The sequence below is a fragment of the Bradyrhizobium lupini genome (assembly GCF_040939785.1).
GTDB lineage: Bacteria > Pseudomonadota > Alphaproteobacteria > Rhizobiales > Xanthobacteraceae > Bradyrhizobium > Bradyrhizobium canariense_D.
This window is the reverse complement of sequence record NZ_CP162553.1, coordinates 6,868,781-6,978,789: the sequence shown is the minus strand read 5'-3', so window position 1 is coordinate 6,978,789 and position 110,009 is coordinate 6,868,781. Positions and strand designations below refer to the sequence as shown.

Sequence of the window (110,009 nt, the reverse complement as noted above, 5' to 3'; positions counted from 1 at the left end):
TCAATCCGGAAAAGCGAATGGTCTATGCCCATGTAGACCAGCAGTCGGTGGCGTCCGTTGTCTCTGATTGGACCGGCATCCCGGTCGGCCGGATGATGCGCGACGAGATCGAAACCGTGCTGAAGCTACCGGAGATCCTCAACCGCCGCGTCGTCGGCCAGTCCCATGGGCTGACAATGATCGCCAAGCGAATTGAGACCAGCCGCGCTAAGCTGGACAACCCGTCGAAACCGATCGGCGTATTCATGTTGGCTGGCCCGTCCGGTGTGGGCAAGACCGAAACCGCCCTGGCGCTTGCCGAGACTCTTTATGGCGGCGAGCAAAACATGATTACGATCAACATGTCAGAGTTCCAGGAAGCGCACACCGTCTCGACCTTGAAAGGCGCACCTCCCGGGTATGTCGGCTATGGCGAAGGTGGGCGCCTCACCGAGGCCGTCCGGCGCAAGCCCTATAGCGTCATTCTGCTCGACGAGGTGGAGAAAGCTCATCCCGACGTCCATGAGATTTTCTTTCAGGTATTCGACAAAGGAACCATGGAGGACGGCAACGGGCGACGGATCGACTTCAAGAACACTTTGATCATCCTTACCACCAACGTCGGCACCGATATGATCATGGGCCTATCACGCGATCCAAAGTATCGCGACGAGCCGGAAGAGCTCGCCAGGATGCTAAGGCCGGAGTTGCTCAAGGTGTTCCCAGCGGCGCTGCTCGGACGCATCGTCTCGATACCGTACTTCCCGCTATCGGACGAGATGCTGTCCGGGATCGTGCGTTTGCAACTCGACCGCATCGGAAGGCGCCTTCGCGACAATCATAACGCGACCTTCGGTTATGACGACGCGGTCGTCGAGCACATTGTGTCGCGCTGCAACGACCCCGACTCCGGTGGGCGAATGATTGACAACATCATCACCAACACCCTGCTCCCCGAGCTGTCGCGCGAATTCCTCAGCAAGTCGCTCGCCAAGGAAGAGGTGAAGGAAGCACGTGTCTCGATCGACAACAACAAGTTCGCATATTCGTGGAATTGAGCACGATGAACATTCAAACCGAGCATCGTCACCCAAACATCGGTCCAACGCCATACGACGAGGTCTACTACCCGGGCCATGTTTATGGGCTTACTCATCCCAACCATCTTGCTACCATGGCCGCCGTTTACGGCATGCAGCCGGCGCCGGTCGAGCGTTGCCGGGTGCTGGAGCTTGGCTGCGGCGTCGGCGGCAACCTGTTGCCGATGGCCTTTCAATACCCGAACAGCGAATTCGTCGGTGTCGACCTGAGCGGCGTGACGATCGAGCGCGGTCAGAACAATGTCGCTACATTGGGCCTGGAGAACATCAAGCTTCTCCACTGCGACATCATGAATGTCGATGCAAGCTTCGGACGGTTCGACTACATCATCGCGCACGGCGTGTATTCCTGGGTGCCACCCTCGGTGCGCGAGAAGATGATGATGATCTTCAAACAGAACCTCGCGCCGCAGGGGGTCTGCTACGTCAGTTACAATGCGCACCCGTTCTCACATATGCGCGACATGGTCCGCGACATGATGCGGTATCACACCCGCCGCCTCACCGGCATGAAAGAAAAAGTAGGACAGGCCCGCGCAATCTTGAAGTTCTTGAGCGAGGGATCGAAAGCCAACTCGGTTCACGGCGCGATCATGCGCGATCAGTACAACCGCGTCCTCAAGGCGCCCGACGAGCTGTTGTTTCATGACGATCTCGACGAAGGCGCCGAGGCCTTCCTGCTGCACGAGGTTGTCGAGCTTGCAGGCTCTCATGGCTTGCAATATCTAAGCGACGCCGATTTCTCGCGACGCAATCTGGCGGGCTATTCCGAGGAGGTACGCGCGACGTTGCAACGCTTCCCGGAAACCGAGTTCATGGCACGCGATCAGTATCAGGACTTCATCGACGGTAACGGCTTTCGCCGTACCTTGCTCTGCCACGACAACGTCTCGCTCTCCCGCCAGACCGACCTCGATTTCGTCACCCGGTTCTATTTGCTGAGCACGACGAGCCCGGTTGATCCGGACGCCTGCGTAACGGACGATTCAGCGATGGAATTCGAAAATGAGGACGGTAGCAGGATCACGGTGACCAATTCGCTCTTGAAGGCGGCGCACCTATGCCTCGGCCGCGCTTGGCCTCGCGCGCTGTCATTTGACGAATTGCTCGATGGGGCGCGAGTGCTGCTTGGCGGCGGGCAGGCAGATGATGACCAAAAGGCGTTGACCGAGGCGATGTTTATCCTGGCTTGCAGCGGCGAGGTCTCGTTCCGGCTGTCGCGTCCCTTCTTATTGACGGAAGCGACCGAGCATCCGCAGGCGAGCCTGCTCGCGCGAAAACAAGCGCAAACAGGTCCGCTCGTCACCAATCTCCTCCACCAAACCGTGCAGTTGGAGGACGACCGAACCAGGGATTTCCTGCAATTGCTCGATGGTACGCGGACCATCGACCAGATCACGGCCGAAATGACCGAGAAATTCGGCCCGACCATCCAGGTAGATCAGAAGGATCGTGCCAGGAAGCCCGCCGAGCCGCTGCTGCTATCAACGCGAGAAAGCGTTCAACGCTCGCTTGCGATGGTCGGCAAGCTGGGCTTGCTAATCGCCTGACGCGCTCATGTGCGCCGGGCACCGTGGAAAGAGTGGCGGAAGGAACCAGAAGATCTGCTACCTCCCGAAACAGGCGAGGTGCCCATCACTCAGCCATCGTGGGTGTACTGCTGGCCGAGCAGCCATCCGGTGAGAATACCACCGGGTCCGCTGGTATAGACCGGATGAAGGCCCACGCCGGCACGCAGCATCCGCCATTCACTCTCGCCGACCCAGGGAATGCCAGGATCGCCCTTTTGGTATTGCGACAGTAACGTTTTGGCGACCTCAGCGGCATTGGCGTAAATCGGGCCGTTGGCCCAGCGCGGCCGCGGGAGGCCGGTCATGCGGCAATAGAGCGCCGTGCAGACGTACGCGGACGCCTCTTCGGCATTGGCGTCGAGGCCGGTACGCAACAGATCGTAGGCTGCATGCAGGCTCTCATGGACGATATAGGCTCCGTCCATCCGCCCCGCCGCCGACACGACCTCCAGCGTGTTCGCAGCGACCGCTGTGCCGTCCGCCCTGGTTCTCGCCACATCGTTATATTGTGCGGCAACGCCTGCCGCGAGATCCGTCGGAGCCCTGACGGTGACCCGCCCCAACCGGATCGCGCGGGCGACGTGATGGAACGTTTGCGGCGCAATCGTCACGTGGCTGCCGCGGATCGGAAATCGGAAACGAATGCGTGCTACCGCCGGCCCATTGAGTATATCCAATACCCTGCCTCGCAGTGACATCTGATCGTCCTCGCCGCTTAAAGTACCCCCTGCATAGTGGTCGCCGATTCCAGTTGGCGGGTTCAAACTGCATCGGTGCTGGGGCAATAGGGGTTTGACTCTTGCCGTAATTGGCATGGGGCGTTCGGTAACCTCATAGAACGAGCAGACATTGAACCCGAACCCGTTCGGGCGAGACCAATCTGAGGTGAGGATTGCCACGGAGGGCGCGCCATGACGACGACCGATCCGACGACGACCGACACTTACCGGAAGATCGCGGCGCGATTGACCATGCTGCGACCGCAGATCGATTTGAAGAATTACTTTGCCGGCGCCAACCCGAATGTGCGCCTTTATGACGAGAAGCCCTACATCCGACACCAACTCGAGAAGTATGGTGTCGCTGCCGCGACGACCACGCTCGACGGCGTCACCTTCCTGCCCAAGGACTGGGAAGAGCTGATCAAGAAGCTGCGCATTGCCAAGACGACGGACGGATTCGACGCATTCGCCGAAGGGCAAAGCCCGGAAAAGGCGTCGCATTGGGCTCTCGATCTGTCGATGGCGGCAACGATCGGCAAGGGGTTTCGGGAGATCTGGCGCCCAAAGCTGTCCGACAAGCCACTCTCAACGCGGGATCTCCCGGGCCGGCACGGCTTCGGGCTCGGACGCGACCGCGGACAATGGAGCGATGCCTACAGCTCGCAATTCGGCAAAGACCCGCAGCCCCAGGACATCACCTCGCTGCATTTCGCAGTAGCACCCGACCGGGTGAACGTGCACATCGACGAAACAGGCTTCGTGTTCGAGGGCGTGGACGGTGCCCTTACGGTCGGGCCGAACTTCATGCACCACGCCGGCAATGAGCTGTTCTGGAAGAGCAACTCACATGTGCCGCGTTGGGCGGCCGAACACATCGACTTGATATTGCCGAACAGCGCGAACGACTTTTCGCGCGTGGGCGTTTCGGTCGACATGTACCAGCGCAAAGATCTGCGCGTCACGGTCACCGGCTCCTGCGGAATTTTTGGCGGTTTCGAGTGCTCCGGAACCGTGAGCGTCAGCGGCACGCATGACCTGCTAGGCTCGAGGTCAAAAGGCCGACGCTAAAGCGGGGGTTGCTGGTTCGATTGTCTACGCCTCCAAGCTACGAATGAGGCTCCTCCCTAGCCTACCTGTTCGCGGTCCGAATGAATGGAACCATCGAACCGCCTCAAGGTAACGGCGACCAATGAATATTGGTGGCAAGAGTAGTTCTGCAGGACTCAGCAAGGGAGGTCCTTACATTGCCGAACCAGGAAAGACCCTTGAAGCCTGTCGTCGAAAGCTACGTACCGCCAGCGGGAACGCGACATGCGGTGGCGGCAGGTGAGACCTGGATATCCCTCGCCAAGCGGATCGGCATCGATCCATGGGACCTCATCGAGTTCAATTTTCCGGGCATCAAGCTCGTCAAACAGCGCGATTTCCAACAAGCCACAAGGCAGGTGAACTGGTACCTAGCCGAGTATGTAGGCTGCCGCGCGATATCGCCCGACCGCCAGAATTTTGCGTTTTCTTCCGGTACGACCGGCGGGAAAGGTGGATGGAAAAGCGGCTTCATCTATCTACCGCCAGGTACGCCGCCTCCCCCGCCGATTGCGCCAATTCCACCGGTTGCGCCCACACCAGTGGCCCCGATCCCACCGGCATGTGAAGGAGGCCGACCCGACTTCGCCCGCGTGCTGGACGTCAGCGAACGGGATTTCGCGCGCAACGTCTTTGGCCCGACCCTGCCGCCGTGGGAGACGATCGCGATTACCAACGGCCTGGGAGCAGGCGGAAGACCGTGGACGAACGACGGACCGTTCTTTAGAGGAAGCAATCCCATGGTGCCGAGCATGCGGTATGCCATCAATCTTGGCAATGTCGCGTTCAGTAACCTGGCATCTCCTAGCCCCACCTTCGGCCTCCTGTGCGACAACTTCGGTCGAATTTGCGACCTCTTCGTGCACGAAATGACCCATGTGTGGCAGGCGTTCAACGATTCGAACTGGACGATGGCGCGCTCCTTCTGGGCGCAGACAATCGGTGCCGGCTACGAGTACACGCCCGGCGACTCCCGGGACTCATACAACGTCGAGCAACAGGCACACATCGTTGAAGATTGGCACAAATACAAAATCAGTCTTCCGATGCTTGCCGAGGAACGCTATCCGTACGTCCGGCTCGTGATCCGATCTGGACGCCTCACTTTTCCTCGCGGGCTGGATCTGGCGGCATTGAAAAAGGACCTTCAAGATCTGCGCGCAAGGCACCTGGAGTAGGTCCGCCGCAAGGGAGTGGTCGGGAGCTTACTCAAGTGATGCAACAACACGCCGATAATTCGACGCGGTGCGGTAGCGCATTCTTCCTCTCTCCGAGAGTAGTTTTACGACTTGTCCAGCGTGCTGGTCAGCTTCATAGCGCAAGCACACGGAGAAGAATTGCGCGGCCGCCATGCGACAGGCAATCGACGTCCTGGCAGACTGTTTTCTGCGTCGCTAGCGCGCGGCGCATAGCTCGCGACAACCGCGGTCAGAATAGCCTGGGCTCGACGTACAATTTGCTCGCCCTCGCAGCCGCCGACGAAATCCAGACCGCAAAATCATCGATCGAGGTTCAAATCTACACTAAGCAAACTCGACACCAGCACATTGCCCCGCATGGCGAATTTCCGGTGTGTTGCCGGGCTCAACCGGCGAGCAACGATCCGGATGATTATCCCGGCGCGGTGAACCGGCGCGACACTATTGTGGATTAAGGTTGGGGAAAGCTTTAGCAAGCTTCGCACAGTCCTTGCAGGATTCCGGTGTATACGCGGCGCAAAGCTTCATGATCGTTCCTCGGAGGGGCTTCAACCTGGTCTGCCCTTACGGGCTTTCAACGGGCGTGGGGACGAGTAAGATGCTGTCTCGTGGCCCGGAGGCGGCATGAGCCAGCGCAAGTTCATGGGACTTGTCGGCGGTGCGACAGCATCAGGGCCGGGCATTGCGCTAGCGAGCCAGCGATCAGCCAACGCAGCCGCCGAGCCCGGTTACGAGGATGAGCAAGAATTCCCACTGATCATCGCGAACATCCCCGCAACCCCTCGTCAAAAGGCCTGGGCGGTGGGTGTCGCCGTCTTGCTCATCGTCCTTGCAGCGGTCATCGCGCCGTTCGCCCGGATCCAATTGGGCCAGATTAATGGTTTCGTTCCAGTGTTGCAGACCGCGTTGGCCTTGGCCGAGTTCATCACGGCAGCCCTGCTATTTGCTCAATTTTCGATCCAGCCTAAACGGGCACTTCTCGCACTGGCAAGCGGATACGTTTTCAGCGGATCATTCGCATTCTTGCAAACGCTCGCCTTTCCGAACGGATACGCTTCCGCGGGTGTCATTGGGGATGGACTGAACAGCCCAGCTTGGCTTTACGTGCTATGGCACGCAACGTTCCCCGCGGCGATTTTCGGCTACGGGTTCACGAAGGATCATTCCGCCGGCGGCAGACCAGGCAAACCTGCAACAGCCGCGATCATAATAGTTGTCGGGTGCATCGGCGCCGCCGTGGCAGGACTGACGTGGATCGTGAACGCGAAAGCCGAATGGCTTCCTAATTTCTACGTGAACGACGTCAGGCACCAGACCCCTCTCGGCAATCAGGTCAACCTGATGCTTTTGCTATGGAATCTGACTGCTCTCACCGTTTTGTTTGCACGCATGCGCACCATTCTTGACCTCTGGCTGATGGTGACTTTGCTCGCCTACTTGCCGAACTTTCTGGTAGCAATCATCGGCAGCTCGGTTCGGTTCACCATCGGTTGGTACGCAGCACGCGGTTTCGTTCTCGTCGGCAGTTGCATGTTGCTGACCGTATTGCTCATCGAAACGATGTTTATCTATTCGCGCCTTGCCAGCGTCATTGCCCTGCAACGACGCGAACGAGCGAACCGGCTTCTCAGCATCGACGCGGTCACTGGCGCGATCGCCCACGAGTTAAGATCGCCATTGGGGGCCATCTCGCTCAATGCTGCGACAGGCCTGAGTCACCTGCGAGCTGCCCCCCTTGAACTGGAGGACCTCGAGAACATCCTGTCTGACATCGAAGCGGACAGCAGCCGCGCCGCTGACATCATATCGAACATTCGCGAGATGACAATCAAAACGGCGCAGGGCGGCGCTTCAGCAAACGTCGAGGATGTCGCCGAGCTTGCGCTGAGACTGTTGAGGCACGATCTTCTTGCCAATGGCGTAACAGTAATTACGGAGTTTCAGGGCAACATTCCCCCAGTCGCTCTGGGCGGCACTGAGCTTCAGCAGATTGTCCTGAACCTCTGCAAAAACGCGCTTGACGCAATGAGTTCTGTCCCCGCCGATCAACGACAGCTCCGTATGAAAACCAGCCTTGATGGTGGCGCAACGGTCCATTTGTCCGTAGAAGACTCCGGCACCGGCATCACACCCCGTCACCAAGAGCGCATCTTCGATCCGTTCTTCACGACGAAACAAGGCGGTATGGGGTTGGGGCTGGCCATCTCCTCCAACCTGGTCGGAAGGTGCGGTGGAAAGCTGAGGCTGGTCAAATCGGACGTCAGGGGCTCCGTTTTCGAGCTGGAAATGCCCGTCTCCGCCCCCGCTTCGGTGCAATGACGGTACGGGACCGTCACGACCATTCCGCCTTTCGCGCGCGCTCACTTCAGAGAGATCATGATTGTGCTGAGACTAGCGGCGAATTCCACCTCGGCTTTTGGTCCCTGCAGCACCATCGTGACCCCTTTGTCGTTGCGCAGCTGAGCGCCATTGATGCCGCCGATCAGGGCAGCCCCGCCACCGACCGAGCTGTATGCGCCGGCAAAATCGCTGACCTCTCGAATGCCTGAAGCCCAGCCCTCGAGCCACCCAACGGTAGCGCCGACGGTAAAACCCAAGCTTACCCCGCTGATGCGGAACGGATGATGGCGGCCGCGATAGGTCAGCACGCCGCCCAGCGCCACCGCCCACGAGCAGCCCCGCCTTTACGATCTTGATCCGGACCTGCGCGGATGCCTGTGCAAACGATGGGGTCGTCGGGATAAGGAGTGCGAGCAGCACGAGGCCTGCCAAACGCCAAAGAAGCCCACGCAAGATCTGCGTGCGTCGCTCAGGGTTTTGCACCATCCAGCTTCTTCCAGGTCTGGTCCGGATCGAACGCGCTGATGCGGGAAACGAGGACCTTGGTCCGAGGCCCGAGATCCTTCTGGTAGACAACGCCCGCATGGTTGACCAGGAAGGTCATGACGCCGGAATTGCCGTACTCGGCCGGCCAGGCGACCAGTGCGAAACCTCCGATCATCTTGCCGTTGACGACATAGTTCAGCGCGCCGCCTGGCGTGTTCGATCCCTGCCCCTTCAGGATGCGGAAATAGTAGCCATGATAGGGCGCCGGCCCCTCCTCGGCCTTGTAGCCTTCGGCCGAAGCCTGCGCCGCCAATGCACCGAGCGGGCTCTGGTCGCTGTCGTCGCGCCAGAACAACCCGTCCTTCTTGCCGGCACTGCTGACGATGCGCTGCGCGTACACGCCAGTACCCTCACCGCGATCCTTGTCGGCGTATTCGTTCTCGGCATCGACAAAGGCGAGACTGGTCTGGATCGCGTCGAGTTCATTGCGGCCGATGCGGCGATACAGCACCTCAATGCGGCCTTCGGCGGTATCGAATTCCCAGCCGGTCCTGGTGTTGACGAGCGGAATCGGGAACGGAAAGTCGTCCGGACCCAACATCAGCACTGCCTTCCTGTTACCTTCCGCCTTGATCGCATGCTTCGCATCATACATCGAGGTGAAGCGTTTCCGGATGTCGACGTCGGCGACCTCGTCGCCGGAGGAAACGATGTCCTCGGCAGCGCTGCCGAGGACTTTCAGGATGGCCCGGTCCGGCCCGCTTTTCACGGCGGCAGCGAGCGCCGCTGCCGCATCCTCCGGTGTCGGATAGGACTGCTGCGCAAGGGATGGCGAGCTCAGGAGCCCCACCGCAATAATGGCCGGCAAGATGGCGAGACGAAGCGACTTCAAACCCATCATGGCGTCACCTCGCCAGGAATCCGCGCGCCGCTCTCGAGCCAGTCGCGATAGGTACGGAATTTCAGACCGAGCTTTTCGTAATAGACCCGGAGATAGCCGTCGGCTCCGCGGGTGACGGCTACCGGCTTCACGTCCTCGACTTCTTGCGCAATGACGCCGACATAGGCCTTGTCGCTGCCGATATAGCTGAAGCGGTAATAACCAAGACCGCTTGCGAGATGGCCGAGCAGAACGACGTCATGCTTCAGCGCGATATCGGAACGCCGTCCGCCGCCACCACCACCACGGCCTCCGCCACCCTGGAAGCCTCCGCCGCCGCCTCGGCCGGCGAAGCTCGCACCTCCGCCACCGCCACCGCGCGGTCCCATGCTCGCCATGCTCGCATGACCACGCGCCGATGCTGCGGCCGCCGAGCGGCCCGACGACACGTTCAGCACGCTTCCGCTACCACCGCGGTTCACGGCTTTGGCGCCCCCACCCTTGGCGCCGCCCGCTTTAGGGCCAGCACTCTTTGCGCCGGCATTCTTGGCACCACCGCCCTTGGCCGCGCGATCGCCACCGCCTTTGGCGCGATCGCCTCCCGCCTTGGCGCGATCCCCGGCGCCTTGACGGTCGCCACCTCGCTCGCCAGCGCGATCTGCCGCACGATCCCCAGCGCGATCTGCGCCACCAGGCCGATCCTGTCCCGGCTTCAAGACTTGCTGTCCGTCGCGGCCGCGGAAATCCATGCGGTCGGCGGCGCCGGCCTTCAGATTGCTATTGCCGAAGCGCTGCTGAACGTTGGCGTTGTTGTAGCGTACCCCTTGGCGATGCGACGGATTGTGCTGCCAGCCAGTTCCGATGTTGGTGGTGCGGTGATTGATATAGACGTTGCGGTTACCCCAGTTGCAGCCGCCGCCCCAATAATTGCCCCAGCGACCGATGGCCCAGGCTGTGCCGAACGCGAGACCCGCCGCGACGACGCCTGCGCCGATGTAGGACGGGTAGCCGAAGTAATATGGTGGATACTCGGTGTAGGGCCACGCGCCGTAGACCGTCGCAGGCTCGTAGTACGGCACGTACATCGTATCGGGAACCGCCGGCTCGATCACGACCACCTGCCTGCTTTCCTCGGACTTCACGGTCACCTTCTGCTGCGTGGTGGTCACCAGCTTCTTGTTGTCATAAGCCTTGGTCCGCAGCCGCTGGACCGCATCCATCACATCCGATTGCTGCGCGAGCACGGCGTCGCCCAGCGCCCTGGTCCAGTCGAGCTTGTCGCTCATCATGGCCAACGCTTCGGCGGTTGAGGCCAGCGCCTTGACGCTGTCATCCCAAGGCTGCTTCTCGACTTCAGTCTTCAGGGCATCACCCTTCAGAGTCTTGCGCTCTTTCAGCCAGCGATCGGCCTGAACGACTTCCAAGGGATAGGTGGACGCGGCCAGCACGTTTGCAAGCAGTTCGTCCGGATAGAGCGCAATCGGTGCGACCAGAGCTTCGAGCTGCTCGGGCTTGAGCAACTCAGCAGCCGATAGAGGCTTGCCGGCGGTTTGGACTCCGCTACTTGGGGCCGCCGGAGCGTCTGCGGTTTGGGCTACTGCGGCGACAGGCATCGCCAAGAGCAACGCCATCGCGATCAGAGTGTTCCCGCAACGAAGCATCACGTCCTCCCTTGAGCTCCCGTTGGACCAAGCATCTTGGACGATCAGTGTCTTCTATTGATCAAGATCAAAGAAGATGGAGCTCTCCCGGAGGTCGGAGCTATTCACTCCGCGGCCGGACGTTCGATCCGATCGATGTCCGGCCGCACCGCTTGGCCGCTGCTGCCCAGCCGCGCAGAAAGTAAGATCCGGCGATCGTGGATCAGGCTTTGAAGGCGGTGCGCGGCTACATTCAGGGTGGAGACATCGAGCGCATTCTCGTCTCCTGCAGCGGCCTTGGCGCGCTGGCCCTGGAGCACCCGGTCGATCTCGACCTCGATATCGGACAGTTCGGCCTCCGCCTCCGTCCTGCGTATCCGCGCGCCCAGTGCATACAGTAAGTCCAGGCCCCGTTCGTCCTTAGAAGGATCACGCACCTGAAGGAATTTCCAAGCCGCCGCCAATATAGAGATGAGGCCGCCGAAAATCATGGGCGCGAGGAAGATCGCGTTTCCCCATTCGTCCAGAAAGCTCTGCTGCGTTCCGTTGTAGAATGCCGCGGCGCCAGGATGAACCGGGAGGAAGGCGTCCGAATCCGTGCTCGGTGCGGTCATTTGCGAGAGGATCGGCAATTCGCCGAGCAGGTCCCTGCGCGCCTTAATCAGCGCGTCGGCCAGGCTGCCCGCCACCTCTGCGCTGAGCTGCTTTTGCGCGACCACATAGAACGAAACCCGCAGCGTGGTAAGATCCTCGCTCGGGACAGGCGGCGAACCGCGCAGCGTGCCCTTCGGGACATCGAAGCTTTCATAGGCGCGCTGCTTTTCAGCGATGGCACCAGCCGCCTCGACGGGAAGGAGGACCGGCGCGGTCTTCGGCGTCTGCAGAAAGAGGCCGCGCAAGAGGGCGAGATACTTTTCCGCAAGGGGAACGACGATCAGAATAGCCCGTACCTCCTTGGCATCGAGTGCCCGCCGCGCGTCTGCCGGTTGGAGATTGCGGAATGTCACGTTGGCGCGTCCAAGGCCGTATTCGTCGCTGAGGACGTCGACGACCTTGCGATTCATCTCGCCGCCGATCACGCCGACGCTGGTGCGCTTCAGACCAGCGATTTCGGTAATGGAGGAGCCCGGCGGCGCAACCAGCAGGACAACGGCATGGGCGAGAACCACGATGGCCTGCGCCTGCGATAGGTCGCCCACGTCGCCGCGGACGACAGCAAGCTCGACCTTTTCCGCCGCAAACTGCTCGGCAGCATCAAGCGCGTTGGTGGTTTCCACAAGCTTGAGCCGGACCGGGGCGTTCACCACGGCAAGCCGGCTCGCCAACGCCGATACCAGACGCGTGGCTTCGCCATCCAGCGACCCGACCGCGATGGTCAGCGTCGTCGGGTGAGAGTACCAGCGGTAGCCGAACAGGCCCGCTCCAAGCACGAGCACAACAGCGCTGGCGACAATGAAGGAACGAAGCCAGATCGGCATTTTTGCGGGGACCATGTGGCGCTCATAGTGAATATGCGCTGGGTGGTCGGACTGGCTCATGATGCCAGACCGGCTCAACTGAGGCGCATCGCTGAACCGACGTGCGATTCAAACCAAAGCGAAGCCGGTCAGTGCCCGCTCAGCACCAGCGTCTTGATCGGCAGCAGCAGCGCCTGAATTCGCAAGAGCATGGCGTGCACGAGGCCGACACCGTCGACAACATGCAGAGCGACGGCCCGACCCGTGCCCGTCTCCTTTGCGGATATCTCCTCGTGATTGCTGGTATAGGCATTGACGATGCAGCTGCTGCCCGGCGTCACGCCTTCAAGTCCGCCCTTATAGAGCGGCTCAAGGAAGGCCAGGATCGTGCCGGGCCGGCCGACGTTCTGCGCTTCTATCAGTTGCTCGCCACTTCGGAACTGCCCGGCTGCGATGTAGTCCTGGACACTGGTGACGACCATGGGAATGATCACCCACGGCTTCGAGATGCAGGTTGCTTCCGCCACCATGCCGACCTTCATCACCTGCGCCTCGATCTGACCAAAGCCGGCCTGCAAGGCGCGCCTGCCGGCGCCGTCCGGAACCAGCACGCCGGCCGGGCGCATCAGCTGATTGACGACATCGCCGGTGCGGACCAGGAATTGCTCCACGCGGCCGTCGACACCGGCGCGAACGAAGGTCTTGTCCAGATCGACCTGCGCTTCCGCCAACGCCGCCTGGCCGCTCGCTTTTTCAGCCGGCAACAGCGTTGAAAGCCGCAATGTCGCTGACGTCTTGGACGCGGTGGCCGAGTCCACACCAGCCTGCCGCTGGTTGACCACGACCTGTAATTTCTCGATATCGCGCTGCGGGACGATACCGGGGTTGCGGCGCTGCAACTCCGTCTTGACATCCAGCTCGTCCTTGGCCTGCTGAAGGCTGGCCTTGGCTTCCTGGATCTGCGCTTCGGCTTTGACGACGTCGTTTTCGGCGCTTGTCATCGCAGCGTCGACCTCGGCGATCTTGCGGGTGGCTGTTTCCAACGCAGCCTTCTGCTTCGAACCGTCCAGCCTGAACAGCACGTCTCCCTTCTTCACGGCCTCGCTGTAGCCGACATTGACTTCCGCGACGCGGCCCGAGCCCTCGGGCAGGATCGGCACCGTGCGGAAATAGAGCGTGGCCGAGGTCGTCGACGGATGAAAGTAGAAGATCATCGTGATCAGAGAAATCGTGAGCATCAGGCAGCCGGTGATGCCCCATCGCAATTCGTACCAAATGGAAAAGAACGTGATCTCTTTGCCGAAACGTTTGCCTTGGGCATAGCGGCGGTAGAGGTAGTCCGGCAGGATGGTCAGAAGAGAGCAGAACATGAGCTCAAACATGGCTGTGTTCCTTCCCCTTGACGATCGGCTTCTCGACCGGCGGCAGGATTGGCAGTTCGGGCTCGCGGCCCTCACCGGGCGCCGCGTCAGCGATTCTCTCGACCGAGCCTGCGATGCTCCGCAGCGGCGTGCCGAAATCCGGCAGGTCGATCATTGCGAGCAGAAGGCCGGCCACCCAGAAAATGTGCATGTGCGTAAAGAGCGAGATGATGCCCAGCACGGCCACGATCTCGAACTGCAGCTTCTGCGACTTGTGCGCCATTCGTTCGGGGAGGCTGTGCAGCTTCCAATAGAGCGTACCGACCCAGAGCACGCTGCCGATCAGGAAGATCCCCATCATCACCATCAGCACGTCCGTGCCGCTTCCCGGCGCGAGATAGAACGGCAGATGATGCGGGGCCAACGGATGAATTTGCTCGGTCAATGGTCGCCTCCACAGAAGGGATCAGGGCGTTCTGCGCGCCGGCTCGTTACCGTGGCCGCGCAGGTGAGAAAATTGCTTGATATGAATCAAAGGTCCGGACGGCGCGAGCCATACCTTAGCCCTGACTCCGATCCCACAGCAAGCCAGGAACGCACCAATCATGCCCGGCATCGATGAGCTCATTCCCAACGCACTGCAAATTCGCAAGGAAGCTGCGCTCGAGGAAGCCAGAAAGGCCGAGGAATATGTTCGCCTCGCCGCCGCGGCCGAAGCCGAGAAACGCGACTTGATCGAACGGCTAAGCAAACCGTCCGGAAAATCCGAGGAGGAGAAAATCAAGCTCGCCTCGACCATCATCCAGCGCGCGGTTCGCAACGGCCTGACCGAAGTGCAGGTCTATCGCTTCCCGAATACCCTGTGCACCGACAAGGGCCGCGCGATCAACCAAATGGAGGCGGGCTGGGAGAAAACGCTGACGGGAATTCCAAAAGAGATCTTCGAGCTCTGGTCCGAATACCTCAAGCCGCGCGGCTATCGCATCGGCTATCAGGTCATCGATTTTCCCGGCGGCGTGCCCGGCGACATCGGCGTCATCATTTCCTGGGGCGACTGATCACGTTTCGGCCGAGTTAAGAGAAGGCGGAGCGGCATGGCAAAGGACGAAGCCTCAGAGCGGATGAAGCGCAAGGACTACGAGAAGGAGCTCGAAAAGCTCCAGATCGAGCTTTGCCATCTCCAGGATTATGTAAAGGAAAACAAGCTTCGAGTCATCGTCCTGTTCGAAGGCCGCGACGCGGCCGGCAAGGGCGGCACGATCAAGGCGATCACTGAAAAGGTTAGCCCGCGCGTGTTCCGGGTGGTGGCGCTGCCGGCGCCATCGGATCGCGAAAAGACGCAGCTCTTCTTCCAGCGCTACATGAAGCAGTTTCCGGCGGGCGGCGAGATCGTGATCTTCGACCGGAGCTGGTACAATCGCGCTGGCGTCGAATATGTCATGGGATTCTGCTCGCCCGCCGAGCACGATCGTTTCCTCTCGCTCTGTCCGCAGATGGAAAAGTACGTCATCGACGGCGGCATCATCCTGATCAAGATCTGGCTCGAGGTCGGGATGGACGAGCAGGAGCGCCGCTTCCACGCCCGCATCGACGATCCGGTGCGGCAATGGAAGCTGAGCCCGATGGACCTCGAATCCTTCAAGCGCTGGTATGATTATTCGCGCGCGCGCGACCTGATGCTCAAGAAGACGAGCACGAAGGACGCCCCATGGTACATCATTCGGTCCGACGACAAGCGGCGGGCGCGGCTGAACTGTATCGCGCACATCCTGGAGGCTATCCCGCACAAGCGGATCAAGAAGGACGAGGTGAAGCTGCCGAAGCGCTCCGACAAGGGACGTTACAATGACCAGGCCCCCTTGCGCGGGATGAACTTCGTCGCCGAACGCTATTGACGAAGTGATCGGGCCGCACGGCGCGCGCGGTCCGATCGTTGACGGTCAGATCGATGCTGCCGACGGACTTCGCTGGGTCCGTCAGCAGCGCATTCCCTCCTCAATACGGATACTGGTTGGGGCAGACCCAATTGCCGTACGTGTCCTGATAGCAACCGTTGTTGTAGTTGTTGTTGTAGTATCCGTAGGCGCCCGCGGCGGCCGCACCGACGGCAGCAGCACCGTAAGCCGCGCCTCGATAGCCATATCGCGGATAGCCTCCAGGATAACCGGCGACGGGACGGCCCGGACGGCCCGCAACGGGGTAACGGGGGCGACCCGGACGACCGGCGATCGGATGGCTTGGCCGCGGACCTCCTACGTAATGGCGTCCGCCTCCGCCATGGATCCGCCCGGCGTGAACGGCGCCGCCATGGAAACCTCCGGCGCGCATGCCCCCTCCACCTCCGCGATAGCCACCACCACCGCCACCTCCGCGGCGGGCATAGGCATCATCGGGAATGAGCGTGGCCGTGAGAAGAACGACGGCCGCAACAAGAGCCAGAAGATAACGAAGCATGGCATGTCCTCCCTCGATATGGGTGCCGTGATCCGCTTTCGACGATGCCTCGCGGAACGCGGTTGGCACCCGAACATGGCACTGAGTTGCGGCCGCTTCCCTGACTTACGTGCATGAGAGAAGCAGCCGCCATTCAAGAGCGCCGCGACCGCCGAATCGGCGCGACTGCCGCTCTACCGCTTCAAAGCTATCGTCACGCCCCCCACAGCGGCTGACAGCTCCGCACCGACCTTCGGCCCGCTAAGCTGCAGAATCACGCCGTTGCCGTTTTGCAGCTGAACGGCACCTGCGCCGGCGGCGACGGCACCGCCCGCACCGCCCACAGCATAAGAGCCTTCGATCGACTCCGGCCCCCTCAGGTTAAGAGCGCGGCCGACCAGCTTGGTGGTCGAGGCGCCGATCGTGAAGCCGACGCTCATGCCCGAGACGGTGAAGGGATATTTGTGGCCCCGCAGCAGCAGAACGCCCTCGCCGCCACCGACGCCGACGATGAATCCGCCTTTGGTGAAGACCACGGCGACCTGGCCGGTCTCTGCCTGCGACGGCGTGCCGAAGCCGGCGACGCCTGCCAGCGAGGCGACCAGGGCGGCATAGATAGCAACTTTTCTCATGAGTTTTATTTCCTCTGGTTGTGACGCCGAGCTATTGAGCCAGGATCATTGCGAAGTAGCCGAACACGGTGAGCAGGATGCCCGATACGGCGTAGCCGACTGGGAACCCGATCCAGGGCACGGAGCTCTGGATTTCCACCGCGGCTTCGCGGCACGGACCGGAGTGCGACCGCGCACCGGCAACGCCGCCCATCAACACGGCCGGATTGATCTTGAAGACGTGATACCCGATCGCCCAGACGACGAACGGCGGGATCGTGCAGGCGATGAAGCCGGCGACGAAGATCTTCAACGCGACCGCACCCGTGAGCTGCGCCAACAACCCGGCGCCGGCATTGATGCCGACGATGGCGACGAAGACCACGAGACCGAGATCCTCCAGCACATTGCGCGCCGCGTTCGGTGTGTTGCCGAAGAAGCGCAGCCGGGAGACCAGCGAGGAGACGATCACGCCGGACAGCAACAATCCGCCAGCATTGCCGAGGCCGATCTTGGCACCGAAGGCCGGGAATTCGATCATCCCGATCAGGAAGCCGATGATCATGCCGGCGGCGAGCGTCAGCAGATCGGTCGAAGTGTTGGTCCGCGCAATGCGTCCCCACATCTCGCCGAGCTCGTTGACGGCCGACTTGATACCGACCACCGAGACGATGTCCATCCGCTGCAACTCCGTCTTGAGACCGGCCGGAATCTGCACGCCGCCACGTTCGACCTTGGTGACCTGCAACTGACCGGCAATGGCCGTCTCGCGGAAGGATTCAAAGGTCCGTCCGGCCATCTCCTTGTTGGTGACGAGGATGTCCGCCTGATCCATGGGAATGCCGAGCGCCTTGGCGTCGGCAACCTCGGGACCGATCAGGCCCATCTTGTCGGTGAGATGCTCGGTCGAGCCGCCGAGCGCGACGACGTCGCCCTTTTGCAGGACGAATTCGGGATCGGCGCCCTGCGGTTCTCCTCGGCGCGCCACATTGACGATGCGATATTCGGGATTCATCGTGCGGAATTTGGCAATGCTCATGCCGACCTGGGCCGGATTGTCTAGCCGGTAGGCACGGAGGCCGAACTGCCGGTAACCGGTCAGGCCACCACCCTCGAGGTCCTTGACGCCAAACTCCTGCTCGTACTGCTTGGCTGCGACCTTGGCGTCGACGCCCCACCAGCGCGGCAGATATTTGCAGATCAGGATGATGCCGACGGTGCCCCAGATATAAGTGATGCCGTAAGACAGCGCGATCATGCCCGACGCATCTTCGGGCTTCATGCCTTCAGGCAGCTTGACAACGCCGGAGGTGATGGCCTGCTCGGCCGAACCGATCGCGGCCGACATGGTCTGCGACCCCGCCAGCATGCCACCGGCAGCTCCGATCGGCAGTGCGAAAAGCTTTGCGCAGATGACGACGAGCGCCAGACCGAGCACGCTCGACACGAGGGCCAGGAGGCAGAATTTGAGCCCATCCCCCTTCAGGCTGTTGATAAAGGACGGGCCGACACGCAGGCCGACGCCATACATAAACAGGTAGTAGAACAGGCTCTTGGCAAAGTTGTTCAATTCGAGCTTCACGCCATAGATCGACGCCCACACGGATAGGCCAGCGCCCACCACGATGGCGCCGGCGACCATGCCGAGGCCGTAACCCTTGATGCTGGCCCGGCCGATCCAGACGGCGAGCCCGACGACGAAGAACAGCAACAGAAACGGGTTCTGCTGCAAGAACGTGAAAAACCCTTGCATGTCCGTCCCCTTTATTACGATGCCGCCTTCAGCTTCGGCGCGGCGCCGGGCTTGGGCCGGCCGATCTTCGCCAGGGCTTCGGCACGTACGAGCTTCAGCCCCTCCTTGGCGTCGTAGCCGTGGATTTCCTTCACATCGAGCTTGCGCATGAAGTCGATGGTTTCCTGGGTGATGACCTGCCCCGGCACCATGATCGGGAAGCCCGGCGGATACGGGATCACGAAACTGGCAGAGACGAGGTCGGGACCGGCCTTGAGGCGACGGTCGATCTCGGAATCGCCGAGCCGGATATATTCGCATCCCGCTGCGTCATAGGCCGAGTAGAAGCCGCTGCGGATGTCGCCCTCATTGGTCCTGGTGCCGGCATCGCCACGGAAACTGTCGTGAAACTGCGAGAAGTTCGGCAGGTCGGGCACATCGGTCATCAGACTCTTGACCCGCGCCTCGAAGGTCTTCGTCGCATTGGCGCCGCCCTGAACCAGCCCGCGGTCGACCTCGCCCGCAATCTCGGCCAGCACCCTCACCAGATGCGCAACATCGCTGCGGGTGTTGTTGATGTTGGACTGGAACAGCACCGAATTGCGCGAGGTCTTGTTGATCTGGATGTTGTACTCGTTTGCCAGGATTCCCTTGAACTGCGTACCGTCGTATCCGGCGGTGCCGCACACCAACGTCATGCGGGTCGGATCGAGGCAGAACTCGTCGTCGTCGAGGCTCTTCAGGACACTCGCCCAGTTTGTGCCGGTGGCCAGATAGTCGGTAAAGCCGCTCTGGCGGTATTGCGCCGGCACCATCGCGTCCGCACCGAGAATCCGGAAGTATTTGGAGATCAGCGGATTGTTGTTGACCGCCCGACGGATCGCGAACGCGATTTCGATCGCGTTCGCCACCAGACCGTAGCCCTCGAGCTCCATCTGACGCCGCGAGACATCGAGGCTCGCGATGAGTTGCTGGTTCGGGCTGGTCGACGCGTGCGTGAATACCGCCTCCTTGAACTGCTGCTCGACGGTGTGGAATTCGACGTCCTTGACCGACAGCATCGAACCCTGCCGGATCGCCGACATCGACTTGTGGGTCGAGTTGGTCTGGTAGACGCGCAAGCGGATCTGGCGCGGGTCCGGGATCAGGCGAGTCTTCAGAAGCACCTCATCCGAGGGGGTCTTGCCGAGGTCGGCCTGCTGCTTCTCGTAAGCCGCGACCGATTTCGGGTCGTGCATCCAGGCCTCGATCTCGTTGGCGGCGCCCATCGCGGTCCGCCGCCGCAGGAACGGGGAGAAACGTGCAAAGCCGAACCAGGCTTCGTCCCACAGGAAGATCAGATCGGGCTTGATCGCGAGGCATTCCTCCATCACCCGCCGGGTGTTGTAGATGTGGCCGTCGAAGGTGCAGTTGGTCAGGTCGAGCATCTTGACGCGGTCCAGGCGGCCGTCGGCCCTCGCATTCAGTAGCGCCTGCTTGATGGTCTTCAGCGGCACCGCGCCGTACATCGAATACTCGGTCATCGGGAACGCTTCGACATAAATCGGCTGGGCGCCGGCCAGAACCATGCCGTAGTGGTGCGACTTGTGGCAGTTGCGATCCACGATCGCGATGTCGCCTGGCCCGAGCAGCGCCTGCACCGCCATCTTGTTGGAGGTCGAGGTGCCGTTGGTCACGAAGAACACGCGATCGGCGCCGAGCGCGCGTGCCGCCTTGTCCTGCGCTTTCTTGATGGTGCCGGTCGGCTCCAGCAGGCTGTCGAGACCGCCGGTGGTCGCGCTGCTCTCCGCCAGGAACAGATTCAAGCCATAGAACTCGCCCATATCGCGGATCCAGTCCGACCTGAAGACAGATTTGCCGCGAGCGATCGGCAGCGCATGGAACGTTCCGATCGGGCGTTGTGCGTATTTCTTCAGGTTGTCGAAGAATGGCGTATCGAATCGATCCTGGATCCCTTCGAGGATGGAGAGATGGAGCTCGAGGAGCTCCTCGATGGAGTAGAATATCCGCCGAACCACATTGGCCTCGGGGTTCCCCGCCATTTCCTCGACGTCGCGATTCGACATCAGATAGATGTCGAGCTCGGGACGTACCCGCTTGATGACGTGGGCTAGCCGGAGCGCGGACGCGTCCGACTCGTGATTGATCCCAGCGGCGGCGGTCATGGTGCGCAATACCGGCGCGTCGTGACGCGAGCGCAGACCGAACCCCTCGTTGATGACGACGGCGGCGATATTGGGGTTGAGCATCGTCGCGCAGAAGGCGTCTTCCAGACTTCCGACGATCACCGGCTCATAGACGAACGAATCGACCGGACGGCGCAACTTGCGCCATTCGGCAGCGAGAGCTGGCCACTTCTCGGAGGAGACGCCGGTGACGACCAGCATTTCGAAATAGGGTCGCCGAGCTGCATGCGATCCGAAAGTTGACGGCACAAGCTCGGGCGCATCACCGTCGCCGTCGTCCTTGGCATCCCAGTCGCCGGCAAGCTGGCGGAAGGATCTCGTCATCAATGCCTGCGTGATGCGCGTCGCGAGAGCAAGTGAACCCGCCGCATCCCCGGCCGAGGCGGCTTCCCGCAAAGCCGCCATCAACTGCAGCCCCGGATAGCCGTGAAACTCCTCTATCACGGAGAGATCGGCCAAGGCCGCGTCAAACATCGTACGGTCGCCGCCGCGCGCCCATACCTTGGCTGCTTCGACCAGATCGCGCCAGTCGTCTGCCCGTCCGCCGGGCCCGGAAATGAACTGATCGATGCGCTTCTCTGCAGGCTTGGCGTCCTTGGACATGTCTCTCTCCGGATCTTTGCGAGGTCGCAGCCGGATCGTGATGCCCGCTCATCTCAGTTTATTGATCCAAGTCAACGGACGCGCATCTTGAAGAGACGCGAAGCACCTCGCGATGCAATATCGTCCGAGGTGGTTGCCCGATTCCGATTGCAGGCGAGAGAGTCGGATCAGAGCCGGGTGGCCAACACGCCGGCCGGATCCTCCGATCTGGGATCAGACGATTGCTTGCTTTCACCGAGCACGCTGTCGACCGAGCGAAGCCAGGTCGCACTGTCGGTCTTTTCCGCCAATCCCTCGGCCCGCAGCAGATCGCGCAATTGTGCATGTGCACCGACGATGCAGAAGCCGATATGGACCGAGGCGAGCTTGTCGTGAAGGTCGTGCAACATGCGCGCCCCAGCCAAATCAATGTAGGGCGAAGCGGAGAGATCGCAGACAACCAGCCTGATATCGGACGACTTCAGCAAGGCATCCGACACTGTCTCCAGGATTGTTTCGGCATTGATGTAAAGCAGCGAGGCTTCCGGTCGAAAGGCGATGATACCGACCAATGGCTCGACGCCTTCGTGCCTCGCACCATCGGAGTAGCGGCCGGTGCCCGGGAGCCGGCCGAGGAAGGCGACATTCGGACGTGAGGCTCGCGCCAGGAGCAGGACAATCGAGGCAATCGCCGCCAGCAGAACGCCTTGCAATATCCCCAGGAGCAGCACGGATACCAACGCAATTGCCGCAGCGTAAAAGTCTATGCGGCTGGCCTGCCACATCCGCAACAGCGCGCGGATGTCCACCAGCCTGTACACGGCAGCAAAGACAATCGCCGCCAGCACCGTCTTGGGTAGATTCGTCAGGGCTCCCGTGAAGAACAGCAGGCACAGCGCCAGTGTCGTCGAACAGATGACCAGCGCCAGCGGCGTGCGCGCTCCGGCATTATCGTTGACCGCAGATTGCGACAGCCCGCCGGCCACGGGATAGCCGTGGCCGAAGGCGGTGATGAGGTTGGCCGCGCCCAGCCCCAAAAACTCCTGGCGGACATCGAGGGCATAGCCATGCTTGGCAGCAAAGCTGCGCGCGGCGGAGACGCCTTCTATGTAGGCCAGCAGCACGCATCCCGCAGCCAGCGGGAAGAGTTCGTCGGGCTCCAACAATCCAAAACTCGGCAACCCGATAGCTGGCAATCCCTCTGGAATTTTCCCGGTGACTGGTACGCCAAGCGACGGAAGCCCAAGCAACGTCGCTACGACAATCGACAGCGCCACGATCGTGAGTCCGACCGGCCTTCCCGGCAGCCGCCGTTCTCCCACCAGCAGCAAGAAGAGCGCAATGGATCCAATCGCCAGAACCAGCCAATTGATGCCGCCGAGCTGACCCGCGAGCTTGATGGCGCGATCGAAAAAATTGTGACCGCCTCCGGCAACGCCGAACAGGCTCGGCAACTGGCTCATCATGATGGTAAGTCCCGCGCCGGCCTTGAAGCCGACCAGGATACTGTCGCTCACCAGGCGGACAAGAACGCTGAGCTTGAACAACCATGCGATCAGGCACAGCAACGCCACCGCGCAGGCGGCCAGGCTCGCGATCTGGGCGTATTTCGCCGCGTCTCCGCCGGCCAGCGCCCCGACGGTGGCCGCAATCATCAGAGAGATCGCAGAGGTCGGACCCACCGCAAGCTGGCGCGACGACCCGAGCAGCGCATAGCCAATGCCACCAAGCATGTAGCCGTAGATGCCGATCTGAGGCGGCAGGCCCGCCAGCGTCGCATAGGCAAGTGACACAGGGAGGGCGTACGCCGCAAGCGTAATGCCGGCGATCACGTCCGAACGGAGCCAAGCGCTACGGTACTGCGCCAACCATGTCGCCGGCGGAAACAGGAAAGTCCAGCGCGATCTGCGGTTGGATGAGGTCATGAGCTGGCCTCCTCGCCTGGACTTTCGCAACGCAACAGCACAACCAGCAGCGCGATCACGGGAACACCGAGCGCCAAATTCGGGATCTGCTTGGTCGCGAAGGCGCCAAGAGCCGCGCCGAGGCCGAACGTGATACACAAGACAACGAAAATGCCGGGGAGCCGTAGCGCCCCCTCGCCAGACGCTACAGCAAACACACCTTCAATCGCCTGCCGCATGTTGCCCGTGATCATGACGGAGCTGTAGAGCACGCCTTCGACCCTCGTGAAGACGGCGCTCTGTACGGCGGCGACGAAGGAAATGCCAAGCGTTCCCGCAAGATCCGGCAGGCGATTGTGCAGGATGGCGATAGTAACCAGCAGCAGGATTTCGATCAGCGTACCGATCGCGCTGGCGCGCGCTCCGGTTGCCCGTCGCAGCCATGCAGCGACCATGATACCGGCGGCGAATGCAAGGATCGGCGGAACGAAGTGCAGCGCCTTCGTCCAATTTCCGATCGAGCCATAAACCCACAACAGCACAAGGTTTGCGGTCTGGGCATTGGCCATCACGCCGTGGATGATCCACGTAAAGGCGTCGATATAGCCCCCGGCGAAGGCAAGCAGCAGCGCAATCGGCACCGTTTCGTCGCGGCGTATCGACGAAGCAGCGGCAGTATCCATCGTGCTCATGTCCGAAGGTCGGCTTTGACTCTTGAGGCTCCACAAGGAGCGAGCTTGCCGCCGACCAGGATTGATCTGGATCAACTGTCGCCAGCTTTCGGCAACGAGATTGGCCCCTAACTACTGGAGGCAATGCGCCATGATTACCGTCAGGTGGATCATCTCTGCCGCGCCGGAAATCTTCCTGCTGCTGTCGGTCGCGCTCGGCACCATCCTTGGCCGCGTCCGTATTTTTGGATTTTCGATCGGCACCACCGCATGCACGCTCATCGTGGCGGTCCTGATCGGGCAGCTCGGCACCTTCACATTTCCAGCGCTACTGAGAGTCATCCTCTTCAGCCTGTTCGTATTCACGATCGGGTACCGGTCGGGGCCAGAGTTCTTTGCTTCTCTGAGCATCCGGACCTTGGCGCAGGTCGCCCTCGCGCTCGTGCTTGGCGGCACCGGGCTCGTCATCGTTCTCATATTTGCCAAGGCATTCGCACTCGGTCCCGGCACCGCTTCGGGGCTCGCTGCGGGAGCCCTGACGCAATCTTCGGTGATCGGCACCGCATCCGGCGCGCTGGCCCAACTCGGGCTCGCCAAGGACGTGCTGGAGCAGCAGGAGGCGAATATCGCCGCCGGATACGCGGTGACGTACGTCCTTGGTTACATCCTCACGCTTCTGTTCGTACCCTTCGTCGCGCCGAAATTGATGCGGATCGATTTGAAGGCGGAGGCTGCGAAGCTGGAAGCGGAGCTGTCGGGAGGAAACCCGCCGCAGACCGAAAATCTGCATTATCGAAAATTCCAGGCGCGCGCGTACCGGGTGTCGGCAGCGGCGGGACGCACGGTCGGCGCGCTCGAAGACGAGATCGGCAGCCGCAGCGTAATCGAGCGGATCGTGCGCGGGGGAGCTGACGTCGAGCCGCATCGCGACACGGTTCTTGAAGCGGCCGACGACATCGTCATCGCGGGTCGCACGGCGGCCATTGTCGCCGCAAAGCCGATTGTTGGCACCGAAATCGACGCCGACGAGATCCTGAAGGCTCTTCCAGGCAATGTGGTCGACGTCCTCGTCGACAATCGCAAGCTCCACGGCCGCTCCGTCAAGGACGTGGCCGACCGCGTCGGCGACGCCGCGCGCGGCGTGTTCCTGCGCACCTTGATGCGGATGGGACGCGAAGTCCCCTTGAGCGCGGACACCCGCGTCTATGTCGGTGACGTCATGACGCTGGTCGGCAGCACCCGCAACATCGAGCGCGCCGCCTCGCAGGTTGGACAGATCCTGAGCTCCGAAGATCGTACCGACATCGCATTCCTTGCCGCAGGCATTGCCATAGGTCTGCTTGCCGGTCTCGTGAGCGTCAAGATCGGGTCTGTGCCCCTGACGTTGGGAGGTGGCGGCGGCGCCCTGATTGCAGGGCTTTTCTGCGGCTGGCTGCGCTCTCGGCGGCCGACGATGGGTGCAATGCCCCCCGCAGCGCAGCAGACGCTGAGCGATCTCGGCCTTGGTGGCTTCATCGCTGCGATCGGGCTCGGGAACGGCCACGCGGCCTGGGTCGCAATCCAGTCGCATGGCATGTTGCTGGTCGGCATGGGCCTGGTCGTCACGCTGGTGCCGCTGATCGTGACCACCCTGTTTGCCCATCGCGTACTCCGCATGAACCCGGTCATCATTTGCGGAGCGCTGGCCGGCGCCATGACGGTCGACGCCGCCGTGACCGGCGCCTGCGAAGTAGCAGAAAGCCAAACCCCCGTGCTCGGGGTCGCCGTGCCTTACGCTGTCGGCAACGTTGTGCTCACCGTGCTTGGACCGATCATCGTGGCCAGCACTTTCGCCGGTTGAAGGAGGCGCGCATGAACCTGCGGCATGCTTCGACAGTGACCTACTTCGCCGCGGCATTGAGCATCCTGGCCTGCTTTCTAGCCCCGGGACGCGCCGACCACAATGTTCGTATCCAGGAAGAGGTCTGGGCCTTGCCACTGCCGCTACCTATGTTCGCCTATGTGGTTCGGCCCGTCAGCGAAGGACATTTCCTCATCGGCTCGCCCGGCACGATTCCGATGTGGGCACCGCTCGTCGAACGATTCCTTGACGCGCAGAAATAGCCGCAGAGCTGGCGCCTGGAGGCAGAACATGATCGACGCAACTTCAGTGCTTTTGTCCGGGCGTGCGCTCGTCTGCGTGTCGATATTGTTCGCGGCGGCTGTTGCCCGACCAGCTTCAGCGCAGAATATAGCCGCGCCAAGGCCGACCCCAGAGGTAAAGTCCGCCGAAATCGCACCTCGCGGGCAGCGCGAAGCCAAGGAGATCACCTATGGCGGCTGGACGAAGCTTTGCGTACGGCCTGCAGGAACGCCGATGCTGTGCCGAACCTCGATCACGGGGCGGTTTGCTACGGGTCAGATGGCAATCCGCGTGGACCTCATCGAGCGTGACGGCGACCCCATTGCGCGCCTACAAGTGTTCGTTCCCGTCGGCATGTATCTGCAGAAGCCGGTCAAGCTGACGATCGACGGGGCCAACGTCCAGTCATTGCCTTACACCTGGTGCCTGAGCAATACCTGCATTGCCGCCGACGCAGCCGATCCCAAGTTCATCAACGACATGGATGCCGGCACGGCTCTCGTCCTTGAGGTCACCGACTCCAACCTTCTGTCTCTGACGACGTCATTGCCGCTGGCACAGTTCGGCCCGGCTCACAAAGGCGCGCCTGCACAGATCCTGGAGCAGGACATCGAGGAGTGAGCAGGTGAGAACAACTCAAGCGCTCTTGGCGCAGGCGCGTTCAACCGTTGCGATCAGCTCGCTGGCCGCGAAGGGCTTGCTCAAATAGGCCGCACAGCCGGAATCGATCGCGGCCGCCTGATTTGCCTGGCTGTCGTTGCCCGTGATGTAGACGACAGGCACCTTAGCGCCGTCACTTGCCAGCTTGCGCCGCAGGGCGATACCCGACTCGCCGTTCAGATTGACGTCCAGCACGAGGCAGCACGCGTCTTCGAGGTGGCCATGACTAAGCAATGCACCGGCGGACTCGAAAACAACCGCGGTAAAGCCGTGGTTCCGCAGCAACCGCTCCATGCTTCGCCGCATCGATGAATCGTCATCCACCACGTATATTGACCTGCGTGCAAACAATGGGTGAGCTTTCTCATCGAACACTCTGCACCCGCCTCACAACGACGAGGCGCCGCAAATGTTCCTGCGCAAATCCAACGGCCAACTAGGCAGTCGTTGCCAGAATCTGTCAACAATATTTCGTATTGTCCTATCGTACAGGTCTGATCGCGAGATTGACGTCCCCTACCGCAAACAGTCCGACGGTTCACGCCGGCTGCGAGCTCAGAAGTCCGAGCCGCTCGGCGACGGAGACCAACTCGGCCAAGGACGGCACCTGCATCTTTGTCATCACCTGGTGCCGATGCGCCTTTACGGTGCGCTCGGTGGTTCCAAGCTCGTAAGCGATTTGCTTATTGATCTTCCCGCGCACGATGAGGTCGAAGACCTGTCGCTCGCGTCGCGTCAGAGACGTCAAACGAGCACGAAACGAATCCAGCTTGCCCTGTTGGCCGCGCACCACCTCTTGTCGAACCAGTGCGCGCTCGATCGCGCCGATCAACTGTTCCGAAGATACTGGTTTGGTCAGAAAGTCTTCCGCGCCGGCCTTGATCGCGCGAACAGTCGTTGCGGTATCAGCATGCCCTGTCAGGAATACGATCGGCAACGGCGAAGGTCGTTGGGCGAGGCACGCTTGCAACTCAGGGCCGCTCAGGCCCGGAATCTGCACGTCGAGCAGGATGCAGCCCGGATGTTCGGAGCCCGGGGGATCCTCGAGCAATTGTTGCGCCGACGCGTAGGTCACAACCTCATAGCCGGCAAGCTTGAGCCGACGCTGGATGGCGGTGCGAAACGATGGGTCGTCATCGACCACATAGACGAAGCCAGGCAATGTTTTCCTCCCGACCTGTTCTTGCAAGCAGAACACCCACCGCTCGCGCAAGCCTTAGAAGCAATTCAAGACGCCTCGCACCCCGAGGTCAACATCAATGAAAGCAGCCCGCCCGCAGTGGCACGACTTCAGGCGGAATGCGCGACGTAAGCCTAGGCCGGGCAATCCGACAGATGTTCTGACAGGTTTCTCATCCAGCGCACCATCGCCGTCCCTGTACTTTGGTACAATGCACCTACAGACAATGGTTGCAAAGCCGGCTTTTGGCTTAAACAACCTTTGCGGGAAGGGTGATTTATCGGCGGCTCCGTATTCCCGGTGATGGAAATAAGCTGCTCGCGGCTATCGCGTCAGCACCAGTTCGGGAGTTGGCCATGCTGGTTCGCAACGCTGCCGACGCTTCCTCGCGGCACCATTCACTCCGGGAGCTTGGCCTGAATACCAGTTCAAATCCGATCATCAGTTTAAACGAATTTACCTATAAAAAAGGCATCGAAATCTACGGCGAGAAAGAGCCGGCCGAATACGTCTATCAGGTCAAATCAGGCGCCGTGCGAAGCTACAAGCTCCTGTCAGACGGGCGTCGCCAGATCGGCGCCTTCCACCTGGTTGGCGACATCTTCGGGCTCGAAAACGGCAGCGAGCATAGATTCACAACGGAAGCGATCGTCGACACGACCGTACGCCTGGTTAAACGGCAGAGCCTCGAACTCGTCGCAGAAGGCGATGCCATGGTTGCCCGGAACCTGCTCAGCATGACTGCCAACAACCTTCAGCATGCGGAAGATCACATGCTGCTGCTCGGCCGCAAGACCTCGCTGGAGCGGGTGGCGGCCTTCCTGCTCGAGATGGATACGCGGCTAACGGCAGCAGGAATTCTGGCCCTGCCAATGTCCCGGCGCGACATCGCGGACTACCTCGGATTGACCCTGGAGACCGTGTCCCGCGCCCTGTCCCGCCTTCAAGACCTCGGCATCCTCGGCTTCATCGGCAACACCCAGCGGCAGATCATGCTCCTGGACCGGCATCAGCTCGCAGCTCTTGATGATCTCCAGAATTGAAGCCGGGCGCCGCGATTGCCGAGAGATGTTCAAGGGTCTTGCGTAACACCTCGAACAGGACTGCGGTCGACCAGCCGAACATCAGAATGCCGTTCATGGCAGTCATCGGCCCCGTCAGCCGCCATCCCTGCACTGGCGTGACATCGCCGTAGCCCAGCGTGGTGTAGTTCACGAAGGTGAAATACAGCAACTCGCTCCCCTCGGGCGCGGCACCAACCAGAGCGTAAGCCAGCGCCCAGACAAGAACCTCGACCGTGTGTGCAACCATCAAAATGACAGCTATCGTGACCATCACCGCCATCATGTGAGATCGGGGCCGCATTGTATGCTTCAATCCCGCGCTGCGGGCGATGTCGATCGCTGCGACGGTCACCAGCGCATGAATCATGATGTTGATCACGCTGATGAAAGTGCCGAGCAGAAATTGGACGACCATCGCGAGCTCCCGGACTGGTGCGGTTTGATTGGTCAGCACTGCCATCCGGCCCGCGGTACGATGCGGGCGTTTGATGCAGATCAACGTGCCGCGGGCGTGCACGCGCATTGCGCACACCCCGGCCACCAGGGAGCCCGATCATGACGCTCAGCTTGGCGCTCCCGGGCTACGGTTCATCAGCAGTGCCAGCGTGTGCCTGGCGATCATGATATCCTCGTCGGAGGGCACGACGTAGACCGGGATGCGGCTCGCTGGAGACGATATCAGCCGCGATTGCAGTGCGTTCTCTTTTGCATCGAGCTTGACACCGAGCCATGCGAGCTGCTCCGCCACGCGCGAACGGAGCAATGCGGAGTTGTCGCCGACCTCTGCCGTGAAGACGAACGCGTCAAGGCCCTGCAACGCAGCTGCGAGCATGCCCGCGTTGAGACCGATTCGATAAACGAAATGATCGATGGCGAACTTCGCGCTCGCGTCCTTACTTGCTTTGAGCTGACGCATATCACCGCGGACCGCGACTTTCGGATCGATTTGCCCCGCTCGCACCCCCATCGGCAATCCGTCGAGCGCGGTGAAGGCCATTGTGCTCTCTACGCTTAGTCCACCGCTGAGCGCGCACATCGATGCCTCGCTCCCGAGGCGCGCGACTATCACCCGTCTCATCGCGATTTCCGGCGCAATCCTGGGCAAGGCCTTCGCAATATATTCGTAAGTGAGACCATGAGAGCCGTAGCGTCGTACGCCCTCGGCATAGAGCTGAGGGGGAATGGCACAATCGTCGGCGACCGCGGCACGCGTTCGGTGAAATGCGGTGTCGAAGCAGGCGACCTGCGGGAGCGCCAGGAAATTTGCCAGGATCGAACGGATTGGCGCCAGATTATGCGGGAGGTCAAACGGCGTCAACGCGGTCAACCGCTCCAGGCACGCCAGGACTTCGTGATCGATGAGGACCGGCCGGTCATGCTCTGTACAACCGTGAATGACGCGGTGCCCGACTGCAATCGGATTTATATGAAGCTCGTCCCGCAACCAGGTGCTGGTGATGTCCATCGCAGCCGCAACATCCGGCACTGTTTCGACTGGATAAGCGCGATTGGCGAGCGGACCACCGCCAGCCTTGCTCGCCCGCAAGCGCGGACAGCGCCCGATGCCGTCCATTTGCCCCTTGAGCCGTTGCCGTAGCCTGCCGTCTCCTTCGACAGAGTAGATCTGGAATCGGAGATCAGAGGAGCCGGCATTGATGACAAGAATGGTGTCCATGGCACTCACACCGCAAATGTTGCAGCATGTCGACGCCCGGCATCGACGGTCAGAGCAACGTCAGCGGGTGAGCCAGGCATTTCCACCACCATCTCCGACCGGTCGTCGTATCTTCAGCCGAGAGCTTCCATCGAGCTCATGGAGGTCAACGCTCGATTGCCAGCTGTGCGGGCGCAGCCCGTTCGGCGCGGATCCAGGCGACTGTCAACTCCCAGACGACAGACAGAATGATCGGTCCGATGAAGAGGCCGATGATTCCATGGAAGAGAGTTCCGCCGATCACTCCGATCAGGATGACCAGCGCCGGCGTGGTCAGGCCGCGCCCCATGACGAGCGGTTTCAGGATATTGTCGAGCACCGACACGATCACGAGAAACACCGTCAGCAGGAGCGCGATCGGGAATTCCTTGTCGGTCCATATCCAGATGATGACCGGCAGGATGACGATGGTCCCGCCGATCTGCACGATCGACAGCAACAGCACCACGAAAGCAAGAAGGCCCGCGCTGGCGATGCCGGCGAGCTTGAAACCTATTCCCGCCAGCAAGGCTTGGATGATGGCAACGCCGATCACGCCTTGAGCCACCGCACGGATCGTGGCTCCTGCCAGGTCCAGAAAATGCTCGCTTTGGTCCGGCACGATGCGGGACAGAAAGCTGCGCCCTGCGGCCACGAGCTGAGGTCCATACGGAAACAGCACGCCGGCCACCGCCACCGACAGCAGAAACTTGACCGTTCCCACACCGGCATTGCCGGCAAACCCAAGCAAGGTGGTCGCGAATGGCTTCAAATAGGGCACGACCGCGCGCAAGAGCGACCGGAGGTTGGTCGTCGCCTGATCCCAGAGATCGAAGAGCTGAGGCCCGATGACTGGCCACTCCTTGAGCGACTGCGGCGGCGAAGGCACATGCAATTCACCGGCCGTCACCTGGGCGGCAAGATCGGTGATCCCGTCGACCGCGCCCATGCCCAGCCAGGTCGCCGGTCCGATCACCACAGCCAGGTTGACGAGCGTGAGGATCGTCGCCGCAAGCTTCGGCCGTCCGCCGAGAATGTCGCTGAGGCGCCGAAAAGCCGGGTTCAGCGCAGCAGCAAGCACGACACTCCAGGCCAAAATGGGGATGAATGGACGGACCAGCAGGAGCGCCCAGACGAGCAGCAGCCCCAGCAATCCGAGCCGGATCAGAAGCTGGATGATCTCGTCTCCGGAGAATATCTGACGGAGTGTTTTCACGGACGCGCCTTCAGCCATGCCGCGCATGCTGAGGCGAACTAGCCCTGCTCTCACGCCGCACGCTTGATCCAGATCAAGCGTCGAGCCTCTTCTAGGGCTGTGGTCCGGTCTAGGGCTGTGGTCCGGACAGAGTCAGCTCGCGCTCGGCCCGAACTACGTTGCCGTAGAGACTCGCTATCCATTGCCGGCCTCGGGACGTCACGTTGAGATGACGTATCGCCGGCTGGATCTGGGGAGCTACGTTACTCCAAGAGAATGGCGGATATTTGTAAACGATATCCGCCGGCGTCGCGTAGCCCAGGGTCTTGTTGAGACCGATCTCCTCGAATTCGTAGAACAGCGCGTTGGACTTCTTCAGATAGTTGGGATTGCCGAGCTGACCGATGAGATCGGCGGCCCGTAACAGCAATCCCTCCTCTTCAATGAGGCTGTCATTCGAAGACATCGTGTAAGGAAACCGGGTGTATTCGATCGCCCGAGAGACCCGGTCAGCATCGACCTGCTCGACGGAATCCAGCCGCTCCAGCACGAACAGTTTTGAGCGATCGACATGGTATGGCGCGAGAGCCGCATCGGACGATCCTCGCGGCAGACGAACCGTTGTGCCGGTAACGTCCGCAACGCGCAGGCTTCCACTACGGCTCCAAAAACAGGAGGCCAAAAATGAAGCCATCATCGCATTAGCAGTTGCATTGATGACGGTCGGGTTCGTCTTCACGAGTTCTGGGAGCGCCAACGCCGTCGCATACTGCCAATACGTTGGACTATCCCGCGCATTGCGTTGCAAGACCGGGCGTCGTCCTGGAGTGCGTCCCGTCGCGCGCGCTGCCGCACGAGAAGCAGTGCGGCCCGGCACTCCGACCAATCCCGGCGGTCCGGTCGATCGCGTGGTCAGGCGCTGAGGATAGGACGCGACAAAGCGCAAAAAAAGAGGGCCGGTTGCTGCCGGCCCCCTGAAGACATCCGATCGGGAGAGTTCAATACCTCGCGACGACCGGATTGCTGCCCCAGCCAAACCGGTAGTTGAAGCGCACGGTGAGCATATCCACGTCCTGGGTGATCCGATCGTTCACGAAAGCAGCAAGTCGCGGATCAGCGACCGTAAACGAATTATTCCGGTGCCCCATGAACAGATGGTCGTATTCGAGACCCACCGACCAGTTCGGCGTGAAGCCATACTCGAATCCGACACCGATAACACCACCCCAGCGGGTTGCGCTTTGCGCCGCGAGCTCGGCGCCGGTCGCAGTATCAAGTACGCTGAGGCGATTGTCTGTCACCGCAGCGCCGCCCTTCACGTAGAGCAGTGACGCATTCCAGGCGTAGCCAATCTGGCCGGTGAAGAGGCCGATAGCGCTCGTTTTGGCGCGCGTGGAGAGCGTTGGATCGAACAGGCTGACGCGCTGATTGCTCAAATCCGCCCAATCGCCCTGAGCTTCCAAACCAAACACCCACTGGCTGGCCTGCCAGCGATAACCAAGCTGGCCACCGATAACACCACCGGAACGATCGCGGCAGCCGGAAGCGACGGCGATGCCGGCCGCGTCAAGGAAATCGACACAATTGTGGTTCTGCGCCCAGCCACCATTGCCGCCGATGTAGAGCCCCGTCCAATTGTAGATCGGAATAATCGGTGCCGGGGGCGGCGCCTTCACGGCCATATCGGCAGCCATGGCGGGTCCCATGGCCAGCGTCACCACGCCAATGGTTGTCAGCAGAAGTCTTTTCATCATGCTCTCTCCTTGCCGGCCGCTTTTTGATTGCTCGAACGGCGACTTGTTGCACTGCGATCATCCCCCAACTTCCAGCTGAAACTCTACGGGCGAGGGCACAAACTCCACGTGCCATAATGGCAACACTCAAGACATTTCGAGCGCGATATCGGCATGAAGCACCAAGACATGCTGCCTATTTCTCCGGGTCGCGCTTGTCATCGTGGCCGCCAACCTCTTCGCCTCGGTCTTGCTCTATCCAGGACGGAATGTCGCTCGAGGGAATCAGCCGTCGTGGCAAAAAGGGATTGAGCGTGCCTGCAAACACGATCAATCCCTCACTGAATTTCTCTCGCGCGAAAGCCCGCGCCTCGGCTTCGCTCTCGAATGTGCGTGTCTCCCGTGGACTTCGCCGCTTCGGCAAGGTCCCACGCTTGTGCACCTCGAATGTGACGTACCAGGTCTGCGGCATCCGCCAGCTTCCGGATCGCGATCAAGCAGACATCTGCCGGCCAACGATGATCGGTGAGAGCATGTTGACGTCCTAGTTGCGCTGCTCTTCACGGCGCTCCGTGCGCCCTGTACGCCTTTCCTGGCGGCGTTCAGTCCGGCCCGTGCGCCGTTCCTGACGCCGTTCGTGGCGGGCTCCCCGCCTCTCCTGGCGTCGCTCCATGCCGATCGTCTGCGCCGACACTTCTGTTCCTAACAGCACCGTGCCGGATGCCGCCAATCCGAATACAGCGGCCCATCCGAGCAATGAAAGAGCCCCGCGACGATCGATGTCGTCAGACCTTGACGTTTCACTCATGCCAGTTACTCCCGATCTTAAAGGACGTTTGATTGGGCAATGCCTCGACGTGCACTCGTTGATAGTGTCGATGGCGGGCGCCCCCTCCGAAGATGCTCACCAAACCTGGTTGCCAAACCAGCCGTACTGCGGCGGCCGCGCGACGAGCCGGATATTTCTTTCGATGTGCCTCCTCGCACTTTTGTTTTGACGCTGCGGCTTCACATCAGCTTTTGTCGACGGACGCGCCGGCGGTCGTTCGGCATCGGCTGCTCCTAGCTGAGCGAAGGCCTCGCGAGCGCGCCTCTGTGAGAGGTCGGCGCCCGGCAGGGCACCAGGCTCGACCTTGGCGATGTCGGTTGCGACGATCGTCGGCAGGCTAGTGTCGAGAACGACCCGCTCGGGCAATTTCCAATCGGAATGGATGCGGATGGTCGCGGAGCGCGCAGCTCCACCGTGGATGGCAGGCCGATCCTGCACCAGGGCGTCCACAACGAAGAGCATCGCGAGCAACGCACCGCCGACATAGACCAGATATCGCGAGATGGGCATTGTCGGCGCCATTGCCGCCGCAGACCTTCGTCTGGCAAGCAACGGGCCACGGCGGCAGGATTGGCGAAGAAATGCGACCTGCATGGGCATGGCTGCCTAAATCGAGCCGCCGTTGCTTCCGCCGCGGCGCGCCCCTGGTGAAGCACTTGCTGATGCATCGGTGGCGCTTCACTGGTAAGCGCACGCACGCTGCAGCAGGCTAATGTTCACCGCGTTCGAATGCGGCGTCGCTTGAGCCAGATCAACAAACTGAATTTTCGCAACACCGCCTCGCGTAGTATCGCGCGGCTTGGTCAGTGGCTGTGACATGCCCCTTGGTACAATGACCGGAAGGTCAATTGCAGAGATGTGGCACGCAACGCAGAGTTCTCACCGCGTACATCGAGCTTCTGGCAGGGAGGGACGATGATGAGTCAATTCGAGCTGAGTTCGCGCGCAGCACTTTGTCGGCAGCTCGCAAGTGAGGATGCGGCAAACCGCACCGTCTGGATGGCTGAGGCAAGAAGCTGGTCGCTTATGGCGGCAGAGGCGCTTCGTGATGAGCCCGGATCGGACGAGGGTATCGTCGCCAGATTCTTCTTTGCGTTCAGCAAATTGGTCGCTGCGCAACAGGATCCTACGAACCGATCGGCAGAGATGATGAAGAGCAGATCCCGAACCGCGATGCCGTCTCCGAGCTCGTCCCCGACTGCCTGAAGCATTCTGGCGAAAAGCACTCGCACAATTGCATACTTGGCTCCAGTGCAGAGAGAGCCGGCGCTGCCACCGTGACAGCGAGCTTTCCGATGGCGGGCCGCACTTGTCGGGCTGGAGCGCTATCCTCCAGATCTGCATTATTTGATCCGAACTGATTCGGCGAATTCGAAGGAGAAGCAGATTCGATTTGTTTGATTCCCTTGATCTAACGCAAATCGCCGCCCTGTTGTGGCGTTGAAGTTCATTTTTTGAGAACGTCCATGAAGTCGATAAGCGCAAGGAAGATTGCCGTTGCCGTCGCCGCGCTCGTATGCGGCACGACGCTGTTCATTGGCTTGACCGACCGAGGCGGGATCTCGCTGCGACTCGACAACGCCCAAGCGGCCGCCCGATTGTACGTCACTCCTTATTATCGCGGTCACTACTACACGAATGACGGTTTGCCCTGGTACGCGGTGCGAGCCTATTACTTCGGCGGATCGTGGAGTTACGGCTATAGCGGCTGGCCGACTATGCGGCGCGCAATTGCACCGGATGCGTCCCAGGCTCGTTGGTGAAGGGCGGTGATGGCATCATGTATGTGTGCCAATAGAGCTTGATGATGGCGCGATGGGCGGCGCTCATTGAGCCGCCGCCTCTCGCGCCAATCTGCGCTCAGGAGATCGACGCCTAGGGGGAGGATACCATGACCTATGTTCTGGTCGTCATCAGCTGGCTTGGCGTCGCGAATGGCGCCGTCATATCGACACAAGAGTTTTCAAGCGCAGAGCGTTGCGAGGTAGCCCGGATGGCGTTGATGGAATACGCGAAAGCGCGCAGCAGCGACGAGACGCTGAGACCGCTCTGCGTGCAGAAGTAAAGAGTCGGAGAAGCTGTCGCTCCCGCCCCCATTCTGCTGGAAGCGTCTTCGCGTGTCGCCCGCGCTTACCAGCTGCACCGTTTTCTTGCGATTCCTTGACCTTGATCAATGGTCCGAGCAGCGAACCATGGAGCGATCCAAATTCACTCTCACAGGACGGAGACCATCATGAAGCGTGGCATGCTCACAAGATTATCACTCGCAGGTGCCGTGATCGCCCTCGGAGTGTCCGGCTCAATCGACTGGTCGGCCGACGAAGGCCTGTCGCTCTCGCTAGGCCGGGCAGAAGCACGGGTCGGACGCCCCTTGACACCCGTGTCAGTGGCCGGCGTTGCACGGCGCTCCACCAGGCGTGCGGTCGTAGGCGGCGCGGCAGTTGGTGCGGCTGCGGTGGGCACCGCCTGTGTCCGCGTTCTGGTTAACGGCAGCTACGTCTGCCGCTAACATCTCTTGCTGGCAGTATGTACACCGCATCCTGCAGGATGAGTTCTTGCAGGATGTGCTGTTCAGGTCGAGCTTCAGATAGCTGGCGCATGGGCGGCGAGGACGCAAAATCCGATTGGCATTGGCGTGGTCATCGGCACGGTAGATTGGATGTTTCATCTCTACCGTCAAACGTGGTCCCCAGAAGACAGCTAAGCGACTTCAGCCTTTGAGCCCCGGTCAGTGCCGGGTTCATGAGACTGGCATCAAAATAATCGGTGAGTACATCTTGCAAGATGGCCGACGACTGGGGACGCGCCGGGTCGCAAGTATTGACACCGCTTTCGTCGATCAGCTCTTCGAAAGACTGCTCTTCAAAGAAGTGAAAGGCGAAAAGATCGAACGCCGTACGACGTCAATCACGCGATGAAGACCGCACGTAGCGCATGGAACGCCATTTCCCGAGCACATCCGGGCTTGCTCCCGCCTCGGAATCCCTTCGAAAAGATGGGCCTGCAGTCCAGTTCGCGCGAAACGTCGCACGCGACCTTTGCGGAGCTTGCAGCTTTCCGGACGAAAGCGATCGAAATGGGTTATCCGTCGCTTGCCACCAGTGCACTAATCGGCTGGGAGTTGCTTCAACGCGAGGCCCACATTTTCATTCGTTCCACGGCTGATCACTACCGCCCCCCGAGCCACGTCTACGTCATCAACTACAAGACCAGCACTGGATCTTGGGACCCCCTATTCAACGCCAAGGGGAAGGCACTTTACCCGCTGCTAATGGCAGAGCTCGACGCGATCAAGGAGCTGCGTCCGACAGGAGGTCTGATGTTGCGACGTGATGGGAGCAGTCTACCCTGGTTTGGCAAGGGCGAGACGCTGACTCAAGTCCAACGCATCACGAAGAGGATTATCTTGGCTGCAGGTTAACGGCCCGAGCTAACTTTTACCTCTTTCGGCCGCCACCGCGGCACGACCGAAGCAAGGCACATCCGGGCTCACGGAAACGCAGCTAATGAAGAAGGGTCAGTGGTCGTCGACGGCAGCTATGGCGCACTATCTGCACGACGACGATCAGGCAAAGCAAGATGCGCAAATGAAATGCATCAAGCGGCGTGCAAAACAAGCGAAAGGAAAGTGAACGTTTGTCAGAATGAGAATGCGCGGCTTGTCAGAATGGAAAGGCCTTAACGCGCTAAGTTATTGAAATAATTGGAGCGGGTGAAGGGAATCGAACCCTCGTATTCAGCTTGGAAGGCTGCTGCTCTACCATTGAGCTACACCCGCGACAGGGGCTCCCTAACACGGCCGGGCGGCGGTCTCAACTGCCCAGGATCAACTGCCCAGATGGGGCTTCCAGCGCTTTCCCGGCCTTGCGAACAGCCGCTGGTTCCTCCGGACCCGCCTCCCCTTAACAATGGCGGAATTGCCGCCTATATTGAAATCTTCCGCAACCAACGAAAGGAGGTGATCCAGTGTCTTTTACCAAGCGCTGTCACCTCGCTGGGATCGCCCGCTAAGCCTTGAATAGAGGCTTGGCATCGGGGCGCTCTCAGCCCTGGACCAGCGAGCAAGAAATCGGGCGCGACGGGGGCCTTCCCCCGCCGCGCCTTTTTCGTTGGCATCGCGCGCCGGCTGCTCAGGCGAGCGGCTCGCCGGCGAGCACCTCGCGGATCCTCGATGACAGGTCCGCCTTCCGGTACGGCTTCCTCAGCAACGCAACGCCGGGACCGAGATGACCGTCGAGGGTGTTGTCGGTATAGCCGGACGTATAGAGCACCCTCATCCCCGGGCGGAGGCGGCGCACGGCCTCGGCCAGTTCCTGCCCGTTCATGCCGCCGGGCATGATGATGTCGGTGAACAGCAGATCGAATTGGGCGCCCTGCTGAACCAGCGCAAGCGCGGTTGCGCCGTCGCCGGCTGCGAGGGTGCGATAGCCGAGGCTGCCGAGCTGGGCGATGACATAGCCCTGCACCAGCGGATCGTCCTCGACGACGAGAATCGTCTCGTGCCCGCGTGCCGCCGCGGGCGCCTGCAGCGACCCGGGCCTCGCCTGCGCTCCGCCCGCAGATCGCGGCAGAAACAGCCGAATCACGGTGCCGCGGCCTTCCTCACTCTCGATCGCAACGCTGCCGCCGCTCTGCTTGGCGAAGCCGTAGACCATGCTGAGGCCGAGCCCGGTGCCGCGACCGACCCCTTTGGTGGTAAAGAACGGCTCGAACACGCGGTCGCGGATGTCGGCGGGGATGCCATGGCCGGTGTCCGCCACCGCGACCATGATGAAGGCGCCGCGCGTGGCGTCGCCGTCACCGGCACCATCCGCGCCATCGAATTCGCGGTTCGCGGTCTCGAGCGTCAGCGTGCCGCCGCCAGGCATCGCATCCCGCGCATTGACGGCGAGATTGATGATCGCCGACGACAGCTGCGACGGATCGGCCATCGCCGGCCAGGCGTCGTCCGCGAGGCGGGTCACGATTTCGACGTTTCCGCCCAGGATCGGCTTCAACAGCTTCGCCGTCTCGAGCACGAGGCCGTTGACGTCGATCTCGCGCGGTTCCAGCGGCTGGCGACGCGCAAAGGTCAAGAGCTGCGAGGTGATCTCCGCGCCTCGCGCCGCCGCATCGTCGATGAGCTGGGCGATCGCGGCGAGGTCGGGCTTGTCCGCCAGTCCCTCCCGGATGATCTCGATGGTGCCGGTGATGACAGGTGAGCACGTTGTTGAAGTCATGCGCGACGCCACCGGTGAGCTGACCGATCGCATCCATCTTCTGCGACTGGCGAAGCCGCTCCTCCGTCTCGTGCTGCTCGGTCAGATCAGTAGCCGAACCACGATACCCCATGAAGCGTCCGTCGGCGCTGAACACCGGCTGGCCGTTAACGCTGAAATGGTGCGCGCGGCCAGCCGCATCGCGGCCGCGATACTCGAACTTCCGGAACGGCTCGTGGCGATCCAGCGTGGCCCAGTGACTGCGCCATTTCTGCGGCTCGGCATCGTGGTCGAAGGCGGCGTCTGAACGGCGCCTGCCGATCAGCGCCTTGGGGTCCATGCCGAAAGCACCGGCCCGATCTGAAATATAGGTGAACACGTGATCCGGGCCGGTCTCCCAGAACCAGTCGGATGCGGTCTCGGCATAATCACGAAAGCGCTGCTCGCTCGCGCGGGCGTTCTCCTCGGCGCGCTGCCGTATCTTCAGGTCACGCTCGAGATTCCCATTGGCCTCGCGCAGCTCGCCATAGGCATGTTCGAGGTTGGCGCACATGGCGTTGAAAGCAACGACGACCTTGTCCAGCTCGTCGGCATCGTCAGGCGACCGGCGCTCCAGGCGCAGCGGCGGCGGCGGCCGTCCGAGGCTGTACTTGCCGACGTACTCGGCGATGGCGACGAGATGCCGGGTCACCAGCAGATGAAACATGTAGATGATGAACAACGAGACGAGGAACGTCTTTGCCGCCTGGCTTGCCAGAATGACCAGGGCCCTGTTCAGCAATTGCTGATAGACGTCGGTCAGCGTCGCCTCGACCCGGAGCGTGCCGATGGCGCGCGAGGTCCCCTGCACCATCGTGCTCAGCGGAAAGTCCCGGGTCATGATCGAACGGGTGTTTCGCTCGCCGACCTCGACACGGATCGGATTGGGCCGATCGGCGATCTCGCGGACCTCCGCCGCACGGATGTCAGGCAGCCGCAGAATGCCATCGAGCTGGAGCTTGAGCTGGTTCTGGTCGAGATTCCACAGGCTCTCTCGAGGCTGCCCGTAGTGCTGCGGCCGATCTCGTCGAGCCGCGTCTCAATCAGTCCGACCTCACGATTGTAATCCAGATAGAGCTGGAGCGCGGTCAGGGTCAGCGTCACGACCGATGAGAACAGCAGCACGGCGGCAAGCAGCCGAGGCCCGACGCCGCTGCGCGACCAGTTGAAGATCCGCGACAGCAGCGCCGCGAACATCGGAGGCGCGAGCGGGGCGCCGATGCCGGTCAAATCCTGCTTCGCAGCCGCCGGCGCAATGGCGCGGCCACGCTTGATATCATCGTCACCTGCGTCGCCCATGCACCATGTCCTCGAAAATGGCGGCACCTGCTCAGCTTACAGATCGCAGCCGCGAGCAGGTGAACGGTTGAGGCGCTGCCTCAGCACGCGATACACGTGGCGATCTTGTCGGCCGATGATCCTGTTGGCCCTTGGGCGGCTTGAGCTCGACGGGGTCATATCTTGCGCCCAGCAGCAGGATTCCCAGGCAAACTACCACCTCGCGTGCTAGAATGACATCGGTGAAAGTCCGGAGCCGCCATACAGCGGGAACGCGCTCTCAACGTTGCGGACCGGCGCAGCCGCCATCTCCGGTAGATCGCGGCACCGGAATCCGATGGTAGCAGGGCACGCCCAAGAGGCATGGCCAGGGAGATGCGTCATGAGGCGGATAGTCGTGGTCTGCCTGTTGCTGCTCGCGGCAGGCCCGTCGCAGGCGCAAGAGGTCATCAGGCTGGCGCGCATCGCCGATATCCCCGATCAATATGTCGGCGGCGAGCTGCTCCGCGCGGTCTATGCCCGGCTGAACATCAAGCTCGAATTCGAGGATGTGCCCGGCAAGCGCGCGCTCGCGCTGTCGAGCACCGGCGAGGTCCAGCGGATTGGAACGCTCTCTCGCGACTATCCGACGCTGATCCAGGTGACACCTGCGATCAATTACATCGAGCCTACTGTCTTCACCACGAAACTGCAGTTCGACGTCGCCGGCTGGAATTCAATTAGGGACTACAGCATCGGCATCGTACGCGGCGTCGGCTCGTCCGAAGCCGGTACGCGCGGCATGACCCGGGTCACGGCGACGACAAGCCTCGACAACATGGTCAAGATGCTCGACGCCGACCGCATCGACGTGATGGTCACCGACCTCTTCAGCGGGTTGGCTGCGGTGAGGAAACTCAATCTCCAGGCCAGGATCCACCCGCTCTCACCACCCCTCGAGCGCATCAGCATCTACCACCATCTGCATGAACGGCATCGCGATCTCGTGCCGAAGGTCGGAAGGATGATCGAGCAGATGGAGGCGAGCGGCGAAATCGCCCGGTTGCGGGAAACCCTGATCAAGCAGGTGCTGAGCGGGATGTGACACGCGGTCAGGTCGTGCGAGTCCGCTCCCGCACCGCAACCGCCGCGATCAACAGCCCGACGCACCAGGCCATGGCCGCCCGCGGCGGCTCGCTGCCGAGAAGCACGGTGAAGATGCCCGCCAGCAGGCTTGGCGCCATCGCCTTGCCGGACCTGCTCGCGAGCGAGAGCAGGTACGGCATCGCGGCGATCGATATCTGCACGACGTTCATGGTCGCAGGCTGTTTCGCAAGCATTGGGCCTAGAAGCCGCAAACGTTCATTGCGCGCGGGCGCTTGCCGCGCCGGCTTTCAACGATGCGCTCGCCGCCGCTCTCGGCCGAGCTGCCGTAATAGCGATGGTGGCCGCTCTGGTCGTGCAGATCCGCAAGCTCCGACTTTCCCGTCCGACGCGCGTCGCAGATGATCTTGATGGTCGACATGGCCGCCTCCGAAGTGCTCTTGGTGGCAATCAGTCGCGCCGATTTCGCGCGGCGTTCACACCTTTCGGCCGCAATCGGGTTTCGGGAAGGTTTCGTCGCCGCACCCCGCGACGCAATATTTTCCGCAGCCCCATTGTCGGCTGCGACGGTGGTGATACGTCCTTTGGACGCGCGCAGCGAAAATCAACGAGGTGACGATGCTTTACGCCATCCTGGCCTATCACGTGGAAGACGAGATCTTGTCCTGGACGCCCGAGAAGGACGCCGCGGTCGTGGCAAAGGTCATCGAGGTTCAGGCTCCCCTCCGGGCAAGCGGGCATTTTGGCCCGGCCGCCCGCCTGGATGAGACCCGAAAGGCCCGCACCTTGCGCGGCCCCGGCGCGGGCGTCGTGCTGGACGGCCCATTTGCCGAGACCAAGGAGCAGCTTCTGGGCTTCCACCTCGTCGAGTACGACACGGAAGAGGAGGCGATCGCGGCGGCGCGGACGCTGCGCCAGGTCAATCCCTCAGCGGTCTACGAAATCCGTCCGGTCAAGCTTTACGTGCCGGCCGACGGGTTCGGCGCGACGCCCTCCGGCGAATGAACGGCAGGCCTAATTGTCCGTCCCGGTGGGCCCGACATAGAAGCGCTGGATCAGCAGCCCGCCGAAGGCGATGAACCACACGAACGGCGCGACTTGCGGCGCGAACGCCGCAACGACCGTGCCCGGGATAAACACCAGCAGCGGAAACAACGAGGCCATGATCTCCTGGCGCCAGCCGCCCAGGATCCTCCACCACAGCCAGGCATTGAGGCCGGCGATTGCAGTCAGGTGCAGGCCGTAGAGCACGGCGACCGCACTGCTCGTGGCGTAGTTGGTGTAGAGGCCGTTGGTCACCGGCAGCAGCACGATCGACAGCAGGAAGAACAAATTGAGGATCACCGCGCCGCGGCTGCCGACGGGCTGGCGCGCCAGCCGCCGGTGATGGCTGATCCAGAACACGCCGGCGATGATGAAGCTGAGCGCAAGACCCGCGAGCTTGCCGGAATAGACCCGGGCGAGATCGTTCCAGTCGGGCGCGCTGGTGAAGACCGCGGCCCTGGGCAGGTCGTAGGCGAGCAGCGTCATGGCGACGCCAAAGATGGTGTTGCTGAGCGATTCCAGCCGTCGCATCTCGAACTGGTCGGATTTGAGCTCGGTCATGCCGGGTGGCGCTTTTCGGAATGGAACCTTGGGCCGTCTTGTCCCTAGGTCTTAACATCGGTCCCGTCCAGACGCATTGCGATTCGCAGCGGGATCGCCGACTCTGGCTGTTTCACCGGGGCGATTCGTGGCGACATATCTGGACACGCTCAATGCGGAGCAACGCCGCGCCGTGGAGCATGGCGTGGCCGATGGTGCGACCGTGGGCGCGCCCCTGCTCGTCATCGCCGGTGCGGGCTCCGGCAAGACCAACACGCTGGCCCACCGCGTCGCGCATTTGATCGTCGCGGGCAGCGATCCGCGCCGTATCCTCTTGATGACGTTCTCGCGCCGCGCCGCGGCCGAGATGGCCGGCCGGGTCGAGCGCATCGCCCGAAAAGTGCTCGGCGAGAACAATGCCGCGATCATGCGCGACGCGCTCACCTGGGCCGGCACGTTCCACGGCATCGGCGCACGGTTGCTGCGCGAATATGCCGAGCGGATCGGCGTCGATCCTGCCTTCACCATCCACGACCGCGAGGATTCCGCCGACCTGATGAATCTGGTCCGGCACGAGCGCGGATTGTCGAAGACGGAGTGCCGCTTTCCCGCCAAAGGCACCTGCCTGTCGATCTACTCGCGCTGCGTCAATGCCGAGATGGAGATCGAGAAGGTGTTGGGGGCGCACTATCCCTGGTGCGCAGGCTGGGCGGCCGAGCTGAAGGGCCTGTTCGCGGCCTATGTCGAGGCCAAGCAGGCCCAGCACGTGCTGGATTACGACGACCTGCTGCTCTACTGGTCGCAGATGATGAGCGATGCGCTGATCGCGGAAGAAATCGGCGGCCGCTTCGATCACGTCTTGGTCGACGAATATCAGGACACCAACCGCCTGCAATCCTCGGTCCTGCTGGCGCTGAAGCCGGACGGACGCGGCCTCACCGTCGTCGGTGACGACGCGCAGTCGATCTATTCGTTCCGCGCCGCCACGGTCCGCAACATTCTGGATTTTCCGCAGAGCTTCTCGCCCCGCGCCGAGATGATCACGCTCGACCGCAATTACCGCTCGACGCAACCCGTGCTGGCGGCGGCGAACGGCGTCATCGGCCTGGCGCGCGAGCGCTTCACAAAAAACCTCTGGACCGACCGCAGCTCCGCGCAAAAGCCGCAGCTCGTCACCGTGCACGATGAGACCGACCAGGCCCGTTACATCGTCGAGGAAGTCCTGGCCAACCGCGAGCAAGGCGCGCTCCTGAAGCACCAGGCAGTGCTGTTCCGGACCTCCTCGCATTCGGGCCCGCTGGAGATCGAGCTGACCCGCCGCAACATCCCGTTCGTCAAGTTCGGCGGGCTGAAATTTCTCGATGCCGCGCATGTCAAGGACGTGCTCGCGCTGCTGCGCTTCACCGAAAATCCGCGCGACCGCGTCGCGGGATTTCGCATCCTGCATCTCTTGCCGGGCATCGGACCGGCGACTGCGCAGCGCGTGCTCGACCAGATGGCGGAGAGCACCGATCCGCTCGCCGCGCTCGGCCAGCTCCCGGTGCCGCCGCGCACCGGCGCGGACTGGACCGGCTTCGTCCGCACCATCGAAAATTTGCGCTATTCGGAATGGCCGGCCGATCTCGAACGCGTGCGGCTCTGGTACGAACCGCATCTCGATCGCCTCCACGAGGATTCCGAGACCCGCCGCGCCGACCTGATGCAGCTCGAGCAGATCTCGAGCGGCTATGCCTCGCGCGAGAAATTCCTGACCGAGCTCACGCTCGATCCGCCGGATGCGACCAGCGACAAATCCGGGCCGCCCTTGCGCGACGAGGACTATCTGATCCTCTCCACCATCCACTCCGCCAAGGGCCAGGAGTGGAAATCGGTGTTCGTGCTCAACGTCGTCGACGGCTGCATGCCGTCGGATCTCGGCGCCGGCACCAGCGCCGAGCTCGAGGAGGAACGCCGCCTGCTCTATGTCGCGATGACGCGCGCCAAGGACGACCTGCACCTCGTGGTGCCGCAGCGCTTCTTCACCCACGGCCAGCAAGCCAAGGGCGACCGCCACGTCTACGCCTCGCGCACCCGCTTCATCCCGGAGCCGCTGGTCTATCTGTTCGAGCGCACCGCCTGGCCGAAGGCTGGGGCAGGCGCGGCCCGCACGGCGGCGCAAGGGCCGAAGGTCGACATCGGGGCGCGGATGCGCGGAATGTGGCGGTAAGACACAAGAGGCTGGTGTCGAGACGTGTCAGCATAACTGGACAACAGAGGTCCGACATGAAAGCCGTCGTCGTCGAGCAATACGCGCCGATCGATCAAATCGCCCTGAAGGACGTTCCGTCTCCACACATCGGGCCCGGACAGCTGCGTGTCCGGGTAGAGGCTGCAGGAATCGGATTTGTGGACGGTTTGAAGATGGAGGGGCGCTATCAGACCAAGGATCCCCTGCCCTTCATTCCCGGAACCGAATTCGCAGGCATCGTGGACGAAGCCCCCGGCGCACCGGGCGGCTATCAACCCGGGATGCGCGTAATGGGGATGACGCGCTCGGGCGCGCTTGCCGAAGAGATCGTCGTCACCCCCGAAGCGCTCTATCCCCTGCCGGACAGCGTCGCGGCGGAGGTCGCCGCTTCGTTTCGTGCCAATTACCTGACCGCCCTCTATGCGCTGAGTGCGCGCGCGTCGCTCGGCGCAGGCGAACAGCTTCTGGTGCTGGGCGCAGCGGGCGGCACGGGAATCGCGGCCGTCCAGATTGGCAGGCTGCTCGGCGCCCGTGTGATCGCAGCGGCATCGACACCAGACAAGCGCGCGTTCGCGCGACAGCACGGCGCCGACGCTGTGGTGGACTACACGCAGACCAACTGGCGCGACACGCTGAAGGAATTGACCGAAGGACACGGCGCCGACGTGATCTTCGACCCCGTCGGCGGCGAGATCTCGGTGCAGGCCTTTCGCTCCATCGCCTGGCGCGGCTGTCATCTCGTGGTCGGTTTTGCCGCCGGCGCGATCCCTGCATTGCCATTCAACCTGCCACTGCTGAAGGGCGGCGCCCTGCTCGGCGTCGACCTCGCGCAGCTTCCAATCCGCGAGCCCGAGGTGCAGAAGCGCCTGATGTCGGAGCTGACGGCCTGGTTGGTCGAGGGCCAGCTGAAGCCTGTGGTCGGTCGCATCTTCGCGCTGGATGATTTCCGGGAAGCGTTCAGGACGATGCAGACGCGCGGGGCGCTTGGCAAGATGGTCGTGCGCATCTCGAAATAGGATTAGTTGCGCGCCCCCAGCCGGTCGAACTGGACCTTGCCTGCCTTCATCACCATCGGGATGTGCTCGCCCTGGCCGAGTAGGCAGGCCACGTCGCGCAGCGGATTGCCATCGACCACCAGCAGGTCCGCAATGGCTTCGGGCATGATGCGGCCGAGCTTGCCCTCCATGCCGAGGACCTCGGCGCCGACCAATGTCGCGCTGGCGATGACGGCGCGCGGACCGAGAATTTCGGCGCGGATGCGGAATTCGTCGCTCTGCAGACGCTGCGACGGTCCGAGCAGGTCGCTGCCGAACCCGATCTTTACGCCGGCGTCGCGGTAGATCGTGAGCGAACGCAGGCCCGCGTCGCGGACATCGGCGATCTTGGCAACGCTTTCGGGCGGCAGGCCATATTGGGCACCCTCGTTAGCCAGCGCCTCGTAGGTGACGAGCGTCGGCACCACATAGGCGCCCTTCTCGGCCATCAGCTGCGCGGTCGGAGCATCGACCAAATTGCCGTGCTCGATGGTGCGCACCCCGCAGCGCACCGCGCGTTCGATCGCGGCAGCGGTGTAAGCGTGGGCGAGCACATAGGTCTGACGCCCGCGCGCCTCTTCGACGATGGCGCGGATCTCGTCCTCGGAGTAGCCGAAGGCGCCGACCGGATCGGTCGGTGAAGCAACGCCGCCGGAGGCCATGATCTTGATCTGGTCGGCGCCCATCTGCAGTTCCTCGCGCGCCGCCCTGCGCACGCCGTCGACACCATCGGCAACGCGCGCCAGCGCGCCGACACGCACGCAGCAGGGGCACGGTGCGTCGCTGGCAAGATAATCCGAGCGGGCCCGCATGTCGCCGTGGCCGCCGGTCTGGCTGAGCGCACGTCCCGAGACGAACAGCCGCGGACCGTCGGTGAGACCGGTCTCGATCGCCTGCTTCAGCGCATGGCCGGCGCCGCCGGCGTCGCGCACGGTGGTGAAGCCCCGCCGAAGCATGCCGCGCAGCAGCAGCGTTGAGCGCAGCGTCACCAGCACGTTCGGCATGTGCACCTGCTGCGCCAGATTGAGTTCGACGGCGATCGCATGCACATGCAGGTCGATCAGGCCGGGCATCAGCGTCTTGCCCTTCAGATCGACGGTGCGGTCGGTTTCCACTTGGAGCGGCCGATCGGAGACCTCCTTGATCAGACCGTCCTCGACCAGCACGTGATGTCCCTCCAGGAGGTCCGGCTGAAGCGGATCGAGCAGAGCGGCGTTCTTGAAGAGCACACGGGACATGACGACTTCCTGTCTTATCAGGACTGGATGAGCAGCGCGGGCAAGGCGAGCTGGGCGAATGGAAGACACGCGGCGCTATCGTCCTCGACGTACCAGCCTGCCTCATGGAGCAGATTGAGCGAGCCGAGTGTGCGCCCGCGCCAGCGCACGGGCATGTTGAGCACGCTTTCGCAGCCGAGCGAAGCGATCAGCTCGTGATCGGAGAACACCTCGCGCAGATCGTCCCGGGTGCGGCCGATATAGGCCTCGCCGCGGTCGAGCACGGCCTCGGTCCACGGCCCCGGCGCCAGGTGCTTGCGGCCGCCCGCGGGGTAAGGTCCGGGCAGATTGGAATACACCCGCGCGGCTTCCCTCGTGTCGTCGTCATAGGTCAGGATCGTGAACAGCTTGTGCCCGATCGCCGACTTCAGGGCGTCGTCCAGCGCCGAGTACAGGGCATCCGGCTGATCCGCCCTGCTCTGCGCGGCCGCCACCGCGCAGAGCAGCGGATCGGACCGGTGTTTCGTTTCCCTCATGCGACTTCACCCGCCGCGATCTCTTCCAGCGAACGGCCGCGCGTCGGCACCCCCATCAGCACCACGGTGAGCGCGCCTAACAGCAGCACGCTCGTGGTGAGGCCGAACACGCCGGCGAAGCCGAAATTGGGATAGAGATAGCCGACCAGGATCGGCGAGACGATCGCACCGATGCGGCCGATGGCGGAGGCGAGCCCGGCGCCGGTGGTTCTGACGGCCGTCGGAAATACCTCGGCGGTATAGGCATAGACCCCCGCATAGGTGCCGTTCATGAAGAAGGACAGCAAGATTCCGGCGACCATGATGTGCTGATCGCTCTGCGCGAATGCAAGTCCAAGCGCGCTGGCGCCGCCGAGCACCATGTAGGAGGCAATCGTCGCCTGCCGGCCGATGCGCTCGTTGAAGTACGCAGCGCTGAAATAGCCGGGAATTTGCGCGCAATAGATCGCGATCGAATAGGCGAAGCTCTTGGTGATGCTCATGCCGTTCTGGACCAGAAGGCCGGGGATCCAGACGAAGAAGGAATAGTAGCTGAACGTGATCGTAAGCCACATGATCCAGGTCATGATGGTGATGCGCGCCTGGCGGCCGGCGAGGAGCGCGGCGAAATTGGCAAGCAGCGTACCACCAGTCACGGCAGGCGCCGTGATTTCGACGACCGGTTGCGGCAGGACATGGCCTTGGCTCGCAAATCCGGCCTCGATCCTGTCCAGCACGGCTGCGGCTTCCTTCTCCCGGCCCCGGCTTTCCAGCCAGCGCGGCGATTCCGGCAGCGCCCTGCGCCACCACAGCAGCATGACGACCGGCACCGCGGTGATCACCAGTACGATGCGCCAGCCGTTCTCAGAGGCGGGCACGATGAAATAGCCGAGCAAGGCCGCCGCGACGAAACCGAAGGAGAAGAATCCGGCCAGCGCGCCGGTAAAGCTGCCGCGGTAACGCCGTGCGACGAATTCCGCCAGATAGGGCGCAATGATCGCGCTCTCCGCGCCGGTGCCCATGCCCGCGACGACGCGGGCGGCGAAGAAGGACGACCAGTCGTTCACCGCAGCGCTGACGATGGATGCGACGCAATAGAGTGCCAGCGCCGACATCATCACCGCGCGACGGCCGATCAGGTCACCCAGCGTGCCCGCCAGCAGCGCGCCGAACAGGAAGCCGATATAGGTGCTGCTGCCGAGCACGCCGATCTGGACGCTCGACAGATTCCAGGTCGTGCGCAGCACCGGCAGGATGAACGCCAGCACGGCTGCGTCCATCGCGTCGAACATGTAGCCGAGCCCGCCCATCAGCAGCAGATGCCCGTGGAAGCGTGCGAACGGAAGGCGCTCGATCCGCGCCGAGATCATCGACATGAAAGTCCCCCTCTGTCTGGCGGCCCGGCACTCCGCTCGTTCCCGGGCGGAACCATAGACAAGGAGATATTATCGTCATAATTTATAATCATGATCTAGTACATCACTGGAGTGAATGTTCTGTCGTTTCGCTCGCTCGACCTCAACCTGCTGAAAGTGTTCGAGGCCCTGATGACCGAGGGCAGCGTCACGCGCGCCGCCAACGCGCTTCTGATGACGCAGCCGGCGGTCAGCAATGCGCTCGCACGCCTGCGGGACGCGCTCGGCGATCCCCTGTTCGTCAGGTCCGGCACCGGCATCCGTCCGACTCAGCGCGCCGTGGTGCTGTGGGAACCGATCGGCGAAGCGCTCGAAACCGTCCGTGGCGCGCTCGACGAGCAGGTGTTCGATCCGCACCGTGCGCAGACCGAGTTCAGCCTGTCGATGTCGGATTACGTCGCCTCGCTGGTGATGCCGAACCTGCTGAACCATTTCGGCAAGGTCGCGCCCAAGGCGCGAATCCACACCGTTCCCAACACCATTTTGGAGATCGCCGACCAGCTCGAGGACAATCGCGTTGATTGCGTCCTCAGCGTCTATGTCAACGAGGCGCAGCAGCCGGCCGCCATCCGCTCGCGCTCGCTGTGGACCGTCGACTACGCCTGCTTCATGCGGCGCAGCCATCCGCTCGCCGCGATGAAGCGGCTGAGCACGCGCAGCTTCCTCAACGCGGGGCATGTCGATGTGAGCCTCGCCGGCAAGACCTTGCCGTCCTACGACCTCTTCCTCGCCTCGCGCGGGCTGTCGCGCAACGTGGTCGCGACCGTCAATCACTATAGCGCCGCCTACGAAATCGTGCGCCAGTCCGACCTGATCGCCGTGCTGCCGAGCGATCTGCGCTCGCAATCCCGGCACGCGCCGTTCCTGCACGCCATGCCGCTTCCGCTCAAGGCGCCGCCGCGCATCGTCAGCCTGTTCTGGCACCAGCGCAACGACACCGTACCGGCGCAGCGCTGGCTGCGCGACACCCTGGTCGAGATGTTCGCCAGGTCCGACTGAAGCCGCGGGCGGCGGGCCCCCGACACCATGAAAAACGGAAACAATGGGTTTCTCGAAGCAGCATTGTGCATCAGACCCGGCTGCTTAGCTCCAACCAAGGCAATCCCCTCCCCCAGTGACAGGCGCGCAAGCCGCGCCCGCAGAGACCTCATCAATGACCGCAACGCTCGAATTCGGACTGGACACCTTTGGCGACGTCACCAGGGACGCCTCCGGCGCGATGCTTCCGCACGCACAGGTGATCCGCAACGTCGTCGACGAGGCGGTGCTCGCCGACGAGCTCGGCCTCGACTTCATCGGCCTCGGCGAGCATCACCGCGCCGACTTCGCGATCTCCTCCCCTGAGACCGTGCTGGCCGCCATCGCGTCGCGGACCAGGCGGATCCATCTCGGCTCGGCCGTGACGGTGCTGAGCTCGGACGATCCAATCCGCGTCTTCCAGCGCTTTGCCACGCTGGACGCGCTCTCGAACGGACGTGCGGAGGTGATCCTCGGCCGCGGCTCGTTCACCGAGTCCTTTCCACTGTTCGGTTTCGACCTGCGGGCTTACGAGGCGCTGTTCGAGGAGAAGCTCGATCTGTTCGCGGCACTGCTGTCGCAGAAGCCGGTGACCTGGGAAGGCAAGCTGCGTCCGCCGCTGAACGGGCAGCTGGTCTATCCCCCGGTCGAGAACGGCACGCTCAAGACCTGGATCGGCGTCGGCGGCAGTCCGCAATCGGTGGTGCGCGCGGCGCATTACGACTTGCCCTTGATGCTCGCGATCATCGGCGGCGATCCCGCGCGCTTCGCGCCCTTCGTCGAGCTCTATCATCGCGCATTCAGGGAGTTCGGCCGCCCGGCACAGCCGATCGGCGTGCACTCGCCAGGCTATGTCGCCGAGACCGACGAACAGGCGCGCGAGGAGCTGTGGCCCGACTACAAGGCGATGCGCGACCGCATCGGCAAGGAACGCGGCTGGCCACCAATGGGCCGCGACGAGTTCGTGAACGAGGCCGAGCACGGCTCGCTCTATGTCGGCTCGCCCGAGACGGTCGCGCGCAAGATCGCCAAGACGGCAAAGGCGCTCGGCATTTCGCGGTTTCAGCTGAAGTATTCGGCGGGCCCGCTGCCGCATGGCAAGCTGATGAAGAGCATCGAGCTCTATGGGCGGAAGGTAGTGCCGATGGTGCGGGAGATGATGGGGTGACTTGCGCGCTTACCCAGTCCGCCTGCGCCCTCCGGGCTGCGGCGCGACAGCCTTCGCTCACTTCGCGCCATGACCATCGGTGCCGGCTTGCCGAGCCGTAGCTCGCGAAGCGAGCGAAGGCTGGTGGGGAGGCAGGACTCGAACCTGCGAAGCCATAAGGCGGCTGATTTACAGTCAGCGTGGGTTTGAAAGATCAGCTACCTTTGGAAGGATTAGTGGGAAGCTAACGCGTCAAGAATGCTCCCGCGATCCCAGCGGGTTAACCCTGAATCCTGCAGTTGTTGAAGCCGGGCGCGGCTTCGTTGACTCCTCCGCCGGATTAGGCATTTTGCCCCCAGTTGCCCCCGGTTTTTCGGAGGGGGCAAGGGGGGCAAAGCGGTGGCGGGTATCACGAAGGCGGCGGTCGAGCAGGCCCTCAAGGACAAGGGCAAGGGCAAGTTCTACGACCTGGCCGACGGCAGTATCTCCGGACTCGAGCTGCGCGTCCGCCCCCGCGGCGTGAGCTGGTCGATGAGGACGATGCTGCACGGCAAGCGAACGCGCTTCGACCTCGGGCCTGCCGTCAAAGGTAGTGACGACGTGGGGGGCCTTTCCCTCGACACCGCCCGCGCCCGCGCCGGCCATGTCCGGCAGATGGCCCGCAACCACATCAACCCGGAGCACTACCTAGCGGCGCTCGCCACCAGCACGACGGTCGAGACCCAGCTCCGGCTCGAGCGCGAGCGTCAGCAGGAACGCGAGCGCCAGCAGGCAGCCGCTCTTGAAGCTGCGAAGCCGGCGTGGACCTGGGAGACGGCGACATCGAACTTCCTCGCGGAGGTCCTCCGGACGCGCCGGGAAGACACGCACAGAGATTATAGGGGCAAGTTGAGGGCCGCCGAGCTGGGCCGCTTCGCCGGCAGGGCCGTGCATACGATCACCGTCGACGAGATGGCGGCCGCCGTCAACGAGGTGCACGCGCGCGGCGCCGAGACAATGGCCGCCGGCATGGTCCGAGTGGTCAAGCGGATGTTCACGTGGCTCGCCGAGACCTCCCGCCGGGCGCAGACGTCGGTCGCGGCCCACGCCATGTCTGGGCTGAAGGCGCCGGATCCCACCAGCAACGAGGTCGGCCAGGAAGAGTCGGGGACGACGGATGTCGAAGGCGACGCTCCGCCCGAGATCGAGATCGGACGCGTGCTCGCGATAGCCAGGCTCGGCTGCTTGCCGGAGCGCATCGGCCTCGGGCTCGAGCTGCTGATCGGCACGGTGCAGCGTCGGCGGGCGATCACCGGCGCCAACCGAAACCGCTTCAAGTTGCACGATGGAGCCAGTGCCTGGCACATGCCACCTTTCTTCAGGAAAACCGGCAGGAAGAAGGGCAAGCGCTCCCACATCGTTCCGGTCGAAGGATTCGCGGCGAAGGCCCTCGCCCGCCTCGACCCGCTCGCCGACTTCGAAGGCGGCCGAGGCTACCTGTTCCCGGCCGGCAAAACCAACAGGTCGAAGCGCGCGCACGCCGAGCCCGGCCTGTTCAACGATTATCTCGACGCCATGCCTGGAGTATCGTGGTCTCCGCACGGAGTGAGGTACGCGTTCGCCACCTACGGTGAGCGCGATCTCGCCTTCAGGCGCGGCGAGGCATCGCTGATCCTGGATCATCACGAAGGCGACGACCCCGACAACGTCACGTCGGCGTTCTACTCGTCGGACTCGCAGATCAAGCGCAAGAGGGAGATGATGAAGCTGTGGGTAGACTGGTGCGAGGAGCGGACCGCCGAAGCCATCAAGGGGGACAGCGCCCTCCTCGACCGCGATCTGATGGCCGCGGAGATCAGGCGCCGGCGCTACGCAATCAAGGAAAAAGCCCCGGAGTGATCCGGGGCCTCTCCCTATGCGGCGCGTTCGCAGATTGTTTTCCAACCATCGGCTGCGGCGTCCCAGCGGTGCGTCCGCTTCCATCCGTCGAAGCGAGCCTGCTGCTCCTTGATCTCGCGGCGGACGCCGGCGATCGCTCGGTCTTTGTCGGCGAGATCCTTGGCCTTCAGGTGCCCGAAATCGGTCCATCCGTAGGACTTGAAGATGTCCGTCTTCTCGGCCCAGGCCTCAGCGAACGTGGTGCTGGTGACTTCAAGACTCCGGACCGGGCGTTTGCCCCAGCTATCCACGGGATCGGCGGGATCCTTGTAGCGGAGCACGATCGGCTTGACGTCGTCTTCGACCGCCTTGCGGTCGGCCACAGCGCTTGCCTCCCAGGACTTCAGGCCTGTGATCAGGTTTCCCAGGCAGTCGCGGGAGACCTCGAACGGCAACTTCTTGGCGCCGGCGCATGATGCGGTCTGCCAACCCTGGCCGGGGCGGCGGTAGCCGTGGTGTGCGACGGTGCCGAGATTGGCGAGGTAGAGCCCGCCGCAGCACTGGCACGTCATCTGGGCCGCTTCGCGGGCCAGCTGCGCGGGGGTCTTCGGCGGCGGGGGAGCATTCGCGTCGCCGCGCTTGACGATCAGGGGCTTGGCGGCCTGCAGCAGGCCGTGCAGCGGCATCAGCGCAGCCTCGATGAAGCCGACATACTCGGGCAAGCCGCCGTGCTTACGGGAGCGCCGCAGGATGGCGGGAAGGTTGTGTACATCGGAGCTATGGATCAGCGCGTCGGCGTCATAGGCTGCTAACCACCAGTTGCTGCCGCCGTCCCTACCCTGCGGGCCGGTCTTCAGGAACGCCTCGACGGCGTCGACGACGCACCAGTTGACCATTTCTTTGGCTTTGGTGAAGTCCTGGTTGCGCACGAGGCCCGCGGCGACGCCGGCCTCCAGCCTGTCGACGGCGTCGGCCAGCTGCGCTTTGCGGTGGTCCGGAAGCATGGCGGTGATGGCGGAAAGGTCCATGGTCTACTCCTTCAGTTCGGCGGCCATCGCGCCCGCCATCGCTTCGATCTTTCCTGCCACCTTCGTCATGCGGCCGGCCTCATTGCGCAACGCGTCGGCGACGCGGCTGTAGACGTCGTCGGTGACCTCGCGGTCGCCCGCGAGGATGAAAGCGAGCAGCTGCTTCGAGACGCCGACGGCGGCGGCCGCCTTGGTGATGCTGCGGTCGTCGTACGCCAGCTCGACGGCGGCCTTCACGCGCGCCGCTCGGTGCGATAGCTTCTTCACTTCCTCCTGCCCTCCTTGTCGTGTTCGCGGTCGTAGTGCCGCAGCGCGGCGTAGTCGGCGAAGAGGTTCGAGAACTCGAACGCCATAATCGAAACCGAGATCAAGGCGAGGAATCCCGCCAGCATTCCCAGGCAAATCTGAATCGCGTCCATGACCGTTCTCCTCTACGGCCCCGAGCCCGGTGGGCCGTCGCCGGCCGCCGGGCGTGAGGTCGATGCTGGCTGCCTACGCCGGGACGTAGCCCCCGCGGCAGCGGGCGAACACCTTCTGAATCCACTTCATGTCGTCCAAGTCGCGGTTGAATTCGGCGACCGCCACCGCCCTGATGCGATCGCGAATTCCGGCACTCAGCTCTGCGTCCAGGATCTTGGCGACGGGTTCGGTCGCAACGCCGAAAACCGTGTCCACGACGGCCTCCATGCTTTCATGGGAGATATCGTCGCCGCGCTTGCGATGGTTCATGTCTGCTCTCCTGCTCGGCGCCGCGACGGCGGCGCTCCTGACGCCCCGAGCCCGGTAGCCTTTCGGCGCCGGGCGTGAGGTCGATGTGGATGGCTGTCAGGCGGCCTTGGGCCACGTCTCGACCACCTCGCCCGAGATCGTCACCGACCCCGACACCTGACCGTCGTCGAGGGCGTCGTAAATGTCGTCGACCGTGATCCCGAGCCGTTCGCAAAGCGCGTTCAGGTCGGCCGGGGTGCCATCGACCATGGCCTCGCCGGTTTCGACGTTCGTCAGATTGTAGTGAACCCGAGAAGCCATACTGTTTCCTCCTATCGCCGGCGACGGCCGGCCTCTACGGCCCCGAGCCGGGTAGCTGTTTCAGCGCCCGGCGAGAGGTCGATGTCTATAAGCTTCAGCCGAAGCGGCCGCTGCCGTACATGTTTTCGTCGATCCGTTCGCTCAGGCGCTCGGCATGGCTATCGAGCGACTCGATCCGGTCTTCCATCGAGATGATGTATTCCGCCAGTGCGCGGTTGCCGCCGAGACCGGCTTTGGCATCGAGCGCCGCGATCCTAGCCTCGTGCTCGGCCTGATCCTTCTGACGACGTTTTTCCGTGATGCCGTCATGAAAGGCCTTGAGTTCATCACGGTGGTCCTCGAACCCCTCGGTGTGCTCGACATCCCAGTGCGGATCGTCGAGCCAATTCCGCTTCAGGTGTTCGATCTCGTCGCGCGTCTTCTCTGCCATGGTGCCTCTCCTCTCGACGTCGCGACATCGCTCCGTCTCATGTAGTCATTCTGCCTACAGATTGGAGAAAGGCGCAAGCGGCATTTGATTCACGTCAGCATGAATCACGCGCGCGAAGAAAAGTTAGCTTCCCATAGATGGTTAATTTGCCTGCTATATCCTGCAAAATCGGATCTAACGTTGAAATTGCCGGGTATACCCTGCAATCAGCGGCTTCGATTTTTTTGCGGGCTTTCGCTCGGTTGGCGCGAAGGTGCCGACCTCGAGCCAATCGCGGCGGCCGTCGACCTCGAGATCGCAGCGGAGCATCCGCAGGCGTCCGATGAGATCGTGCCGGCTGGCGGCGGAGCCGTTGAAGCGCAGCATGTGCCGTCCGCCGATGTCGGAAAATTGCTTCACGTGCCCGACCTGCACGAGCACCGTCTTCTCTGCGTGCGCTCCCATCGCTAGGCCGGCCTCGAACAGAACGTTGGGTCTCGCCTGCCCCTGGAGCTTGCCCTCGGTGTTGCGTTCGTGCCGGTCGACGAAGACGTCGCGCAGCTGCACCATGTCGTCTGGAGAGAACATCACCAAGACCGCTTGCGCCTGATCCATGACGCGCTCGATCAGATCGCCGACGAACGGATTGGCGCCACGGCGGGCGCGATGCACCGCCTCCTCCCATTCGATCGGCTCCAGGCCGGCGGCGCGGAGGAAGCCGAACATGGAATCGCGCAGCGCCTGGTCGCGGCCGTGCACCACGAAGACCGTCTTGCCGCGGGTGGGCCGCTGCTTCGACTTCTTCGCCGGCGCCGCAGCCCGGCGAGCCGGCTCGGCCGGCCGCGGCTCTTCCGGATCCCGGCGCCGGTGGCCGCCGCCGAGCCAGCCGCTCACCGCCGCGCGCTCGTCCGCCGTCGACAGCCGGGTGACGTTGATGTCCTTGTTGCGCATCGCCAGCAGGAGTGCGGCCAGGTGCCTCTCCAACCCCGTCTCGTTCACGACGCCCTGGACGTGCCGGTACACCGCCTTCGGCGTGATGCCCATCCTGGTGGCGAGGCGCTCGATCAGCTGCGGGTTGATGCGTGCCACGCTATTTGTTCTTCTTGCGGTGGCGGGCGACGTTGACGTAGTTCGGGCCGACGTCGAGCAGGCCGGAGATCTCGCGCGCGGAGAACCCGCAGGCCACGAGCTTCAGCGCCGCCGTATCCGTGTCCAGCTCCTTGGTCGCGATCAGCGCAAGCAGGCCGGCGATCTTGTCGAGCGCCGGCGACGACTTGTCCTCCGCACCCTCAGCGGCTGGCGCGCGCTTTCTTGCTGCCTTTTTTGCCATTCTTCGCCTTCTTGTCGCGGTTGAACTTCAGGACGCGGACGGAGCCCGGGGTCGAACCCGCGGCTTTCGATGCGTCTTCATGCGAGAGACCGAGCGCCTCGAGGAAGTCCACTCTGGGCAGCGTCTCCTTGAAGCGGTCTGGGTCGTGCTTGATGGCGTCGGCCATGCACAGGTAGGCCAGGCTCTTGCCGATCACGGGAAGCCAGCTCGCGAAATCCGGATCATCGGCGGCCATGCGGTACCTTGGGTTGCGAATCAGCTACCCGGCAGGATGACGATCGCGGTTCCCGGTTTCAAGGATTCGGCCGCCAGTTCCCCACGTTATTCCCGAAAAAGGATTCGGAATCAGGTGTTTGTGCCCCTATATCCGGACTCCTCATGGTCAAAAAGTCCGGTTCAAAGGGGTACAACGGCGGGGCAATATCCGACTCTGGCCCCCGCTTTGTACCCCCCGAGGGTGCCGTCCCGGCGCCGATGCCGCGATTCATCCCTCCCCAGCTCGCCACGCTCAAAGCGAAGCCGCCCACGGGCGCCGCCTGGCTCCACGAGATCAAGTTCGATGGTTACCGTGCCCAGGTGCACGTCTCCGCCGACGGCACCCGCATCTACACGCGCTCGGGCCTGGACTGGACCAAGCGCTTTCCGACCGTCGCCACCGAGCTGGCCGGGGCCGGCATCGACCAGGCCGTGATCGACGGCGAGATCGTGGTCGTGGTCGGCGAGCGGACGGATTTCGGGGCCCTGCAGGCCGACCTGGCCGCCAGCCGGCACGACCGCCTGCTGCTCTATTGCTTCGACCTGCTTCACCTCGACGGCCACGACCTGCGCGGCGTCGCCCTGCAGGAGCGCAAGCGCCTTTTGCGGGAGCTGATCGAGCGGACGAAGCTCGGGCCGCCGATCCTGTTCAGCGATCACATGGACGACGGCGCCGCGATGTTCGAAGGGGCCGCGAAGCTGAATTGGGAAGGCATCGTGTCCAAGCGGGCGGATGCGCCGTACCGGAGCGGCGACCGCAGCGACAGCTGGCAGAAGATCAAGACGTCGAAGAAGGAAGCCTTCCCGATCGTCGGCTACGTGCCGGCGATGGGCGGCATAGCGGCCCTGCACGTCGCCCGCCGCGACGGCAGGAAGCTGACCTACGTCGGCAAGGTCGGCACCGGCTTCAAGATGAAGGTCTCGGCCGATCTGCGCCGGCGCCTGGACGCGCTGCCGCCGCCGAAGACGAAGCTGTTCTCGAAGCGGCACATCAAGGCCGTCGAGCCGAAGCTGGTCGCCCATGTCGAGTATCGCGACATCACGGCGGACGGGTACCTGCGGCACCCCAGCTTCAAGGGGCTGGCTGAGGACTAGTCAGAGGGCAGCTCTGCGACGGCCTTCTTGAAGTCGTCCAGAACCTCCATCCACTCGGAGGACGAGCACGGCGTTCCGCTCATGATCTCGTCGACGCCTTCTCGGTTCGAGAACTCGAAGCGGACGACGTTGTGACTCCCCGAGTATGCAACGCGCGTGATCGTGCTCTCGACGCCATCCGAAAGGCAACGTACAACAGTGGTGTCGATGTCGCACTCAGGATCGCCACCATCGTTGATCTCAAGGATCGTGTAAGTCGTATTCATGGCGCCCTCTCATTGCACTCGTCCAGCCGCGTGAACGCCTTCGCGCAGCCTTGCGGACCCAGGCCACGGCGAACCAGAGCTCCTCGTCGCGGAAGACCGTGTTGTCCAAGACGACGTAGCGCACGCCGCGATCATCCACGGCCCATGCGCGGGCGTCGCCGATCGCACCGATGGCTTCGACGAACGGCCATTCGGTGCCGGCCTTGTCCTTGCGCATCGTCCGGATGGCGCCCCGCAGGCCGGCGTCCGCCAGCATCTCTGCGGTCGCGGTCGGCGCCATGCGCGGGTCGAAGAGCTGCAGCTGCATCACTGCACCCTCCTCCAGCGGCCCTTCTCGTCCCGCACGACGGCGCGCCTTTCCTTGTGCTTCGCGAGCATGCGCATGGTGCTGGCATCGATCGTTAGGGCCGGCTCGCGCAGCAGGACGGCGAGCGCGGCGGTGAGGTGGCGCTGCAGCTCGGCCTGCGGGTCGGCCCGCCCCTGCATCATCTTCTTAATCACCGGAACGGCGCTGAACGTGTCCGCGTAGGCGCGGACCGGCTGCTTCAGATTGCTGTCCGGGTACATCAAGGCCCTGGGTTTGAGGCTGCCGTCTTCGTTGATGTCATCGACATGGTAGTCGCTCGATGACTTTGTGCTGCTGATCCTCAATATGTCGGCCTCGCTCAACTCGTCGAGCGACACCGCCCGGGCGTCGCTGATAAGTGACGCGAACAATTCGAAAGGCGCCCTCGCCCTCCGCTTCCGCCGCCAGTCGACGATCAGCGTGACGCCGAGCGTGAGCAGGGCCGCCGACAGCAGTAGCCCGATGGCCGACTGGGCCTCGGTGCGCGTGAGCAGATGCCGGACCGGAAAGACGCGTGCCGTCACGAACACGGCGACGGCGAGCGAGAGGAGCGCGCAGACCAGCATGACGAGGCGCTCGGGGATGGTGTGGGTGGCGGTCATCAGAGCTTCCCTCGTTTCCAGTAGGTCACGCCGTCGTCGCATCGGAATCCGGTCTCGGCAGGCGTATCCCTGCGCTCGACCACTTGGCAGGCGTGCTGCGAGACGAAGTCATTCCAGGCGGTCAGGCGCTCTTCGCGCTGCTTGTCGCCGAGGTGCAGCGCGAGCCAGATCATGAAAACCCCACCGATGAAGAGTGAGGTTCCGAGGGCGCGTCCGAAGCTCACTGCACCACTCCCTTGTCCTCGAACCACATCGCCTTGGCCAACTCGAAGTCGACGGGTTCACGACGATCTGCACGTCGTCGTCGCCCTCGCCTGGCTCGTAGATGAGAGCGGCGATGCGGCAGATGAATCCTTCGCCGTCCTGCGCGATCATGACCCGGCCGGCCGGGATGTCGGGGTTCGTCAGCAGCTTCACAGGCCAGCCCTCCGTTTTGCGTCGGCGATGATCCAGCGCCGCACGTGCGGCACGTGTCCGGATGCGCGCGCAGCTCGTGTCCGACCACGACGGCACGCGAGACGATCGCGAGCGCTTCGACGGTCGGCGCCATGGCGATGACGTTTTGGTCCTTGCTGATCACGACGCGGCCGCGGTAGGCTGGGGTCTAGGAGGAACCTCATTTGCCCGCCTCCTTGGGCTTGCCGAACGCCCGCTCGTAGTCGCGCCACGCGGCGGCCTGCTCCTCCGGCGTCATCTCAGACCACCGCAAAATGACGTCGCGCGCGCCATTCTCGTCGATGCGGCGTGACCCCGTAGAGCGGATCGTGCGGGCTGCCGGTCATGCCGCCACCGAGTGATCGTTGCGCTTGCACGAGCTGCAGCGGCGGTTGTGGATGCCCTCGCTCATGAAAGGACGCTGGCAGGACATGCACTTGCGTTCCGTGAGCGCGGACAAATCCTTGGGCTCGTTGCCCTTGCTCACGGCACCTTTGGTGATGTCGAAGCGCGACATCGCCGTCTGCGCGGCGCTGATCGAGATGCCGAACGTACGCGCCACGTCTTCCGTCGCCGGGCGGGGGCTGTGCGAGACCATGTCGCGGAGCTTCGCGACGTTCTCCGTGGTCCAGCGCACGACTGACACGGGCCAGTCCTGCACGGAGCTAGTGGCTGCCTCAGCACGCTTCCGGCCCTTAGGGCTCGGAACACCGAGGCGGCGGCGGTGGACGTTGACGATCGGTGACACCGAGCGCGGCGGCGAGGGCGACGTTGTCGTGCCCGTGCTCGGCGATTGCCGCCAGCAGCTTCTCGTCCGTGAACCTTCGGTGATACTGCCGCCGATTGCCTCCGCGTGGCTTCGGCGGCGTGAGGGCCGCCACCAGGGCCTCCGCGGTCGGCTGCGCGACCGGCCGGGCGACGGGGCGCTCGATCCGCTCCACCGGCGCCGGCGTGACGTCGATCATCGGCGCGGACGGGGCCTGCAGCCCCGACGCCATCATCAGGCGAAGCAGGTCGACGGCGACGAGCCGCGCGCCTCCTCGCTCATTTCCTCCGACAGCACGGCGGCCGCGCTGGCGGTGACGAACCCGGCCAGATCGGCGCGCTTGCGTGCGATTTCCTCGCCCCATTCCCAGTCCCTGCCCTCGGCCCCCACGATCCGGCGCCGCCCGCCCGCCCGGCAGTGGCGGCGCCGGTAGCTCGCTAGATGATGAGCGCGCCGAGCATGAGCGAGCCGAGAGCGACCGCGTCCGCCTTCGACGGCGGCTCGTCGAGCTTGGCCTCGATCTTGGCGACCTCGGCCTTCCTTCTCCTCGAACTCAGCGAGGTGGCTATCGATGCAAAGCAGCACGGCCCTGACGTTGGCGCGCGCGTTCTTCAGCCAGAGGCTTCCCTCCGTCGACATGTGGATGTTGTCGATGTGCGCCAGCAGCTCGGCGGCGGTCGCCTTGATGTCCGACATCGTCGGCGGCGGAACGATCAGGTCGATGCCGGCGGACAGCGCTCCGGCGGCCAGGTTCTCGGTATCCGTCATGGGTGCCTCTCCCGTTCTAGGACTCGAAATCGGCCGGATCCTTAAAAGCGAGCCGCCGATCTTACCGGCCGTTAATAACCGTCGTGTACTTCCTAGGTCAATATGTATTGGACATCGTAGTCCACCAACAGTCAAGAAGGAGACCCCGATGAGCAAAGGTCACACCGACTTCAACCCCAACAGCTTCGCGTGCGGAGCGCTCGGAGGCGCGTGCATGTTGGCGAGCGCTCTCGGCGCCGGCCTGCGGAACGCCGCCTCCCAACGCGCGTCCCGCTGGGAGGCGTTCCGGCGCGCCGAGCTCGAAGCGATCCTCGAGCTGACCGAGTTCAAGCTCGAGCGCGCCGGTCGCGAGGTCGAGGAGCTCCGCCTCGAGCAGGCGAAGCATCAGGCCGCGCGCCGGCGCGTCTTGATCGGCCGCGGCGGCAACGAGGCGGCGTAGTGCGCGAACCCCGGTGTCGGCTCGACGTAGAGCGGCACCGGGGGCCACGTCTCGGCCTGCAGCGGCTGCACCCGCCGCACGCCCTTGAGCTGGTAGATATTCCTGACGTGCGCGGAAATCGCCGGTTTGTCCGAGGAAATCAGCGTTTCGCACTCGGTCCGCGACAGACCGGGCAGCCACGACTTCACGTCCCGCGGCAGCCAGAGCGGCACCGGCGCCGGCCGATCGGCGAGGATCGAGTCCGCCGCCCAGGTGAGCACCGCGCGCGACACCTTGTCGTGGTTGGTCGCCATGGAAGCCTCCGAGGCGATCGCGTCCTTGAGCGCGCGGGCATTGGGTCCGTCGCCGATCGGCGGGGCCGGCACGCCGCCGCCGATCACACCATCGGCGAGCCTGGCGGGCATCAGCACCAGCTCCCAGAGGAACGCGAACGGACCCCCGAAGAGCCGTCCGAGCGCGGACTTGATGGCGGAAAAGATGGATCGAAGCATCGTGGTCACCTCCGTAGTTGCGCGGGAGACTATGGCCGACGCGGCTGCAAGGCGCAAAACGGCCAAGGATTCGGACCGGATTGACGTATGCGGCTGATTTACGTATGTTGTTCATGAGTGGTGGACGATTGAAGTGCTTGAGAGTGAATAGGAACCCGACCCTTCCCGACCTGCTGACGATGACCGGCGTCGGAGTTTACGGCGCCAACTGGCGCGCGCGCCTGGCGGCAGCGCTCGGCATCTCGCGCATGACGCTCTGGGCGATGCTGCGCGGCGACGGCAAGCGCAGCGCCATCGACATCGACAACCGGCTCGTCGACCTCATCGAGCGCGAGCGCGACGCGGCCGCGGAGCGCGGCGTCATGCTCACGCAGCTCCGCAACCGCGTCGTCGCGTTCGCGGCCAAGGCCAAGCGTGGAGGCACGCGCGATGCAGCTTGAGATGCAGCCGGACCTGTTCTCGTGGCCTCGCCCCACCCGCGAGCGGAAGCATGCAGAGGCCCTGGACCGCGCGCGACAAGGAGCGGCTGGCCGCGCTGTATCTCGAGGGCAACATGCCGGACGTCGCAGCGATCGCAGCGGCGCTCGGCCGCAGCTACAGCAACGTCGCGTGCCAAGCCTCCCGGATGGGTCTTGCGTTCACGAAGCGCGGCGTCAACGCCAAGATGCGGCGCTGCATCCGCCAGTGCGGTCGCGATTTTTGGAGCGAGGGCTTCGAGAACCGCGTCTGCCCCACCTGCAAGAGGTCCCGCGAATATCTGGAGTGCGCATGATGGCCGAAATCATCGATCTCGACTCCCGGCGCGATCCCGGCGACGTCGGTTGTAACCTCGTGAAGACCGAGAAGGTCATCACGGTGCTCGGATCTGACTACGTGGTCCGGACCCTGCGCGGCACGACGGGTCGCGGATGGTTCTCGGTGCGCGACTCCAGCGACAAGATGTTGTTCGTGCGGATGATTGGATTTCCCGAGGCGCTGATCCCCGACCTGATCATGACGTGGCTCGATGGGAGGTCCGTCGGACGGCGTGACGCCGCCAACGCGTGGAAGACCCCGGCCACCGGAGGAGACCTGCTGTGAGCAAATTTCGAGAACGGATCGAAGCGGCACTGCGCAAGGCCTTCGGGCCGCGGGGACTGGATCGCGGCGAAAAGCTGTTCGGGCTGAGGCCCGGCGAGCTGCGAATGCTCGACTACGCCGAAGCGGAGGCGGCGGAGTACATCGAAGACCTCGTCCTCGCCAAGCTGCGCGACCGCGCCGACGCTCTGAAAGCCAAGGCCGATGCCGCCGCCGCCGACGTGGCGGCGTTCCAGCTCGCCAGCCGCGAGCGCCTCGCTGAGATCGAGCTGGCGGAGATCGTCGAGCACGATGATCTGGTCGATCGTCTGCTCGAGGTCAGCATGCCCGGACGGGAGGCAGCGTAGTGCATTTCGGATCCATGCCGCCCCGTCCGGCGCCAAAACCCAAGACGCCAGCGGCCCCTGCTCCCGCGTCCCCCGCTCCGGTCGCGCCGGCGACAGCGCAGTCGTGGCGCGACGGACCGAGGGCGACACCGCTCCCCGCACCCGTCGTCCCGCCTCGGCCGGCGCCCCCGCCGAGGCCCGCGGCTCCGACGTCGCTGCCGCGCGCGCCCGTCGTCGCTGCCGCAGCCAAGCCGGTGATCGCGGCCCTCAACCCGCCGGCTCCCCCGCCGCGGCAGCAGATGCGGCCCCAGGCAAAGCCGACCCAGCCCACGCTGACGGCCGACGACATTCCCTGGTGATGGAGGAGTAGGATGAAGATCAACAGCTATACGTTGGACCCGCGCAACGCGCTCGCCGTCCGCTTCCTGCAGAGCCGTCCGATCCAGATCGGCACGCAGGGATTCCTGATCTCCGTAGCGATGGATCTCTATAATCGCGGCAGCTTGTCGAAGGGCCAGCGGGAGTCGATCGAGAGTATCGCCGCCAAGTCGAACTGGCAGCCGAGTGATCCGCTGCCGCCGACGGTAGACGACCGCGGCGAGCGCCTGTCGGTCTACATCACTCCGGGCTGCAGACCGCCGGACGAATTTTTCGAAGGTCTCATCGAGCGCTACAAGCCGCTGGGAAAGACCGGCATGGACTGCATGCACGACCCGGTCTTCATGGCCATGCTCGACCCGATGCCGCTACCGCTCGATGCGCCGTACCGCCTGCTGACCAGTTGCGGCACCTACCGGCTGACCGGAACGGGCTGGGGTGGACGCGCAGGATTTACGCCGCGGCACGCCGAATCCGCCGACACGCTCAACGACGTGGTCTCGCCCGAGTTATCGACGCCGGACACGGTCTATCGCTTCCGCAACCACCTGGTCGACGGCACCAAGCGCGGCGGCGGCCGGACGTGGTGGATGTTCGGCGAGCGCCGGATGCGCGCTGCCGACGTCGCTGCTTGACCCCTCGCCTGACGCCCGGGCCCTTGCACCTCCTGGTCTCGATCGCCCGCGGCGCCGTGCTCAGGCGCTACTGTAGCGATTATCCGTTCATTCTGGTCAGGCCGCCGGGCCCAGGCGACGAACTCGATTCCGAGGTGTCAGTTCACGCGCGTGCCGCCAACACGCTGACCAGGCTCGCGCTCGTCGAGCCTATCGACAAATTCGACTGGCGGATTTCCGCCGCCGGTCGGGCTTGGCTGGCTGCGAATGGGATTGCGGCGAAAGTGGAGAAACAGCGGAGTCATTCGCGTCCTTAGGGGGTGAGTAACGTGGGGCGTCGTCAATTTGCCCATCACTGGTGACAGCATCACGGGTGACGCTTCCGATTCAGCGCACGGTGTGACGCGGTGAGATACGGTGAGATACGGTGCGATAGACTCGCAACTAGCCTGCAAGCTGATGCATCGAATAGGAAGCTAAGGGTGAGTTCCCTGCTCGTCGGCCGGGCGCCGAATGTAAGAAAGCCGGGGCATGAATCGATTTGTGCCCCGGCTTTCTTACATCTCGGAGCCCTCGGCAGATCCAATGATGGCAGGTCGACTAGCGTTCGCCGTCGAGCAGCCGCTTGATCTCTCGATCCAAATCCGGCGCCGGCGCATGCGGAGCCGTCAGTGAAAAGCCCTCCGGGATCATCGCCTTCAGCTCGCGGACCAGGGGCGCCGAGAGGCGCAGCAGGACGGCGACGGCCAGGCACGGCGGGATCGTCCACCGGGCGACAGCATCAGCGGCTCACAGGCACGCTTGACCGCGGCGGCAGCGCCCTCACTCGCGGTAGGCTTCGCCCGAGGTCAGGAACCCCTCGGGGCTGGCCGCATTGCTGGACTACGGTCTGATTCGGCCGACAGTCCGCGTGATCGCGAAGGATTCTTCGTCCCGTTTTCCAGCGTGGCCATTCCGTTGCTCCAGATGTCGAACTGGAATGGCTATCGTTTAAAAGTTTTAGCTGATCCGAAATTCGCATAAGAAGCCTTATGCGAACTTCGTGCGCTCGGCGTATGGCCCTTGGTTGCAAAATTGTTGTCCGCGCTTGAATTTGTCACTGAGACGCTGCTTGATTTTGTCACTGCGCCACTGATGCGAATGAGCTTTTCGGTTTGACGCCAGTTTCTTCGCCTTGCGGCGTTGGTTGCCCGAACTTGTCTCAGACGAGAATTTGGCACTGGAGCCGCGTGTGTGCAGCCCCGACCGTCGGCCGCGGATCGCACGGAATCTCGCGCGCCAGTGCGAGGATGAAGATGGCCCGTACTGCTCCAGACTGGAATCCGTGACTGCGTAGTCGATCCCACCGAACAGGAACTGAAATGGGCCGTTCAGACCCCTTCGTCGCATTGCCGCCTACTAGTAAGGGGGTAAAGTTTTCGATGGACGGTCGTGCAATGGGGCCGGCGGCTCTGGCGCAGGAAAACGTATAGCCCCGGCCCTTCCTTCCGGATCTTCGGGTTCTTGACGAATGACGTGAGTGCTCAATCGCACGGGTTCCAAGGCGAGGGGCCCAGCCATCGGTATGTGCGCCCTCCTCGACCGCCGCGTTTGAGCTTCGGATGGATGGCGGAGATCGATCCGAAAGCCTACGCTGGGCTGTTAACCGAATCTGGAGCAACGCTTGATACCGAACTACGCCGCTCGCATCCGGGCGCTCGACGACGATGCGTTGGAAAGATTTGTGAAGGACTGGGCTAAGCGCCGGACGCGCGACTACGCTGAAACGCAGCGTTGGTCCGGCACCGGCGACATGGGTCGCGACGTGGTCGGTTACGCCACGCGGCAGCGGCACGAAGGCGATTGGGACAATTTCCAGTGCAAGCAGCTGTCCACTAGGCTGTCGGAGAAGGACACGTTCGTCGAGCTCGGCAAGATATTCATGCACTCGGCCGCCGGACATTACAGGCTGCCGCGAGCCTATACCTTCGTCGCCCCGAAGGGCGTGGTCCGTAACGTCCAGAATTACGTCGCCCATCCGGAGCGCTTTCGGCAGGCATTCCTCGACAAATGGGACGAACTCGTCGCCCCGGAACTCGTCGAGAACCAGGTCGTGCTGCTCACGCTGGGGATCCGGGACGCAATCAAACGCTTCGCCTTCGATAGCGTCTACTGGCTCGATGCCGTCGGGCTCGCCGAAGACGAATATGCAGTACCAGCGCTCGTCCAGTGGTTCGACTACGACCCCGGCGCGGCACCTGCCGGTGTCACTCCGGAAACGCTTCAGGACGAAGAGGCGTCCTACATCGAGCAGCTGATCGGCCTCTACGCGGAACGCCGCAACACGACGTTCGCCGATTACGACGCGGCGCTGGCCGATGCGGACTGGGGACAGCATCTGCGCGAGCAGCGGACGCGGTATTTCGAGGCCGCGGCGTTCGATCGCTACTATCGCGACTCGACGCCGCCGGACTATCTGGCGACTTTTAAGGACGACCTCTACCATGGGGTCGTGGACACGCACCGCGATCAGCATGCCGATGGTCTGGCCCGGGTCCTGAAGGTTCTGGCGCAAGCGTCGCAGGTATCGCCGGCAGGCGTACTAGGGCGTTACGCAAAGGTTCCCGTTAAGCAGGGCACCTGCCATCAATTCGCGAACGAAGGACGGTTGCCGTGGAAAAAGTGACAGAGGGGTCCCCTCCCCACCCGTTCAACTCCTCGCTTGAGACCGGGATCCGCGCCCTGGTGGTGCTCGAAGCCTTCCATCCGCGTCAATGCGACCTGATCGAGCTCACGTGGTTCGATCACCTGGTCGTGCACACTGGCGACATCGAAGGAGAGGACGTGCCCGGCAGCCTCCACCCCGATCTTCCCAACCGGGCGGCCGAGCTTCTGGTCAGGCGTCGGCTGATCGAAGACAGCCTTCTGTTGATGCAGCGCGTACATCTGGTCGACGTTGTCGACGGCGAGGACGGCATCTCGTTCAGCGCCAGTGAGGATGCACCGAGCTTCCTCGCCCTGTTGAAGGCGCCCTACACCGTCGAACTGAAGAAACGGGCCACTTGGATCGCCGAGCGCTTCGCCTCGCTATCGAAGGCGGCGATCCGCGACTTGGTCGACGACAAGATCGGGCGCTGGACGGCGGAATTCCAGATCCCGCATACCTCGATGAGCTGACCGTGCCTCATCGCGGCTTCGCCCTTCGACATCTCGTCTTCACTGGCCCAGGTCTCGATCCGGCCGCGCTGTCGTTCGTCGACGGGGTGAACGTCGTGTTCGGCGCCTCGGACACGGGCAAGTCCTACATCGTGAAGGCGATGTCCTACATGATGGGCGCTCGCGGGAAGTTGCCGAAGATCGACGAAAGCAACGGATACGACGCGGCCTGGCTGGGTCTGGTCCTTCCGTCCGGCCGCGAGGTCACGCTCCACCGGTCGACCAAGGGCGGCGGCGTGCGGCTGCACGAAGGCGTGGTAACGGCGGCCGCAAAGAATACGGGCACCGTTCTAGCGCTCGCCGAGAACAAGAAGGACGAGACAGTCTCGCACTTTCTGCTCGACCAGATCGGACTTGCGGACAAGTTGATCGTCAGGAACGCCAGTGCGGAGAAGGAAAAGCTGTCGATCCGGCTGCTCGCGCCGCTGTTTCTGATCGAAGAGGACCTGATCATCTCCGGACGCAGTCCGATCCTCTACTCGCAGCAGCACACCGAGGTCACGTTCGAGAAGAACCTATTTCGGCTCCTGCTGACCGGTCAGGACGACTCGGGCGTTCAGACGGTGATGTCGAGCAAGTCGCGCTCGGTGGCTACGACCGCGAAGGTGGAGATCCTCGACGAACTGATCGCACAGATCGACGAGCAGCTGGGCGAGCGCGAGATCGACCGCACCGACCTGCGGAAGCGCATGGACGACGTCGACGCATCGCTGGCCTCGTTGCAGGAAACCATGCAGCGTGCCCAGAACGACATCGACGACCTGGTCTCGGAGCGGCGGGCAAAGGCCGACAGCAAGCTGGAATTCAACGCGCGACTGACCGAGCTCGAGGTCACGCTGGGCCGCTTCGCCAGTCTGGACGCGGTCTACCGCTCCGATATCGCGCGGCTCGAAGCCCTTGAGGAAGGCGGCTTCATCCTCAGCGCGATGAGCGGACAGGACTGCGCCGTCTGCGGCGCGCCGCCGAGTGCGCAGCGGCACAACCACGCAGCCGAGGAGATCCAGCGGTCGCACGCCGCGGCCGCGGCCGAGGCCCGCAAGATCGAACGCGAACAGCGCGACCTTGGGCGCACCGCAGCGTCCCTGACGGCCGAAGCCGGCGGATTGCGGACCGCCATCGTCGAGCTCGATCGCGACCTCGTCGGCATCGAGCGGAGGATCGCCGAGGCGCGGCCGAAGGAAGCCGCCGCCCGGAACGACTACGAGGTCTTCTCCTCCAGGAAGAGCGAGCTCGAAACGACTTCCTCGCTGCTCGCCCGACGCGACGGCCTCGTCGTGAAGAAGTCCCAGGTCGAGACGAAGCCGCCGTCCACGAAGTCGGAGGACAAGATGCTCGTCGGCGTCGACGGGCCGACCGCTTACGCGTTCGGAAAGACCGTGCGCGACGTCCTCGGCATCTGGCGTTTTCCTCGCGCCTCAGAAGCGCAGTTCGATCTGGCGACCAGCGACGTCACTATCGGGGGCAAGGAGCGCTCCGCAAGCGGCAAAGGTGTGAAGGCCATCCTGCATGCGGCCGTCAACGTGGCGCTGCTCATCCATTGCCGCGAACGGAATCTCCCGCACCCTGGATTCATCGTGCTCGACACGCCCCTGCTCACCTATCGCGAGCCACTGGACAGCAAGTACGGGGAGTTGTCCCCCGACGAGGTCGAACTCACGAACACGGGTCTGGCGACGCGCTTCTACGATCACCTAACGAGCCTGAAGGACCTCGGGCAGTTCGTCGTCATCGAGAACAAGGACGTGCCGGAGGACGTCGAAGGACCGATGCAGGTCGAGACGTTCACGGCCAACCCGAACTCTGGGCGCTACGGGCTCTTTCCATTGAGACGGGTCGATTAGGCGGTCGCCGGCGCAGCCTGCACGACGGTTTCGGCCTTGTCGCGCTTGCCGTACATGAAGCCCGCGACCTGAAATCGCTTGCGGCTCGTCCATGGATGGGGGTGCCAGACATCCCTTCGACGCTCGAACTTGCCAGACCGCGCGTAGATCACGCTCAGGGCGATCGTGTCCAGCTGGTAGAGCCAGCCGCCGAAGACGCTGCCGGGGGGATCGGAGGTCCACACGTGGAGGTTCGATCTTCCGATGCCGCCGTCGTGGCGCCCGAACTACAGATGGAGTTCGCGGTGCGGCCGACCCGACACGATCGCGTAGACCGGAGCAGATCGCTCCGCTTCGTCTTGTGCTCGCCGGAATCGGACTTGTTGGTCTTGCAGATCCAGCATAGCGGCGCCCCCGCGACCGCATCCGCTATGTTCGCCGAGGCTTCCGCCGCCATCGCGGTGCCTCCCTAGTGCGATTTCAACTGCTTCGTCGGGAATTGCTTCTGCCAGGTTTCGACCAGGAAGAGCGAAGCGGTGCTCGCCGAGTGTATCGCGAGCCTGGCGATGCGTGCGTCGATCCTGCGATAGCCGCGTTCGCGTCCGTGCGCGTCGCCGGCATGGGTCCGGAGCGAGCCGACGCCATTCACGACGGAATTCAGACCGCCCAGGATCGCGCGCACGTCGCCGGCGATCTCGTCCGGAACGCCCGACTTGTCCGGCGTGAGGCCGAGCGGCTCGCGGACGGCCTGGTAGAGGCCTTGGATGTCCTTCTTCTGTGGCAACGGCAGCCCGAGTTCGATCAGCACGGAGCGGCAGACGCTCTCGACCACCGAGCACGCCGACGTCACAGCGTCCTCCAGATCGTCTTCGGCGCTCTTCAGCGCGCGATCGAGATCCCGCCTGACAGTGTCGAAATCGATCACGACGACGGCGTTTTAGAACCCAATGCATATACGTCTTGCGCCACAATCAATCGAAGCTTTAGCCATGGTCATCTCCGGCGGCGGCGGAAACGACCAGGCGCGTCCTATTGGCATCTACAGGTCGGCATCGAAGCTTGAGAACTTCATGCGCGGCTGCAACGTATCGATGTCGGTAGGCACCGGCTCGCGATTGCCGACGCTCGTGGAGGCGCTCGAACGCGCCAACCGCGAAGGCAACCAGACCATCCTGAGGAGCATCGTCGAGCGCGCGGCCGATCCGCGCGACTTCCTCGACGACCCCGACCGCCACCGGGCCGTCATCGACTATCTCAACGCGCGGCTCTCCTACGACGGGCTCGAACTGCAGCGGGTTGGTTCGGCCGTACGGCTCGGGACGCCGGGCAGATCTTCGAGCGTGGTCGACGCGTTGGCAAGCAAAGGACGCGTCAAATAACGCGCGAGTTTCGTCGAGACGCAGGCGGATTCCAGGCTACTGTGCCACTACGTCTTCGGCGGACGTTTCCTCGCCCGCCTCTTCAGCGATTACCGATCTTCATGTTCGTTCTTTTGGCGCCGCGCCCTGTTAATCCGCCAAGGCGGTCAATTCGTCGCCTGCGGATCGGTGAGCCATCCGTCGAGTGATCGATCCTCCCAGACGACACCCGACGATTTCAACGCGTCCGAGTAGCGCTCAAAGCTTGGCAACGACCCGGCCTTGCGCCCCCACAAGCCCGCCAGAGGGTCCGGTCATGTTGCGGTCCGGCTGAAGCGAGTGGCACGGCGCACACGCCCGGAAATCCTGCTCTCCTCGCGATGGACCGCCCTCCGCGAAGACAGGCGACAGCAAGGCGGTTGCGGAAAGCGCGACGACGAAAACTCTCTTCATTTCGGCCTCCGTGCGTCAGGAGCGAAGATATTTGATCAGCGCTGCGGCTGCGAGGACCAGGACGACGATCACAAGCAGCCACAGAAGTCCCATTCCCCACATCATCCCCGGCATCATGTCTTGCATCATGTTTCACCTCATTCGGCCGGCTCCGGAACTAGTTGCAGGCGTTTGGTCGACTTTTCGACTTGCGGCGGAGGCTTTCGATCGTCGCGCGGCAATCCGAAGCCCTTCACCAGCCCGAAGATCGCCGGAATCACGATCAGCGTAAGCAGCGTGGAAGAGATCATGCCGCCGATCATCGGCACCGCGATGCGCTGCATGATCTCGGAGCCGGTCCCCGTGCTCCACATGATCGGCAGCAATCCGGCCATGATGGCGACAACGGTCATCATCTTCGGACGTACGCGCTCCACCGCGCCCTCCATGATGGCGTCGTAGAGGTCGCGGCGGGTCAGCGCCCGCCCTTCAAGATCGCGCTCGATCTTGATCTCCGCCAGCGCCTGGTTGAGATAGATCAGCATGACGACACCGGTCTCGGCGGCGACGCCGGCGAGTGCGATGAACCCGACTGCGACGGCCACCGACAGGTTGAAGCTCAACCACCACATCAGCCAAAGCCCTCCGACCAGCGCGAACGGCAGCGAGAGCATCACGATCATCGTCTCCACGATCGAACGGAAGTTCAGGTACAGCAGCAGGAAAATGATCAGCAGCGTCACCGGCACGACGATCTTCAGCCGCGCGGCGGCCCGCTCCAGGTATTCGTACTGGCCGCTCCACATCACGTAGTAGCCTGCCGGGAATTGGATGCTGGCCTGCACGGCGGCCTTTGCGTCGGCGACGTAGCCGCCGAGGTCCCGGTCGCGGATATCGACGTAAATGTAGGTCGCGAGTTGCCCGTTCTCCGTCCGAATAGAGGTCGGTCCCCGCGCCGGCGCGATCTTCGCCACTTCACCAAGCGGCACCGCACCGCCGGCGGGCATCGGCACCAGCACGTCGTTGGCGATGGCCTGCGGGTTGTCGCGCAGATCGCGCGGGTAGCGCATGTTGACGGTGAACCGCTGACGGCCCTCCACGGTCGTGGTTACGGTCTGGCCGCCGAGCGCCGTCGCGATCGTGTCCTGCACGTCCTGGACCATGATGCCGTACCGCGCGAGCGCGCTCCGGTCCGGCGTGACCTCCAGATAGTAGCCGCCGATGCCGCGCTCGGCGTAGGCCGATGAGGTGCCCGGCACGGCCTTGAGGACCTGCTCGATCTGCTTGGCGAGCTTGTCGATCTCAACCAGGTCGATCCCGATCACCTTGACGCCGATCGGCGTTCGTATGCCCGTGGACAGCATGTCGATGCGGGCCTTGATCGGCATGGTCCAGGCATTCGACACCCCGGGAAATTGCAGCGCCTTGTCCATTTCGGCGATCAGGCCGTCGATGGTCGTGCCGGGACGCCACTTTTCCTTGGGCTTGAGGTTGACGATCGTCTCGAACATCTCCGAGGGCGCCGGGTCGGTGGCGGTCGCAGCGCGCCCCGCCTTGCCGTAGACCGAGGTCACTTCCGGAAACGAGCGGATGATCCGGTCCTGGGTCTGCATCAGTTCGGCGGCCTTCGTCACCGAGATGCCCGGCAGCGTCGTCGGCATGTAGAGCAGCGTGCCTTCGTTCAGGTTCGGCATGAACTCGGTGCCGAGCTGGCGCGCCGGCCAGATGCTCACGGCCAGCACGGCGAGGGCGAGCACAACCACCAAGGTTTTGGCACGCATCACGCCCTTGATCACCGGGCGGTAGATCCAGATCAGGGCGCGGTTGATCGGATTCCGGTGCTCCGGAACGATCCTCCCGCGCACGAAGATCACCATCAGAGCCGGCACCAACGTCACGGACAGGAGCGCGGCGGCGGCCATCGAGAAGGTCTTCGTGAACGCCAGCGGGCTGAACAGCCGGCCCTCCTGCGATTCCAGCGTGAAGATCGGCATGAACGACACGGTGATGATCAGCAGGCTGAAGAACAGTGCAGGCCCCACCTCCGAGGCGGCGGCGATCAGGACGTCGATCCTGGGCTTTCCCGGCTCGGAGCGTTCGAGGTGCTTGTGGGCGTTCTCGATCATGACGATGGCCGCATCGACCATGGCGCCGATCGCGATCGCGATCCCGCCGAGGCTCATGATGTTGGAGCCCAGGCCCAGCAGCTTCATGGCGCCGAAGGCCATCAGGACGCCGACCGGCAGCATCAGGATCGCGACAAGGGCGCTACGGACGTGCAGCAGGAAGACGATGCAGACCAGCGCGACCACGACGCTTTCCTCGAACAGCGTGTGCTTGAGGGTGTCGATGGCGGCGTAGATCAGGTTGGAACGGTCGTAGACCGGCACGATCTCGACCGACTTCGGAAGGCTGGAGGCGATCTCCTGGAAGCGTTTCTTGACGTTCTGGATGACCTCCAGCGCATTGAGGCCGAAGCGCTGCAGCACGATGCCGCTCGCGACCTCGCCCTCGCCATTCAGCTCCGTGATGCCGCGCCGCTCGTCCGGGCCCAGTTCGACACGCGCGACGTCGCGCAGCAGCACCGGCGTGCCGCCGGACGTCTTCAGCACGATGTCGCCGAGGTCGTTGATCGACCTGATGTAGCCCTTGCCTCGAATGACATACTCGAACTCGGAGAGTTCGACGGTCCGGCCGCCGACGTCGGCGTTGCTGGCGCGGATGGCATCGCGCATCTTCTGCATGGTGATGCCGCGGTCGCGCATGCGTTGCGGATCGAGGATCACGTTGTACTGCTTGACGAAGCCGCCGACGCTCGCCACCTCGGCGACACCCTCGGCCTTCGCCAGTGCGAACTTCAGATTCCAGTCCTGGATGGTGCGGGTATCGGCGAGGTTCAGTTCCTTCGATATGACCGCGTACTGGTAGACCCAGCCGACGCCGGTCGCGTCGGGGCCGATCGTGGGGCTCACGCCGGCAGGCAGGCGCGCGCTGGCGCCGTTGAGGAATTCCAGCACGCGCGAGCGCGCCCAATAGATGTCGGTGCCGTCCTCGAAGATGACGTAGACGAAGGAGACGCCGAAGAAAGAGAAGCCGCGCACGACCTTCGATTTCGGCACGGTCAGCATCGCCGTCGTCAGCGGATAGGTGACCTGGTCCTCGATCACCTGCGGGGCCTGGCCCGGGTACTCCGTGTAGACGATGACCTGGGTGTCCGAGAGATCCGGGATGGCATCGAGCGGCAGATGCAGGAGCGCGTACAGCCCCGCCGCGGCGGCGAAGCCGGTGCCGAACAGAACGAGCAGCAGGTTGCGGGCGGACCGGGCGATGAGGCGGGCGATCATTGCTGCGCCCCCTCGGCAAAGCCCTTCAGGGCGGCCTTCAGATTGCTTTCGGCGTCGATCAGGAAGTTCGCCGAGACCACCACGGCGTCGCCTTCCGCGAGCCCCTGCCGGATCTCCACGAAGCCGCCGCCACGATGGCCGAGCTTGACCTCGCGCGGCTCCAGCCGGCCCTGTCCCTTGTCGACAAAAACGGCCTGCCGGGCGCCGGTGTCCATCACGGCGCTCTCGGGCACCGTGAGGACCGCCTCGCCGCTCCCGGTGTCGATGTCGGCGTCGACGTACATGTCATGCAGCAGGATCAGGTCCGGATTCTGCAGTTCGATGCGGACGCGCGCGGTCCGGGTCTCCTTGTTGATCTCCGGGTAGATCACCTGGACCTTCCCCGTGAAGTCCCGTCCGGGAAAGCTCCGCGCCTTGACCGTGACCGGCTGGCCCTTGGCGATCATGCCGAGGTCGCGTTCGGCGACGTCGATCAGGGCCCACACGACCGAATGGTCGGCGATGCGGAACAGGACCCCGCCGGGCTCGACGCGCATGCCTTCGACGGCGTTGCGCTCGAGCACGATGCCGTCGCGAGGCGAAGTCCACCCGATCGAGGTCGGCACGATCCGGCTCTTCTCGATGGCCGAGATCGCGGCATCGGGCACGTCCAGGTTCATCAGGCGCTGGCGCGATCCACGGCCATACTGAACGTCGCCACTGGTCGTCTTCGAGGTGATGGTGGTGAGGTACTCGGCGGCAGCAGAGGAGACGGATGGGCTGTAGACCTCCATCAGCGGCTGCCCCTTGACCACGTGAGATCCGGTCGTCACGTCGGCCACCTTCAGGATGAAGCTTTCCGCCCGCATCGCGACGACAGAGATCCGCCGCTGGTCGAGCGCGATCGTGCCCGGCGCCCTGACAGTGGTGCGGATCACCCGCATCGCTGCGGGCTCCGACTTGACGCCGGTCCGCTGGATCTTCCCGGGCGAGAGTTTGATGGAGCCGTCGTCGCTGTCCTCGCCCTCATAGACTGGGATGTAGTCCATCCCCATGGAATCCTTCTTCGGCGTCGGCGAGGTGTCCGGCAGGCCCATGGGATTGCGGTAGTATTTGATCTTGCGCTCTTCGGAGGCGCCCCCGGCCGCCGTTGTCGCCGGCGGCGAGCTTGGCGCCTGCTCGTCGTCGAAGCTGACGTCGGCGCCGGCGGGCACGGCGCGGTAATCCCGGCCATCCGGGGTCTTTCTCGGGACAGGCGAGTACAACGGCTTGCCGTCGGGATCCTGGTAGTAGATCGGGGCGCCGCTCTCCTCTGCCGCAGCCGAGCCGATCACGGCGACGGCTCGCGCCGCCGGCCGCTGCGGGCCGGCGACGACGAACGCGATGCCCGCCGCCGCGATCAACGCGGCGGCGAGGCTTGCTGCGAAGGCGCGGGTCACTTCTGCGCCGTGATGACGAGCTTGTTCTCGACGGTGCCGGTCTCGCCCTGGACCTTGGCGCCGAGCGAAAGCTGCCACCGCCCCGCCATGCCGAAGGTCGCCTTGAAGCGGTACGTGCCGGGCTCCGCCCCCGGTATGGGCGTGACCTTGGTCGCCATCTCCTGCATGCCGTCCGGAGCCATGTCCAGACGGCTGGCGAAGATCACCGCATCCGGCACAGGTTTGCCGGTCTTGGTGTTCACCAGCCTCACAGTGACGATCTTGTCAGGCCCCGCCTGGACCGACTGGTCGACGAGTTCGAACTTGTAGTCCTTGATGTCGGCCAATGCGGCCGTGCTTGTGCCGGCTATGGCGGCAGCGATCAACGCCGCCTGGACGGTGCGCTCAAAGGTAGACGTCTTCATGTTCTGTGTCCTCATATCCTGAATTCGCCGCCGAGGCGGCGTGCGTCACCCGCGCGGCGCGAGGCGCACGGATGCAGTCGGCGTCAAGGCGCCGCTCAGGCCAGGATTCGAGGGGGTTGGTCGGGAGGTGGACGGGTCAAACCGTCGCCGGCCAAGTCTTGCGCGACCAGGTGGGTGGTCCGGATCGCGTGCCGCAGCGGGAGGGCGGCGGACTCGGAGGGGCCCGCCTGCGCCGTCTTGAGGACGCACATCGCAACCAGCGGGCAGTCATGGCAGTCCGGGCTCTTCTGCTCGTCGGGGCAGCAGGGCATGTCGGCCGACATCGACATGTCGATCATCCAGTCCGCGTGAACATGCGCAGCGGCCGCCGGCGCCGCCAAGGGCGTCAACGCCAAGCCGAGGGTCACAAAGACCGCAAACGCGATTTTGAGCAGTCGCCGCATGCCGCGACCATCCCACGGACGGAGGAACTATGGAAGTCCGTCGGGTTCACATGTTCGCCAGCCCGGCCTCCCGGATTCAGCCGCAGCACGCGCCGTCCGCATCTCCGGATTGAATAGGCGGGCACGGGACCGACCCGAAGCTGCAGAAAACGCAACAGTCGCCGGCCTTCGGCTTCAAACGAACCCCGCAGCCCTTGCAGTCGTAGAAGAACTGGCAGGCGTCCTGGGGCATAACTTCCAGGCTGCGGTGGCCACAATCGGGGCACGTCAGCGTCGATTCGAGTTGCAAGGCGATTCCTTCCCTCTGGACCTTATCTCTGTCACCCAGGACTGAAGGTGAAGCTACTGAACTGGAACATCTGCAAGGCTCCCCAAGGCGTCCGATGCTCCTCCAACTCATGGGAAAGCAAGCGGAAGTCGGGACCGAGCACGGCCGCCAAACCGTTGGCGTCGTAGCGCTGCACCGGGGTCCACTGCACCGCTCGGGGCCGTCGAGCGCAAATGTGCCGATGATGAACTTTCCACCGTGGCGAAGCGCCGACTTGAGCCGCGCGAGGTAATCTTGCCTGTCTTGTGCTTCCGTCAGAAAATGAAAGGCGGCCCGATCATGCCAGATGTCGTACTGCTCGGATGGCTGCCAGGTCGTCGCGTCTCCGGAGATCCATTTGACCTCCTCCGACCGGGAACCGATCCGCTCGCGCGAGGTGGCGAGCGCGGCTTCCGACAGATCGAGGATGGTGACGTTGCGATACTCGGCCTTCAGCAATTCGTCTACAAGACGGGATGCGCCGCCGCCGACGTCGATGATGGCACTGTCCGGATCCGCGCCGCAACGTGCGATCAACTCGAGCGATTTCGAGGGCTTTTCCTGAAACCAACTGACTTCCTTCTCGCCTTTCGTGCTGTAGACATTTTGCCAGTGCGCCTCACGATCCACGGCTGACATGCCGGTCGTCCTCCAGCTTTTTCCGGTTGTGCAGTATGGGTATCCCACCAATTCTCGACAACAAGAACTCCGCCGCCCCTTCGGTATTCGAGCCCAGAGCATTGCTTCGGGAAGCAAGACGACAGAAACAACTCGCGTTCAAGTCCGTACCGGAAGTCTGCGTGCTCGATCCCGATGGCGACATCGTCCGCCGATTGAGGCGGGATGGACGGGCTCGACGTGCGGAGGATTGGCCATGCTACCACACGGACCTCTATACGTTTGACCTCGATGCCGGCAGGCGGATCGGTATCGTGGGTTGCGCGGTCGGCGCTCCTTTTGCCGTTCTCGTTGCGGAAGAATTGTTCGCGAGTGAATGCAAGCTGCTGATCAGCGTCACCTCGGCGGGCCAAATCAAGGCGGTAAGAGCACCGCCGTACTTCGTGATGATCGACCGGGCGTTGCGGGACGAAGGAACCAGCTACCATTACGCCGATCCGGCAGAGTTTGCGCGTGCCGAACCTCGACTCCTCGCGACCATGGCGCGTGCTGCGGAGGATTCGGGGTTGAACGTGATGACCGGCGACAGCTGGACGACGGACGCTCCTTTTCGAGAGACCGAACACGCGATCGCGCAGGCGCGAAATCGCGGCATCCTGGCGGTCGAAATGGAAGCGGCGGCGCTCTACGCGTTCGCCGAAGCCAAGCAGGCGAAGGTTCTTTGCATCGCTCACGTCACAAACACGATGGGCCTCGGCGAGCAGGATTTCGAGAAGGGCGAAGCGGATGGTACCGCGGATGCGCTTCGCCTGATCGAAGTGCTCGTCAACGCTTGAGGGACGAGAGATCACATGAACTCTGCGCATGCGGCCCTCGCTGAACCCCGGACCGGCATGGGCCCGTGGGGAAGCACAGGTTCGGGCGTGGGCCGCTTTCGCGGCAGGAGACCTAGTGCGGATGACGGTGCGCTGGCATGGAGCCGTCCGCAGTATACCCCCTCAATTGCGCATACTTCGTCAGCTGCTCGCCATTCAAAATCGTCCGAACCAGAAGATGATGCTTGAGATGGATGGCGCGCAACGCGCCTTGCGTCAGTGCGATTTCGTCGACGGACTTCTTCAGGGTCTCTTCGTTCAGGGTGCGGCTGGCGAACTGTTCGTCAAGAGTTGCTTCCTGCGACAACAGCCGGACCCCGACCGGAACGGCCTCCGCCTTCATGGTGTCGAAGAGCTCCTGGACACGAAGGCGTTGCGCGGGCGTGAGGTCCAACCCGTCGGTTAGTTCAAGGACGTGAGAAGGGCCAGGATAGCCGTTGAGTTCGGCGGCAAGGGCGAGCCCCATTCCGCGTCCCTCCCGGAGATCGGTCCCCTGCTGATCGGACACCGCCTTGATCGAACGGGTCTGCATGCCGGCATATGGACTTTGGGCGAGAGCCGCAGCGGCACAGACCAGCGAAACCGAAAAAAACAGCGAGCAAGACTTTCATCGTTTCATCCCTTGCACTTTTCGGCGGGCCGCCCCAACGGCGCCGACCGCCGTGAGCATGATCGGGCCGGGACGGCAGATCAAGAGCCATTACCCGCTAGGTGGCTTGCCGTGGGATCCAACCCGGATCGTCGAGGCGTGCGCTGTGCAGTCGCGAATGCCATCTACTGCTCGAGTTGGGCGGCGAACCGCACCCGCAGGCCTTCGCCGCGGTGGTCCGGTTCCTCCTGCTGTCGTGTCGCGCAAGAACAGGCGATTTAGGCGATGGCTGCCACGGCAGCAGTGGCAATGAGAATGACGTTAACGAGTGCTCCTGAAACATACAGAATGGTTCTGACACTCCCGCCTTTGGCGGCATTGCCTCCCCGCAAATAGACTACGATGTGGATCAGACGGATTGCGACGTAGATCCACACCAGGGCTGCAACTACCGATGGCCTGGCCCCGACCATCATCGCCAGTACGGCGGCGATGGCCAACGGCGCCATCGCCTCCACCGAGTTCATATGGACGCGATCGATGCGGTAGAGCAGGTTGTCGTCGTCCGCCGGCAGGACCGGTCCGGAGAGCGCCCCGGCCCGACCTTTGGACGACCCCGAGTACACCGCGAGCACGATGGACAACAGGCAGAGGACAAGCACTCCGATGATACTGAGAGAGTAAGCAGCCATTGCGCCTCCACGAATCCGCGTCGGAAAAGTGCGTCTCAAGCCTCTCCGGCGACCAGCTTGATGTATTGCCGTAGGTAGAGCGGCCAGCCCTGATCACTATCGACGCTATTGCGAACGCCTTCCCAGCCTTCGCCATGCCGTTCGAGGTGGCGGTGTTCCAACTCCAAACGGGTCCGACTTGGCGTCTCCGCGATAAACCGCACCTCCCATTCACTGGTCTTCGAGGGATCGGTCTCGATTTGCCAGCGCGGGCTGATGTCCCAGCTTAGAAGGACTCGATTGGGGGGGTCAAAGGCCAACACACGCGCCCACCGGCATTCGCTGCCGTCTATGCCCCGATCGTAGATGCTTCCGCCCACCCGAGGTTCGAAGACGGTCTCTGCGATCCGGACGGCGAGCAGATTGTGCTCGCGTGGCTTGAAGCTGCCGAACTCTTCGGTGAAGACCTTGAACGCGCGCTCGATCGGCGCCTCGACAACGATGGACTGCTTTACGGGCGCAGCCGATATGCGTGTGTTCATCTGGAGACCTCCGGTGGTTTCTCGACGGCTTGTTTGTAAGCTGCCAGCGTGCCGCTCCAGAATCGGTCGAGCCACGCGCGCATCTGGCCGAGCCCTGCTGGGTCGATGTGATAGACGTTGCTGGCTCCCTTCGGCTCAGCTCGAACCAGGCGAGATTCCCGAAGCACCTTGAGATGCTGTGAGACGGCCGATTGAGAAACAGTCAGTTCGCGGGTGATTTCAACGACCGTGCGTGGTCGTACCCCGACCAGCTCGAAAATCCTTCTGCGAGTCGGATCTCCGAGCGCAGCTAGTTGCAGGCTATCCTTAGTCATAGCGACCCGCCGCCCGATGCTCGGTGGGTCCGCAACTTGCGTGGCAGTTCGGCGCATAATTAGCCATCACTAATGATAAGTGTACACTGATCATCGTGTCAAGCGTTGCTAACGAGGATGCCCGGGAGCTACCCGGTCCGGCCCCCGTCGGCCTTGATGCCGCCGCCGACGATCGCGGCGAATGGCGGCGACGCGTGGGAAGCCGTGAAGGTCCTGCTGCTCACGACCGAGTTTCTGGAGGACCAACTGGACGAGCTCCGATCGACGGTGCCGACCGGCTACGCCCGGGACGGCTTCCGAGGGCCCGCGAACGCAAGGACGAGCCAGACGTCCGATGTGACCTACTATGTCGCTCTGCCGTTCGTTTTCTCCGACGACGGCGTGGCCGCCGGCGAGGCGGCGGAGTGCCTGAGCGCCAACGCCCCGGTCATGCGGCGGAGGCGCTCTCACGCAAGCCGGGCCATTCCGGCGCCAGCGCGTTCTCGCGAACGGGAGATCCTTCGAGCGGCAAGTTCAGGACGCCAAGCTGATCCGGAAGTTCGGCGACGTGCCGGACGACCTCGGCGCGCTATGAGCGCGCGCCTGCGGAGCCCGTGGTTCCGTAAAGCCGGTGACGACTATTTGCCGCTGAGCGATAGGCTGATGCGGGTGACGACATCGTCCCAGGCGCGCTCTTCTTCGGCGGGATAATTGATCAGCACGCAATGGACCAGCCGCCCCGAGAAGTTGCAGCGGTCGTACCAGACCTTGTCGCCCTTGTAGCTCGATACCGCGAAGAACCGCGGTGTCACGCGCTTGTATTGGATGCGCAGAGGCGGCCCCTTCCTTGCCAGAAAGGCAGCGGGTGAATCGTTCGCGACGTTGGGCGCGGCCTGGATGGTGATGTCGGCCCGCCCGTCGGCGGTTCGGAATCGCTGCCCGTACCCGTCGGGGCGACCGGCTTCTTCCGTGAAGATAGAGGATGGGAAATCCACCGCGGTGCCGGTCTGCGGAATCGTGTACCTGGTCCATCTGACCGGTTGCGCCAAAACCGTCGATGTCGAGGCAGCGAGTGCCAACGCAAGGGCCATCGTCGATTTCATCGCACTTCCCTCCGGTCAGGATGGGAAAAACCGGCGAGGCCAAGTACGTTCCAGAGTCGGACATTTCGACCGCTAGTCGCCTCCGCCGGCTGGGCCGTCGGGATCCAGCAACCTCAGTGCGGTCTCGATCTTCGCAAGAAGCCGCTCGATCTCCTCCCGCTCGTTCGGACCAGGATCGGATTCGAGGCGCTCTACAAGTGCTGTTTCTGTGCCAGCAGACTTTGCACAGTCGACATCGCGCCTTCCACTCAATCGCCGCCGGGCCCGAGCCGCTGCCGCCTAGAAAATTCCAAGAAGAGCAAAGACCGCGACCTCACCTACGAAGGCGACCGTCATAAGGGATACTGTGAGAACCACGTCGCTGATCGGCATAGGGGCCATCGCTACCGCCTTCCGCTCAAGCCCCTGTGTTGAATTCCTGAGGGCATGAAAAGGTTTCGGTTCCGGCAGCAAGGTTCCCCGTTGTAAGCTCGTGGCCGGGCAGGACGGTTCAATGGGGGCGCGTTATACGAATCCTTGAAGTGTCGTGCTGGTGCGTGACGGCAGCAGGCCTGGCGATTGTCGTGGCGGTCGTCACGCTGCTCTGACGTCGGCGGCGCGGCCGCGCGCCCCGTCAGACCGGCGTCGAGCCCGCATTTAGAAGCTGCGAGATCGCCGTGACCAGTTGCGCCGGCGCGAACGGTTTTTCGATGAGGATGCTGTTCGGCACGCCTTGCCACTTCCATTCGTCGGAGTGCCCGCCAGTCATGTAAACGATCGGAAAGTCCGGATCGATCTCGCGGATCCGCCGAGCAAGGACCCAGCCATTCAGTCCGGCGCCGATGCCGATATCGGTGAGCAAGGCGCGATATCCGGAGCCGTCGTCTTGGAAGCGGGAAAGCGCCTCTTCACCGGATGGCGCGATGTCGGCCTGGAATCCGCCCTCCGCGAGAGCCTCCTCGACGATTTGCTGGATGGAGACTTCATCCTCGGCCACCAGAATGCGAACGGGATCGGTCACTCACGGCTCCATTGCCGACCAGCCCGAAACGACTATCCGCCGGCGGCGTCGGGCGCCTCGTCACCGGCATCCTCGCGAGGTCGTTCGGCCTGCTCCTTCAAGTCGGCGGCCTTCTCGACCAGGCCGGCTGCGACCTCCGGATCGGCAACCGCTTTCGCGTATTTGAGCAGGGTCGCAGCCTGCCGGTTGAAATACTCTTGTCCCGCCACGTCTCCACCACGCACGGACCACGCGCCCACACCCAAAAAGGAAAGTACAACGTCCGCGACTCGTTCCCGCGAAATGTACAAAAGTGAACATTTCGGGCCGGACCCGCCGAACGATTCCTTGTGCCGAATGTTGGCAAAGACGAGGAGGATAGCCGGCGCCAATGAGGAATCCGGTCAGCCCAGACGAGCTACCCGGCCGCGCCGTCGCCGCCGAGGTAGGAGAACGCCTGCAGCACATCATGGGGCTGGAGACGGAACTTCCGCCTTTCCTGAAATCCCTGCTCGATCGCCTGCGCGACTCGGAAGAGCCGCCCGCAAACTAGGCTAGTGATGCAGCACGCACTCGGACGCGCAGCCCCGGCCTGAGCCGTGGAGCCCAGTCCGCGAGCTTCCCAGGCAAATGGTCACCCCCGACCGCAACACGGATCCTTAACCGGGTGTCGGCACGCTTCCCGTGAGACAAGCGGCTTCGCCGCCGTCTGCCGTCTCAACCGATCCCTACGCGTTCCCAGCGTGCAATTATAGCTGCAGATCGTAAACGATCACGCCCCAGTGGGACCGTAGCAATCCGGGTCGGCACCATACGCCGGGGCTGTCGAGCCGTCTGGAGATGCCCGCCCGGCGGGCCCCATTCTTAGCCGCGCATCCGGCTAAGAAGTGCGGTGCGCTTCCCGCTCCTCGCGTGTCGATTGCGATGATTGCCGGAGACCGCCTGAAGCGTAGATGCGGATTGCGCAGGATACGTCCGTTTTCCATTCGAAGTGTCGGATGACCGTCTCGCGGTTGAACGATCCCGCCATGCTGATCAGTTGAAGCGACCCAACCATTTGCTCGACCCGGCCTTCCCTTCCCAAAGGCAGGAGCAACCGCTCGCAATCGATCGCATGGCCGCCGCTGTTGTAAGTCGAAAACACATTGTAGATGGCGCAGCCGCTGGACACGCATTGTTCGGCGGCGGCTAGACCGAACTCCTTCAACGCCGGCGGCAGAACCTCGTCCATCGATTTCCCGGCCCAGCTCGAATTGAAGACCTCTCCTACGCTGGCGCCTTGGTAAAGCGCTCGAAACGTGTGCCCGTCTGCCCGGCGCTCAACACTCCAGATGATCAGTTGTTTTGGATCATGCAGGCGCGCTTCCGGCCTGAACTGATCGAGCGAAGGGAAGCGCAGATCGCCGGCCGTGCGTGCCCAGTACCGGCACATGGCCTGCTGACTGATAGACTTCACATCGGCGAATGAACCGTCCGTGTACTGCATGGCCCCGAAACCTACACGCCACAGCGTTAACGAGCCGTGGTGCGACCAGCCTTCAGCGCGCTAAACAGCGGCGAAGATGGCTCAGCGGCGGCGCCTTGGCAGGGGCCCGACTGCGCCACATCGTACCGCTCGCGCTCGGCAGCCGCGCTCGCGCGAGCGCACCTGCAAGACGACCCAACTGCTCCGACACGCCCGAAAAGCCCGTGAATTGCTTGTCTTTCAGATATCCCGTGACCGGCGCTCCCGATATTGTGGGGCCTCACAGGACTACCTCGTCGGCTCACCACGAGAAGAGATGTTTCAAGACGCATCGGATCTGGCCGCGATGGCCGAGGCCTTGAGCCAGTCGACGGACTACCGGGTGCTGCGGCGCCTGGTGCCGCGGCCGACGTCGATGCCGGCCTCCGGACGGGAAACCAAGATCGGCATCCTGCTCGACACCGAGACGACCGGTCTTGATCACGCCACGCACGAGATCATCGAGCTCGGGATGGTCAAATTCGATTACACCCCGGATGGCAGGATCGTCGGGGTCAGGGATACTTTCTCCGCCTTCAACGAGCCCACTGCGCCGATCCCACCCGAGGTGACCGCGCTCACCGGCATCACCGATGATATGGTGGCAGGTCACAAAATCGACGAGGCGGCCGTGAATGCCTTCGTCGATGATTCCGTGGTCCTGGTCATCGCGCATAACAGTGGATTCGATCGCAAATTTGCCGAGCGCTACTGGCCCGTCTTCGAGCGGAAGGCGTGGGCATGCTCCGCGACCGAGGTCGATTGGCGGCAGCACGGCTTCGATGGAGCGAAGCTCGGCTACCTGCTGAATGGCGCCGGCTATTTTCACCAGGCGCACCGCGCCCTTGACGACTGTCACGCGCTGCTCGAGATCTTGGACTTCGACCTACCAACGAGCGGCGCGCCCGCGCTCGCCGTCCTGCTCGAGACCGCACGACAGAAGACCGTCCGGATCTGGGCCGAACAGTCGCCGTTCGAGCTCAAGGACTCGCTGAAGCGCCGCGGCTATCGATGGAACGACGGCAGCGACGGTCGGCCGAAATCCTGGCACGTCGACGTCTGCGAGACCGCGCTCGATGACGAGCTCACGTTCCTGCGGACCGAGATCTATCTTCGCGAGGTCGAACCGCGCCTGCAGACCCTGACCGCATTCACCCGGTTTTCCAGCCAGATCTGACGATTCTGTTTGGCCGCCTCTGCCTAGCGGGCGAGACGCTTCTCGACACGCTTGCGGCTATTGCCGACCTTCTTCACGGCCTTCTTCACCGAAGAGGCCGAACGGCCGCTCTTCTTGGCTTCGTATCGCACTTCGTAGTCCTGACCTTTCGCCACGCGGGCGCGGTCCTGCTTGCGTCCACGCGCGGTCTTCTTCTTCGCTGGCATGTGCTCCTCCTTCTGCCGTCTGTGGCGTGCAACGCTTCAAGGATTCGCCAAGTTCCTGCAAAGAAGCTGTTGCGGCCGAGTCGAGCGACCGTACAGCGACATATCGGTTCACCTGGGCCAGAGACATGGACGACTAGTCTGCCTAGCGGCTCTTAGTGGCCGCTTGGGTGGCCATGCATGATGGGAGTCCATCCGTCGAGCAACAGGCCGTCCCAAGCCACGATGCCTTCACCCCATTTCGCCCCGTACTCCCGAAACATCGATGCCCATTGAAGATTCTATCGGGATCGCCAGGCGCTATTCGCCGCCGCCAGCAAGTTGAACTACGAGGGCATCGTATCCAAGCGTGTAGATGCGCCCTATCGCCCGGAGCGGGTATCGAAGGCGGCAGCAATCCTTGAGAACTTGCTGATACAATTGTAGCCGTTGCGCGTGTAGGCTCGGCGGTCGTCGCCGTCGATCCGCAGCTGGATGCGACAGCCGTCGTATTTGATTTCGTGAATCCACTGCGCTCCCGAAGGCGCCTTGCCCTTCAGGGTCGCCAATTGGGGGCTGATGACCCCCGGCTTCCCGCCGGGTTAGGGCCGACGGCGAGCAGTCCGCCTACCTTACTCACGGCTATTGTAACCTCGGGAGCGGTGAGGTGTTCCGGCAAACGCCCCTCGGTCCGCGTTCTTGGATCGCAAATGGGGGCCCCCAGTTCCTCAATGACGACCCCAGCGCCCCTCACTCCCTGACCGATGCCGACTGAACTAGAGGCGATTGCCAGCGTTTACTGACATGATGTCTGACGCTTTCGATTACTTCCGCGCCTATCCCGTCCGGGCTCTTTGGAAAGCCCGATCGATGCCGCGCGGCAGAATGAAGCATCTGCAGCTGGTTGCGGGGCGAATTTACAATCTCCTCAAGAAGGAGGCCGCTTATAGCCCGAACACGCAACACCTTGAGGACTTCCGGGCAGCGCAGAAACTTGATGCATCTCTCGATCGCCGGCGCGATGACCGCCCACCCGCTAAACGAGCCTTTGCTCCGGTGAGGCCGGGCGCGGAACGGGAGGCTCGTTGATTGGCTTCCGTCGACACTCGCGCAATCGTCAGTCTCCTGCGAGAATACGCACAGCGGACGGCGTTGCGTGGCGGCAATCCCTACAGGGCTAAAGCCTACACGCGGGCCGCAGACAGCCTGGCGGCCCTTGCCGTCCCTCTGGACGTGTTCATCGCCGAAGACCGACTGACCGAAATCCCCGGCGTCGGCGATGCCATTGCTGACATCATCACCAAGCTGCACAAGACGGGCACCGATCCGAGCCTTGAGAAGCTCCGGAAGGAGATACCCGAGGGCGTGCTCGAGATGCTCGCCGTTCCCGGCCTCCGCCCCGAGAAGGTGCTGCGGCTCTACAAGGATCTCGGCATCACCTCGCTCGCCGAGTTGGAGGCCGCCGCCAAGGACGACCGTATCAAGAAGGCCAAAGGCCTCGGCGCCGCGCTGCAGACCAAGATCCTGCAAAATCTGGCCATCGCCAAAAGTGGAGAAGGTCGCCTCAATCTGCACCGTGCCGCCGCCCTGCTCGCGCACGCCAAGGACTCGCTGCGGAAGGCCCGGCCGGAGCTCAAGCGGGTGACGATCGCAGGCGACTTCCGCCGCGGCTGCGAACTCGTCGGCGACCTCACGATCGTCGCGGAGGCTGCCAAGATCGAGAGGGCCGCGAATGCTTCGGCGGCGGACGGACTGCAAATCCGCTTGTCCGACCGCAACCACTTCGGCGCCGCCCTTCTTTTCGGCACCGGCTCAGCCGCTCACATCGAGAGGCTCCAGGCTTTGGCCGCGGAGAAAGGAATGCGGCTGGAGAGCGACGGGCTGCACAAGGGTCGCACCCTGATCGCCGGCGACGAGGCCCAGATCTATAGTGCCCTCGGCCTGCCGTTCATCGATCCTGAACTCCGTGAGGGCCGCGGCGAGGTCGAGCTGGCGCTGAGGGGCAAGTTGCCGAAACTCGTCACTGACAAGGACCTGCGCGGAATCCTTCATTGCCACACCGATGCCTCCGACGGCACGGAGACCTTGGAGACGATGGCCAAGGCGACGCGCCAGCGCGGCTTCGAGTATTTCGGGGTCGCCGACCACTCCAAGTCCGCGCACTACGCAGGCGGTCTCTCGGAGGAAGAGATCGCGCAGCAGCACCGGGACGCGGACCGGTTGAACAAGCGCTTCGGCAAGGATTTCCGGATCCTGAAAGGCATCGAGTCCGACATTCTGGCCGACGGCTCGCTGGACTATGCGGACGACGTGCTGCAGCGCTTCGACTTCGTGGTCGCGAGCATCCACGGCCGTTTCAAACTCGACCGCAAGGCGCAGACGCAGCGCCTGCTTCGTGCGATCTCCGATCCCCACACCACCATCATAGGCCATATGACCGGGCGGCAGCTGCAGCGCTGGCACCAGGCCGCCCTTGAGTTCGGCTGCTTGATGAGCATCAATCCGGACGCGCACTCGATCCCCGAACTCGACCACATGCACTGGGGCGTCGAGATGGCTCGGAAGGGCGGTGTCCCCGCCGACCGGGTCCTGAACGCGATGGCTCTTCCGGAGATCACGCGCTACCTCCGCCAGAAGCGGCGCTCGTTCGCCCGGGCGGCCTGATGCTCCAAGGGCACGGCTTCTCGCTGCAGGGCACCGTGGTCGCAGTTGCCGCCGATCGCGCTCACCACTTCAGCAAACCGCCGCAGGACTGGATCATGCTGGTGGAAGGCGATGGCGTCGAAGGCGACGCCCACGCTGGCGCGTTCGTCAAGCACCGGTATCTCGCCCGCCGCCAATCCAGGTCGAGGCGCCATGGATGGGCGTTGATCTCGACGACGAGGTCATGCCTGGCGCATGCCCGCAGCACCTTCTCGATGTCGATTTCGTAGCCCGGCCGCCGGGCAGCCGCGCCTACCCAATCTCCACCAGGTGCACCTCATCCCGGCCGAGCTCTTTGCATCCCTTTCGGATGCCGGCTTCCGGGTCGCAGCGGGGGACCTGGGCGAGAATGTCACCACTGCCGGTCTGGACCTTGAGCGGATGCCTCTCCGGACGCTCATCGAGCTTGGACCAACGGCGATCGTGGAGCTGACCGGCCTCCGGACGCCTTGCGTTCTGATCGACCGCTTCCAGCCCGGCCTTAAGCAACAGGTGCTCTCGTCGGCGGAAACGGGCCCTCCGTTCAAATCTGGGGTGCTGGGCGTGGTACGGGCCGGCGGGATGGTCGCGGCTGGTGATACCGCGCGGGCTCGCCCTCCGTCCTTCTCGTTTCGGCCTCTGCCGGCCGTGTAGAAAGAGCCTACATGGCCCGCAAATCGACCCTGCCTTATCGCCTGCAACCCATGTTGGCCACGCTCACGGGTGCGCCGTTCGACGATCCCGATTGGATCTTCGAGGACAAATTCGATGGTTTCCGCATGGTCGCGGAAATCCGGCGTGGTCGGGTCGCGCTCTACAGCCGGAACGGGAAGATCATCAGCCACTCCTATGTCGAGGTCGCGAAAGCACTCGAGGGAGTGAAGGCGGACGCCGTGATCGATGGCGAGCTCGTTGCGATCGGGAAGGACGGCGTATCCCATTTCCAGTTGCTTCAAAACGCCCTGCGTCACGAGGCCAAGCTTTTGTACTGCGCGTTCGACCTCATGTTCGCAGCCGGCGAGGACCTGCGGGCGCTGCCGCTTCTCGAGCGCAAGAAGCGGCTCAAGGCCCTCCTGCCACGCCACAAGCTGACCGCGTTCAGCAAGCACCGCAAGGGCAGCGGCACAAAATTCTTTGCAGAGAAGCCGATCTGAGACATCTCGAAGGCGTCATGGCCAAGCGCGCCGACAGCCCGTACGCGTCCGGACGCCGGACCGCCGATTGGCTGAGGTAAAGACGGCACAGCGGCAGGAGGTAGTGATCGCCGGCTTCACGGCGCCGAGGCGAACCCGGCCCTTCTTCGGCGCCCTCGTGCTGGCGGTACGCGACGACGATGCATGGCGGTACATCGGCCACGTCGGCACCGGCTTCAGCCACCAAGTTCTCGAAGAGCTTCACGGCAAGCTCGTGAGGCTGAAGACAGCCAAGTCGCCCTTCCCTGGCAAGGTGAAAAATGAGCGGGTTACGACCTGGGTGCGTCCTTCCTTGGTCGCGGAAGTGAAATTCGCGGAGTGGACCAGCAAGGGCGAGCTGCGCCAGCCGGTCTATCTCGGCCTGAGGTCGGACAAATTGGCCAAGGACGTCGTTCGCGAAAAGAAGTGGTCGCGAAAATAGTGCAGCCGAGACGAAACGTTCGATCTGGAGTTCAGATGGCGGCGCGCTCGGACGCCGAAGGCCACGGCGGTAGGGGCGGCAGCCCGAGCGCCTTGCGTACAGGTCCAAACGACCTGACCATGCGCCGCAAGCACGTCGAGGTCGGGCGCGGCGTCCTTCGTTTCGACTTCAGGGGCAAGTCGGGCAAACAGTGGAAGCTTCGCGTCGAGGACAAGCGGATAGCCGCGATCGTGAAGCGCTGCGCGGAGATCCCGGGACATGAGCTCTTCAAGTACCTGGACGACGACGGACAGCCCCGCACGATCGATTCCGGCGACGTCAACGCCTACATAAAGGACATCACGGACGAGGACTTCAGCGCCAAGGATTTTCGAACTTGGGCGGGAACCGTTCTGGCGGCGTTGGCACTTGCCGAATTCAAGAAGTACGATAGCCAGGCCGAGGCGAAGCGCAACATCGTCGCCGCGATCGAAAGCGTCCCGAAGCAGCTCGGCAACACACCGGCCATCTGCCGCAAGTGCTACGTGCACCCGGAAGTCCTGAACGCCTACATGTCCGGTGACCTCGTGAAGATGATTGATGCCAAGATCGCGCAGAAGTTCAAGCGCCAGTACGCCAAGCTCACTTCCGACGAGATCGTGGTGCTGGCATTTCTCCGCAAGCGTCTCAATTCTCTGAAGGTGCCCGCCTAGCCTGGCGTACCCAGTCTCCGGACGCCTGCGTCCTCCTCGATGCCTCCAGGCACGCCTCGGCTGGTGCTCTCGTCGGCAAAGCGGGAAGTGGGCGTTTTGCGGGCGCAGCGATCCGAGTTATATGCAACGCTGCGTGAACGGCGGAAAGGCGCTCGCATTCCGCACTCCAACAAGAGCGCACCTGCGGGTGCGCTCCTCCCTGCGACCAAGCGATTGCAACACCACTATCAGTGTGCAACCAGCGGACAGGCGGAGTCGGACAACTTCCCGAATGCTTCTTCGCCCGACATAGTGTGAACCAGTTTGTAGTAGTCCCAAGGCTGTTTGGATTCCTCGGGTTTCTTGACCTGCATGATATACATCTCATGCTCCATCAGGCCGTCGGCACGGATCTTGCCGTTGCTGGTGAACATGTCGTCGATCTTCATCTTCTTGAGCTCGGCCATCACCTTATCTGAATTGGTGGAGCCGACAGCCTTGACCGCGTTGAGATAGGTCATCGTCGCCGAATAATAGCCCGCCTGATTCATAGTGGGCTCGCGCTTCGTCTTCTCATAGTAGCGCTTGGCAAAGGTGCGGGTCTTGTCGTTGAGATCCCAATACCAGCCCGTGGTGAGGTAGAGGCCCTGTGCGGTCTTGAGACCGAGGCTGTGAATGTCGCTGATGAAGGCGAGCAATGCGGCGGGCTTCATTGTCCTGGCGATGCCGAACTCGTCGGCAGCCTTGATTGAGTTAGTGAAGTCGTTGCCGGCATTGGCCAGTCCAAGCACCTGCGCACCCGCATTTTGCGCCTGTAGCAGATAGCTCGAGAAATCCGACGTGGAGAGCGGAACGCGCACGGCGCCAGTGACCTTGCCGCCATTGGCCTCGACGACCTTCGAGGCGGACTCCTGCAACTGGGTGCCAAAGGCGTAGTCGGCGGTGAGGAAGAACCAGGTTTTACCGCCCTGCTTCACTATGGTTTTGGCCGTACCGTTGCCGAGCGCCGCCGTGTCGTAGACGTAGTGCACCGTATAGGGTGTGCAGTCCTTGCCGGTCAGTGATGCGCCGGCTGCGCCGATAGCGATGAACGGAATTTTCTTCTCCTTGGCCACATTGTTCATCGCCAGGCTAACTCCCGTGTTCGATCCGCCGAGAATCATCGTAACGCCGTCGCGATCGGCCCATTCGCGAAATTTTTGCGCTCCGACGTCGGGCTTGTTCTGGTGATCGGAGACCATGATCTCGATCTTGTTACCTAGCACGCTGCCGCCAAAATCCTCGATCGCCATCTTGGCCGCCTCGACGCCGCCGGGGCCGATCACGTCGGCATAGAGGCCGGACATGTCGTCTATATCGCCGATCACAACCTTGTTTTCGGCCGCGTGTGCAGTCGTCACCGCCATTGACGCTGCAAGCAATAATTCAAACGTTCTTACCGCAATGTATTTCATTTTACGTTCCTCCTTTTTTGATTTCAGCGCGAGGTCTTAAGACTTCGCATCGTGGGGCCGTGCTCGGTGAAATCAACCAGACCATCGGTCCGAATTCCGGCTCAACACTACTTGCCGAACGTGTCTACCTCCGCGAAACGGCCTTTTGCGTTGGGCGCGCTGAAGCTGCTTTTGGGGCCTGTTCAATGCAAAGAACAACCCGAGGGCGGCCCCTCCAAGTACCGTCGCAGCGTAGGGCACCCACCGACTGAGGGAGCCAGGTGCCAGAAGAGCCGTGGTCCCGGATTCCGCGCTGAAGCTGCCGCGCGTGCGGTGAAGCGAGTGCACGGGCTGGTAGAGATTGTCTATTCGGTCGGGACCGATCGGGTGCTCAGTCTGCTGTCCTCCGATGCAAACCTTCGCGAGATAGCTGTCCAGGAACTTGGGCATGATCATGTTACCCAAGATGAGCTTGAGGGTGCTCAAGCCTATCCAATATTCCCGCGCCGGCTTGTTCGCAGCCCTGAATACGACGTCCGCTATCAGTTCGGGCTCGACGACGGGAGCCACCGGCCGCGGCGACCGGCGCATGTGGGCCCTAGCCCAGTCAAACTGCGGCGTGTTGACGGCCGGCAACTGCAGCATGGTCAAATTGATGGCGCTCCGATCATGGATAAGCTCGGCTCGCAGCGAATCGGTGAAGCCTCTGATGGCGTGCTTAGCTCCGCAATAGGCCGACTGCAGCGGAATGCCGCGATAGGCCAATGCCGAGCCGATCTGGATGATCGATCCTCGATTTGCCGGTCGCATGTGGCGAAGTGCGGCCATCGTGCCGTGCACGAATCCGAGATAGGTCACCTCGGTGACGCGGCGGAATTCATCAGGTGTCATTTCCCACGACGGCGAAAAGACGGTGACCATTGCGTCGTTCACCCATACATCGATGTGTCCGAAGGTTGCTGCGACTCGGTCAGCGGCCGCAAATACCGCCTCGGCATCCGCGACATCGAGAGCGAGAACGACGGCCCGGCCTCCGAGCTTTTCGACTTCGTCCCGCACGTCCTGGAGAGCTGTCGCGTCCCGTGCAATGAGCCCCATGGAGAACCCCGCGCGCGCGAAACGGTGCGCCGCCGCCCGGCCAACTCCTGCAGAGGCACCGGTGATGACGACGACCTGACTTTGGTTGACTGGCAGATTATTCACGGCTCGCTCCTGATGTTCATAGCACTGAGCGGATGCACTCCTAGCCTAATTCGCTGGAAAGGCGACCGTGGTCAGCAACGCCATTGCCGGCTGGCGCGAATCAAGCCTTGTATGCTGAACCACAATCGGTGCACTCGCCTCGATGAGCGAGGCGTAGCTGGTATCACGTGGCACGGGCGCGGGGTCGGCAAGATCATTGAAGCGCATGTGCAGCGTTCGCCTGGCAGGTACGGTCAGGACGTAGGGCCCGACGGGGTCCCGGTTTTCGAAGAACAACGTGATCCTGACCTCGGCGTCGCGGTCTCCCGTGTTCAGGAAGCAAGCTGTTTCGTGCGAGACGAGATCGTGGGCCTCGCTAACGCTACCGCTGGGAATATAGCCCTCCGGAATCGCCCAAATGGTGCAGCCGAGCTCTCGCATGTCAATCCTCCAACCTGATCAGCGCCAAGCCGCTTTCAGCATCCTTTCTCTTGCGCAAATGCGTCGGGCTTTCCGTAACGATGACCTCGAGTGTGGGACGGACCAGCCCTGATCCCAAATGCCCGGCCAGCGCCGCCCCATCGCGCTTGCCCACCACCAAATGAACGTGGATCGAGGGCTCGCCTGAGGGCGCCAGAGCGACGTCGCCGATCAGAGATGCCACTTCCACCTGCTCGTTGAGGGGGTTCTCCAAATACTCCTTCTTTTCCCAATCGAAATATTTCAGAACGACCTCGCTGAAGGCGCCGATCCCAGTTATTTGTGCAGCCGAGATATGTTGCTCCTTCGCCAGTGCAGCCAAGCAATGCATTGCTTCTTCGCCCGTCTCCAGCACCGCCGCGAAGGTTCGCTGGCCTGCGTTCTTGCTGAGAATTTTATGCTTCATCGGGTTTCACCTATTTCTCGTTAGATACTCTCGTTCGCTCAGATTCTAATCTCTCCCTGACGCGCGAGAGTGCGAATGCGGTCGGCCGTACGGCACGCGATCGCTTGAATGGTCAAGGACGGATTGGCTCCCCCAACGGTCGGAAATACAGAGCCGTCGCAGATCCACAAATTCTGGATGTCCCAGCTTCGGCAATCCGCGTTCACCACACTGGTTCCAGGATCGGTGCCCATTCGCGCAGTGCCATTCAAGTGGCAGGTATCATCCTCCTGGGTCCAGATATGCCTGGCATCGACGGCTCGAAGTGCCTGGCTCATGAACCGGAGCGAATGATCGATCAAACGCTTGTCGTTTTCGCACCATGAATAGGTCACGCGCGGAATTCGCAAACCGTATTGGTCGACCTCCTCGGACAGGGTGACGCAGTTTCTTTCTTGGGGCAGCATTTCACCGACGATCTTGAGACCGACGATATGGTTGTAGTTCTTCATTTCGGCGACCAGCCTGGCCCCCCACAGGCCGTGCGCGCTCGCCTGCGTATTCGCCCAGAGTTGCGGCAGTGGCCCTTGGCTCATGTAGGCGTAACCGCCAAAAAAATCCTTGCCCCTATCCTCGTAGTTCCAGTGCTCGGTGATCGCGAGCGAGGGCGGCCCCTTGTAGGATCGAACCTCGTCGGCCATCACGCCCCACACTGCCTGATTGGACTGCGCCATCAGGTTCTTCCCGAGCAGACCCGAGCTGTTGGCAAGCCCCTCGGGGAACTTGTCCGTCGCGGAATTGAACAAGAGCCTCGGCGTTTCGATCGAATATCCGGCGACGACGACGTTGTGCGCACGCTGGAAATGCCAGCTGCCGTCACGATGATAGTGCACGCCCGAGGCGAGACCGGTCCTGCCCACCTCGACAAGGCCGACCATAGCAAGGTCCCTGATTTCCGCCCCTGCCGCGAGCGCCCGCGGGATCCACGTCACGAGGGCGCTCTGCTTCGCGTTCGTCGAGCACCCGGCGACGCAGAAGCCGCGATAGACGCAAGGGTGCGCCAGACCTCGGGGAGCCGAAAGAGTGGCAAGTGGTGTTTCGGTCCACTTGATCCCCATCGCGTCGCAACCCTTCGCGAGTGCACGCGCAGCCGCGTTGAGGGGATGGGCTCGATAGGGGTACCGGGGTCGCGGCGGTCCCCAGGGATAATTGATCGGTCCGGATATCTTCAGTGCCTGCTCTACCTCGGTGTAATAGTCCCACATCTCGCGCCAATCCAATGGCCAGTCGGCCCCATAGCCAAGCAGGGTGCGCGCCTTGAACCACTCGGGTCGGAAGCGAAGCGACACCATGGCAAAATGCACCGTCGAGCCTCCGACGGCCTTGCCACAGTTATTGCTGCCCAGCTGCAGCGGATTAGCCCCGTCCACGATGCGATCGTCGGTCCAATAAAGCTTGGTTTGCTCGGATTCATCGGAGGCAAAGTCTTCGAGTGGCCGAAAATATGGCCCCGCATCGAACGCGACGACTGAAAAGCCATATTCAGCGAGCTTGCAAGCGAGCGTGCCGCCGCCCGCCCCGGTCCCCACGATGGCGAAGTCTACAACCTCGTTCTCGCGGTACTGCCTCATCGGCACCCAAGCGCCGGGTCGGAAGACATCCGGGGCGCGGCCGTTCCTGGCGCGCGGACTTTGTAGGGGGTCATCGGACATGGCGATTGATCCTCGCTGCCTTGTCCTCAGCGCCCGGCTTTGCTTCAGCTGCCTCCCAGGGATCGCGCTCATTGAAATCAAGACGCACATAGCCGCGCGGACTTGCCGGCCCACCCCAACCGATCTCGCTCCAGGCGGTCGGGTGTGCGTAATAAGCAAGCACGATGTCGCGTAATAATCTGCGTTTGAAAAAGTCCGCAGAGCGTATCGTGCCCCACTCCGAAGCGGTGAGCGCACCAGCTTCAGCACGACGAAGCAATTCATCTTGCTCCGCTTCGGTGATCTCGTTGAAACGTCGCTGGTAGGCCAGCTGCGCTTCGGCATCGATGGCCTTCAGCCCCTGCCGCCACGCCTCCCGGTCTCGCGGCATTCCGGCAACGCGATAGCCGTCGCAAGTACCTTCCTGCAGCTTGCTGTCGAGGAGCGCGGCAACTGGAACTTCCGGCCGATCGGCCGGCTGCGGGAGGATGCGGGCGGCGATTGCCGAAACGGTCTCGAACTCGGGGACTGTGAAGAACCGCAGCTCGGGTGCAATCGCCAAACGGCGCGCCACGACTGCCCGGGTCTTGTCATTCCATGATGGTCCGGCCCACTTGTTCAGAACGTCGTAGTCGGGATAAGGCTCGCTTGAGGTAACAGGGCGCGTCCTGTCATGCATCAGGGTACTCCCTCATCAGATCGAGCGCCGCAAGACCGGCAAGGGCGAGCCCGGCAAAGCTCGGGGGCGCCGGCAGCGGCGGCCCGCTGAGAAGATTTTGGCTCCAATTGCGCCAGCCACCCATATTCCGCGATACGCCGTAAGCGTGAAAACCGACCCCTGCCACGCCCATCCCTACAAGCAGTCGCATCCACCAGCACGCGAGCCGATGTGGGCGTCGTGCGCCGGCTGATGCCGCCAGAAGCAACCCGGCTCCGATCGGCGGCAGGGTGACCGGAACGGCCATCACCGGATTGTGGAATGCCCCACGGAAATGCAGCAATCCCACTTCCCCCGTCGTCCCCAGCAACCCAGCTGCGGTCACCGCCGCGATTGTCCGACCGGCTGGCAACGAGAGGACCTTGGGCCTTGTTTGTGGCTTGCTCTCGCGCACGCGCTCCGAACAATATCCCAAAAGGCCAGAGAGCAGGATCGCCATGGGAGCGCCGACAGGCGCGCCATAAAACAGGTTCTGCCAGCTGAAGCCACCGACCTTCTTCGTCACGTTGTATAGATGAAAGCCGGTCCCAATCAGACCGGTCGCGGCGGCCAACAGATAAGTTGTATCACGCGCTCCATGAGCGACCGGGCGCGTGTCCGCGGTGCCGTGGGCACTCATCGCAAGCGTCACGGCCGATACGACGAGCGGCACGAACATGGCCTTGTTCTTGAAGGAGCCGCGGTAGTGCTCGACCGCGCTATCGGCGAGCACCGAGGCTGCCAGGCCGCCGGCCGCGCGGTTCAATCGGCGCGCCGCGACTACGGACTTCTTCTGCGTCGATTTCTTTTGTCGCCAGAGAACTACTGATCCTGTCGGGCTTGCCGGTCGGTGGGCCAGCGAACGCGAGAGATCCGCGGCATGCTGGAAAGCTGACTGTCTTGTTCGTGTCATGTGGTGTACTCAAACAGCATAAGGCGCGGCATCCGTCTCTTTGAATGCCAGCCCGTTTCCCGGTCGCGACAGATCGGGACGGATGACGCCGTTCTTCGGAACGGGAGCGCCTTCAAACAGCAGGTGTTCGATCCGGACATGGTCATGAAACCATTCCAGGTGACGCAAGCGCGGCGCAGCGCAGGCTGCGTGCAGATGCAGCGAAGGCGCACAATGGGCGGACAGATCGACGTGAAATGCGTCACACAGGGCAGCGATCTGGAGGAAACCGGTGATCCCACCACAGCGCGTCATATCCGCCTGCTGCACGTCGACCGCGCGCGCGGCGAGCATCCTCCGCACGTAGTCCACCGTGTAGGCGTATTCGCCCGCCACGACATCCATTCCAGCGGGGACGCGCGCGCGAACCGCTTGCAAGCCATCTAGATCATCTGAGGAGACGGGCTCCTCGAACCAGCTCACGCTTTCCTGGACGAAAGCGTTTGCAAGCTCGAGCGCTTGCTTGGGTGTATATGCTCCATTTGCATCGACAAAGAGACTGGCGCGTTCTCCAATCGCTTGCTTGGCGAGCCTCACTCGCTGGGGGTCGCGTTTCGGCTGAGAGCCGACCTTCATCTTGACGTAGGCGCACCCCTGTTCGGCGACCCAAGCTCCAAGCTGCTCTTGAAGTTCATCATCGGAGTATGTGGTGAAGCCTCCGCTCCCGTAGATTGGGACGCGAAGCCGGTAGCTGCCCAGCATGCCGACTAACGGCATCTCCAGGAGCCGGGCCTTGAGGTCATAAAGCGCCGCATCCACCGCGGATATAGCGGTCGCCGCGAGTCCTTCTCGACCCAGATTGCGCACTGCTCGCTGCATGGATGACCACGAGCTCTGAGGAGCCATCGAGTCCTGACCTTTGATGGACGGATACAATTCGGCTTCGATCAGGCGGGCAATGGATGCGCTCGAATAGGTGTAGCCTAGGCCTTTCTTGTTGCCGGCCCACGCCTCGACGACGACAAGAGTCGTCGAATCCCAGCTGAAAGTCCCATCTGCTTCCGGCCGATCGGTCGGAACGGAAAACGCTCGCGCACGCAGGCGGTCGATGGGAACGTCACGCTTCATCTATTCCTTCCCGGGCACGATACTGGTCAGCAGCTCCTTTGCGCTGTTCCTGAGCACGCTTCCAAGCTCAGGCTCTGACGGAATCATGCTGATGAAGTTCTTCGCGTCCTTGAGCGTGATGTGCGGGGGCAAGGGCGGCACGTTCGGATCGGTGTAGGCCTCCAGAACCACAGGACGGTCGGCTGCGAGGGCCTCATCCCAGGCGGCTGCTACCCTGTCCGGATCGTCAACAAAAATCCCCTTCAGCCCGAGCAGCTCGGCGTACCGATGATATGGAAAATCCGGGATGCTCTGCGTGGATTCCGTTTTGCCGGAGCCGAGCTGGATGCGCTCTTCCCACGTGACTTGATTGAGATCGCGGTTGTTCAGCACGAGAACGATGAGTCGGGGATCTGACCATTCCTTCCAGTATTTGGAGATGGTGATCAGCACGTTGAGCCCGTTCATCTGCATGGCTCCATCCCCCATGCACGCAATGACGGTCCGGTCCGGATAGGCCATCTTGGCCGCGAGCGCGTAAGGAGTGCCCGCGCCTAGTGAAGCCAATCCGCCCGAGAGCGAGGCTTTCATGCCGCGGCGGATCTTCAGATCCCGAGCATACCAGTTCGCCACGGACCCGGAGTCGGCCGTGATGATCGCATCATCTGGAAGCCGCGGGGACAACTCCCAGAACAGTCGCTGTGGATTGAGCGGATCGGCAGAGTTCATGGCACGTCGTTCCAACGTGCCCCACCAATCGCGCACACCGCTTTCGATGTCCCGCCGCCAAGCCGAGTCCTGCTTTTGGTCAAGAAGGGGGAGCAGCGCGTTCAATGTTGCCGCGCTGTCGCCAACGATGTTGACCTCCATGGGATAGCGGAGGCTGAGCCGCGAGCCGTCGATATCGATTTGCACGCCAGGCGCGTCTCCCGGCTTGGGCAGGAACTCGCTGTAGGGGAATGCGGACCCCACCATGAGGAATGTGTCGCAGTTCTTCATCAGATCCCAACTGGGCTTGGTTCCGAGTAAGCCGATAGAGCCGGTCACGAATGGCAGATCGTCGGGCAACGCGGCCTTTCCGAGCAGGGCCTTCGCGACACCCCCTTGGAGACGCTCGGCCACAGCGATGACCTCGTCCGTTGCTTCGAGCGCGCCTGCGCCGACCAGGATGGCCACCTTGTCGCCCCTGTTGAGCACGTCAGCAGCGGCACGGAGCAAGACCTCGCTTGGTATCTTGGCGGGCCCCGCATAGCCGAGCCCGGTGTGGGTCGCGCCATGTGCGAGCGGCGGATCGCTGTAGTCGAGCTCCTGCACGTCCTTCGGCAAGATCACGCACGTAACGGCGCGTCTGAAGTGCGCGATCCGAACAGCCCGGTCGATCAGGTGGCGAACCTGGTCGGGGACGCTCGCTTGCGCGACGTACTCCGTGACGTCCTGGAAGAGTGTTTGGAGATCGACCTCCTGCTGATAGCTGGCTCCGATCGCGCTTCGCGCCTGCTGCCCGACCAAAGCGACCACAGGAACATGGTCCATCTTGGCGTCATACAGGCCATTCAACAGGTGGATTGCACCCGGTCCGGACGTCGCGTAGCAAAGTCCCACCTGACCGGTGAACTTCGCGTGCGCCGAGGCCATGAAGGCGGCCATCTCTTCATGCCGGACCTGCACGTACTCCATTTTGTCCTTGGCGCCTTCTAAAGCGACGTCCAGACCTCCGACGCCGTCTCCGGGGTATCCATAAACCCGGCTCAAGCCCCATTGGGACAGCCGATGCCAAACAAAATCGCTAACGTTCATTGGAATTGCCTTCGGGGTGGCGCCGCCACAAGCGGACGATGTAAAGACCAACGTGAAAAACAAACTAACGTTTCGGTCTGCTGGTCACGGGCGCTACGCTGTCTGTACGGTCACGTACCGCTAAGCGCCGACGAAGTCCCCTAACGAGCTAAATCGGATTCGACAGGCGGGTTTTCGGACGTAGAGCCAACGAGGTGACGTCCTGCATATCTCGTCTCGCTTCTGTCACGTAAGGAAGCGCTGCGCTTGGCCCTTCACAAGATCGACTCCAGACTTGAGATCAGTGGCAGCTCAATGACAAATCGGGCGACAGGATCTGCCGACAGTCCTCCAAATTGACCTGCGACAAGCGATCCACCAGTCAAGGCGGCAGCGCCGCAGCCCGGGACAAGCCACGAACTCGGTACGGGAACGCACATTGGGTGTTCAAGTGCGAGCAGCACAGACGTAGAAGCAATGGTCGATATTGATCCGGCACCGGTCGTGCAAGCTGGCGGCGATCTGTGACGCGATGGCTCACGAGGCGAGCTTCCGCTCTACATCTAGTGATCCAGATGGCGGATGGCAGTTTGCGAGCTCGCTCCGTCACCTGCGAGCTAAAAGGCCCTCATAGGGATGGGGGTCATTGTGTTGGCCTGCATCTGTTTATGCAGTCCCCACCACTGCATCTAAGGTCTACCAACGTAGATACGAAACCTTCAATCGACCAACGCATTCATGGGACAGGGCCCAGCCCTTGAACGAAACGAGGTGCTGGGAAGGAGCCCTTCATGGCAACGCTCGATATCGACGTCCTCTCTCCCGCAAAAGCCGAACGTGAAGTTCAGTGTCGCCGAGACCTGGTTACCTCCAGCCTTGGGAGTGCGACCGGATGGCATGATTGCTTCGATGCCCTCGGCACCCCCGCCGATTACTTCGTCGCCCGTCTAGCCGATGTAGCCATACTATGTAGCTGGGAGCGGCGCGTGGACGGTAGGGCAGCTCTGATCCCTACCCGCCCACCGACGGCATTCGCCACCTTAGCGAGAGCGCTGATACCCAAGCGTGAGAGCATCGGCATTGTGGTCCCAAAGCCGGTGCTCATGCTAGGCGGCGGCCCGAGGCACCTCACCCCACCGACAATCAACAGAGGAGGCACCGACGATGGACACAGGACGCAGATCGCGCGTCACGAGACGCCGTTTCGTGCAGCAGGCCGGCCTTGCGGTTGCTGCTGCCCCACTCATTTCCGCGCCATTCGTGACGCGGGCGTTAGCCGATACCAAGACGCTGACAATCGTGCAGTGGAGCCACTTCGTCCCCGAGTACGATAAATGGTTCGACGCATTTGCTAAAGATTGGGGCGACAAGAACAACGTTTCGGTCGCCGTCGACCACATTCCGGTGGGGAATATTGCGGCACGCGCAGCTGCCGAAGCCTCCGCTGGATCGGGTCACGACATCTTCGGATGGAACGGCTCCGGGGGAGCGCATCTATATCGTAAATTCCTCGTCGATCTGACAGGCCTCGTCGAGGCAACCGAGAAGAAGTACGGCAAGATTTCCACGATCGGCCGCCAGATCGGCTACAACCAGGACGACAAGACCTGGTCGGCCTTTCCCGATTTCTACATCAGCTTTCCCTCGATGTATCGCAAGAGCATGTGGGACGAGATCGGTATAACGCCGGACACTTGGGACAATGTGCGCAAAGGCGGGGCGAAGCTGAAGGCCAAAGGTCACCCGGTGGGCATTTCGCTCGGCCATAGTAACGACCCCAATACGACTTGGCGCGGGCTATTGTGGGCCTTCGGTGGCGCGCTTCAGGACGAAGCTGGCAAGAATGTCGTGCTCGATAAGAAGGAGACGGTCGAAGCCGTCAAGTTCGCAGCGGCACTCTATAACGATGCTATGACGCCCGAAGTGCTGTCGTGGGACGATTCCAGCAATAACCGCTACCTCGCCTCCGGTATCGGCTCGATGATCATCAACCCGATCTCGGCGTACCGGACATTCCAGAAAACTAATCCGAAAGGAGCCGACGACACGTTCGTGATGATGCCGCCAAAGGGACCGGCGCGCCAGATCATGGGCGGCTCGGCGGAGTACTACGGCATCTGGAATTTCGCCAAGAACCGGGAGGGCGCGATCGATTTTCTCAAGTACTACGCGGACCATTGGCCGGAGGCATTCAAGGCGAGCGAAGGCTACAACAATCCTTGCTTCGCCAACCTCGTGCCGAAGCCAATGCCTATCCTGTCGAGCGACCCGACCTCTACGCCAAACGACAAACTCATGGTGCTACAGGGCTCGGATGCCTGGTCGGCAGCTCCTGGCTATCCCGGGCCGTCGTGGCCTGCTGTGGACGAGGTCTATAACGACTTCGTCATCTGCGACATGATGGCGAAGGCGGCCGTTGGCCAGATGTCTGCCGAGGAATCGGTCAAATGGGCCGCCAAGCAAGCCGAAGCCGTCTTCAAAAAATGGCAGGGCAGCTAGGCCTCGGCCGCGGATAGCGTGTGGCGAGGTCGGAAACGAGAGGACGGACGAGGCTCAAGCCGAAGTCCGGATGTGCAATGGCCGCAGTACTTGCCAAAAACATTGTCAAATCGTTTGGGGGCGATGTACCTGCCGTCAATGGAATCAGTCTGACGGTCCCCGATGGGGAGTTCATGGTGCTGCTAGGCCCATCAGGCTGTGGCAAGACGACGCTCTTGCGGATCATCTGCGGCCTCGAAAGACAGACCAGCGGCGATCTTTTGATCGACGGCCGCATCGTAAACGAGATACCCCCACGCGCCCGTGGCGTGGCGATGATGTTCCAAAGCTATGGTCTCTATCCTCACTACACAGTGCGGAATAACATCTCGTTCCCGCTACGCACGCAGCGGGTCTCGAGGGCCGCAATCGGCAAGAAGGTCGAGTGGGCCTCTCAACTGCTCGGCATTGGCCATCTACTCGACCGGCGACCGCGCCAGTTGTCGGGGGAGAACGTCAGCGTGTCGCGCTGGCGCGCGCGCTGGTGCGAGAACCGACCGCGCTGCTGCTCGATGAGCCGCTTTCCAACCTTGACGCCAAATTGCGCACGTCGGCCCGTCAGGAGATCAGGCAATTTCAGCAGCGCGTCGGCCTCACCACCATCTACGTGACCCATGACCAAGTTGAGGCCATGGGGATGGGCGACCGAATTGCCGTCATTGATAAGGGAAAAATTCGCCAGGTGGGGACACCGGTCGAAATCTATAACAACCCCGCCGACCTCTTCGTCGCAACCTTTGTCGGCGCACCACCCATGAACATCGTAACCCAAAATGGCGGCGAATACCTCGGCTTCCGCCCCGAGAACTTCCTACCCAAGGCCATGGTCGAAGATGAAAGTGCAGCCGAGTTTTCGTTCCGGGTTGATCGATCGGAATATCTCGGCTCGGAGCGGATCGTATACGGGGTGCTAGAAGGCTTTAGTTCGGAACAACTGATCACGGCAAAACTGCCTGGCGCGCACGTAGCCGAGGCAAGTATCCGCACCGGCGAGTGGCATGCGTTCGCGGTGAAGAGGAGCTCTCTTCGGCACTTCGACAGCAGCGGCAACCGAATGGCCCAACACTGAACGGAGCCGTACGCTATGGTCGTTGTCGCTGAAACACTCCCCAGACCGGCAACACGATTTCAATTTCTGCTCGATCGGCGCGATGCGCTGGAAGCGGTCCTGATTGCACCGGCCATCCTCTACGTCCTTTTGCTCGTCGGGTTGCCGCTGCTGCTGGCGATCTACTACTCGGTCAGCGCCTACACTCTCTACAATCCCACGTGGCACTTTGTCGGGCTGGCGAACTTCGAGCAGATCATCAAAGACCCGACCTTCACCCACACTTTGGCCAACACCTTCATCTTCACTTTTGGATCCCAGCTGCTTGGGCTGGTGCTCGGAAAGTTCGGAGCCTTCCTGTTGCTACGGCCATTTCGCGGACGCAAAATCGTCAGAGCGCTAATCATCCTGCCGTTCGCCGTGCCCGTTGCGCTCGCCACGATTGCCTGGCGGTGGATGTTCGATTCGCTCTACAGCGTCATCACGTGGACGTTGATCGCCATGGGGCTCGTGGAACGCGTAAACGCGCCGAACTGGCTTGGCGATCCCCATCTGGCAATGCTGTGCGTGATCATCATCAATGCCTGGCGTTTCTTTCCGTTTGCCATCGTGATTTTTCTCGCCGGGATTACCGCGGTTCCGCAGGACGTACTTGATGCGGCAACGATCGACGGCGCCGGCTTCTGGCGGCGCAACTACCAGATCATCCTGCCCATGATTTTGCCAATCGTGGCGATCGGATTGATTTTCGGCATCGTGTTCACGTTTACGGATCTATCCATTGTATTTCTGCTGACCCAGGGCGGCCCGGTGGGGGCGACCTCCGTGCTGGGTTTTGCGGGCTTCCAGACCGGCATCGTCTCAGGTGACATTTCGCATGGCGCGGCCATCTCTCTGTTCATGCTGCCGGTGCTCCTGGTCGTCGTTATATTCATGCTCCGTTTCATTCGGCGGCGGGAGATCTGAAATGCCCCGCACGATCACCCGCTCCCTCGGCCAAGTCGCGTTCTTTGTCGCCTTGGCGTTTTTCGTAATCCTTGCGACCTTCCCGTTCTACTGGATGGTGATCACCGCATTCAAGCCGAACAGCGACCTCTATAATCTCGGCAACAACCCGTTCTGGTTCAACCAACGACCGACGCTCGACCATGTGATCTATCTCTTCGATCAGACATTGTTCGCGCGCTGGCTATTGAACTCGCTGATCATCGGCCTCTGCGTCGTCATAATAACGGTCATTACTGCCGTGCCTGCAGGCTATGCCATGGCCCGCATGACGAGTCGAAAGGGAGAAGCGCTAGGCATCGCGATTTTCCTGACTTATCTCGTCCCGCCGACTCTGCTGTTTCTGCCGCTGTCCCGTATCATTGCCGAACTTGGCCTTCAAAATTCGATGTGGTCGTTGGTGCTGGTCTATCCGACGTTCACAATCCCGTTCTGCTCGTGGCTGCTGATGGGGTTCTTCAAGGCGCTTCCAATCGAAATCGAGGAAGCAGCGATCGTCGACGGCTGTAGCCTCTTTGGCGCGTTCATCAAGATGGCAGTCCCCCTGTCAGTCCCAGCAATCCTGACGGTGGTGATATTCACTTTCACCTTGACCCTGCAGGAGTTCGTCTACGCGTTGACCTTCATCTCGTCGTCTGACCAGAAGCCGATCACGCTGGGCGTGTCGACGGACCTCATTCGCGGCGATGTATTTTTCTGGGGCGAGATCATGGCGGGTGCGCTGATCGCCGCCGCTCCGGTGGCGATCGCCTACAATCTGTTCCTAGATCGCTTCATTTCTGGCATCACCGGCGGCGCCGTCAAATAGAACGGCCGCGACGAACATCTCGATCCCGGAGGATCGAGGAGTACAGGAGGCCAGAATTGCGCCTGCAAACGGGTGACGCGCCGCTGCTGCTGTGTCGGTCGTCGCGACCTCGCCTGCGTGCCCTCATAACGGGCAGGTGTCAGGTATTGTACGGTGGCGGACCGAGATCATCCGCCTACGTATCCTGGCGGGCCGCTGAGCAACAGCGCACCTGCGACCCTCTGACGCTTGGATCCCCAAAGGCTCATCGGAACGCAAGCTCGCGAGACATCGTTGCATTCGTACACAACCCAGCCACGAAGGCATGGATGAACTTGCGAAGTTTGCTTCTCGTCCTCACGACTGCTGGTGCGATTTCCTTTAACTCGACCTCGGCCTTGCTCGCGGCGCCGATGGTTGGAGCGACGGCATCCGTTCAGCCGGTGCAGTACCGGCCTTGGCATCGTGGCCTGAATCGGCCGCACTGGCGCGGACATTACGCACCCGGTGCCGCCATGGTCGGCGGCCTCGCCGCCGGAGCTCTGATTGGCAGCGCGATTAGCGATGCGAGAGCCGATGCCAATGACCTAGTGCGTGCAGCGCTATCAATCCTATGATCCCGCATCCGGCACATACCTCAGTTACGATGGCGTCCGGCATCCGTGCCCCTAACCCTTCGGGTAGACCGCTGCAGCGGGCTATTCCGATCTCAAGCCGGCCCGCCCCCGAAATGTGGCCTGCTCGAGGAACATACTGAATGGACTCGGGCGAGTTCACCAAACGCGTCGCGATCGCGGTGACGATCGCGACCGTTCCGTTCCTGCTCTGGTATCTCCGGTCGGTGCTGCTGGTGGCCGTTGGCGCGACGCTCCTCTCCGTCGTCCTGGACCTTCTGTCCCGGCCGCTGCGCTGGTGCCGAATCCCGAGAGCCGGTTCAGTTGGGCTTGCCGTGCTTCTTCTGTTCGGATCGCTCGGTGCCACCGCCTATATGTTCGGCACCACGCTATCGAGCGAGATGGAAGACGTGCTGAAGCGCGCGGATATCGCAGCCAAAACAATCGCCGACGCCTTGCAGAATTCCGCTTGGGGGGTCTCGCTCCTGCAGCACGTGGATGCCAGCCAGCTCTCGCTCACAAGTTGGGCCGGCAACATCGCCAGCGTGAGCAGCAGCGTCTTCGCTTCCTTGGTGGTCATGATCGCAATGGGCGCGTACATGGCGGCTCAGCCAGGGGTATATCGAAAGGAAGTCCGCAAGTTGCTTCCTCGCAGATGGGCAAGCCCGCTAGAAGCGGCAGCCAAGCACGTCGTCCACTCACTACAGCTCTGGAGTATCGGGCAGGCCATCCAGATGGTACTCGTGGGAGTGCTCACGACAGCGGCAGTCTGGCTTATCGGCCTGCCATCTCCGCTCGCTCTGGGTGTCATCGCCGCGCTTGCCGAATTCATCCCGTACGCCGGCCCCTTCATTGCCGCGGTGCCTGCGCTGCTCGTCGCGACCGCGCAGGGTTGGTCCACGCTGCTTTGGACCCTGCTGGCCTACATTGCCATTCAGCAAATCGAGGGAAACGTGCTGCTCCCGATCATCCAACGGCGGCTCATCGCCGTTCCGCCGGCTATGATCTTGTTCAGCATCTTGGCCGTAAGCAGCTTTTTCGGGATGGCGGGCGTAATTTTCGCCGCGCCTATCAGCGTCATGATTTATGCCGCGCTGGAGACAATGGCTCCAAAGGAGAGAACTGCGCACGCTGGTTCAGGGCAAACGCAAGCCACTTCTCGTCATCAAGCGCGGGACCATTTCTAGTGCGGGGGAAGATACACACCAGGAACTGCGCTGGCGGGCCATCGAGGGTGCTCCTCCTGCTGATGGCTGTGATCCCACTCTCACTCGGCACTGCCTACATGGCCGCGCCGCCGGCGCTGCGGTTTGTGACCAGCGCCGCGGCGATTGCTGTTCTGGCGGAGTGGATCCGACGCGGGACGGAGCAGCTCGCGCGGCACGCAGGACCTACCATCGGCGGCCTGATCATGGTTACGTTCGGCAGCGTCGCGGAACTGGTGTTGGCTCTATTCATACTTGCGAGCGGCGAAACGGCCGTCGTTCAGGCCCAGATCACCGGCTCGATCATCGGCACGAGCCTTTTTGGCTTGGGGATTGCGATCCTGATAGGCGGCCTGTCGCGGCAGCGGCAGACATTTAACCCAGCCAAGGCCGGGCTGCTTTCGACGTTGCTGATTCTATCAGTTATCGCACTGCTTTTGCCGGCGGTGTTCGACTATACGGGTCGGCAGGATCACTTGCACAACATCGGACTTACCGATGAGGAGCTGAGCCTAGGTGCATCGTTAGTCTTGCTTCTGCTCTATGCAGGAAACATCGTCTACACACTGATCACTCATCGAGACGCCTTCGCCGACGAAGAAGCTGAGGGCGATCCTGCGTGGGGTCTGGCATTATCGATCGGCATCATAGTTGGCTGCACCGCGATAATCGCGATCGAAGCCGAAATCCTCTCTGACGTGCTGACCCAGACGGCCACAGCGCTCAGCATCTCGCCGACTTTCCTTGGCGTGATCGTACTGGCCCTCGTCGGGACAAGCGCCGACATCTTCGCGGCGAGTTGGTTCGCTCACCGCGATAACATGACGGCCGCGTTGAACATCTGCGTTGGATCCGCCATCCAACTCGTGCTGGTGGTCGCGCCGCTGTTGGTCCTTATCTCGGCGTTCATGGCAAAGCCCATGAGCCTGGTGTTCGGCAATCCGCTCTATCTGTTTGCAATCGCGAGCACGGCATTCATCGTGAACGCGATCGCACGCGACGGCGAGACCACCTGGTTCGAGGGCCTGCTTCTGGTGGGCGTGTATTTGCTATTCGGGCTCGGTTTCTTCTTCATTGGTCCAGGGTGACCGCCCCTGCTGACGCTATCGGACCTCAAACCGAGCCCGGACGCGCGGTGCCTTGCACGCCTTCACCGTTGTGCGCTGCTCGGAGGCGCCGCAGACCGAAGCGCTCGAGAGCCCTGCGCTGCTGGCCGACCCGAAGTTGCGCGGTCGCCGGCAGATCGACGCTGGCGGTCCTTCCGTCT

Annotated in this window: 119 protein-coding genes, 1 tRNA gene and 7 pseudogenes (1 of these 127 cut by a window edge); 53 read left to right on the top strand and 74 right to left on the bottom strand. The window is 62.7% G+C overall.

Annotated features, from left to right (window positions below; genetic code table 11):
- Both tssH and AB3L03_RS33445 read left to right on the top strand, forming a co-directional pair.
- Positions 1 to 1,037 carry the 3' end of a type VI secretion system ATPase TssH gene (tssH, locus tag AB3L03_RS33450; RefSeq protein WP_368507859.1) on the top strand. The gene continues 1,603 nt to the left of window position 1, outside the view, so the window shows 1,037 of its 2,640 coding nt (coding positions 1,604–2,640); its start codon lies off the left edge, out of view; its stop codon occupies positions 1,035 to 1,037.
- A gap of 5 nt (positions 1,038 to 1,042) precedes the next feature.
- On the top strand, positions 1,043 to 2,629 hold the full coding sequence (locus AB3L03_RS33445) for a methyltransferase regulatory domain-containing protein (RefSeq protein ID WP_368507858.1): 1,587 nt from the start codon (positions 1,043 to 1,045) through the stop codon (positions 2,627 to 2,629).
- 89 nt (positions 2,630 to 2,718) lie between these two features.
- Here the strand turns inward: AB3L03_RS33445 and AB3L03_RS33440 are convergent, their stop codons facing one another.
- Entirely contained in the window at positions 2,719 to 3,261 is a 543-nt protein-coding gene (locus AB3L03_RS33440; RefSeq protein ID WP_018457641.1) for a hypothetical protein, read from the bottom strand.
- A gap of 300 nt (positions 3,262 to 3,561) precedes the next feature.
- Here AB3L03_RS33440 and AB3L03_RS33435 point away from each other — a divergent pair, with 300 nt between their 5' ends.
- The 4 genes from AB3L03_RS33435 to AB3L03_RS33420 all read left to right on the top strand — a co-directional run bounded on the left by AB3L03_RS33435 (position 3,562) and on the right by AB3L03_RS33420 (position 7,976).
- The gene (locus AB3L03_RS33435; protein ID WP_162496436.1) at positions 3,562 to 4,440 is read left to right on the top strand and encodes a hypothetical protein; all 879 of its coding nucleotides are present in this window, start codon (positions 3,562 to 3,564) and stop codon (positions 4,438 to 4,440) included.
- Between the two features lie 197 nt (positions 4,441 to 4,637).
- Positions 4,638 to 5,636 (top strand): hypothetical protein, encoded by a 999-nt coding sequence (locus AB3L03_RS33430; RefSeq protein ID WP_368507857.1) that lies wholly within the window; start codon positions 4,638 to 4,640, stop codon positions 5,634 to 5,636.
- A gap of 278 nt (positions 5,637 to 5,914) precedes the next feature.
- Positions 5,915 to 6,112 (top strand): hypothetical protein, encoded by a 198-nt coding sequence (locus AB3L03_RS33425; protein WP_157643029.1) that lies wholly within the window; start codon positions 5,915 to 5,917, stop codon positions 6,110 to 6,112.
- A gap of 169 nt (positions 6,113 to 6,281) precedes the next feature.
- A complete protein-coding gene (locus AB3L03_RS33420; protein ID WP_368507856.1) occupies positions 6,282 to 7,976 on the top strand; it encodes an MASE4 domain-containing protein in 1,695 nt (564 codons plus the stop codon).
- 41 nt (positions 7,977 to 8,017) lie between these two features.
- Here AB3L03_RS33420 and AB3L03_RS33415 read toward each other — a convergent pair whose 3' ends face one another.
- The 6 genes from AB3L03_RS33415 to AB3L03_RS33390 form a co-directional block, all read right to left on the bottom strand.
- Positions 8,018 to 8,305: a hypothetical protein gene (locus AB3L03_RS33415; protein ID WP_368507855.1), complete on the bottom strand. Its 288-nt coding sequence runs from the start codon at positions 8,303 to 8,305 to the stop codon at positions 8,018 to 8,020.
- A gap of 161 nt (positions 8,306 to 8,466) precedes the next feature.
- Positions 8,467 to 9,384: a DUF2950 domain-containing protein gene (locus AB3L03_RS33410; protein WP_368507854.1), complete on the bottom strand. Its 918-nt coding sequence runs from the start codon at positions 9,382 to 9,384 to the stop codon at positions 8,467 to 8,469.
- Positions 9,381 to 11,024: a DUF3300 domain-containing protein gene (locus tag AB3L03_RS33405; protein WP_368507853.1), complete on the bottom strand. Its 1,644-nt coding sequence runs from the start codon at positions 11,022 to 11,024 to the stop codon at positions 9,381 to 9,383. The genes AB3L03_RS33410 and AB3L03_RS33405 overlap by 4 nt, the downstream gene beginning before the upstream one ends.
- 104 nt (positions 11,025 to 11,128) lie before the next feature.
- Positions 11,129 to 12,496 (bottom strand): TAXI family TRAP transporter solute-binding subunit, encoded by a 1,368-nt coding sequence (locus AB3L03_RS33400; RefSeq protein ID WP_368509106.1) that lies wholly within the window; start codon positions 12,494 to 12,496, stop codon positions 11,129 to 11,131.
- 113 nt (positions 12,497 to 12,609) lie between these two features.
- A complete protein-coding gene (locus AB3L03_RS33395; RefSeq protein WP_018458148.1) occupies positions 12,610 to 13,842 on the bottom strand; it encodes an HlyD family secretion protein in 1,233 nt (410 codons plus the stop codon).
- Complete coding sequence (locus AB3L03_RS33390; protein ID WP_368507852.1) at positions 13,835 to 14,266, bottom strand: hypothetical protein; 432 nt, start codon at positions 14,264 to 14,266, stop codon at positions 13,835 to 13,837. Before AB3L03_RS33390 ends, AB3L03_RS33395 begins: the two co-directional genes overlap by 8 nt.
- Positions 14,267 to 14,426: 160 nt before the next feature.
- Between AB3L03_RS33390 and AB3L03_RS33385 the strand changes: the two genes are divergently transcribed.
- Together AB3L03_RS33385 and ppk2 are read left to right on the top strand one after the other, a co-directional pair.
- On the top strand, positions 14,427 to 14,879 hold the full coding sequence (locus tag AB3L03_RS33385) for a hypothetical protein (RefSeq protein ID WP_204511558.1): 453 nt from the start codon (positions 14,427 to 14,429) through the stop codon (positions 14,877 to 14,879).
- A gap of 36 nt (positions 14,880 to 14,915) precedes the next feature.
- Positions 14,916 to 15,716 carry a polyphosphate kinase 2 gene (gene ppk2, locus AB3L03_RS33380; RefSeq protein ID WP_018458145.1) on the top strand — a complete coding sequence of 267 codons (801 nt, stop codon included), beginning with the start codon at positions 14,916 to 14,918 and terminating at the stop codon, positions 15,714 to 15,716.
- Between the two features lie 100 nt (positions 15,717 to 15,816).
- Here ppk2 and AB3L03_RS33375 read toward each other — a convergent pair whose 3' ends face one another.
- The 6 genes from AB3L03_RS33375 to AB3L03_RS33350 all read right to left on the bottom strand — a co-directional run bounded on the left by AB3L03_RS33375 (position 15,817) and on the right by AB3L03_RS33350 (position 23,961).
- Positions 15,817 to 16,275 (bottom strand): hypothetical protein, encoded by a 459-nt coding sequence (locus tag AB3L03_RS33375; protein WP_368507851.1) that lies wholly within the window; start codon positions 16,273 to 16,275, stop codon positions 15,817 to 15,819.
- A 173-nt stretch (positions 16,276 to 16,448) separates the two neighbouring features.
- Positions 16,449 to 16,886, bottom strand: coding sequence for a hypothetical protein (locus AB3L03_RS33370; protein WP_018458143.1), 438 nt, complete (start codon positions 16,884 to 16,886; stop codon positions 16,449 to 16,451).
- Positions 16,887 to 16,917: 31 nt separating this feature from the next.
- Positions 16,918 to 18,618: an aspartate:alanine exchanger family transporter gene (locus AB3L03_RS33365; RefSeq protein ID WP_204511559.1), complete on the bottom strand. Its 1,701-nt coding sequence runs from the start codon at positions 18,616 to 18,618 to the stop codon at positions 16,918 to 16,920.
- Between the two features lie 14 nt (positions 18,619 to 18,632).
- Complete coding sequence (locus AB3L03_RS33360; RefSeq protein ID WP_368507850.1) at positions 18,633 to 21,386, bottom strand: decarboxylase; 2,754 nt, start codon at positions 21,384 to 21,386, stop codon at positions 18,633 to 18,635.
- 167 nt (positions 21,387 to 21,553) lie between these two features.
- Entirely contained in the window at positions 21,554 to 23,290 is a 1,737-nt protein-coding gene (locus AB3L03_RS33355) for a SulP family inorganic anion transporter (protein ID WP_368507849.1), read from the bottom strand.
- Positions 23,287 to 23,961: a YoaK family protein gene (locus AB3L03_RS33350; RefSeq protein ID WP_368509105.1), complete on the bottom strand. Its 675-nt coding sequence runs from the start codon at positions 23,959 to 23,961 to the stop codon at positions 23,287 to 23,289. The genes AB3L03_RS33355 and AB3L03_RS33350 overlap by 4 nt, the downstream gene beginning before the upstream one ends.
- Positions 23,962 to 24,091: 130 nt before the next feature.
- Between AB3L03_RS33350 and AB3L03_RS33345 the strand changes: the two genes are divergently transcribed.
- The 3 genes from AB3L03_RS33345 to AB3L03_RS33335 are packed head-to-tail and all read left to right on the top strand — an operon-like array spanning position 24,092 to position 26,683.
- Complete coding sequence (locus tag AB3L03_RS33345; RefSeq protein WP_368507848.1) at positions 24,092 to 25,780, top strand: transporter; 1,689 nt, start codon at positions 24,092 to 24,094, stop codon at positions 25,778 to 25,780.
- A gap of 11 nt (positions 25,781 to 25,791) precedes the next feature.
- Positions 25,792 to 26,043 carry a hypothetical protein gene (locus AB3L03_RS33340; RefSeq protein ID WP_247335786.1) on the top strand — a complete coding sequence of 84 codons (252 nt, stop codon included), beginning with the start codon at positions 25,792 to 25,794 and terminating at the stop codon, positions 26,041 to 26,043.
- Between the two features lie 28 nt (positions 26,044 to 26,071).
- Positions 26,072 to 26,683, top strand: coding sequence for an invasion associated locus B family protein (locus AB3L03_RS33335; protein ID WP_368507847.1), 612 nt, complete (start codon positions 26,072 to 26,074; stop codon positions 26,681 to 26,683).
- A gap of 15 nt (positions 26,684 to 26,698) precedes the next feature.
- Here the strand turns inward: AB3L03_RS33335 and AB3L03_RS33330 are convergent, their stop codons facing one another.
- Together AB3L03_RS33330 and AB3L03_RS33325 are read right to left on the bottom strand one after the other, a co-directional pair.
- Positions 26,699 to 27,049 (bottom strand): response regulator transcription factor, encoded by a 351-nt coding sequence (locus AB3L03_RS33330; protein WP_368507846.1) that lies wholly within the window; start codon positions 27,047 to 27,049, stop codon positions 26,699 to 26,701.
- Between the two features lie 211 nt (positions 27,050 to 27,260).
- Entirely contained in the window at positions 27,261 to 27,884 is a 624-nt protein-coding gene (locus AB3L03_RS33325; RefSeq protein WP_204513954.1) for a response regulator transcription factor, read from the bottom strand.
- A 374-nt stretch (positions 27,885 to 28,258) separates the two neighbouring features.
- Here AB3L03_RS33325 and AB3L03_RS33320 point away from each other — a divergent pair, with 374 nt between their 5' ends.
- Positions 28,259 to 28,945, top strand: a complete 687-nt coding sequence (locus AB3L03_RS33320) for a helix-turn-helix domain-containing protein (RefSeq protein ID WP_368507845.1) — start codon at positions 28,259 to 28,261, stop codon at positions 28,943 to 28,945.
- Here the strand turns inward: AB3L03_RS33320 and AB3L03_RS33315 are convergent.
- The 7 genes from AB3L03_RS33315 to AB3L03_RS33285 form a co-directional block, all read right to left on the bottom strand.
- The gene (locus tag AB3L03_RS33315) at positions 28,893 to 29,381 is read right to left on the bottom strand and encodes a potassium channel family protein (RefSeq protein WP_051113036.1); all 489 of its coding nucleotides are present in this window, start codon (positions 29,379 to 29,381) and stop codon (positions 28,893 to 28,895) included. The two genes, AB3L03_RS33320 and AB3L03_RS33315, sit on opposite strands and share 53 nt — an antisense overlap.
- 147 nt (positions 29,382 to 29,528) lie before the next feature.
- Positions 29,529 to 30,641 (bottom strand): acetate/propionate family kinase, encoded by a 1,113-nt coding sequence (locus AB3L03_RS33310; RefSeq protein WP_368507844.1) that lies wholly within the window; start codon positions 30,639 to 30,641, stop codon positions 29,529 to 29,531.
- 145 nt (positions 30,642 to 30,786) lie between these two features.
- Entirely contained in the window at positions 30,787 to 31,902 is a 1,116-nt protein-coding gene (locus AB3L03_RS33305; RefSeq protein WP_085351222.1) for an AI-2E family transporter, read from the bottom strand.
- Positions 31,903 to 31,984: 82 nt separating this feature from the next.
- Positions 31,985 to 32,662: a metal-dependent phosphohydrolase gene (locus tag AB3L03_RS33300; protein WP_247335765.1), complete on the bottom strand. Its 678-nt coding sequence runs from the start codon at positions 32,660 to 32,662 to the stop codon at positions 31,985 to 31,987.
- Positions 32,663 to 32,852: 190 nt separating this feature from the next.
- Entirely contained in the window at positions 32,853 to 33,608 is a 756-nt protein-coding gene (locus AB3L03_RS33295; protein WP_018458128.1) for an outer membrane protein, read from the bottom strand.
- Positions 33,609 to 33,783: 175 nt separating this feature from the next.
- Entirely contained in the window at positions 33,784 to 34,059 is a 276-nt protein-coding gene (locus AB3L03_RS33290; RefSeq protein ID WP_018458127.1) for a hypothetical protein, read from the bottom strand.
- 432 nt (positions 34,060 to 34,491) lie between these two features.
- The gene (locus AB3L03_RS33285; RefSeq protein WP_247299795.1) at positions 34,492 to 34,878 is read right to left on the bottom strand and encodes a hypothetical protein; all 387 of its coding nucleotides are present in this window, start codon (positions 34,876 to 34,878) and stop codon (positions 34,492 to 34,494) included.
- A 1,004-nt stretch (positions 34,879 to 35,882) separates the two neighbouring features.
- Here AB3L03_RS33285 and AB3L03_RS33280 point away from each other — a divergent pair.
- The 5 genes from AB3L03_RS33280 to AB3L03_RS33260 all read left to right on the top strand — a co-directional run bounded on the left by AB3L03_RS33280 (position 35,883) and on the right by AB3L03_RS33260 (position 38,048).
- The gene (locus AB3L03_RS33280) at positions 35,883 to 36,179 is read left to right on the top strand and encodes a hypothetical protein (protein WP_245288494.1); all 297 of its coding nucleotides are present in this window, start codon (positions 35,883 to 35,885) and stop codon (positions 36,177 to 36,179) included.
- Positions 36,180 to 36,307: 128 nt separating this feature from the next.
- Positions 36,308 to 36,481 (top strand): hypothetical protein, encoded by a 174-nt coding sequence (locus AB3L03_RS33275; RefSeq protein WP_162847287.1) that lies wholly within the window; start codon positions 36,308 to 36,310, stop codon positions 36,479 to 36,481.
- 168 nt (positions 36,482 to 36,649) lie between these two features.
- The gene (locus tag AB3L03_RS33270) at positions 36,650 to 36,925 is read left to right on the top strand and encodes a hypothetical protein (protein WP_368507843.1); all 276 of its coding nucleotides are present in this window, start codon (positions 36,650 to 36,652) and stop codon (positions 36,923 to 36,925) included.
- A 486-nt stretch (positions 36,926 to 37,411) separates the two neighbouring features.
- A complete protein-coding gene (locus AB3L03_RS33265) occupies positions 37,412 to 37,837 on the top strand; it encodes a hypothetical protein (protein WP_368507842.1) in 426 nt (141 codons plus the stop codon).
- An 85-nt stretch (positions 37,838 to 37,922) separates the two neighbouring features.
- A complete protein-coding gene (locus AB3L03_RS33260) occupies positions 37,923 to 38,048 on the top strand; it encodes a hypothetical protein (RefSeq protein ID WP_368507841.1) in 126 nt (41 codons plus the stop codon).
- 72 nt (positions 38,049 to 38,120) lie between these two features.
- On the opposite strand, the gene AB3L03_RS33255 is transcribed toward AB3L03_RS33260, so the two are convergent.
- Both AB3L03_RS33255 and AB3L03_RS33250 read right to left on the bottom strand, forming a co-directional pair.
- Positions 38,121 to 38,194 (bottom strand) — tRNA-Gly (locus tag AB3L03_RS33255).
- A gap of 352 nt (positions 38,195 to 38,546) precedes the next feature.
- A pseudogene (locus AB3L03_RS33250) lies at positions 38,547 to 40,952 on the bottom strand (ATP-binding protein).
- A gap of 361 nt (positions 40,953 to 41,313) precedes the next feature.
- Here AB3L03_RS33250 and AB3L03_RS33245 point away from each other — a divergent pair.
- Positions 41,314 to 42,015 (top strand): substrate-binding periplasmic protein, encoded by a 702-nt coding sequence (locus tag AB3L03_RS33245; protein ID WP_368507840.1) that lies wholly within the window; start codon positions 41,314 to 41,316, stop codon positions 42,013 to 42,015.
- A gap of 7 nt (positions 42,016 to 42,022) precedes the next feature.
- On the opposite strand, the gene AB3L03_RS33240 is transcribed toward AB3L03_RS33245, so the two are convergent.
- A complete protein-coding gene (locus AB3L03_RS33240; protein ID WP_368509104.1) occupies positions 42,023 to 42,226 on the bottom strand; it encodes a hypothetical protein in 204 nt (67 codons plus the stop codon).
- 29 nt (positions 42,227 to 42,255) lie between these two features.
- Entirely contained in the window at positions 42,256 to 42,435 is a 180-nt protein-coding gene (locus tag AB3L03_RS33235) for a hypothetical protein (RefSeq protein ID WP_085351218.1), read from the bottom strand.
- Between the two features lie 197 nt (positions 42,436 to 42,632).
- Here AB3L03_RS33235 and AB3L03_RS33230 point away from each other — a divergent pair, with 197 nt between their 5' ends.
- A complete protein-coding gene (locus AB3L03_RS33230) occupies positions 42,633 to 43,019 on the top strand; it encodes a YciI family protein (RefSeq protein WP_018458115.1) in 387 nt (128 codons plus the stop codon).
- Between the two features lie 9 nt (positions 43,020 to 43,028).
- Here the strand turns inward: AB3L03_RS33230 and AB3L03_RS33225 are convergent, their stop codons facing one another.
- Entirely contained in the window at positions 43,029 to 43,619 is a 591-nt protein-coding gene (locus tag AB3L03_RS33225) for a TMEM175 family protein (protein ID WP_247299708.1), read from the bottom strand.
- A 127-nt stretch (positions 43,620 to 43,746) separates the two neighbouring features.
- On the opposite strand from AB3L03_RS33225, the gene AB3L03_RS33220 reads away from it, so the two are divergent.
- Complete coding sequence (locus AB3L03_RS33220) at positions 43,747 to 45,804, top strand: ATP-dependent helicase (RefSeq protein WP_204511571.1); 2,058 nt, start codon at positions 43,747 to 43,749, stop codon at positions 45,802 to 45,804.
- A gap of 56 nt (positions 45,805 to 45,860) precedes the next feature.
- On the top strand, positions 45,861 to 46,841 hold the full coding sequence (locus AB3L03_RS33215) for an NADPH:quinone oxidoreductase family protein (RefSeq protein WP_368507839.1): 981 nt from the start codon (positions 45,861 to 45,863) through the stop codon (positions 46,839 to 46,841).
- A gap of 2 nt (positions 46,842 to 46,843) precedes the next feature.
- Here AB3L03_RS33215 and AB3L03_RS33210 read toward each other — a convergent pair whose 3' ends face one another.
- The 3 genes from AB3L03_RS33210 to AB3L03_RS33200 are packed head-to-tail and all read right to left on the bottom strand — an operon-like array spanning position 46,844 to position 49,967.
- On the bottom strand, positions 46,844 to 48,097 hold the full coding sequence (locus tag AB3L03_RS33210) for an amidohydrolase family protein (RefSeq protein ID WP_368507838.1): 1,254 nt from the start codon (positions 48,095 to 48,097) through the stop codon (positions 46,844 to 46,846).
- Positions 48,098 to 48,114: 17 nt separating this feature from the next.
- Positions 48,115 to 48,612 (bottom strand): GAF domain-containing protein, encoded by a 498-nt coding sequence (locus tag AB3L03_RS33205; RefSeq protein WP_368507837.1) that lies wholly within the window; start codon positions 48,610 to 48,612, stop codon positions 48,115 to 48,117.
- Positions 48,609 to 49,967, bottom strand: a complete 1,359-nt coding sequence (locus AB3L03_RS33200) for an MFS transporter (RefSeq protein ID WP_085361851.1) — start codon at positions 49,965 to 49,967, stop codon at positions 48,609 to 48,611. The genes AB3L03_RS33205 and AB3L03_RS33200 overlap by 4 nt, the downstream gene beginning before the upstream one ends.
- 171 nt (positions 49,968 to 50,138) lie before the next feature.
- Here AB3L03_RS33200 and AB3L03_RS33195 point away from each other — a divergent pair, with 171 nt between their 5' ends.
- The 3 genes from AB3L03_RS33195 to AB3L03_RS33185 all read left to right on the top strand — a co-directional run bounded on the left by AB3L03_RS33195 (position 50,139) and on the right by AB3L03_RS33185 (position 54,048).
- A complete protein-coding gene (locus tag AB3L03_RS33195) occupies positions 50,139 to 51,005 on the top strand; it encodes a LysR family transcriptional regulator (RefSeq protein WP_368509103.1) in 867 nt (288 codons plus the stop codon).
- A gap of 154 nt (positions 51,006 to 51,159) precedes the next feature.
- Positions 51,160 to 52,191, top strand: a complete 1,032-nt coding sequence (locus AB3L03_RS33190; RefSeq protein WP_247443689.1) for an LLM class flavin-dependent oxidoreductase — start codon at positions 51,160 to 51,162, stop codon at positions 52,189 to 52,191.
- A 378-nt stretch (positions 52,192 to 52,569) separates the two neighbouring features.
- Complete coding sequence (locus AB3L03_RS33185; protein WP_368507836.1) at positions 52,570 to 54,048, top strand: integrase arm-type DNA-binding domain-containing protein; 1,479 nt, start codon at positions 52,570 to 52,572, stop codon at positions 54,046 to 54,048.
- Positions 54,049 to 54,062: 14 nt separating this feature from the next.
- Here AB3L03_RS33185 and AB3L03_RS33180 read toward each other — a convergent pair whose 3' ends face one another.
- From AB3L03_RS33180 to AB3L03_RS33140, 9 genes are all read right to left on the bottom strand, one after another.
- Positions 54,063 to 55,055, bottom strand: a complete 993-nt coding sequence (locus AB3L03_RS33180; protein WP_368507835.1) for a hypothetical protein — start codon at positions 55,053 to 55,055, stop codon at positions 54,063 to 54,065.
- Positions 55,056 to 55,058: 3 nt separating this feature from the next.
- A complete protein-coding gene (locus tag AB3L03_RS33175; RefSeq protein ID WP_368507834.1) occupies positions 55,059 to 55,322 on the bottom strand; it encodes a hypothetical protein in 264 nt (87 codons plus the stop codon).
- Positions 55,319 to 55,474, bottom strand: coding sequence for a hypothetical protein (locus tag AB3L03_RS33170; protein ID WP_368507833.1), 156 nt, complete (start codon positions 55,472 to 55,474; stop codon positions 55,319 to 55,321). The genes AB3L03_RS33175 and AB3L03_RS33170 overlap by 4 nt, the downstream gene beginning before the upstream one ends.
- A 73-nt stretch (positions 55,475 to 55,547) precedes the next feature.
- Complete coding sequence (locus AB3L03_RS33165; protein WP_368507832.1) at positions 55,548 to 55,784, bottom strand: hypothetical protein; 237 nt, start codon at positions 55,782 to 55,784, stop codon at positions 55,548 to 55,550.
- Positions 55,785 to 55,880: 96 nt separating this feature from the next.
- Positions 55,881 to 56,084 (bottom strand): hypothetical protein, encoded by a 204-nt coding sequence (locus tag AB3L03_RS33160; RefSeq protein WP_368507831.1) that lies wholly within the window; start codon positions 56,082 to 56,084, stop codon positions 55,881 to 55,883.
- Between the two features lie 94 nt (positions 56,085 to 56,178).
- On the bottom strand, positions 56,179 to 56,514 hold the full coding sequence (locus AB3L03_RS33155; RefSeq protein WP_368507830.1) for a hypothetical protein: 336 nt from the start codon (positions 56,512 to 56,514) through the stop codon (positions 56,179 to 56,181).
- 174 nt (positions 56,515 to 56,688) lie between these two features.
- Entirely contained in the window at positions 56,689 to 57,582 is an 894-nt protein-coding gene (locus AB3L03_RS33150) for a TIR domain-containing protein (protein ID WP_368507829.1), read from the bottom strand.
- A gap of 1 nt (position 57,583) precedes the next feature.
- Entirely contained in the window at positions 57,584 to 57,823 is a 240-nt protein-coding gene (locus tag AB3L03_RS33145) for a hypothetical protein (protein ID WP_007602884.1), read from the bottom strand.
- Entirely contained in the window at positions 57,783 to 58,058 is a 276-nt protein-coding gene (locus AB3L03_RS33140; protein WP_007602883.1) for a hypothetical protein, read from the bottom strand. The genes AB3L03_RS33145 and AB3L03_RS33140 overlap by 41 nt, the downstream gene beginning before the upstream one ends.
- Positions 58,059 to 58,201: 143 nt before the next feature.
- On the opposite strand from AB3L03_RS33140, the gene ligD (AB3L03_RS33135) reads away from it, so the two are divergent.
- A complete protein-coding gene (gene ligD / locus AB3L03_RS33135) occupies positions 58,202 to 59,173 on the top strand; it encodes a non-homologous end-joining DNA ligase (protein WP_368507828.1) in 972 nt (323 codons plus the stop codon).
- On the opposite strand, the gene AB3L03_RS33130 is transcribed toward ligD (AB3L03_RS33135), so the two are convergent.
- Genes AB3L03_RS33130 through AB3L03_RS33115 form a run of 4 tightly spaced genes read right to left on the bottom strand, consistent with a single transcriptional unit; the run spans position 59,170 to position 60,611 of the window.
- A complete protein-coding gene (locus AB3L03_RS33130; protein ID WP_368507827.1) occupies positions 59,170 to 59,439 on the bottom strand; it encodes a hypothetical protein in 270 nt (89 codons plus the stop codon). The genes ligD (AB3L03_RS33135) and AB3L03_RS33130 overlap by 4 nt on opposite strands.
- Positions 59,414 to 59,746: a hypothetical protein gene (locus AB3L03_RS33125; protein ID WP_368509102.1), complete on the bottom strand. Its 333-nt coding sequence runs from the start codon at positions 59,744 to 59,746 to the stop codon at positions 59,414 to 59,416. The genes AB3L03_RS33130 and AB3L03_RS33125 overlap by 26 nt, the downstream gene beginning before the upstream one ends.
- Positions 59,746 to 60,387 (bottom strand): hypothetical protein, encoded by a 642-nt coding sequence (locus AB3L03_RS33120; RefSeq protein ID WP_368507826.1) that lies wholly within the window; start codon positions 60,385 to 60,387, stop codon positions 59,746 to 59,748. The genes AB3L03_RS33125 and AB3L03_RS33120 overlap by 1 nt, the downstream gene beginning before the upstream one ends.
- Positions 60,387 to 60,611 carry a hypothetical protein gene (locus tag AB3L03_RS33115; RefSeq protein WP_368507825.1) on the bottom strand — a complete coding sequence of 75 codons (225 nt, stop codon included), beginning with the start codon at positions 60,609 to 60,611 and terminating at the stop codon, positions 60,387 to 60,389. Before AB3L03_RS33115 ends, AB3L03_RS33120 begins: the two co-directional genes overlap by 1 nt.
- A 254-nt stretch (positions 60,612 to 60,865) precedes the next feature.
- Here AB3L03_RS33115 and AB3L03_RS33110 point away from each other — a divergent pair, with 254 nt between their 5' ends.
- Positions 60,866 to 61,135, top strand: a complete 270-nt coding sequence (locus AB3L03_RS33110) for a hypothetical protein (protein ID WP_368507824.1) — start codon at positions 60,866 to 60,868, stop codon at positions 61,133 to 61,135.
- 30 nt (positions 61,136 to 61,165) lie between these two features.
- On the opposite strand, the gene AB3L03_RS33105 is transcribed toward AB3L03_RS33110, so the two are convergent.
- Genes AB3L03_RS33105 through AB3L03_RS33095 form a run of 3 tightly spaced genes read right to left on the bottom strand, consistent with a single transcriptional unit; the run spans position 61,166 to position 62,356 of the window.
- Positions 61,166 to 61,468 carry a hypothetical protein gene (locus AB3L03_RS33105; RefSeq protein WP_368507823.1) on the bottom strand — a complete coding sequence of 101 codons (303 nt, stop codon included), beginning with the start codon at positions 61,466 to 61,468 and terminating at the stop codon, positions 61,166 to 61,168.
- 49 nt (positions 61,469 to 61,517) lie between these two features.
- The gene (locus tag AB3L03_RS33100) at positions 61,518 to 61,787 is read right to left on the bottom strand and encodes a hypothetical protein (protein ID WP_368507822.1); all 270 of its coding nucleotides are present in this window, start codon (positions 61,785 to 61,787) and stop codon (positions 61,518 to 61,520) included.
- Between the two features lie 35 nt (positions 61,788 to 61,822).
- Positions 61,823 to 62,356, bottom strand: a complete 534-nt coding sequence (locus tag AB3L03_RS33095) for a hypothetical protein (protein WP_368507821.1) — start codon at positions 62,354 to 62,356, stop codon at positions 61,823 to 61,825.
- Positions 62,357 to 62,504: 148 nt separating this feature from the next.
- On the opposite strand from AB3L03_RS33095, the gene AB3L03_RS33090 reads away from it, so the two are divergent.
- Entirely contained in the window at positions 62,505 to 62,795 is a 291-nt protein-coding gene (locus AB3L03_RS33090) for a hypothetical protein (protein WP_007602865.1), read from the top strand.
- On the opposite strand, the gene AB3L03_RS33085 is transcribed toward AB3L03_RS33090, so the two are convergent.
- On the bottom strand, positions 62,741 to 63,286 hold the full coding sequence (locus AB3L03_RS33085) for a hypothetical protein (protein WP_368507820.1): 546 nt from the start codon (positions 63,284 to 63,286) through the stop codon (positions 62,741 to 62,743). The two genes, AB3L03_RS33090 and AB3L03_RS33085, sit on opposite strands and share 55 nt — an antisense overlap.
- Positions 63,287 to 63,429: 143 nt before the next feature.
- On the opposite strand from AB3L03_RS33085, the gene AB3L03_RS33080 reads away from it, so the two are divergent.
- From AB3L03_RS33080 to AB3L03_RS33040, 9 genes are all read left to right on the top strand, one after another.
- Positions 63,430 to 63,726, top strand: coding sequence for a hypothetical protein (locus tag AB3L03_RS33080; RefSeq protein ID WP_368507819.1), 297 nt, complete (start codon positions 63,430 to 63,432; stop codon positions 63,724 to 63,726).
- Positions 63,727 to 63,776: 50 nt separating this feature from the next.
- The gene (locus AB3L03_RS33075; protein ID WP_368507818.1) at positions 63,777 to 64,058 is read left to right on the top strand and encodes a hypothetical protein; all 282 of its coding nucleotides are present in this window, start codon (positions 63,777 to 63,779) and stop codon (positions 64,056 to 64,058) included.
- Complete coding sequence (locus AB3L03_RS33070; protein ID WP_368507817.1) at positions 64,058 to 64,366, top strand: hypothetical protein; 309 nt, start codon at positions 64,058 to 64,060, stop codon at positions 64,364 to 64,366. Before AB3L03_RS33075 ends, AB3L03_RS33070 begins: the two co-directional genes overlap by 1 nt.
- Positions 64,363 to 64,710 carry a hypothetical protein gene (locus AB3L03_RS33065; protein ID WP_007602855.1) on the top strand — a complete coding sequence of 116 codons (348 nt, stop codon included), beginning with the start codon at positions 64,363 to 64,365 and terminating at the stop codon, positions 64,708 to 64,710. The genes AB3L03_RS33070 and AB3L03_RS33065 overlap by 4 nt, the downstream gene beginning before the upstream one ends.
- A 350-nt stretch (positions 64,711 to 65,060) precedes the next feature.
- On the top strand, positions 65,061 to 65,702 hold the full coding sequence (locus AB3L03_RS33060; protein ID WP_368507816.1) for a hypothetical protein: 642 nt from the start codon (positions 65,061 to 65,063) through the stop codon (positions 65,700 to 65,702).
- Positions 65,699 to 65,998, top strand: coding sequence for a hypothetical protein (locus tag AB3L03_RS33055; protein ID WP_368507815.1), 300 nt, complete (start codon positions 65,699 to 65,701; stop codon positions 65,996 to 65,998). Before AB3L03_RS33060 ends, AB3L03_RS33055 begins: the two co-directional genes overlap by 4 nt.
- A 1,346-nt stretch (positions 65,999 to 67,344) precedes the next feature.
- Entirely contained in the window at positions 67,345 to 68,346 is a 1,002-nt protein-coding gene (locus tag AB3L03_RS33050; RefSeq protein ID WP_368507814.1) for an ABC-three component system protein, read from the top strand.
- The gene (locus AB3L03_RS33045; protein WP_368507813.1) at positions 68,334 to 68,837 is read left to right on the top strand and encodes an ABC-three component system middle component 2; all 504 of its coding nucleotides are present in this window, start codon (positions 68,334 to 68,336) and stop codon (positions 68,835 to 68,837) included. The genes AB3L03_RS33050 and AB3L03_RS33045 overlap by 13 nt, the downstream gene beginning before the upstream one ends.
- 2 nt (positions 68,838 to 68,839) lie before the next feature.
- Complete coding sequence (locus AB3L03_RS33040; RefSeq protein WP_368507812.1) at positions 68,840 to 70,717, top strand: coiled-coil domain-containing protein; 1,878 nt, start codon at positions 68,840 to 68,842, stop codon at positions 70,715 to 70,717.
- On the opposite strand, the gene AB3L03_RS33035 is transcribed toward AB3L03_RS33040, so the two are convergent.
- Together AB3L03_RS33035 and AB3L03_RS33030 are read right to left on the bottom strand one after the other, a co-directional pair.
- Positions 70,714 to 70,941, bottom strand: coding sequence for a hypothetical protein (locus AB3L03_RS33035; RefSeq protein ID WP_368507811.1), 228 nt, complete (start codon positions 70,939 to 70,941; stop codon positions 70,714 to 70,716). The genes AB3L03_RS33040 and AB3L03_RS33035 overlap by 4 nt on opposite strands.
- Positions 70,942 to 71,165: 224 nt before the next feature.
- Positions 71,166 to 71,621, bottom strand: a pseudogene (locus AB3L03_RS33030) (abortive infection family protein); the annotation flags it as partial.
- A gap of 145 nt (positions 71,622 to 71,766) precedes the next feature.
- Here AB3L03_RS33030 and AB3L03_RS33025 point away from each other — a divergent pair.
- Positions 71,767 to 72,075, top strand: coding sequence for a hypothetical protein (locus AB3L03_RS33025; protein WP_368507810.1), 309 nt, complete (start codon positions 71,767 to 71,769; stop codon positions 72,073 to 72,075).
- A gap of 569 nt (positions 72,076 to 72,644) precedes the next feature.
- Here AB3L03_RS33025 and AB3L03_RS33020 read toward each other — a convergent pair.
- From AB3L03_RS33020 to AB3L03_RS32995, 6 genes and pseudogenes are all read right to left on the bottom strand, one after another.
- On the bottom strand, positions 72,645 to 75,830 hold the full coding sequence (locus AB3L03_RS33020; RefSeq protein WP_368507809.1) for an efflux RND transporter permease subunit: 3,186 nt from the start codon (positions 75,828 to 75,830) through the stop codon (positions 72,645 to 72,647).
- A complete protein-coding gene (locus tag AB3L03_RS33015; RefSeq protein WP_368507808.1) occupies positions 75,827 to 77,248 on the bottom strand; it encodes an efflux RND transporter periplasmic adaptor subunit in 1,422 nt (473 codons plus the stop codon). The genes AB3L03_RS33020 and AB3L03_RS33015 overlap by 4 nt, the downstream gene beginning before the upstream one ends.
- Positions 77,245 to 77,652 carry a FixH family protein gene (locus tag AB3L03_RS33010; protein WP_368507807.1) on the bottom strand — a complete coding sequence of 136 codons (408 nt, stop codon included), beginning with the start codon at positions 77,650 to 77,652 and terminating at the stop codon, positions 77,245 to 77,247. Before AB3L03_RS33010 ends, AB3L03_RS33015 begins: the two co-directional genes overlap by 4 nt.
- 95 nt (positions 77,653 to 77,747) lie before the next feature.
- Positions 77,748 to 78,095 carry a hypothetical protein gene (locus tag AB3L03_RS33005; RefSeq protein WP_368507806.1) on the bottom strand — a complete coding sequence of 116 codons (348 nt, stop codon included), beginning with the start codon at positions 78,093 to 78,095 and terminating at the stop codon, positions 77,748 to 77,750.
- 76 nt (positions 78,096 to 78,171) lie between these two features.
- Positions 78,172 to 78,384 carry a GDCCVxC domain-containing (seleno)protein gene (locus AB3L03_RS33000; protein ID WP_368507805.1) on the bottom strand — a complete coding sequence of 71 codons (213 nt, stop codon included), beginning with the start codon at positions 78,382 to 78,384 and terminating at the stop codon, positions 78,172 to 78,174.
- A 31-nt stretch (positions 78,385 to 78,415) separates the two neighbouring features.
- Positions 78,416 to 79,041 (bottom strand): annotated as a pseudogene (locus tag AB3L03_RS32995) (trans-aconitate 2-methyltransferase).
- Positions 79,042 to 79,076: 35 nt separating this feature from the next.
- Here AB3L03_RS32995 and AB3L03_RS32990 point away from each other — a divergent pair.
- Positions 79,077 to 79,856 carry a nucleoside phosphorylase gene (locus tag AB3L03_RS32990; RefSeq protein WP_368507804.1) on the top strand — a complete coding sequence of 260 codons (780 nt, stop codon included), beginning with the start codon at positions 79,077 to 79,079 and terminating at the stop codon, positions 79,854 to 79,856.
- A 112-nt stretch (positions 79,857 to 79,968) separates the two neighbouring features.
- On the opposite strand, the gene AB3L03_RS32985 is transcribed toward AB3L03_RS32990, so the two are convergent.
- From AB3L03_RS32985 to AB3L03_RS32970, 4 genes are all read right to left on the bottom strand, one after another.
- The gene (locus AB3L03_RS32985; RefSeq protein ID WP_368507803.1) at positions 79,969 to 80,427 is read right to left on the bottom strand and encodes a Spy/CpxP family protein refolding chaperone; all 459 of its coding nucleotides are present in this window, start codon (positions 80,425 to 80,427) and stop codon (positions 79,969 to 79,971) included.
- Between the two features lie 335 nt (positions 80,428 to 80,762).
- The gene (locus AB3L03_RS32980; RefSeq protein WP_368507802.1) at positions 80,763 to 81,176 is read right to left on the bottom strand and encodes an MAPEG family protein; all 414 of its coding nucleotides are present in this window, start codon (positions 81,174 to 81,176) and stop codon (positions 80,763 to 80,765) included.
- 35 nt (positions 81,177 to 81,211) lie between these two features.
- Positions 81,212 to 81,697: an SRPBCC family protein gene (locus AB3L03_RS32975; RefSeq protein ID WP_368507801.1), complete on the bottom strand. Its 486-nt coding sequence runs from the start codon at positions 81,695 to 81,697 to the stop codon at positions 81,212 to 81,214.
- Positions 81,694 to 82,011 carry an ArsR/SmtB family transcription factor gene (locus tag AB3L03_RS32970; RefSeq protein ID WP_368507800.1) on the bottom strand — a complete coding sequence of 106 codons (318 nt, stop codon included), beginning with the start codon at positions 82,009 to 82,011 and terminating at the stop codon, positions 81,694 to 81,696. The genes AB3L03_RS32975 and AB3L03_RS32970 overlap by 4 nt, the downstream gene beginning before the upstream one ends.
- A 336-nt stretch (positions 82,012 to 82,347) precedes the next feature.
- On the opposite strand from AB3L03_RS32970, the pseudogene AB3L03_RS32965 reads away from it, so the two are divergent.
- Positions 82,348 to 82,585: pseudogene (locus AB3L03_RS32965) on the top strand (hypothetical protein).
- A 43-nt stretch (positions 82,586 to 82,628) separates the two neighbouring features.
- On the opposite strand, the gene AB3L03_RS32960 reads toward AB3L03_RS32965, so the two are convergent.
- The 3 genes from AB3L03_RS32960 to AB3L03_RS32950 form a co-directional block, all read right to left on the bottom strand.
- Positions 82,629 to 83,093, bottom strand: coding sequence for a hypothetical protein (locus AB3L03_RS32960; RefSeq protein WP_368507799.1), 465 nt, complete (start codon positions 83,091 to 83,093; stop codon positions 82,629 to 82,631).
- Between the two features lie 613 nt (positions 83,094 to 83,706).
- Positions 83,707 to 84,093 (bottom strand): response regulator, encoded by a 387-nt coding sequence (locus AB3L03_RS32955; protein WP_368507798.1) that lies wholly within the window; start codon positions 84,091 to 84,093, stop codon positions 83,707 to 83,709.
- 32 nt (positions 84,094 to 84,125) lie between these two features.
- Positions 84,126 to 84,302 (bottom strand): hypothetical protein, encoded by a 177-nt coding sequence (locus tag AB3L03_RS32950; protein ID WP_161494813.1) that lies wholly within the window; start codon positions 84,300 to 84,302, stop codon positions 84,126 to 84,128.
- A gap of 161 nt (positions 84,303 to 84,463) precedes the next feature.
- Between AB3L03_RS32950 and AB3L03_RS32945 the strand changes: the two genes are divergently transcribed.
- Positions 84,464 to 84,625 carry a hypothetical protein gene (locus tag AB3L03_RS32945; protein WP_368507797.1) on the top strand — a complete coding sequence of 54 codons (162 nt, stop codon included), beginning with the start codon at positions 84,464 to 84,466 and terminating at the stop codon, positions 84,623 to 84,625.
- 327 nt (positions 84,626 to 84,952) lie between these two features.
- Here the strand turns inward: AB3L03_RS32945 and AB3L03_RS32940 are convergent, their stop codons facing one another.
- Complete coding sequence (locus AB3L03_RS32940) at positions 84,953 to 85,558, bottom strand: hypothetical protein (RefSeq protein ID WP_368507796.1); 606 nt, start codon at positions 85,556 to 85,558, stop codon at positions 84,953 to 84,955.
- 295 nt (positions 85,559 to 85,853) lie between these two features.
- Here AB3L03_RS32940 and AB3L03_RS32935 point away from each other — a divergent pair, with 295 nt between their 5' ends.
- Positions 85,854 to 86,753, top strand: a complete 900-nt coding sequence (locus AB3L03_RS32935) for a 3'-5' exonuclease (protein WP_368507795.1) — start codon at positions 85,854 to 85,856, stop codon at positions 86,751 to 86,753.
- 23 nt (positions 86,754 to 86,776) lie between these two features.
- Here AB3L03_RS32935 and AB3L03_RS32930 read toward each other — a convergent pair whose 3' ends face one another.
- Both AB3L03_RS32930 and AB3L03_RS32925 read right to left on the bottom strand, forming a co-directional pair.
- Positions 86,777 to 86,959 (bottom strand): DUF3606 domain-containing protein, encoded by a 183-nt coding sequence (locus tag AB3L03_RS32930; protein WP_368507794.1) that lies wholly within the window; start codon positions 86,957 to 86,959, stop codon positions 86,777 to 86,779.
- A 359-nt stretch (positions 86,960 to 87,318) separates the two neighbouring features.
- Positions 87,319 to 87,504 carry a hypothetical protein gene (locus tag AB3L03_RS32925; RefSeq protein ID WP_368507793.1) on the bottom strand — a complete coding sequence of 62 codons (186 nt, stop codon included), beginning with the start codon at positions 87,502 to 87,504 and terminating at the stop codon, positions 87,319 to 87,321.
- A gap of 520 nt (positions 87,505 to 88,024) precedes the next feature.
- Here AB3L03_RS32925 and AB3L03_RS32920 point away from each other — a divergent pair.
- The 5 genes and pseudogenes from AB3L03_RS32920 to AB3L03_RS32900 all read left to right on the top strand — a co-directional run bounded on the left by AB3L03_RS32920 (position 88,025) and on the right by AB3L03_RS32900 (position 91,923).
- Positions 88,025 to 89,599 (top strand): helix-hairpin-helix domain-containing protein, encoded by a 1,575-nt coding sequence (locus AB3L03_RS32920; RefSeq protein WP_368507792.1) that lies wholly within the window; start codon positions 88,025 to 88,027, stop codon positions 89,597 to 89,599.
- The gene (locus tag AB3L03_RS32915) at positions 89,599 to 89,868 is read left to right on the top strand and encodes a hypothetical protein (protein WP_368507791.1); all 270 of its coding nucleotides are present in this window, start codon (positions 89,599 to 89,601) and stop codon (positions 89,866 to 89,868) included. The genes AB3L03_RS32920 and AB3L03_RS32915 overlap by 1 nt, the downstream gene beginning before the upstream one ends.
- Complete coding sequence (locus AB3L03_RS32910; RefSeq protein WP_368507790.1) at positions 89,834 to 90,271, top strand: MOSC domain-containing protein; 438 nt, start codon at positions 89,834 to 89,836, stop codon at positions 90,269 to 90,271. The genes AB3L03_RS32915 and AB3L03_RS32910 overlap by 35 nt, the downstream gene beginning before the upstream one ends.
- An 11-nt stretch (positions 90,272 to 90,282) precedes the next feature.
- A pseudogene (gene ligD / locus AB3L03_RS32905) lies at positions 90,283 to 91,231 on the top strand (non-homologous end-joining DNA ligase).
- A gap of 35 nt (positions 91,232 to 91,266) precedes the next feature.
- Entirely contained in the window at positions 91,267 to 91,923 is a 657-nt protein-coding gene (locus tag AB3L03_RS32900) for a hypothetical protein (protein WP_368507789.1), read from the top strand.
- Between the two features lie 227 nt (positions 91,924 to 92,150).
- On the opposite strand, the gene AB3L03_RS32895 is transcribed toward AB3L03_RS32900, so the two are convergent.
- From AB3L03_RS32895 to AB3L03_RS32855, 9 genes are all read right to left on the bottom strand, one after another.
- The gene (locus AB3L03_RS32895; protein WP_368507788.1) at positions 92,151 to 93,356 is read right to left on the bottom strand and encodes an ABC transporter substrate-binding protein; all 1,206 of its coding nucleotides are present in this window, start codon (positions 93,354 to 93,356) and stop codon (positions 92,151 to 92,153) included.
- 72 nt (positions 93,357 to 93,428) lie between these two features.
- Positions 93,429 to 94,529, bottom strand: a complete 1,101-nt coding sequence (locus AB3L03_RS32890) for an SDR family oxidoreductase (protein ID WP_368509101.1) — start codon at positions 94,527 to 94,529, stop codon at positions 93,429 to 93,431.
- Between the two features lie 54 nt (positions 94,530 to 94,583).
- The gene (locus AB3L03_RS32885) at positions 94,584 to 94,958 is read right to left on the bottom strand and encodes a sensory rhodopsin transducer (protein WP_368507787.1); all 375 of its coding nucleotides are present in this window, start codon (positions 94,956 to 94,958) and stop codon (positions 94,584 to 94,586) included.
- 1 nt (position 94,959) lies between these two features.
- Positions 94,960 to 95,403 carry a PPC domain-containing DNA-binding protein gene (locus tag AB3L03_RS32880; protein WP_368507786.1) on the bottom strand — a complete coding sequence of 148 codons (444 nt, stop codon included), beginning with the start codon at positions 95,401 to 95,403 and terminating at the stop codon, positions 94,960 to 94,962.
- 38 nt (positions 95,404 to 95,441) lie between these two features.
- Positions 95,442 to 97,094 carry a GMC family oxidoreductase gene (locus tag AB3L03_RS32875; RefSeq protein WP_368507785.1) on the bottom strand — a complete coding sequence of 551 codons (1,653 nt, stop codon included), beginning with the start codon at positions 97,092 to 97,094 and terminating at the stop codon, positions 95,442 to 95,444.
- On the bottom strand, positions 97,084 to 97,752 hold the full coding sequence (locus tag AB3L03_RS32870; RefSeq protein ID WP_368507784.1) for a gluconate 2-dehydrogenase subunit 3 family protein: 669 nt from the start codon (positions 97,750 to 97,752) through the stop codon (positions 97,084 to 97,086). Before AB3L03_RS32870 ends, AB3L03_RS32875 begins: the two co-directional genes overlap by 11 nt.
- Positions 97,745 to 98,536, bottom strand: coding sequence for a hypothetical protein (locus AB3L03_RS32865; RefSeq protein ID WP_368507783.1), 792 nt, complete (start codon positions 98,534 to 98,536; stop codon positions 97,745 to 97,747). The genes AB3L03_RS32870 and AB3L03_RS32865 overlap by 8 nt, the downstream gene beginning before the upstream one ends.
- 156 nt (positions 98,537 to 98,692) lie before the next feature.
- A complete protein-coding gene (locus tag AB3L03_RS32860; RefSeq protein WP_368507782.1) occupies positions 98,693 to 99,790 on the bottom strand; it encodes an enolase C-terminal domain-like protein in 1,098 nt (365 codons plus the stop codon).
- Positions 99,791 to 101,566 carry a thiamine pyrophosphate-requiring protein gene (locus AB3L03_RS32855; RefSeq protein WP_368507781.1) on the bottom strand — a complete coding sequence of 592 codons (1,776 nt, stop codon included), beginning with the start codon at positions 101,564 to 101,566 and terminating at the stop codon, positions 99,791 to 99,793.
- Between the two features lie 1,143 nt (positions 101,567 to 102,709).
- Here AB3L03_RS32855 and AB3L03_RS32850 point away from each other — a divergent pair.
- From AB3L03_RS32850 to cax, 7 genes and pseudogenes are all read left to right on the top strand, one after another.
- Positions 102,710 to 104,044, top strand: coding sequence for an extracellular solute-binding protein (locus AB3L03_RS32850; RefSeq protein ID WP_246776093.1), 1,335 nt, complete (start codon positions 102,710 to 102,712; stop codon positions 104,042 to 104,044).
- Between the two features lie 77 nt (positions 104,045 to 104,121).
- A pseudogene (locus AB3L03_RS32845) lies at positions 104,122 to 105,152 on the top strand (ABC transporter ATP-binding protein).
- Between the two features lie 15 nt (positions 105,153 to 105,167).
- Positions 105,168 to 106,097, top strand: a complete 930-nt coding sequence (locus AB3L03_RS32840) for a carbohydrate ABC transporter permease (protein WP_368507780.1) — start codon at positions 105,168 to 105,170, stop codon at positions 106,095 to 106,097.
- A 94-nt stretch (positions 106,098 to 106,191) separates the two neighbouring features.
- The gene (locus tag AB3L03_RS32835) at positions 106,192 to 106,944 is read left to right on the top strand and encodes a carbohydrate ABC transporter permease (RefSeq protein WP_231190011.1); all 753 of its coding nucleotides are present in this window, start codon (positions 106,192 to 106,194) and stop codon (positions 106,942 to 106,944) included.
- Positions 106,945 to 107,514: 570 nt separating this feature from the next.
- Positions 107,515 to 107,595, top strand: a pseudogene (locus tag AB3L03_RS32830) (BA14K family protein); the annotation flags it as partial.
- An 85-nt stretch (positions 107,596 to 107,680) separates the two neighbouring features.
- Positions 107,681 to 108,724, top strand: coding sequence for an AI-2E family transporter (locus tag AB3L03_RS32825; protein ID WP_368507779.1), 1,044 nt, complete (start codon positions 107,681 to 107,683; stop codon positions 108,722 to 108,724).
- A gap of 47 nt (positions 108,725 to 108,771) precedes the next feature.
- Entirely contained in the window at positions 108,772 to 109,830 is a 1,059-nt protein-coding gene (gene cax / locus AB3L03_RS32820; protein ID WP_311979603.1) for a calcium/proton exchanger, read from the top strand.
- Positions 109,831 to 110,009: the final 179 nt, after the last annotated feature.

Bases quoted from the DNA above. Each gene is read 5' to 3' on its own strand.
- AB3L03_RS32840 (WP_368507780.1), top strand. From the start codon at position 105,168: ATGGTCGTTGTCGCTGAAACACTCCCCAGACCGGCAACACGATTTCAA.
- AB3L03_RS32885 (WP_368507787.1), bottom strand. From the start codon at position 94,958: ATGCGAGAGCTCGGCTGCACCATTTGGGCGATTCCGGAGGGCTATATT.
- AB3L03_RS33260 (WP_368507841.1), top strand. From the start codon at position 37,923: ATGAAGAAGGGTCAGTGGTCGTCGACGGCAGCTATGGCGCACTATCTG.
- AB3L03_RS33225 (WP_247299708.1), bottom strand. From the start codon at position 43,619: ATGACCGAGCTCAAATCCGACCAGTTCGAGATGCGACGGCTGGAATCG.
- AB3L03_RS32990 (WP_368507804.1), top strand. From the start codon at position 79,077: ATGGGTATCCCACCAATTCTCGACAACAAGAACTCCGCCGCCCCTTCG.
- AB3L03_RS33190 (WP_247443689.1), top strand. From the start codon at position 51,160: ATGACCGCAACGCTCGAATTCGGACTGGACACCTTTGGCGACGTCACC.
- AB3L03_RS33005 (WP_368507806.1), bottom strand. From the start codon at position 78,095: ATGCGGCGACTGCTCAAAATCGCGTTTGCGGTCTTTGTGACCCTCGGC.
- AB3L03_RS33315 (WP_051113036.1), bottom strand. From the start codon at position 29,381: ATGGTCGTCCAATTTCTGCTCGGCACTTTCATCAGCGTGATCAACATC.
- AB3L03_RS32915 (WP_368507791.1), top strand. From the start codon at position 89,599: ATGCTCCAAGGGCACGGCTTCTCGCTGCAGGGCACCGTGGTCGCAGTT.
- AB3L03_RS33200 (WP_085361851.1), bottom strand. From the start codon at position 49,967: ATGTCGATGATCTCGGCGCGGATCGAGCGCCTTCCGTTCGCACGCTTC.
- AB3L03_RS33435 (WP_162496436.1), top strand. From the start codon at position 3,562: ATGACGACGACCGATCCGACGACGACCGACACTTACCGGAAGATCGCG.
- AB3L03_RS32980 (WP_368507802.1), bottom strand. From the start codon at position 81,176: ATGGCTGCTTACTCTCTCAGTATCATCGGAGTGCTTGTCCTCTGCCTG.
- AB3L03_RS33385 (WP_204511558.1), top strand. From the start codon at position 14,427: ATGCCCGGCATCGATGAGCTCATTCCCAACGCACTGCAAATTCGCAAG.
- AB3L03_RS33095 (WP_368507821.1), bottom strand. From the start codon at position 62,356: ATGACGGATACCGAGAACCTGGCCGCCGGAGCGCTGTCCGCCGGCATC.
- AB3L03_RS32835 (WP_231190011.1), top strand. From the start codon at position 106,192: ATGGTGATCACCGCATTCAAGCCGAACAGCGACCTCTATAATCTCGGC.
- AB3L03_RS33085 (WP_368507820.1), bottom strand. From the start codon at position 63,286: ATGCTTCGATCCATCTTTTCCGCCATCAAGTCCGCGCTCGGACGGCTC.
- AB3L03_RS33025 (WP_368507810.1), top strand. From the start codon at position 71,767: ATGCGCGGCTGCAACGTATCGATGTCGGTAGGCACCGGCTCGCGATTG.
- AB3L03_RS33075 (WP_368507818.1), top strand. From the start codon at position 63,777: ATGCAGAGGCCCTGGACCGCGCGCGACAAGGAGCGGCTGGCCGCGCTG.
- AB3L03_RS33120 (WP_368507826.1), bottom strand. From the start codon at position 60,387: ATGACCGCCACCCACACCATCCCCGAGCGCCTCGTCATGCTGGTCTGC.
- AB3L03_RS33205 (WP_368507837.1), bottom strand. From the start codon at position 48,612: ATGAGGGAAACGAAACACCGGTCCGATCCGCTGCTCTGCGCGGTGGCG.
- AB3L03_RS33010 (WP_368507807.1), bottom strand. From the start codon at position 77,652: ATGAAGACGTCTACCTTTGAGCGCACCGTCCAGGCGGCGTTGATCGCT.
- AB3L03_RS33400 (WP_368509106.1), bottom strand. From the start codon at position 12,496: ATGGTCCCCGCAAAAATGCCGATCTGGCTTCGTTCCTTCATTGTCGCC.
- AB3L03_RS32970 (WP_368507800.1), bottom strand. From the start codon at position 82,011: ATGACTAAGGATAGCCTGCAACTAGCTGCGCTCGGAGATCCGACTCGC.
- AB3L03_RS33350 (WP_368509105.1), bottom strand. From the start codon at position 23,961: ATGAGCACGATGGATACTGCCGCTGCTTCGTCGATACGCCGCGACGAA.
- AB3L03_RS33240 (WP_368509104.1), bottom strand. From the start codon at position 42,226: ATGAACGTCGTGCAGATATCGATCGCCGCGATGCCGTACCTGCTCTCG.
- AB3L03_RS33355 (WP_368507849.1), bottom strand. From the start codon at position 23,290: ATGACCTCATCCAACCGCAGATCGCGCTGGACTTTCCTGTTTCCGCCG.
- AB3L03_RS33100 (WP_368507822.1), bottom strand. From the start codon at position 61,787: ATGATCGACGTCACGCCGGCGCCGGTGGAGCGGATCGAGCGCCCCGTC.
- AB3L03_RS32870 (WP_368507784.1), bottom strand. From the start codon at position 97,752: ATGCATGACAGGACGCGCCCTGTTACCTCAAGCGAGCCTTATCCCGAC.
- AB3L03_RS33445 (WP_368507858.1), top strand. From the start codon at position 1,043: ATGAACATTCAAACCGAGCATCGTCACCCAAACATCGGTCCAACGCCA.
- AB3L03_RS32895 (WP_368507788.1), bottom strand. From the start codon at position 93,356: ATGAAATACATTGCGGTAAGAACGTTTGAATTATTGCTTGCAGCGTCA.
- AB3L03_RS33405 (WP_368507853.1), bottom strand. From the start codon at position 11,024: ATGCTTCGTTGCGGGAACACTCTGATCGCGATGGCGTTGCTCTTGGCG.
- AB3L03_RS33155 (WP_368507830.1), bottom strand. From the start codon at position 56,514: ATGGCAGAGAAGACGCGCGACGAGATCGAACACCTGAAGCGGAATTGG.
- AB3L03_RS33130 (WP_368507827.1), bottom strand. From the start codon at position 59,439: ATGAATACGACTTACACGATCCTTGAGATCAACGATGGTGGCGATCCT.
- AB3L03_RS33245 (WP_368507840.1), top strand. From the start codon at position 41,314: ATGAGGCGGATAGTCGTGGTCTGCCTGTTGCTGCTCGCGGCAGGCCCG.
- AB3L03_RS32985 (WP_368507803.1), bottom strand. From the start codon at position 80,427: ATGCAGACCCGTTCGATCAAGGCGGTGTCCGATCAGCAGGGGACCGAT.
- AB3L03_RS32975 (WP_368507801.1), bottom strand. From the start codon at position 81,697: ATGAACACACGCATATCGGCTGCGCCCGTAAAGCAGTCCATCGTTGTC.
- AB3L03_RS33345 (WP_368507848.1), top strand. From the start codon at position 24,092: ATGATTACCGTCAGGTGGATCATCTCTGCCGCGCCGGAAATCTTCCTG.
- AB3L03_RS33125 (WP_368509102.1), bottom strand. From the start codon at position 59,746: ATGCAGCTGCAGCTCTTCGACCCGCGCATGGCGCCGACCGCGACCGCA.
- AB3L03_RS32935 (WP_368507795.1), top strand. From the start codon at position 85,854: ATGTTTCAAGACGCATCGGATCTGGCCGCGATGGCCGAGGCCTTGAGC.
- AB3L03_RS33275 (WP_162847287.1), top strand. From the start codon at position 36,308: ATGACCTATGTTCTGGTCGTCATCAGCTGGCTTGGCGTCGCGAATGGC.
- AB3L03_RS33270 (WP_368507843.1), top strand. From the start codon at position 36,650: ATGAAGCGTGGCATGCTCACAAGATTATCACTCGCAGGTGCCGTGATC.
- AB3L03_RS32850 (WP_246776093.1), top strand. From the start codon at position 102,710: ATGGACACAGGACGCAGATCGCGCGTCACGAGACGCCGTTTCGTGCAG.
- AB3L03_RS32940 (WP_368507796.1), bottom strand. From the start codon at position 85,558: ATGCAGTACACGGACGGTTCATTCGCCGATGTGAAGTCTATCAGTCAG.
- AB3L03_RS33070 (WP_368507817.1), top strand. From the start codon at position 64,058: ATGGCCGAAATCATCGATCTCGACTCCCGGCGCGATCCCGGCGACGTC.
- AB3L03_RS33110 (WP_368507824.1), top strand. From the start codon at position 60,866: ATGCGCGCGCAGCTCGTGTCCGACCACGACGGCACGCGAGACGATCGC.
- AB3L03_RS33420 (WP_368507856.1), top strand. From the start codon at position 6,282: ATGAGCCAGCGCAAGTTCATGGGACTTGTCGGCGGTGCGACAGCATCA.
- AB3L03_RS33145 (WP_007602884.1), bottom strand. From the start codon at position 57,823: ATGGCAAAAAAGGCAGCAAGAAAGCGCGCGCCAGCCGCTGAGGGTGCG.
- AB3L03_RS32960 (WP_368507799.1), bottom strand. From the start codon at position 83,093: ATGAAATCGACGATGGCCCTTGCGTTGGCACTCGCTGCCTCGACATCG.
- AB3L03_RS32930 (WP_368507794.1), bottom strand. From the start codon at position 86,959: ATGCCAGCGAAGAAGAAGACCGCGCGTGGACGCAAGCAGGACCGCGCC.
- ppk2 (WP_018458145.1), top strand. From the start codon at position 14,916: ATGGCAAAGGACGAAGCCTCAGAGCGGATGAAGCGCAAGGACTACGAG.
- AB3L03_RS33060 (WP_368507816.1), top strand. From the start codon at position 65,061: ATGAAGATCAACAGCTATACGTTGGACCCGCGCAACGCGCTCGCCGTC.
- AB3L03_RS33335 (WP_368507847.1), top strand. From the start codon at position 26,072: ATGATCGACGCAACTTCAGTGCTTTTGTCCGGGCGTGCGCTCGTCTGC.
- AB3L03_RS32825 (WP_368507779.1), top strand. From the start codon at position 107,681: ATGGACTCGGGCGAGTTCACCAAACGCGTCGCGATCGCGGTGACGATC.
- AB3L03_RS33295 (WP_018458128.1), bottom strand. From the start codon at position 33,608: ATGATGAAAAGACTTCTGCTGACAACCATTGGCGTGGTGACGCTGGCC.
- AB3L03_RS32855 (WP_368507781.1), bottom strand. From the start codon at position 101,566: ATGAACGTTAGCGATTTTGTTTGGCATCGGCTGTCCCAATGGGGCTTG.
- AB3L03_RS33230 (WP_018458115.1), top strand. From the start codon at position 42,633: ATGCTTTACGCCATCCTGGCCTATCACGTGGAAGACGAGATCTTGTCC.
- AB3L03_RS33290 (WP_018458127.1), bottom strand. From the start codon at position 34,059: ATGCCGCAGACCTGGTACGTCACATTCGAGGTGCACAAGCGTGGGACC.
- AB3L03_RS33360 (WP_368507850.1), bottom strand. From the start codon at position 21,386: ATGTCCAAGGACGCCAAGCCTGCAGAGAAGCGCATCGATCAGTTCATT.
- AB3L03_RS33265 (WP_368507842.1), top strand. From the start codon at position 37,412: ATGGGCCTGCAGTCCAGTTCGCGCGAAACGTCGCACGCGACCTTTGCG.
- AB3L03_RS32900 (WP_368507789.1), top strand. From the start codon at position 91,267: ATGGCGGCGCGCTCGGACGCCGAAGGCCACGGCGGTAGGGGCGGCAGC.
- AB3L03_RS32860 (WP_368507782.1), bottom strand. From the start codon at position 99,790: ATGAAGCGTGACGTTCCCATCGACCGCCTGCGTGCGCGAGCGTTTTCC.
- AB3L03_RS33020 (WP_368507809.1), bottom strand. From the start codon at position 75,830: ATGATCGCCCGCCTCATCGCCCGGTCCGCCCGCAACCTGCTGCTCGTT.
- AB3L03_RS33210 (WP_368507838.1), bottom strand. From the start codon at position 48,097: ATGTCCCGTGTGCTCTTCAAGAACGCCGCTCTGCTCGATCCGCTTCAG.
- AB3L03_RS33370 (WP_018458143.1), bottom strand. From the start codon at position 16,886: ATGAGAAAAGTTGCTATCTATGCCGCCCTGGTCGCCTCGCTGGCAGGC.
- AB3L03_RS33375 (WP_368507851.1), bottom strand. From the start codon at position 16,275: ATGCTTCGTTATCTTCTGGCTCTTGTTGCGGCCGTCGTTCTTCTCACG.
- AB3L03_RS33365 (WP_204511559.1), bottom strand. From the start codon at position 18,618: ATGCAAGGGTTTTTCACGTTCTTGCAGCAGAACCCGTTTCTGTTGCTG.
- AB3L03_RS33170 (WP_368507833.1), bottom strand. From the start codon at position 55,474: ATGGACGCGATTCAGATTTGCCTGGGAATGCTGGCGGGATTCCTCGCC.
- AB3L03_RS32945 (WP_368507797.1), top strand. From the start codon at position 84,464: ATGAGGAATCCGGTCAGCCCAGACGAGCTACCCGGCCGCGCCGTCGCC.
- AB3L03_RS33140 (WP_007602883.1), bottom strand. From the start codon at position 58,058: ATGGCCGCCGATGATCCGGATTTCGCGAGCTGGCTTCCCGTGATCGGC.
- AB3L03_RS33215 (WP_368507839.1), top strand. From the start codon at position 45,861: ATGAAAGCCGTCGTCGTCGAGCAATACGCGCCGATCGATCAAATCGCC.
- AB3L03_RS33160 (WP_368507831.1), bottom strand. From the start codon at position 56,084: ATGGCTTCTCGGGTTCACTACAATCTGACGAACGTCGAAACCGGCGAG.
- ligD (WP_368507828.1), top strand. From the start codon at position 58,202: ATGGTCAAAAAGTCCGGTTCAAAGGGGTACAACGGCGGGGCAATATCC.
- AB3L03_RS33310 (WP_368507844.1), bottom strand. From the start codon at position 30,641: ATGGACACCATTCTTGTCATCAATGCCGGCTCCTCTGATCTCCGATTC.
- AB3L03_RS33165 (WP_368507832.1), bottom strand. From the start codon at position 55,784: ATGAACCATCGCAAGCGCGGCGACGATATCTCCCATGAAAGCATGGAG.
- AB3L03_RS33235 (WP_085351218.1), bottom strand. From the start codon at position 42,435: ATGTCGACCATCAAGATCATCTGCGACGCGCGTCGGACGGGAAAGTCG.
- AB3L03_RS33340 (WP_247335786.1), top strand. From the start codon at position 25,792: ATGAACCTGCGGCATGCTTCGACAGTGACCTACTTCGCCGCGGCATTG.
- AB3L03_RS33195 (WP_368509103.1), top strand. From the start codon at position 50,139: ATGACCGAGGGCAGCGTCACGCGCGCCGCCAACGCGCTTCTGATGACG.
- AB3L03_RS32910 (WP_368507790.1), top strand. From the start codon at position 89,834: ATGCCCGCAGCACCTTCTCGATGTCGATTTCGTAGCCCGGCCGCCGGG.
- AB3L03_RS32875 (WP_368507785.1), bottom strand. From the start codon at position 97,094: ATGTCCGATGACCCCCTACAAAGTCCGCGCGCCAGGAACGGCCGCGCC.
- AB3L03_RS33305 (WP_085351222.1), bottom strand. From the start codon at position 31,902: ATGCGCGGCATGGCTGAAGGCGCGTCCGTGAAAACACTCCGTCAGATA.
- AB3L03_RS33090 (WP_007602865.1), top strand. From the start codon at position 62,505: ATGAGCAAAGGTCACACCGACTTCAACCCCAACAGCTTCGCGTGCGGA.
- AB3L03_RS33180 (WP_368507835.1), bottom strand. From the start codon at position 55,055: ATGGACCTTTCCGCCATCACCGCCATGCTTCCGGACCACCGCAAAGCG.
- AB3L03_RS33280 (WP_245288494.1), top strand. From the start codon at position 35,883: ATGAAGTCGATAAGCGCAAGGAAGATTGCCGTTGCCGTCGCCGCGCTC.
- AB3L03_RS32880 (WP_368507786.1), bottom strand. From the start codon at position 95,403: ATGAAGCATAAAATTCTCAGCAAGAACGCAGGCCAGCGAACCTTCGCG.
- AB3L03_RS33320 (WP_368507845.1), top strand. From the start codon at position 28,259: ATGCTGGTTCGCAACGCTGCCGACGCTTCCTCGCGGCACCATTCACTC.
- AB3L03_RS33285 (WP_247299795.1), bottom strand. From the start codon at position 34,878: ATGCTCTTCGTTGTGGACGCCCTGGTGCAGGATCGGCCTGCCATCCAC.
- AB3L03_RS33410 (WP_368507854.1), bottom strand. From the start codon at position 9,384: ATGATGGGTTTGAAGTCGCTTCGTCTCGCCATCTTGCCGGCCATTATT.
- AB3L03_RS33395 (WP_018458148.1), bottom strand. From the start codon at position 13,842: ATGTTTGAGCTCATGTTCTGCTCTCTTCTGACCATCCTGCCGGACTAC.